86 protein-coding genes, 3 tRNA genes and 2 pseudogenes (1 of these 91 running past the window's edge) are annotated in these 114752 nt (G+C 67.2%); 56 read left to right on the plus strand and 35 right to left on the minus strand.

Going from position 1 to position 114752, the window contains the following annotated elements:
- The first annotated feature begins 240 nt into the window (after nucleotides 1–240).
- The 4 genes from ACI7BZ_RS14235 (at nucleotide 241) to ACI7BZ_RS14250 (ending at nucleotide 3857) form a co-directional block, all read left to right on the plus strand.
- Nucleotides 241–1377: an MlaE family lipid ABC transporter permease subunit gene (locus ACI7BZ_RS14235; RefSeq protein WP_414119171.1), complete on the plus strand. Its 1137-nt coding sequence runs from the start codon at nucleotides 241–243 to the stop codon at nucleotides 1375–1377.
- Nucleotides 1378–1383: 6 nt separating this feature from the next.
- The gene (locus ACI7BZ_RS14240) at nucleotides 1384–2205 is read left to right on the plus strand and encodes an ABC transporter ATP-binding protein (protein ID WP_414117838.1); all 822 of its coding nucleotides are present in this window, start codon (nucleotides 1384–1386) and stop codon (nucleotides 2203–2205) included.
- 88 nt (nucleotides 2206–2293) lie between these two features.
- Nucleotides 2294–3217 carry an MlaD family protein gene (locus tag ACI7BZ_RS14245; protein ID WP_414117839.1) on the plus strand — a complete coding sequence of 308 codons (924 nt, stop codon included), beginning with the start codon at nucleotides 2294–2296 and terminating at the stop codon, nucleotides 3215–3217.
- Nucleotides 3218–3224: 7 nt separating this feature from the next.
- On the plus strand, nucleotides 3225–3857 hold the full coding sequence (locus ACI7BZ_RS14250; protein ID WP_414117840.1) for an ABC-type transport auxiliary lipoprotein family protein: 633 nt from the start codon (nucleotides 3225–3227) through the stop codon (nucleotides 3855–3857).
- Between the two features lie 249 nt (nucleotides 3858–4106).
- Here ACI7BZ_RS14250 and ACI7BZ_RS14255 read toward each other — a convergent pair whose 3' ends face one another.
- Together ACI7BZ_RS14255 and ACI7BZ_RS14260 are read right to left on the minus strand one after the other, a co-directional pair.
- Nucleotides 4107–4880, minus strand: coding sequence for a hypothetical protein (locus ACI7BZ_RS14255; protein WP_414117841.1), 774 nt, complete (start codon nucleotides 4878–4880; stop codon nucleotides 4107–4109).
- A gap of 125 nt (nucleotides 4881–5005) precedes the next feature.
- Nucleotides 5006–9181, minus strand: a complete 4176-nt coding sequence (locus ACI7BZ_RS14260; protein ID WP_414117842.1) for an apolipoprotein A-IV repeat region-like domain-containing protein — start codon at nucleotides 9179–9181, stop codon at nucleotides 5006–5008.
- A gap of 324 nt (nucleotides 9182–9505) precedes the next feature.
- Here ACI7BZ_RS14260 and ACI7BZ_RS14265 point away from each other — a divergent pair, with 324 nt between their 5' ends.
- From ACI7BZ_RS14265 to ACI7BZ_RS14275, 3 genes are all read left to right on the plus strand, one after another.
- Nucleotides 9506–9826: a 2Fe-2S iron-sulfur cluster-binding protein gene (locus ACI7BZ_RS14265; RefSeq protein WP_414117843.1), complete on the plus strand. Its 321-nt coding sequence runs from the start codon at nucleotides 9506–9508 to the stop codon at nucleotides 9824–9826.
- A gap of 88 nt (nucleotides 9827–9914) precedes the next feature.
- Nucleotides 9915–10799 (plus strand): glutamate racemase, encoded by an 885-nt coding sequence (gene murI, locus ACI7BZ_RS14270; protein ID WP_414117844.1) that lies wholly within the window; start codon nucleotides 9915–9917, stop codon nucleotides 10797–10799.
- Between the two features lie 18 nt (nucleotides 10800–10817).
- Nucleotides 10818–12056 carry a lytic murein transglycosylase gene (locus ACI7BZ_RS14275; RefSeq protein ID WP_414117845.1) on the plus strand — a complete coding sequence of 413 codons (1239 nt, stop codon included), beginning with the start codon at nucleotides 10818–10820 and terminating at the stop codon, nucleotides 12054–12056.
- A 48-nt stretch (nucleotides 12057–12104) separates the two neighbouring features.
- Here the strand turns inward: ACI7BZ_RS14275 and ACI7BZ_RS14280 are convergent, their stop codons facing one another.
- Nucleotides 12105–12815 (minus strand): type 1 glutamine amidotransferase, encoded by a 711-nt coding sequence (locus ACI7BZ_RS14280; RefSeq protein WP_414117846.1) that lies wholly within the window; start codon nucleotides 12813–12815, stop codon nucleotides 12105–12107.
- A gap of 248 nt (nucleotides 12816–13063) precedes the next feature.
- Here ACI7BZ_RS14280 and ACI7BZ_RS14285 point away from each other — a divergent pair, with 248 nt between their 5' ends.
- The 10 genes and pseudogenes from ACI7BZ_RS14285 (at nucleotide 13064) to ACI7BZ_RS14325 (ending at nucleotide 25429) form a co-directional block, all read left to right on the plus strand.
- Entirely contained in the window at nucleotides 13064–14593 is a 1530-nt protein-coding gene (locus ACI7BZ_RS14285) for an ArnT family glycosyltransferase (RefSeq protein WP_414117847.1), read from the plus strand.
- A 209-nt stretch (nucleotides 14594–14802) separates the two neighbouring features.
- Nucleotides 14803–15516 (plus strand): glutathione S-transferase N-terminal domain-containing protein, encoded by a 714-nt coding sequence (locus tag ACI7BZ_RS14290; RefSeq protein WP_414117848.1) that lies wholly within the window; start codon nucleotides 14803–14805, stop codon nucleotides 15514–15516.
- Nucleotides 15517–15714: 198 nt separating this feature from the next.
- A complete protein-coding gene (locus ACI7BZ_RS14295) occupies nucleotides 15715–17691 on the plus strand; it encodes a tetratricopeptide repeat protein (protein ID WP_414117849.1) in 1977 nt (658 codons plus the stop codon).
- Nucleotides 17691–18095 (plus strand): DUF6165 family protein, encoded by a 405-nt coding sequence (locus tag ACI7BZ_RS14300; protein ID WP_414117850.1) that lies wholly within the window; start codon nucleotides 17691–17693, stop codon nucleotides 18093–18095. The genes ACI7BZ_RS14295 and ACI7BZ_RS14300 overlap by 1 nt, the downstream gene beginning before the upstream one ends.
- A gap of 48 nt (nucleotides 18096–18143) precedes the next feature.
- Nucleotides 18144–18235, plus strand: a tRNA-Ser gene (locus ACI7BZ_RS14305).
- 359 nt (nucleotides 18236–18594) lie between these two features.
- Nucleotides 18595–20061 carry a porin gene (locus ACI7BZ_RS14310; RefSeq protein ID WP_414117851.1) on the plus strand — a complete coding sequence of 489 codons (1467 nt, stop codon included), beginning with the start codon at nucleotides 18595–18597 and terminating at the stop codon, nucleotides 20059–20061.
- Between the two features lie 522 nt (nucleotides 20062–20583).
- Nucleotides 20584–21774, plus strand: coding sequence for a porin (locus ACI7BZ_RS14315; RefSeq protein WP_414117852.1), 1191 nt, complete (start codon nucleotides 20584–20586; stop codon nucleotides 21772–21774).
- Nucleotides 21775–23369: 1595 nt separating this feature from the next.
- Nucleotides 23370–23525 (plus strand): annotated as a pseudogene (locus tag ACI7BZ_RS22105) (hypothetical protein); the annotation flags it as partial.
- 286 nt (nucleotides 23526–23811) lie between these two features.
- A complete protein-coding gene (locus tag ACI7BZ_RS14320) occupies nucleotides 23812–24555 on the plus strand; it encodes an OmpA family protein (protein WP_414117853.1) in 744 nt (247 codons plus the stop codon).
- 100 nt (nucleotides 24556–24655) lie between these two features.
- Nucleotides 24656–25429 (plus strand): helix-hairpin-helix domain-containing protein, encoded by a 774-nt coding sequence (locus ACI7BZ_RS14325; RefSeq protein WP_414117854.1) that lies wholly within the window; start codon nucleotides 24656–24658, stop codon nucleotides 25427–25429.
- A 246-nt stretch (nucleotides 25430–25675) separates the two neighbouring features.
- Here the strand turns inward: ACI7BZ_RS14325 and ACI7BZ_RS14330 are convergent, their stop codons facing one another.
- The gene (locus ACI7BZ_RS14330; RefSeq protein WP_414117855.1) at nucleotides 25676–27937 is read right to left on the minus strand and encodes a lytic transglycosylase domain-containing protein; all 2262 of its coding nucleotides are present in this window, start codon (nucleotides 27935–27937) and stop codon (nucleotides 25676–25678) included.
- Between the two features lie 273 nt (nucleotides 27938–28210).
- On the opposite strand from ACI7BZ_RS14330, the gene dapA reads away from it, so the two are divergent.
- The 4 genes from dapA to ACI7BZ_RS14350 all read left to right on the plus strand — a co-directional run bounded on the left by dapA (nucleotide 28211) and on the right by ACI7BZ_RS14350 (nucleotide 30693).
- Nucleotides 28211–29110 (plus strand): 4-hydroxy-tetrahydrodipicolinate synthase, encoded by a 900-nt coding sequence (dapA, locus tag ACI7BZ_RS14335; RefSeq protein WP_414117856.1) that lies wholly within the window; start codon nucleotides 28211–28213, stop codon nucleotides 29108–29110.
- A 127-nt stretch (nucleotides 29111–29237) separates the two neighbouring features.
- Nucleotides 29238–29714: an SsrA-binding protein SmpB gene (smpB, locus tag ACI7BZ_RS14340; RefSeq protein WP_414117857.1), complete on the plus strand. Its 477-nt coding sequence runs from the start codon at nucleotides 29238–29240 to the stop codon at nucleotides 29712–29714.
- A gap of 32 nt (nucleotides 29715–29746) precedes the next feature.
- Nucleotides 29747–30130 (plus strand): VOC family protein, encoded by a 384-nt coding sequence (locus ACI7BZ_RS14345; RefSeq protein WP_414117858.1) that lies wholly within the window; start codon nucleotides 29747–29749, stop codon nucleotides 30128–30130.
- Nucleotides 30127–30693, plus strand: a complete 567-nt coding sequence (locus tag ACI7BZ_RS14350; RefSeq protein WP_414117859.1) for a peroxiredoxin — start codon at nucleotides 30127–30129, stop codon at nucleotides 30691–30693. The genes ACI7BZ_RS14345 and ACI7BZ_RS14350 overlap by 4 nt, the downstream gene beginning before the upstream one ends.
- On the opposite strand, the gene ACI7BZ_RS14355 is transcribed toward ACI7BZ_RS14350, so the two are convergent.
- Nucleotides 30672–31349 carry a uracil-DNA glycosylase gene (locus ACI7BZ_RS14355; RefSeq protein WP_414117860.1) on the minus strand — a complete coding sequence of 226 codons (678 nt, stop codon included), beginning with the start codon at nucleotides 31347–31349 and terminating at the stop codon, nucleotides 30672–30674. The genes ACI7BZ_RS14350 and ACI7BZ_RS14355 overlap by 22 nt on opposite strands.
- 3 nt (nucleotides 31350–31352) lie before the next feature.
- A complete protein-coding gene (locus ACI7BZ_RS14360) occupies nucleotides 31353–31958 on the minus strand; it encodes a LabA-like NYN domain-containing protein (RefSeq protein WP_414117861.1) in 606 nt (201 codons plus the stop codon).
- Nucleotides 31959–32302: 344 nt separating this feature from the next.
- On the opposite strand from ACI7BZ_RS14360, the gene rpoZ reads away from it, so the two are divergent.
- On the plus strand, nucleotides 32303–32692 hold the full coding sequence (rpoZ, locus tag ACI7BZ_RS14365; RefSeq protein WP_414117862.1) for a DNA-directed RNA polymerase subunit omega: 390 nt from the start codon (nucleotides 32303–32305) through the stop codon (nucleotides 32690–32692).
- Nucleotides 32693–33093: 401 nt separating this feature from the next.
- Here rpoZ and ACI7BZ_RS14370 read toward each other — a convergent pair whose 3' ends face one another.
- Nucleotides 33094–36741 (minus strand): sensor domain-containing protein, encoded by a 3648-nt coding sequence (locus ACI7BZ_RS14370; protein ID WP_414117863.1) that lies wholly within the window; start codon nucleotides 36739–36741, stop codon nucleotides 33094–33096.
- 287 nt (nucleotides 36742–37028) lie between these two features.
- Between ACI7BZ_RS14370 and ACI7BZ_RS14375 the strand changes: the two genes are divergently transcribed.
- From ACI7BZ_RS14375 to ACI7BZ_RS14390, 4 genes are all read left to right on the plus strand, one after another.
- Nucleotides 37029–37430: a HesB/IscA family protein gene (locus ACI7BZ_RS14375; protein WP_414117864.1), complete on the plus strand. Its 402-nt coding sequence runs from the start codon at nucleotides 37029–37031 to the stop codon at nucleotides 37428–37430.
- 261 nt (nucleotides 37431–37691) lie between these two features.
- Nucleotides 37692–38105 (plus strand): DoxX family protein, encoded by a 414-nt coding sequence (locus ACI7BZ_RS14380; protein ID WP_414117865.1) that lies wholly within the window; start codon nucleotides 37692–37694, stop codon nucleotides 38103–38105.
- A gap of 90 nt (nucleotides 38106–38195) precedes the next feature.
- A tRNA-Leu gene (locus ACI7BZ_RS14385) sits at nucleotides 38196–38280 on the plus strand.
- A 171-nt stretch (nucleotides 38281–38451) separates the two neighbouring features.
- Complete coding sequence (locus ACI7BZ_RS14390) at nucleotides 38452–40167, plus strand: thiamine pyrophosphate-binding protein (protein WP_414117866.1); 1716 nt, start codon at nucleotides 38452–38454, stop codon at nucleotides 40165–40167.
- A gap of 141 nt (nucleotides 40168–40308) precedes the next feature.
- Here ACI7BZ_RS14390 and ACI7BZ_RS14395 read toward each other — a convergent pair whose 3' ends face one another.
- Nucleotides 40309–40668, minus strand: coding sequence for a hypothetical protein (locus ACI7BZ_RS14395; RefSeq protein ID WP_414117867.1), 360 nt, complete (start codon nucleotides 40666–40668; stop codon nucleotides 40309–40311).
- Between the two features lie 316 nt (nucleotides 40669–40984).
- On the opposite strand from ACI7BZ_RS14395, the gene ACI7BZ_RS14400 reads away from it, so the two are divergent.
- Nucleotides 40985–41365, plus strand: coding sequence for a hypothetical protein (locus ACI7BZ_RS14400; RefSeq protein WP_414117868.1), 381 nt, complete (start codon nucleotides 40985–40987; stop codon nucleotides 41363–41365).
- A gap of 33 nt (nucleotides 41366–41398) precedes the next feature.
- Here ACI7BZ_RS14400 and eutC read toward each other — a convergent pair whose 3' ends face one another.
- From eutC to ACI7BZ_RS14415, 3 genes are all read right to left on the minus strand, one after another.
- Nucleotides 41399–42175 (minus strand): ethanolamine ammonia-lyase subunit EutC, encoded by a 777-nt coding sequence (eutC, locus tag ACI7BZ_RS14405; protein ID WP_414117869.1) that lies wholly within the window; start codon nucleotides 42173–42175, stop codon nucleotides 41399–41401.
- Complete coding sequence (locus ACI7BZ_RS14410) at nucleotides 42172–43560, minus strand: ethanolamine ammonia-lyase subunit EutB (RefSeq protein ID WP_414117870.1); 1389 nt, start codon at nucleotides 43558–43560, stop codon at nucleotides 42172–42174. The genes eutC and ACI7BZ_RS14410 overlap by 4 nt, the downstream gene beginning before the upstream one ends.
- 76 nt (nucleotides 43561–43636) lie before the next feature.
- Nucleotides 43637–44533, minus strand: coding sequence for an amino acid ABC transporter substrate-binding protein (locus ACI7BZ_RS14415; protein WP_414117871.1), 897 nt, complete (start codon nucleotides 44531–44533; stop codon nucleotides 43637–43639).
- A 230-nt stretch (nucleotides 44534–44763) separates the two neighbouring features.
- Here ACI7BZ_RS14415 and ACI7BZ_RS14420 point away from each other — a divergent pair, with 230 nt between their 5' ends.
- The 4 genes from ACI7BZ_RS14420 (at nucleotide 44764) to ACI7BZ_RS14435 (ending at nucleotide 47918) form a co-directional block, all read left to right on the plus strand.
- Complete coding sequence (locus tag ACI7BZ_RS14420; RefSeq protein ID WP_414117872.1) at nucleotides 44764–45762, plus strand: ABC transporter substrate-binding protein; 999 nt, start codon at nucleotides 44764–44766, stop codon at nucleotides 45760–45762.
- Between the two features lie 7 nt (nucleotides 45763–45769).
- The gene (locus tag ACI7BZ_RS14425) at nucleotides 45770–46561 is read left to right on the plus strand and encodes an ABC transporter permease (protein ID WP_414117873.1); all 792 of its coding nucleotides are present in this window, start codon (nucleotides 45770–45772) and stop codon (nucleotides 46559–46561) included.
- 2 nt (nucleotides 46562–46563) lie between these two features.
- Entirely contained in the window at nucleotides 46564–47343 is a 780-nt protein-coding gene (locus ACI7BZ_RS14430; protein WP_414117874.1) for an ABC transporter ATP-binding protein, read from the plus strand.
- A 149-nt stretch (nucleotides 47344–47492) separates the two neighbouring features.
- Nucleotides 47493–47918, plus strand: a complete 426-nt coding sequence (locus ACI7BZ_RS14435) for an EamA family transporter (protein ID WP_414117875.1) — start codon at nucleotides 47493–47495, stop codon at nucleotides 47916–47918.
- Here ACI7BZ_RS14435 and ACI7BZ_RS14440 read toward each other — a convergent pair.
- From ACI7BZ_RS14440 to ACI7BZ_RS14460, 5 genes are all read right to left on the minus strand, one after another.
- On the minus strand, nucleotides 47911–48855 hold the full coding sequence (locus tag ACI7BZ_RS14440) for an NAD(P)/FAD-dependent oxidoreductase (protein WP_414117876.1): 945 nt from the start codon (nucleotides 48853–48855) through the stop codon (nucleotides 47911–47913). The genes ACI7BZ_RS14435 and ACI7BZ_RS14440 overlap by 8 nt on opposite strands.
- A 323-nt stretch (nucleotides 48856–49178) precedes the next feature.
- A tRNA-His gene (locus ACI7BZ_RS14445) sits at nucleotides 49179–49255 on the minus strand.
- Between the two features lie 213 nt (nucleotides 49256–49468).
- A complete protein-coding gene (locus ACI7BZ_RS14450) occupies nucleotides 49469–49669 on the minus strand; it encodes a hypothetical protein (protein WP_414117877.1) in 201 nt (66 codons plus the stop codon).
- 115 nt (nucleotides 49670–49784) lie between these two features.
- Nucleotides 49785–50744 (minus strand): PDR/VanB family oxidoreductase, encoded by a 960-nt coding sequence (locus ACI7BZ_RS14455; RefSeq protein WP_414117878.1) that lies wholly within the window; start codon nucleotides 50742–50744, stop codon nucleotides 49785–49787.
- Nucleotides 50745–51058: 314 nt separating this feature from the next.
- Nucleotides 51059–52471, minus strand: a complete 1413-nt coding sequence (locus ACI7BZ_RS14460) for a mannose-1-phosphate guanylyltransferase/mannose-6-phosphate isomerase (protein WP_414117879.1) — start codon at nucleotides 52469–52471, stop codon at nucleotides 51059–51061.
- A gap of 704 nt (nucleotides 52472–53175) precedes the next feature.
- On the opposite strand from ACI7BZ_RS14460, the gene gmd reads away from it, so the two are divergent.
- From gmd to ACI7BZ_RS14515, 11 genes and pseudogenes are all read left to right on the plus strand, one after another.
- The gene (gmd, locus tag ACI7BZ_RS14465) at nucleotides 53176–54258 is read left to right on the plus strand and encodes a GDP-mannose 4,6-dehydratase (RefSeq protein ID WP_414117880.1); all 1083 of its coding nucleotides are present in this window, start codon (nucleotides 53176–53178) and stop codon (nucleotides 54256–54258) included.
- A 1-nt stretch (nucleotide 54259) separates the two neighbouring features.
- Nucleotides 54260–55198, plus strand: a complete 939-nt coding sequence (gene fcl / locus ACI7BZ_RS14470) for a GDP-L-fucose synthase (RefSeq protein WP_414117881.1) — start codon at nucleotides 54260–54262, stop codon at nucleotides 55196–55198.
- Between the two features lie 10 nt (nucleotides 55199–55208).
- Nucleotides 55209–56447, plus strand: coding sequence for a WcaI family glycosyltransferase (locus tag ACI7BZ_RS14475; RefSeq protein ID WP_414117882.1), 1239 nt, complete (start codon nucleotides 55209–55211; stop codon nucleotides 56445–56447).
- Nucleotides 56444–57676: a hypothetical protein gene (locus ACI7BZ_RS14480; protein WP_414117883.1), complete on the plus strand. Its 1233-nt coding sequence runs from the start codon at nucleotides 56444–56446 to the stop codon at nucleotides 57674–57676. The genes ACI7BZ_RS14475 and ACI7BZ_RS14480 overlap by 4 nt, the downstream gene beginning before the upstream one ends.
- Nucleotides 57677–58110: 434 nt before the next feature.
- Nucleotides 58111–61704, plus strand: coding sequence for a glycosyl hydrolase family 28-related protein (locus tag ACI7BZ_RS14485; protein WP_414117884.1), 3594 nt, complete (start codon nucleotides 58111–58113; stop codon nucleotides 61702–61704).
- 1153 nt (nucleotides 61705–62857) lie between these two features.
- Complete coding sequence (locus ACI7BZ_RS14490; protein WP_414117885.1) at nucleotides 62858–64021, plus strand: polysaccharide pyruvyl transferase family protein; 1164 nt, start codon at nucleotides 62858–62860, stop codon at nucleotides 64019–64021.
- A 59-nt stretch (nucleotides 64022–64080) separates the two neighbouring features.
- Nucleotides 64081–65118: an FAD-binding protein gene (locus ACI7BZ_RS14495; protein WP_414117886.1), complete on the plus strand. Its 1038-nt coding sequence runs from the start codon at nucleotides 64081–64083 to the stop codon at nucleotides 65116–65118.
- Nucleotides 65119–65551: 433 nt separating this feature from the next.
- Nucleotides 65552–65671, plus strand: a pseudogene (locus ACI7BZ_RS14500) (chloramphenicol acetyltransferase); the annotation flags it as partial.
- Nucleotides 65672–65719: 48 nt separating this feature from the next.
- Nucleotides 65720–66640: a glycosyltransferase family 2 protein gene (locus ACI7BZ_RS14505; RefSeq protein ID WP_414117887.1), complete on the plus strand. Its 921-nt coding sequence runs from the start codon at nucleotides 65720–65722 to the stop codon at nucleotides 66638–66640.
- Nucleotides 66641–66720: 80 nt separating this feature from the next.
- Entirely contained in the window at nucleotides 66721–67731 is a 1011-nt protein-coding gene (gene galE, locus ACI7BZ_RS14510; RefSeq protein ID WP_414117888.1) for a UDP-glucose 4-epimerase GalE, read from the plus strand.
- 241 nt (nucleotides 67732–67972) lie between these two features.
- The gene (locus tag ACI7BZ_RS14515; protein WP_414117889.1) at nucleotides 67973–68950 is read left to right on the plus strand and encodes an endonuclease/exonuclease/phosphatase family protein; all 978 of its coding nucleotides are present in this window, start codon (nucleotides 67973–67975) and stop codon (nucleotides 68948–68950) included.
- Here the strand turns inward: ACI7BZ_RS14515 and ACI7BZ_RS14520 are convergent.
- The 3 genes from ACI7BZ_RS14520 to ACI7BZ_RS14530 form a co-directional block, all read right to left on the minus strand.
- A complete protein-coding gene (locus ACI7BZ_RS14520) occupies nucleotides 68879–70426 on the minus strand; it encodes an O-antigen ligase family protein (RefSeq protein ID WP_414117890.1) in 1548 nt (515 codons plus the stop codon). The genes ACI7BZ_RS14515 and ACI7BZ_RS14520 overlap by 72 nt on opposite strands.
- A gap of 320 nt (nucleotides 70427–70746) precedes the next feature.
- The gene (locus tag ACI7BZ_RS14525) at nucleotides 70747–71550 is read right to left on the minus strand and encodes a hypothetical protein (RefSeq protein ID WP_414117891.1); all 804 of its coding nucleotides are present in this window, start codon (nucleotides 71548–71550) and stop codon (nucleotides 70747–70749) included.
- 25 nt (nucleotides 71551–71575) lie between these two features.
- A complete protein-coding gene (locus ACI7BZ_RS14530) occupies nucleotides 71576–73819 on the minus strand; it encodes a Wzz/FepE/Etk N-terminal domain-containing protein (protein WP_414117892.1) in 2244 nt (747 codons plus the stop codon).
- An 875-nt stretch (nucleotides 73820–74694) separates the two neighbouring features.
- On the opposite strand from ACI7BZ_RS14530, the gene ACI7BZ_RS14535 reads away from it, so the two are divergent.
- From ACI7BZ_RS14535 to tnpC, 4 genes are all read left to right on the plus strand, one after another.
- The gene (locus ACI7BZ_RS14535; RefSeq protein ID WP_414117893.1) at nucleotides 74695–75903 is read left to right on the plus strand and encodes a glycosyltransferase; all 1209 of its coding nucleotides are present in this window, start codon (nucleotides 74695–74697) and stop codon (nucleotides 75901–75903) included.
- 89 nt (nucleotides 75904–75992) lie between these two features.
- A complete protein-coding gene (gene tnpA, locus ACI7BZ_RS14540) occupies nucleotides 75993–76421 on the plus strand; it encodes an IS66-like element accessory protein TnpA (RefSeq protein ID WP_414117894.1) in 429 nt (142 codons plus the stop codon).
- A complete protein-coding gene (tnpB, locus tag ACI7BZ_RS14545) occupies nucleotides 76418–76765 on the plus strand; it encodes an IS66 family insertion sequence element accessory protein TnpB (RefSeq protein WP_076443138.1) in 348 nt (115 codons plus the stop codon). The genes tnpA and tnpB overlap by 4 nt, the downstream gene beginning before the upstream one ends.
- 111 nt (nucleotides 76766–76876) lie before the next feature.
- Nucleotides 76877–78484: an IS66 family transposase gene (gene tnpC, locus ACI7BZ_RS14550; protein ID WP_414117895.1), complete on the plus strand. Its 1608-nt coding sequence runs from the start codon at nucleotides 76877–76879 to the stop codon at nucleotides 78482–78484.
- Nucleotides 78485–78950: 466 nt separating this feature from the next.
- Here the strand turns inward: tnpC and sseA are convergent, their stop codons facing one another.
- From sseA to ACI7BZ_RS14565, 3 genes are all read right to left on the minus strand, one after another.
- On the minus strand, nucleotides 78951–79805 hold the full coding sequence (sseA, locus tag ACI7BZ_RS14555; RefSeq protein ID WP_414117896.1) for a 3-mercaptopyruvate sulfurtransferase: 855 nt from the start codon (nucleotides 79803–79805) through the stop codon (nucleotides 78951–78953).
- Between the two features lie 59 nt (nucleotides 79806–79864).
- Nucleotides 79865–80893, minus strand: coding sequence for a cysteine synthase A (locus tag ACI7BZ_RS14560; RefSeq protein WP_414117897.1), 1029 nt, complete (start codon nucleotides 80891–80893; stop codon nucleotides 79865–79867).
- 116 nt (nucleotides 80894–81009) lie between these two features.
- Entirely contained in the window at nucleotides 81010–82134 is a 1125-nt protein-coding gene (locus ACI7BZ_RS14565) for an AGE family epimerase/isomerase (RefSeq protein WP_414117898.1), read from the minus strand.
- A 185-nt stretch (nucleotides 82135–82319) separates the two neighbouring features.
- Between ACI7BZ_RS14565 and ACI7BZ_RS14570 the strand changes: the two genes are divergently transcribed.
- Together ACI7BZ_RS14570 and ACI7BZ_RS14575 are read left to right on the plus strand one after the other, a co-directional pair.
- On the plus strand, nucleotides 82320–83642 hold the full coding sequence (locus tag ACI7BZ_RS14570) for a UDP-glucose dehydrogenase family protein (RefSeq protein ID WP_414117899.1): 1323 nt from the start codon (nucleotides 82320–82322) through the stop codon (nucleotides 83640–83642).
- A 5-nt stretch (nucleotides 83643–83647) separates the two neighbouring features.
- Nucleotides 83648–84673, plus strand: coding sequence for an NAD-dependent epimerase/dehydratase family protein (locus tag ACI7BZ_RS14575; protein ID WP_414117900.1), 1026 nt, complete (start codon nucleotides 83648–83650; stop codon nucleotides 84671–84673).
- A 68-nt stretch (nucleotides 84674–84741) separates the two neighbouring features.
- On the opposite strand, the gene ACI7BZ_RS14580 is transcribed toward ACI7BZ_RS14575, so the two are convergent.
- A complete protein-coding gene (locus ACI7BZ_RS14580; protein WP_414117901.1) occupies nucleotides 84742–86181 on the minus strand; it encodes a cryptochrome/photolyase family protein in 1440 nt (479 codons plus the stop codon).
- Nucleotides 86182–86630: 449 nt separating this feature from the next.
- Between ACI7BZ_RS14580 and ACI7BZ_RS14585 the strand changes: the two genes are divergently transcribed.
- Both ACI7BZ_RS14585 and ACI7BZ_RS14590 read left to right on the plus strand, forming a co-directional pair.
- On the plus strand, nucleotides 86631–90371 hold the full coding sequence (locus ACI7BZ_RS14585) for a vitamin B12-dependent ribonucleotide reductase (protein ID WP_414117902.1): 3741 nt from the start codon (nucleotides 86631–86633) through the stop codon (nucleotides 90369–90371).
- A 133-nt stretch (nucleotides 90372–90504) separates the two neighbouring features.
- Nucleotides 90505–91212: a glutathione S-transferase C-terminal domain-containing protein gene (locus ACI7BZ_RS14590; protein ID WP_414117903.1), complete on the plus strand. Its 708-nt coding sequence runs from the start codon at nucleotides 90505–90507 to the stop codon at nucleotides 91210–91212.
- A 78-nt stretch (nucleotides 91213–91290) separates the two neighbouring features.
- On the opposite strand, the gene ACI7BZ_RS14595 is transcribed toward ACI7BZ_RS14590, so the two are convergent.
- The 4 genes from ACI7BZ_RS14595 to prfB form a co-directional block, all read right to left on the minus strand.
- The gene (locus ACI7BZ_RS14595; protein ID WP_414117904.1) at nucleotides 91291–91827 is read right to left on the minus strand and encodes a hypothetical protein; all 537 of its coding nucleotides are present in this window, start codon (nucleotides 91825–91827) and stop codon (nucleotides 91291–91293) included.
- Nucleotides 91828–92004: 177 nt separating this feature from the next.
- Nucleotides 92005–92433: a Rieske (2Fe-2S) protein gene (locus ACI7BZ_RS14600; protein ID WP_414117905.1), complete on the minus strand. Its 429-nt coding sequence runs from the start codon at nucleotides 92431–92433 to the stop codon at nucleotides 92005–92007.
- Between the two features lie 274 nt (nucleotides 92434–92707).
- Nucleotides 92708–93055, minus strand: coding sequence for a hypothetical protein (locus ACI7BZ_RS14605; RefSeq protein WP_414117906.1), 348 nt, complete (start codon nucleotides 93053–93055; stop codon nucleotides 92708–92710).
- A gap of 140 nt (nucleotides 93056–93195) precedes the next feature.
- Entirely contained in the window at nucleotides 93196–94326 is a 1131-nt protein-coding gene (gene prfB, locus ACI7BZ_RS14610; RefSeq protein WP_414117907.1) for a peptide chain release factor 2, read from the minus strand.
- Nucleotides 94327–94662: 336 nt separating this feature from the next.
- On the opposite strand from prfB, the gene rfaE1 reads away from it, so the two are divergent.
- Nucleotides 94663–96126, plus strand: coding sequence for a D-glycero-beta-D-manno-heptose-7-phosphate kinase (gene rfaE1, locus ACI7BZ_RS14615; protein WP_414117908.1), 1464 nt, complete (start codon nucleotides 94663–94665; stop codon nucleotides 96124–96126).
- 120 nt (nucleotides 96127–96246) lie between these two features.
- On the opposite strand, the gene ACI7BZ_RS14620 is transcribed toward rfaE1, so the two are convergent.
- From ACI7BZ_RS14620 to ACI7BZ_RS14645, 6 genes are all read right to left on the minus strand, one after another.
- Nucleotides 96247–98862, minus strand: coding sequence for a plasma-membrane proton-efflux P-type ATPase (locus ACI7BZ_RS14620; protein ID WP_414117909.1), 2616 nt, complete (start codon nucleotides 98860–98862; stop codon nucleotides 96247–96249).
- A gap of 121 nt (nucleotides 98863–98983) precedes the next feature.
- Nucleotides 98984–100162 carry an acetate/propionate family kinase gene (locus tag ACI7BZ_RS14625; RefSeq protein ID WP_414117910.1) on the minus strand — a complete coding sequence of 393 codons (1179 nt, stop codon included), beginning with the start codon at nucleotides 100160–100162 and terminating at the stop codon, nucleotides 98984–98986.
- A gap of 23 nt (nucleotides 100163–100185) precedes the next feature.
- Nucleotides 100186–101547 (minus strand): bifunctional enoyl-CoA hydratase/phosphate acetyltransferase, encoded by a 1362-nt coding sequence (locus tag ACI7BZ_RS14630; RefSeq protein WP_414117911.1) that lies wholly within the window; start codon nucleotides 101545–101547, stop codon nucleotides 100186–100188.
- A 155-nt stretch (nucleotides 101548–101702) separates the two neighbouring features.
- Nucleotides 101703–104051 carry a DUF3141 domain-containing protein gene (locus ACI7BZ_RS14635; protein WP_414117912.1) on the minus strand — a complete coding sequence of 783 codons (2349 nt, stop codon included), beginning with the start codon at nucleotides 104049–104051 and terminating at the stop codon, nucleotides 101703–101705.
- Nucleotides 104052–104418: 367 nt separating this feature from the next.
- Nucleotides 104419–105594: a hypothetical protein gene (locus tag ACI7BZ_RS14640; protein WP_414117913.1), complete on the minus strand. Its 1176-nt coding sequence runs from the start codon at nucleotides 105592–105594 to the stop codon at nucleotides 104419–104421.
- Between the two features lie 94 nt (nucleotides 105595–105688).
- Complete coding sequence (locus tag ACI7BZ_RS14645) at nucleotides 105689–107098, minus strand: sigma-54 interaction domain-containing protein (RefSeq protein WP_414117914.1); 1410 nt, start codon at nucleotides 107096–107098, stop codon at nucleotides 105689–105691.
- A 320-nt stretch (nucleotides 107099–107418) separates the two neighbouring features.
- Here ACI7BZ_RS14645 and ACI7BZ_RS14650 point away from each other — a divergent pair, with 320 nt between their 5' ends.
- The 4 genes from ACI7BZ_RS14650 to ACI7BZ_RS14665 all read left to right on the plus strand — a co-directional run bounded on the left by ACI7BZ_RS14650 (nucleotide 107419) and on the right by ACI7BZ_RS14665 (nucleotide 111531).
- Complete coding sequence (locus ACI7BZ_RS14650; RefSeq protein ID WP_414117915.1) at nucleotides 107419–108351, plus strand: 3-hydroxyacyl-CoA dehydrogenase family protein; 933 nt, start codon at nucleotides 107419–107421, stop codon at nucleotides 108349–108351.
- Between the two features lie 130 nt (nucleotides 108352–108481).
- Nucleotides 108482–109420, plus strand: coding sequence for a 3,5-dioxohexanoate:acetyl-CoA acetone transferase (kce, locus tag ACI7BZ_RS14655; RefSeq protein ID WP_414117916.1), 939 nt, complete (start codon nucleotides 108482–108484; stop codon nucleotides 109418–109420).
- A 25-nt stretch (nucleotides 109421–109445) separates the two neighbouring features.
- A complete protein-coding gene (locus ACI7BZ_RS14660; protein WP_414117917.1) occupies nucleotides 109446–110225 on the plus strand; it encodes a 3-hydroxybutyrate dehydrogenase in 780 nt (259 codons plus the stop codon).
- A 97-nt stretch (nucleotides 110226–110322) separates the two neighbouring features.
- Nucleotides 110323–111531 (plus strand): ABC transporter substrate-binding protein, encoded by a 1209-nt coding sequence (locus tag ACI7BZ_RS14665; RefSeq protein WP_414117918.1) that lies wholly within the window; start codon nucleotides 110323–110325, stop codon nucleotides 111529–111531.
- Nucleotides 111532–111576: 45 nt separating this feature from the next.
- Here ACI7BZ_RS14665 and ACI7BZ_RS14670 read toward each other — a convergent pair whose 3' ends face one another.
- Nucleotides 111577–113829, minus strand: a complete 2253-nt coding sequence (locus ACI7BZ_RS14670) for a TonB-dependent receptor (RefSeq protein ID WP_414117919.1) — start codon at nucleotides 113827–113829, stop codon at nucleotides 111577–111579.
- 166 nt (nucleotides 113830–113995) lie between these two features.
- Nucleotides 113996–114361 (minus strand): DUF2946 family protein, encoded by a 366-nt coding sequence (locus tag ACI7BZ_RS14675; RefSeq protein WP_414117920.1) that lies wholly within the window; start codon nucleotides 114359–114361, stop codon nucleotides 113996–113998.
- 266 nt (nucleotides 114362–114627) lie between these two features.
- Between ACI7BZ_RS14675 and greA the strand changes: the two genes are divergently transcribed.
- Nucleotides 114628–114752: the beginning of a transcription elongation factor GreA gene (gene greA, locus ACI7BZ_RS14680; RefSeq protein ID WP_414117921.1), read on the plus strand. The gene runs 352 nt beyond the window's last position; only the first 125 of its 477 coding nucleotides appear in the window; its start codon is at nucleotides 114628–114630; the stop codon falls past the right edge of the window.

Here is a 114752-nt window from a genome sequence, read left to right on the forward strand (position 1 = left end):
GCCGGGCGGATGCGGAAGGTCGCCAGGTGTGTCCTGTGCGACCTCGACGTGGGGAAACTCTCTCTGTATGGCTAAGGACTGTTCTCTGGCGCTGCGGGATGCCCCGGCGGCCAGGAAGGCGGGGGCGTTCGCCGCCGGACCAGCGATGCTAAGGTCGGCGACGAAGAGGCGGCGGCAGATGTCGCGGCCGGTAGACACATGACGGGCGGGGTCCGGCTGCACCGGTTCCTGCCGAGGGAGATGCAAGCGTTGCCCCACGCGTCGCTGATTTCCGTGCATAGCCAGGACGACCGGCTGATCGTGGCCGGGCGCGGCGCATGGACCGCGGAATATGCCGACGACCTCGAATATGCCGTGGACGACACGGTGAGCAAATACCGCACCCCGAAGGGGGTGGAGATCGACCTTGCCGGGGTCGAGCGCATGGACACCTTCGGTGCCGTGCTGTTCGAGCGCCTGCGCCGCGCCTGGCTCGGCGCCGGGGTGGAGCCGCAGGTCCGCGGGCTGGCGCCGCGCTATGCGGTGCTGCTGGAGGAAATGTCGCGCACCGGCCACGAGCCGCCGCCCCCCAGCCGCCGGCACGAGGCCATCCTTGAGCGGTTCGGCCATGAAGTGGTCAATGTGGGCAAGGACGCCCTCGCATTGCTCAACTTCATCGGCGCCACCATGGCCGCCGTGGGGCGGGTGGCGCTGCGCCCGCGCACCTTCCGCTTCACCGCCATGGTGAACCAGCTGGACCGGGTGGGCTTCCGCGCCGTGCCCATCATCCTGCTCATCACCTTCCTCATCGGCTGCATCCTGGCCCAGCAGGGCATCTTCAATTTCCGCAGGTTCGGCGCCGACATCTATGTGGTGGACATGGTGGGCGTGCTGGTGCTGCGCGAACTGGGCGTGCTCATCGTCGCCATCATGATCGCCGGGCGGTCCGGCAGCGCCTACACCGCCGAGCTGGGGTCCATGCGCATGCGCGAGGAGATGGACGCGCTGCGGGTGATGGGGTTCGACCCGGTGGAGATCCTCGTGGTGCCGCGGGTCTTCGCGCTCATCATCGCCTTGCCGCTGCTCACCTTTATCGGCTCCATGTCGGCGCTGCTCGGGGCCGGGCTGGTGTCGTGGGGGTATGGCGGCATCACCCCCGACGTGTTCCTGCGCCGGCTGAAGGACGCCATCGACCTCGACCAGTTCAACGTGGGCATGCTGAAGGCGCCCTTCATGGCCGCCACCATCGGCATCGTCGCCTGCCTGGAAGGCATGCGGGTGGGCGGCAGCGCGGAATCCCTGGGCGCCCACACCACCGCCTCGGTGGTGAAGGCCATCTTCCTCGTCATCGTGATGGACGGGCTGTTCGCCATGTTCTTCGCCGCCATCGACATGTGAGGCGGCATGGACGCGCGCACCGCCCCGCTCACCGATACCCACGCGCGGGAAGCCATCATCCGCGTGCGCGACATCGTGGTCGGCTTCGGCGACCGCGTGGTGCTCAACCACCTGGACCTCGATGTCTACCGCGGCGAGATCCTCGGCTTCGTCGGCACCTCGGGCGGCGGCAAGTCGGTGCTCACCCGCACCATTCTCGGCCTGGTGCCCAAGCGGTCCGGCACCGTCGAGGTGTTCGGCCAGAATCTCGACGACCTGTCCGAGCGCGAGCGCTCCGCCCTGGAGCGGCGCTGGGGTGTGCTGTTCCAGCAGGGGGCCCTGTTCTCCTCGCTCACGGTGAAGCAGAACATCCAGTTCCCGCTGCGCGAGAACCTGCGCCTGTCCCAGCGCCTGCTGGACGAGATCGCCTTCACCAAGATCGAGATGGTGGGCCTCAAGTGCGATGTGGCGGAGAAGCTGCCCTCGGAGCTTTCCGGCGGCATGATCAAGCGCGCCGCACTGGCCCGCTCGCTCGCCCTCGACCCCGAGATCCTGTTCCTGGACGAGCCCACATCGGGCCTCGACCCCATCGGCGCGGGGGATTTCGACGAGCTCATCCGCACGTTGCAACAGACTTTGGGGCTTACGGTTTTCATGGTAACCCACGATCTCGACAGTCTGCACACGGTCTGCGACCGCATCGCCGCCCTGGCCGACGGGAAGGTGATCGCGCAGGGCACGATCGAAACCATGATGGAGGCTCAGCACCCGTGGTTGCGGGCCTATTTCCATGGCGCGCGGGCGCGGGCGGTTCAGTCTGCACACCCGCCGGGCGTGCCGGGACGGTAGAGAGGAGCGAGGCGGCCAAGAAGGACGTGGCCGCCGGGCAAATGGGCCGGAGCGCGGGGCAGGATCGGAACGGAGCCGGGACCAGGGCATGGAGACACGGGCCAACTACACCATCATCGGAGCCTTCACGCTCGCGGTCCTCGCCGCGGCGTTCGGCTTCGTGTACTGGTTCGCCGGGCCGCAGGATTCCACCGGCCGCAAGACCTACGAGATCATCTTCGACGGTTCGGTGGCCGGCCTGCGCCAGGGCAACAGCGTGCTGTTCAACGGCATTCCCGTGGGCCAGGTGACCAAGCTCGACCTCGTGCCGGACCAGCCGGGACAGGTGCTGGTGCGCATCGGCGTGGACAACAAGGTGCCGGTGCTTTCCGATGCGAAGGCCGGGCTGGAATCGCAGGGCCTCACCGGCATCGTGGCGGTGTCCCTCCGCGGCGGCAGCCCGGGCGCCGGGCCGATCCCTCCCGGCCCCAACGGCTTTCCCCGCATCGTCGCCGACGGCGGTGCCGGCATGGCGGGCCTCATCAACACCGCCCAGGGCGCCCTGCAGCGCATCGACAAGGTGATCCAGGCCATCAATCCCGACCACATCCGGGACATCATCAGCAATATCGAGGTCTTCTCCAAGGCGGTGGCGGAGAAGTCCGGCGACGTGCAGTCCCTGATCGAGCAGGCGAACGTCCTGGTGAAGCAGCTCAACGGGGTGGCGGAGCGGGTGGACAAGGTGGTGGTGAACCTGCAGCACGCCTCCGAGGACAAGGACGGGCTTTTGATGCAGGCCACCGACGCGGCCTCCTCGGTGCGGCGCCTCGCCGACAATCTCGACCAGCGCACGGCGCTGCTGACCGCAGAGATCAGCCGCTTCACCGGGCCGGGCCTGCGCCAGTATGAGGCGCTGGCCACCGACGGCCGCAGGACGCTGTCGGAGATCGACCGGGTGCTGAAGAACCTTGAGCGCAACCCGCAGCAATTCATCCTTGGCGGCGGCACTTCCATTCCCAAATATGGGCGATGAGCGGATCATGATCGACGTTCGCAGGAGCTTTTCAGCCATCCTGGCCGGCGCCGTCTCTCGACGCGCCCGGATGATGCTTGCGGCCGTGTTCGCTGCTGCCCTGGCCGGGTGCGGCTCCACCCCCGTGCCCACCTACAGCCTGTCCGCGCCGGGCGCCTTCTCCGCCGGCGGTGGCGGCGGCTCGGGGCAGTTGATCGTGGTGGCGCCCTCGGCGCTCGCGGTGTTGAACACGGACAAGGTGGTGGTGGAGCCCGGCCCCGGGCAGGTGGCTTATCTGGCCGACGCGCAATGGAGCGACAACCTGCCGGCCCTGCTGCAGGCCCGCACCATCCAGGCGTTCGAGAACGGCAGCAAGCTGCGCCGCGTCGCCCGGCCGGGCGACGGCGTGACGGCGGACTACCAGCTCGTCATCGACATCCGCACCTTCGCCCTGCGCATCACCGATGAGGGGCCGGTGGCCGTGGTGGAACTGTCCGCCAAGCTCATCGGCAGCCAGAGCGGGCGCATTCTCGCCGCCCATGTGTTCAAGGCTGGCGTGCCGGCCGCCTCCACCGCCGGGCAGGCCGCCACCGCAGCGCTGGACACGGCGGCCGACCAGGTGCTGGTGGCCATGGTGCGGTGGGCCTCAAGCCGGTTCTGAGGGCGATCGTCATCGAACGCGCCGGGTCCGCGCCAGCCTTGGCAGCCGCCGGAAGCCGGGCGCGACTGAGAGCTATCGGCGGTCGTCCAAACACCCGCCATCCGTTTCCTGGGGCGGCCTGCGCCGGCCAGGCCCAAAGGCCCGGCGATGGCGGGGCGTGTCGGACGCCATGAAATGCCGGGGACACCGCGCCGCGCCAGGCACCCGCGGCATGCGGGGTGTCCGGCGCGGCGGCGTGGCCTTCAGGCCTCAGATGCCCACCTTGTGCAACTGCGCATAAACCTCGTCGGCCCAGGTGCGAAGGTCCATCAGCCCGGCATAGGCGGCCCAGATCTCGATCCCGAACTTTTCCGCCAGCTCGGTCTCGGTGGCGGAGAGGGCATCTTCCACCGGGGTGAAGGTGCGCTCCAGGTGCGGCCAAAGCTCGGAATAGCAGCGCGGAATCTTGATGAAATGGAGGTTGCGCCCGGCACCGGCCCGCTCGATGCGCGACAGGTCGTGGCCCTCGAACGAGCCGCCCACCTCATTTTCGACGATGATCACGTTGGCCACCGGCAGGGCGTTGCCCACCACCACGTCCTCGATGAGGGTGGCGACATTCTCGATGGAATGGGTCTCGGGCTTGGTGATGACCAGCAGGTCGATTTCCGGCGAATTGCGCTGCTGCATGATGTGGGTCACGCGGCGATGGTGGGCCCATTGCACCAGCTGGGGCACCACATTGGCGCCGAGATCGAGCACTGCGCCGCCGGTGAGCAGAAGGCCGCCGAAACGGTCCCAGTAGCGCAGCGGCGCGTTGGCGTCGTTCTCGGTCTTGCCGGAGCCGAGGGCGGAGCCGATGCCCAGCTCCAGCACCTTGGTGGGGAAGAACTTGCCGATCTTGGAATGGCCGGTGCCGTCGGTGAAATCGGCCGCGACGAGCTTGTAGGCGAGCTCGCGCTTTCTCAGGGCCGCATAAACCATCTGGGCAAGGGTGGTCTTGCCCTGTCCACCGGCATAGGCAGCGCAGATAATAGTCTTCATGGAAAGAATGCTCCGCAGGCGTGAGGCGTCAGTTGCGGCCCGCCGGTCCGCTCAGGATCGCCGGCCCCTTTATGATACCGTCTGGGGGCGGGGACGGAAGATCCTGGCGTGCCGCACCGGCCGCTTCACTCGAAGCGGCCGGAGGCGTGGGCGAGCATCGTGTAGACCTTGCCTGTGTCGGACGTGAGATAGGTCCGGGTCAGGGCGCCGTCGCGGTCGTCCGCGGCAACCTGCTCCAGCAGGCGGTCGAATTCCGCAATGTAGCGGTCCACCGTGTCGCGGAAGCCGGCGTCGGCGCGGTAGCGCCGGCGCAGGGTGTCGAAGGTCTGCTGCCCCTGCTGGGTGTAGAGGCGGCGGGAGAAGACATTGCTCTCGCCGGCATTGTAGCGGTCCCACATCTCCACCGCCGCCTGATGGTCCATCATGCGGGCGATGTCGGTGGAGAGGGCGTCGAGGGATTCCACACCGCCGGGAGCGCGGGGGCTGCGCCGGCCGGCGTCGCCGAGGTCGTCGGAGGCGCGGGCGAGCAGCTCGGAGAGCCAGCCGTCGCGTTCCTCGCCGGCCTCGCGGGCGGCGGGGCGGGGCGCCGGGCGCTCGGCCTCGGCGCGGCGGGTGGGCGCCGGCGGGGCGGCGGGCCGGCGTGCCTCGGCGGGGGCATCCGCACGGCTGCGCCCGAGCGGGGCCGCCTCGCGGGTGGTGGAGGTCTCGCGGGCCACCGAGCTGCGGGCGATGTCCTGCACCGCCGTGCGGGCCGAAGCCTCGGCCACGTCCAGGGCCTGGCCCTGGCGGGCGACTATCTCGTTCAGCTCGGCAAGGGCCTTGATCTGCTCGGCGACGGCGCGGCGCATGGTGGCGGCGCTGGCCTCGGTCTCGGCCGGCAGTTCCAGGATGCCGCGCTTCATCTCCTCGCGGGCGAGGGCGATGGCGTGCTGCACGTCCTCGGCGACGCGCTTCAGGTCCCCGGCCACCTGGGTGAAGCGGTTGCCGGTTTCGCCGAACAGGCGCTGCACGTCGTCCAGGGCGGCGGCGTAGGTCTCGCGCAGGGCGGCCGCCGTGCGCTCGCGTTCCGCATCGGCGGCGACGCGCACCAGTTCCATCTGGGTCTCGATGGTCTTGGTGGAGCCCGACGTGGCCTCGGAGACGACGCCGGCGATCTGGCGGGCGCGGTTCTGGGCGGTCTTGAAGGTCTCGTCCAGCATGGAGTGGAAGCTGGCGAGGCGGGTGTCCATGTCGGCCACGCGCTGGCCGATGGTGGCGGTGAGATCCTCGATGGCCGCGCGCCGGGCGGTGAGGGTCTCGTCCACCCGGTTGTGGGCGCTGCCCAGGGCGCGGGTGGCCTCGTCCATCAGGCGGCTGTTCTGCTCCAGGCGGTTGGACAGCTCGGACATCTGCGCCAGGGCGCCGTTGGAAACCTCCCGCAGGCCCTTGATCTGGCTTTCGAACCGCTGGGCGGTGAGATCGGCGCTGTGGCTGATGCCGTCCACGGTGGTGCTGAAGCCCTCCACCCGCTGGGCGAAGCTGCCGGAGAAGTCCTCCAGATTGCCCACCGCCTTGGTCATGGCGCCCTGGAAGGTGGAGTTGGCTTCGGCGAGACGCTCGATGATGGCGCCCACGTCGCTCTTGAGCGAGGTGTTGGTGGCGGTGATCTCGGCCACGGCGCGCTGGCTGGTGCGCTCCAGGGCGGCGAGGAAGGTGCCGTTCTTGTCGTCGATGAGGTGGGCGATCTCGGTGAGGCGGGTGCCGAGGGCGTCCGCCACCTTCTCCGAATGCTCGGTGAGGGTGCGGCCCACATTCTGCGAGAGCAGGGAGAGCGAGCGCTCCACCTCCACCGCTTCCGAGCGCAGGGCGCCGGAGACGTTCTCGATGCGGCCCACGAGGGCGTCGGCGATGGCCGAGCCGCGCACTTCCAGGGAGGTGGCGACACCATCGAGGCGGCCGAGCACCAGTTCTTCGATGCGATGGACGCGGCCGTCCAGCACGGAGGCGATCTCCTGCGCCCGGCTGCCGATGTTGCGGTGGACCGCCTCGGCCCGCTCGGTGAGCACGTCGCCGAGCGCCTTGCTGCGGGTGGCGAAGAAGGATTCCAGGGTCTCCATCGACTTGTCGAGGGAGTCGGTGGCGTTCCGGGTGCCGTCGGAGATGGTGCGGGCGAGGGTCACCGTGCGGGTGGCCAGCGTTTCGGTCAGGCTCTGGGCGCGCTGGTCCAGCGTCTGCTCGATGCGGGCGATGCGCTGGTCCATGACGCTGGTCACGGTGTTGGTGGTGGAGGTGAGGCGCTCGTCCAGGGTGGCGGTGGCCGCCCGCAGGTTCTCGTTCACCGAGGCGACGCGGTGGCTGATCTGGTCCACCAGCTCGGGGGCATGGACCTTCACGGTGGTGTCGAAGGCCTTCACGCCGTCCTGCATGACGCGGGCGAGGGCGGTGCCGTCGTGCTGCATGCGGTCGGCCAGCTCGGTGCCGCGCACGGTGATGGTTTCCTCCATCGCCTTCAGGCGGGCGGTGAGCATCTCCTTGATGGCGTCGCCCTTGGTGCCGATGGTGGCCACCAGCATGTCGGCCGTTTCGCGGAAGGCATCGGTGACCTTCGAGCCGCGCGCGCCGATGGCCTTGGTGACCTCGTTGGCCACCATGGACAGGCGCTCGGTCATGTCGGAGCCGGCATTGTTGAGGGAGGAGGCGATCTCGTCGCCCTTGTCCACCAGCGCCGCCACCACGTGGTTGGAGGAGCGGTCGAGGGACTGGGCGATGCGGTCGCCGGTGTCGGCGAGACGGTGCTGCAGATCGTCGCCGCGCACGGCCACCGCCTCGTAGATGCGGTTGCCGGTGGCTTCGATGCGGTCGGCAAGGTCGGTGCCGCGCACCGCCAGCGTCTCGGCCACGCGCTCGCCGGTTTCCTCCAGCTTCTTCACGAGCTCGCCGCCGCGGGACGAGAAGTCGAGCACGGCCGCTTCGCTGGTGGCGCGGAAGGCGGCGTTCACCTCGGCCACCCGCACGTCGATGCTGTCGGCGAGGCGCCCGCTGTTGTCGGCCAGCGTGTCGCCGATGCCGGACTTCAGGCGGTCGATGTTGGCGGTGATGTCGTCGCCCCAGCGGTCGATGAGCTGGGCCACGTCGGAGGTGGTGGAGAGCAGGTTGGAGGCGAGGTCGTCGGTGCGCGACTTCAGGGTGTGCACCAGCACGTCACCGGACTCCGCGAGATCCTGGCGGATGTCCGAACCGGTGAGCTGCAGCCGGTCGATCAACTCGCCGCCCTTGGTGGTGAGGCTGTCGATCATGCTGTCGCCCACCCGGGCGAGGGCGGCGGTGATGTGCTCGCCCTTCTGGCCGAGGATCTCGGTGACCTGCTCGCTGGCCTCCATCATGGTGCCCTGGAGCCGGTCGGCGACGTCCTTGACCTCGTTGGAAAGCATGGCCTCGGCGCCCAGCAGGCCCTCGCGCAGGCGCTCGGTCTCGATCTGGATGTTGTGGCGCTCGGTCTGCAGCTCCTCGATGAGGGTGCGGATGCGCACCTCGTTTTCCTCATAGGCGCGTTCCAGAACCGAGACCTCGGCGCGCACCATGGCTTCCAGCTCGCCGGCGCGGGAGATGGCGCGGTCGATGCCGTCGCCCATGGCCGCCACCTCGCGGCGCACCGCCTGGCCCACGGTGACCACGGTCTCGGTGGCGATGGATTCCGGCTGGGCGAGGCGCAGCGCCACCTCGGTCATGGACCGGGCGATGCCCTGGAGTTCCTGGGAGCGGCGCATCACGCTCGCCATGCCGAAGAAGGCCAAAGGCGGCAGCAGGATGCCGGCGAAGATGCCCAGCAGGGCCGGCGATTCAACCAGCGATTCCAGGCCGTTGGAGCTGGCCAGCAGGCCCCGGTGGACGGTGTAGGCGAAGATGATCCCGACGATGATCCACAGCAGCGAACCGCCCGCGGCCCAGTAATAGGCGGTGGGGGCGGGGCGGCGCTGCAACTGGCCGAGGAGCTGGCCGATGGTCTGGCGATCGTCGTTGGCGGCGCGGCGCTCGGGGTCGAGGCCACGGCGGGGCGGGCCCTCGCGCCGGCCCTCGGGGCGCCCTTCCGGCCGGGCGTCGGCCTCGGGGGGGCGCGGCCGGCGGTTGATGGGGCGTTGCTCCCGCGGCGGAACGGCGGGCAGGGGGCGATCAATGGGGGAGGCGCGATCCGGCGGGATGGCCGGTTCCGCCCCCTTCGCCGCCGCGCCTGGCGCCACGGTGTCGAGTTCCAGCGTCAGAGCCTCCTGGATGGCCGACAGAGCCGCCTCGGTCGGGTCCTGGATCTTCTTCGGAGTCTTCATCTCGCTGTCGCCTCTGCCTTCGACGGCGGCCCGGGCGGTTTGTTCCGCCCACGCGACGCCGAGTCCAGTACCCACACCCTCCCGCAGCCCCGATGGCCCCACGGAATTGGTTTACGCTTCCTTATCCTAGACTTGCCGCGCTGCGGATTGAACCGCCCGTGCCACGAATATGAAGATATCGTTAACGGCCGTGGCGCCCCGGCATCGGTGCTGGCGCGAGGCGGCGCTTGCGGTTATAGCCCTTGCCGGGCCTCGGTGCCGAAGCCATTTCCCCCCCACCCTCCGTCGCCACGGCACGTGAACGGTCAGTCAGCGGCATTCTACATGGTTGCTATCACCTTCATCGAATTCGACGGCACGTCCCACGCGGTGGAAGGCCCGGAAGGCGCCACCGCCATGGAGACGGCGATCCGCAACGGCGTGCCCGGCATCGTCGCCGAATGCGGCGGGGCGTGCGCCTGCGCCACCTGCCATGTCTATGTGGACGAGGCCTGGACCGAAAAGGTCGGCGCGCCCTCCGAGATGGAGGAGGGCATGCTGGACTTCGCCACGGACGTGCGGCCCAATTCCCGCCTCTCCTGCCAGATCAAGCTCACCGCCGAACTCGACGGGCTGGTGCTGCGCACGCCGGAAACCCAGGGCTGAGGCCTCGGCGGCCGTCGGGGCGGCCGGCGATCATCCTTCCTTTACGGTGCGGGCGTCACAATCTCGCCTGCGCTGTCGAGGATAAGCCATGGCGTCCGTCGCTGCTGCCATCGAGAGATCTGTCGTGTCGCCCCGTCCAGCCCTGCCCGGCGCCGCGGCGCCCATCATTCTCGTGTTCGATTCTGGCGTAGGTGGCCTCTCCGTGTTCCGCGAGGTGGCCCGCGCCCGGCCGGACGCACGCTTCGTCTATGCCGCCGACGATGCCGCCTTCCCTTATGGCGCCTTGTCCGACGAGATGCTGGTGGCGCGGGTTTCCCAGGTGATGGACCGGCTGATCGGCGAGGTTGCGCCGGATCTGGTGGTCATCGCCTGCAACACCGCCTCCACCCTCGCGCTGCCGTCGCTGCGGGCGCGCCACACCGTTCCGTTCGTGGGCACGGTGCCGGCGGTGAAGCCGGCGTGCGCCGCCTCGGCGACCCGGCGCGTGAGCGTGCTGGCGACCCCGGGCACCGTGCGCCGCGACTATACCGCCGCCCTGATCCGCGAATTCGCCGTGGGCTGCGACGTGGCGCTGGTGCCCAGCGACGCCCTCGCCGGCCTCGCCGAAGCCGCCATGGCGGGGGACGAGGTGGACGATGCGGACATCACCGCGGAGATTGCCCCCTGCTTCGTCTCTGCCGGCGGCCGGCGGACCGATACCGTGGTGCTGGCCTGCACCCATTATCCCCTCATCCTCGACCGGCTGGAGCGGCTGGCCCCGTGGCCGGTGCGGTGGATCGACCCGGCCCCGGCCATCGCCCGGCGGGTCACGCAGCTCATCGGTGCGCCGGGCGCGGTGATGGATGCCGGCCCGGTGCGCATCGTCTCCACCCTGCGGCCTCTGGAGGCCGAGCGGATCTCCGCCATCATCGGCCGCGCCGTCGCCGCGCCGCAGGTCCTTGCAACCGCCGGCCTCTTCGCCGCTGCCTGCTGATCGCGCCCCGGAGGCCCCATGACGCCACGCATCGACCGTCGCGCCTTCACCCTGGGCCTTGTGGGCGCAGGCCTTGCCGGCATCGCGCCGGCCTTCGCCCAAAAGGCGGCCCAGCCGTTTCCCCGCTGGGTGGAGACGTTCCGCGCCCGCGCCCGTGCCCGCGGCGTCTCGGATGCCACCTATAACAGTGTGTTCGCCGGGCTGAAGCCGGATACCGGCGTCTATGCGCAGGACCGCGCCCAGCCGGAATTCACCGAGCTGACCTGGCAGTATCTCAACCGCCGCGTCTCCGACTGGCGCATCGCCACCGGCAAGGAACGCGCGCGCCAATATGCCGGCCTCCTCGACCGCATCGAAAAGGCGTTCGGCGTCGATCGCCGGGTGATGCTGGGCTATTGGGGCATGGAGAGCGCCTTCGGCGATGTCCTCTCCAACCCCAAGCACATGAAGCCCATCTTCCCCTCCCTCGCGGCGCTGGCCTGGGGCGATGCGCGGCGGCGCAAATACTGGGAAGCGGAATTGCTCAACGCTTTGGTCATCGTCGAGCGCGGCTGGGGCACGCCGCAGGAGATGACCGGCTCGTGGGCCGGGGCCATGGGGCACACCCAGTGGATGCCCGAGGTGTGGCTCAACATGGGCGTGGACTTCGACGGCGACGGGCGCATCTCGCCCTTCGGCAAGCCGGACGATGCCCTGGCCGGAACCGCCAACTACCTGGTGAAGCGTGGCAAATATCGCCGAGGCGAGCCGTGGGGCTTCGAGGTGAAGCTGCCCGCCGGCTTCAACGCCGCCTTGGCGGACAACAAGACGCGCCGGCCCCTCGGCCAGTGGGGCGAGCTTGGCCTCGTCACCGTCGAGGGCCAGTCCCTCGCCGGCTATGACGAGCCCGCGCGGCTGTGGCTGCCGGGTGGGGAGGGCGGGCCGGCCCTGCTCCTGCTGCACAATTTCTACGCGGTGCGGTCCTACAATCCGTCGTCCAACTATGCGCTCGCCGTGGTGCATCTGGGCGACCGCATCATGGGGGAGGGGGCGTTCGTGACGCCCTGGCCCGGCGGCGAGCGGGCGCTGACCCTCGCCGAGGTGCAGGAGGTGCAGCAGCGGCTGACCGCCGCCGGATTCAACACCGGGGGCACCGACGGCCGGGTGGGCACCGACACCATGCGCGCGGTGCGGGCGTTCCAGCAGAAGGCGGGCATCACCCCGGCCGACGGCTACGCCTCCCTCGTGGTGCTCACCGCCCTGCGCCAGGGGCGGTGAGGGAGGGGCTTCCCGCGGCTGCCGGGTTCGGCCCCGAAATGCTCCGGCTCAGCCCCAGGTGCCGCGGAAGTTGCGGTACAATTGCGCTGCGGCGGCGCGGAACACGGGCATCTTCTCCCGGGTGGCGGCTTCCAGCACCACCTGGCCGCCGGAGCCGGTGATGGCCTCCAGCGCGCAGCGATATTCGATGATCGCGCCCCATTCGGGCACGGTCTCGTCGGTCAGCTCCACATGATACTGGATGCCGAACGCCCGCGGGCCCACCTGCAGGGCCTGGATGGGGCAATGGTCGTTCTCGGCCAGGATCTGCCCGCCCTCGGGCAGGGCCAGCACCGCCGCTCCGTGCCATTGAAGAGTGGGAAAGCTCGGCGCCAGGCCCTGGAACAGGGGCGAGGCAAGCCCTGCTTGCGTGAGGCGCACGTCGGTGACGCCCACTTCCGGCCCCGGCATCAGGCCCACCTTGCCGCCGAGGGCATCGGCGAGCAACTGGTGGCCGAGGCAGACGCCCAGATAGGGGCGTCCCGACGCAACCCATGCGCGGATGGCGGCCTTCTCGGCGACGAGCCAGGGGTATTCCTCCTCCTGCCACACATCCATGGGGCCGCCGAACACCATGAGGGCGTCGTAGCCCTCCAGGGCGGGGATCTTCTCCCCCTCGTCCAGCTCGACGGCATCCCAGGCCACGCCGTCCGCCTGCATGAGGTCACGGAAGCTGCCGGGATGCTCGGCGGCGACGTGCTGGAAGACAAGGACTCTCACGGGCGGACCTCCGGTGGCGTGATGGCGGCAGGCTAGAGGTTCGCGGAGCGCGGACAAGGAGAAATGAGCGCCTGCGGCGATGCTGCACCGGGCCCGCAGCAGGCCCCCAGCCCCAGCCGGCAGGCATGCCCCCAGCCGGCACCAGCCCCCAGCCGGCACCAGCCCCCAGGCGGCACCAGCCCCCAGGTGGCGCGGCGCCGCCGGCGCGTCTATAGAGGCCCCGCCGACATACGGAGCGCCCCATCGCCGTGACTGCCCCCCATCTCCATCAGGACGCGCGCAGCGACGAGACTTCCGCCTTCGCCCCGGTGCCGTTCTGGGCCCGGCCTGCGGGCGTGACGCTCATCGTCGGCGGCTGGATGCTGATCCATGCTCTGATCGCGATCTTCTTCGAGATCGCCATCAATGCGGACGACGCCATCGAGAGCTACATGGTCCAGTCGCTGGAGCTCTCCTACGTCCCGCGCAACCCGCCGTTCTTCGACTGGCTCCTGTGGGGACTGCAGCGGGTGGTGGGCACCGGGGCGCTGTCCTTCGCCGTGCTGCGCTACGCTCTGCTGTTCGCCTGCGCCATGCTGGTGTGGCGGGTGGCGCGCCGGGTCATCGGCGATCCGCGGCTGCAGGCGCTGGCCACCTTCTCGCTCTCGGCCATCTGGGTGATCGGCTATCACAGCCATCGCATCCTCACCCATTCCAACGTGATGATCGTGGCCATCGCCGGCGCCTTCCTCACCCTCACGGCGCTGACCCAGCGCAGGAGCGCGGGGCTTTATGCCAGCCTCGGCGCCTGGATCGCAGTGGGGCTCCTGGGCAAGTTCGGCTTCGCCGCCTTCCTGGGCGTGCTTCTGGTCGCCTGCCTGATCGAGCCGGCCTATCGCCGCGTGCTGTTCGACCGGCGCATCGGCCTCACCCTCGCCGCCGCTGCGGTTCCGCTCGTCATCTACGGCTGGGCGCTCTACCGGCTCGACCAGGACGTGGCGGCGGCCACCGCCCAGACCATCGGCGCCACGGGCGCCGGCTGGGACGATGTGCTCGCCTCCGTGGTGAGCGCGCTCGGCGGCTATGTGCTCCCGCTGGTCTTTCTCATCGCGGTGGTGTTCCTGCCCTCCAACCGCGGCGAGGGGCCCGCGCCGGACGATGGCGCGCGGGGTCCCGCGCGGCGGGTGCTGCGCACCATCATCGTCGCGGGCATCGTCGTCACCCTGGCCGGGACCATCGCCGTGGGCACCACCAGCCTGCGGGACCGCTACTTCCACGTGTTCCTGCTGCTGCTGCCGGTCTATCTGTTCGCGGAGCTGGAGCGGCTCGGCGGCTGGCGCAAGCGGGTGGGCCTCTATCTGGGCCTGCTGGCGGCGGCGAGCCTGGGGGTCATGGTGGCGCGCATGGCCGTGCCGCTGTGGCCGGACCCGCGCCTGTGCGGGCGCTGCATGGCGGCCGAGCCGCTCTACAAGCTGCGCGCCGCCATCGCCGGCCGGCTCGGGCCGGCACCGACGCTGGTGGCCGACGACCGCACCTCCGCCGGGCGGCTGCGCGCCGCCATTCCCGGGGCCCGGGTGGTGATCGTGCGCGAGCTGCAATATCGCCCGCCGGCGCGGGAGGCCACCGGCTGCGCCCGGGTCACCGGCATCGTCAACGGCCTGCCCCGGCTGCTGCTGCCGCCGGCCGGGCAGAACACCCTCGAAATGTCGGTGAAATGGTGGTCGCCCATGATGAATCCCCATCGCTGGAGCGACTGGCAGATGACCATTCTGCCGCCGGACGATCCCTTGTGCCGCTGATGCGGCGGGCCGATGCGGCCGGAGGCGGCGGGCGCGGCGCCACACACAGGTGAGGGGGCGGCGGCTCGCCCCCTTTGGACAGCTCCGGCCCTCGCGGTTACCGCATCACGGCTCCATCTTCATGGCGCCATCCTTATGGCTCTTGCCCTGGCATGGGCCTGTGTCTACCTCTACCGCTCGGCCGCGGGATCGGCCGCAGGGAGCGCACCATGGCTGTCGTCCAGGCTTCGCCGATCGAGCTGTACTATTGGCCGACCCCCAACGGATGGAAAGTTGCCATCATGCTGGAGGAATGCGGCCTGCCCTACGAGGTCAAGCTCGTGAACATCGGCAAGGGCGACCAGTTCAAGCCGGAATTCCTGGCCCATTCCCCCAACAACAAGATCCCCGCCATCATCGACCCCGAGGGGCCGGGCGGGGCGCCCATCTCGGTGTTCGAATCGGGCGCCATCCTGCAGTATCTCGGCCGCAAGACCGGCCAGTTCTACCCCGCCGACGAGCGTGGCCGGGTGGAGGTGGACCAGTGGCTGTTCTGGCAGATGGGCGGGCTCGGCCCCATGGCCGGGCAGGCGCACCACTTCCGCATCTATGCGCCGGAGAAGATCCCCTACGCCATCGAGCGCTACACCAACGAGGTGCACCGCCTCTACGGGGTGATGAACAGCCGCCTGAAGGACCGCGACTATCTCGCCGGGGACTATTCCATCGCCGACATGGCGTGCATCGGCTGGGCCAAGCTCTGGGAGCGGCAGGGGCAGAATATCACGGAGTTTCCGCATCTTAAGGGTTGGATCGAACGGGTTCTGGCGCGTCCGGCGGTGCAGCGCGGCCTGGCGGTGAACGCCGAGGAGCGGGCCAGGGCCGACCTGTCCAGGGACAAGGACGCGCAGGCCGTGCTGTTCGGGCAGCGGGCCCGCAGCTGAGGCTGCACGGGCTGCAGCCGCCCGGCACGAATGGCGCGGCGGGGCAGGGCGCGGGTCCATGACTGCGCCGTCTCGGGGATGCCGTCGGTGCTGCGCCGGCGAAATTGAGGGACGGACACGACTGCCGTCCAGATTGCACTGCAATGTGACGTAAACGTGCTCTATGAAGGGCTGCCCCGTTTGAGGCGAGGAGCGCCGATGTCCAAAGATGTGCGCGCCGAATTCGGCCGCGCCACCGCGCTGCACCGAGAAGGCCGGTTCGAGGAAGCCATCGGCATCTACCGGCGCCTGTTGCGGGCGCAGCCGGCGGTCTTCGATGTGCAGCGGCTGCTGGTGATGGCGCTGTTGCAGGCCGGCAAGCCCCGGGAGGCGTTCATCGCCGCCCGCAAGGCGCGGGAGGACCACCCCTCCAATGCCCATGCCCACCTCCTGCTCGGCGCCGCGCTGGAGGGCGACGGCAAGTGGGAGCGCGCGCTGTCGGCCTTCGAGGCCGCGGCGGTGCTGGACCCGGCCCTGAAGGAGGCGCACTACCTCGCCGGCAACATGCTGGTGCGGCTCGGCCGTCTCGCCGAATCCGTGGCCCGCTTCGACCGGGTTCTCGCGCTTGATCCGCGGGGGGTGGAAGCCCTTGCCAACCGCTCGGTTGCCCTGTCCCGCCTGGGAAGGGCGCAGGATGCGCTGCGCGATTGCGAGCGGCTGGTGGAGTTGCAGCCGTGGGAGCCGCGCCACCTTCTTTCCAAGGGCGGCGCCCTGCTGGAGCTGGGCCGCTTCAAGGATGCCGCCGCCACGGCCGTAGCCGCGCTGCGCCTCGCGCCGAATCTGGGCGATGCCCATTTCCTGAAGGGCCAGGCCCTTGCCGGCCAGGCGGATGTGGCCGGGGCGCGGGACGCATTCGCGGCGGCGGTCACCCATGCGCCGGGCCATGCCGCATTCCAGGCGGCGCTGGCCCGCACCGAGCGGCAGATGGGCAACCATGCGGCCGCCCGCGCTTTGTGCGAGGTGGTGCTGGCCGGCAATCCCGGCGCGATCCCGGTGTGGCAGGAACTGGCCGAGGTGCGGCGCGAGCAGCGCGACTGGGACGGCGCCCTTGCCGCCGTGGACAGGGCGCTGGAGGCGGAGGGCGCGTCGCCGCCGGCCCTCACCACCAAGGCACGCCTGCTTGCCGATGCGGGCCAGGCGGCGGAAGCCCGCGCGCTGGTGGATGCGGCGCTGCAGGCGGATTCTGCCTTCCCCATGGCGCTTTATCTGCGCGCCTGCGACGACCTCGCCGAAGGGCGCTGGGCGGAGGGCTGGGCCGGCTATGAGAGCCGATCCTCCTTCCTGCCGCCGCCCTATCGCCCACTGCCGTTCACCCGCTGGGACGGACGTGAGGTGCCGGACGAACTGATCGTGCTTGGCGAGCAGGGGATCGGCGACCTCATCCAGTTCGGCCGGCTGCTGCGGCTCCTCGCCGACCGGGGCATTGCGGCGCGATTCGTGACCAAGGAACGCCATGTGCCGCTGCTGGCGCGGATTGATGCCCGCATTTCGGTGACGACCGACCTCTCCGGCGTCGATGTCTCCCGGCCGGGGCTGCGCTGGGTTCCCCTGGCGAGCCTGCCGGGCCTGATCGCGCCCGATCCCGCCGATTGGCCCCGCGCGCCCTACCTCACGGCCGATCCCGCGCGAATCGGCCGCTGGCAGCAGCTGGCAGGCGAAGGCTTCGCCATCGGCATCTGCTGGCAGGGCGACCCTTCGCCCACGGTGGACATCGGCCGCTCGGCGCCGCTGGAGGCTTTCGCCCCGCTTGCCGCGCTGCCCGGCGTGCGGCTGGTGAGCCTGCAGCGCGGGGTGGGGACGGAGCAGCTCGACACCTGCACCTTCGCCGAGCGAATCGTCCGTCTCGGGCCGGACTGGGATGCGGATGGAACGTTTCTGGATACCGCCGCGCTGCTGCATCACCTCGACCTGGTGGTGACCACCGACACCTCCCTGGCCCATCTGGCGGGCGCGCGCGGCGTGCGCACCCTGGTGGGGCTGCGCGCCGTCCCGGACTGGCGCTGGCGGCGGGCGGGCGAGACGACGCCGCTCTACGGCACGGTGCAACTGGTGCGGCAATCGCGGGCGGGGGACTGGTCGGACGTGTTCGCCCGCATGGCCCGCATGGTGTGCGACATGAAGGGCGAGGCGGCGTGATGGGGGCGGGGGACCGTCTCATCCTGGCCCCGGTTTCCGCCGGCGAGCTGATCGACAAGATCACCATTCTGGAGATCAAGGCCGCGCACATTGCCGATGCGCAGGCGCGGGCCAACGTGCTGCGCGAGCTTTCCCTGCTGGTGAGCCTGCGCGACGAGCATGGAATCGGCCCGCAGGTGGCGCAGCTCACCGCGGCCCTGGCCGAGGTGAACCGGCGCCTGTGGCAGGTGGAGGACGATCTGCGGGCCTGCGAGGCGGAAGGCAGATTCGATTCTGCCTTCGTGGAGCTGGCGCGGTCCGTCTACCTGCAGAATGACCGGCGCGCGGCGCTGAAACGGCAGGTGAACCTGCTGGTGGGCTCGGCGATCGTCGAGGAGAAGTCACATTTCCCGGCAAAGGACTGAGCGCGCGCCTTGCAAAGGCCGCCGGTGTTCGGCATAGGAAGGGCAGCGGGAGACGTGGCCGAGAGGCTGAAGGCACTCGTTTGCTAAATGAGCAGACCCCCAAAAGGGTCTCGAGGGTTCGAATCCCTCCGTCTCCGCCACCCCATTCACGAAAAATCAAATGAAGGCAGCCCCTTGCCTGGCCCTGCCAGGGCCTGCCTGCGGCGGGCAGTCCGGTATTTTGGTAGGTCAAAACCGGGAGTGCCATTCCTGCAACACTCACCGGAAAACCACCCTTTTGGAGGCGTGATCTGTACCGTTTCGATTGATCACAGGTCGGCCTTTTGTATGTTGGCTTTGCGACGAAGGGGGGCAGTCCCCGGTCGCCCATCACACGTTCGGTGGTGTTCGAAGAAGCGATTTGGACGTGTGAATGGGAATCGGGGCAAGAACCCTCTCGGGGTGCAGCCGCACCGGCGAAGCGGAACTCGCTCCCTCGGAACCAAACTTGGAGGTCACGATGAAGATGGTGAAGAGCCTTCTCCTCGGCAGCGCGGCGGGTCTCGTCGCGGTCGTGGGGGCCCAGGCGGCCGACCTGCCCGTGAAGGCGAAGCCGGTCGAGTACGTGAAGATCTGCTCCGCCTACGGCGCGGGCTACTTCTACATTCCGGGCACCGACACCTGCCTGAAGATCGGCGGCTATGCCCGCTTCGATACCTATGTGAACGCGGTCGGCACCTTCAACCCGGCGATTGCTTCCACCACCGGCGCCGCCTTCAATGGCCCGGGCGTGGGTGTGTGGGCTTATCCGTTCAACGATGCGGATGATTCGGACTACCTGACCCGCGTTCGCGGCGTGTTCGACATGGACGCCCGCACCCAGACCGATTACGGCACCCTGCGTTCCTACGTCCGCTTCGGCATGGAGTGGAATTCGCAGTCCGGCGCCGGTTCGGGCTCGGGCAGCGGCTTCTATTTCGAGCGTGCCTTCATCCAGTTCTCCGGCTTCACGTTCGGCTACACCCAGTCGTTCTTTGACACCGGCCTGAACTATATGATGACGACCCCGTATGCGGGTTCGAACACCTGGACCACCCTGGCCGCCTACACCGCCCAGTTCGGCAACGGCTTCTCCGCGACCCTGTCGCTGGAAGACGCCGCCAACCGCACCACCGGCGTGCAGATGACCGGTTCGACCGCCCAGCCGGTGTTCAACATCGCGACCGGCGCCACCGGCCTCACCTACACCAACTATCAGGGCGGCCAGCAGGCTCCCGATATCGTCGCCAACCTGCGCATTGACCAGGCCTGGGGCTCTGCCCAGCTCTCTGGCGCCCTGCACCAGGTTGTCGCCACCGAGCCGCTCTATGCCGGCTTCTTCCCCGGCGCTGCCTCCACGGACAGCTGGGGCTGGGCCATCGGCGGCACCGTGGAGTTCAAGCTCCCGATGCTCGCCAAGGGCGACAGCCTGTTCATCCAGGCTGGCTATGAAGAGGGCGCGGCCAACTACCTCGGCCTCTCCGGCACTGCCCAGGGCAAGGCCACCGGCGTCGGCGCCATCGACATCACCCAGGTTGGCGGCTCGCTGTTCGGCAACGGCGCCTTCTACACGGTGGCCGATGCTGTCGCGATCAACACCTTCGGTGACTACAGCCTGACCTCCGGCTGGTCTCTGCAGGGTCAGTTCCGTCACTACTGGACCCCGGGCCTGCGCTCGGCCCTGTATGCCGGCTACCTCGCCTACGAGACCCCCGACAACATCGTCGCCGCCTTCAACTTCAACATGTGGCAGGTTGGTGTGAACACCATCTGGTCGCCTGTGAAGAACCTCGATATCGGCGCCGAAGTTCTCTACACCAAGGTCGATGGCTCCGTGCCGCTCGGCAACTACAACTCCATCAGCTCCACCGGCGGCAACAACCTTGCCCTCGTCGGCGGCTCCACCGACATCTGGTCGGGCGGCGTGCGCGTGCAGCGCAACTTCTGATCGCGGCATCAGCCTCGGTTCGGGAAGCTCCGGCGGGAAACCGCCGGAGCTTTTCTTTGTCTGCGTAGTATTCATATGCCGCATTTTTTCATGTGAATTTAGAATGATCCTATAATAGCGGTACCCCATTCCATTTCTTGTTGATTCTTGGCACTATGCCGCTGCTTCGGAGCGGAATGCTCCGTTGTGTTTAGCCCGGAAGATGTCATTCGGCTGTCCGATGTCCCGAATACAAATGAGATGGCAGGCGGATACCAACTTGCCGGCTATTTTATCTTCCGTTGCGTAATGCGGGCGTTGCCTGGACTGTCTGTCGCACCCGCGCGGTAAAAATGCTGTCGCCAGGGTCTTGTGCCGACGGCGTTCGAATGAGACAAACGATACAATGTATCGCTTGGGGTTCTTATGATGCTTTCGACCGCTTTCCTGCAGCGCCGGCGCTTGGCCGGACCCGTTGCGGCAGCTGCGGCGTTCGCGCTGACCGGTCTTGTGTCGGGCGCCGATGGTGCGCGCGCGGCAGACATGCTGCCCACCAAGGCCCAGGCCACCTATATGCGCGCCTGCCCGGCCCAGGGCGAGGGCTTCTATTATATCCCCGGCACGGACACCTGCCTGCGTGTGGGCGGGTATTTGTGGGCGGAAGGTTATTACAACAGCTATACCGACTACCCGCCCGAGAATGACGACACCTATTCCATCGCCACCGCCGGCGTCATCCTGGATGCGCGGACGGAGACGGAATACGGCACCCTGCGGTCCTATATCGAGAGCCGGTTCAAGTGGCGCACTTCCGACCCCTGGTCGGACCGCCCGAACGGTACCGAAATCGAATTGTGGAACGCCTACGTCCAGTTTGCCGGCTTCACCTTCGGTCACGCCCAGTCGTTCTTCGACTTCTACGCCAATGCCAATGTACTCGGTACTGATCCCGGCACCATTGGCGATGACGTGCGCCTCAACCTGTTCGCCTACACCTATGAATTCGGGAAGGGCTTCAGCGCCAGCTTCTCGTTCGAAGACGCGGCCGATCGCGCCTCCGGCATCCAGCCCGGCGACCCGTCCATTCCGGACGTCTATGAAGACTACCAGACCGGCAACCGCTTCCCGGACATGGTGGCGAACCTGAAGTATGAGGGCGAGTGGGGTTCCGCGCAGATTTCCGGCGCGCTCCATCTGGTGAATGCCTCTTCGCTGCTGGCGCCGACCACGGTGACGCAGGATACCTGGGGCTATGCGCTTCAGGCCGGCATCATGTTCAACCTGCCGGCCCTGGGTGAGGACGATACGCTCTACCTGCAGACGGCTTATGCGGACGGCGCCACCTCTTATCTCGGCCTGCAGGACCCCTCGGGCTCCTATGCCGCCCCGGACGCCTTTCTCGGCGTCTTTGGCCTGAGCAAGGTTTCGGGCTGGAACTTCACCGCATCGCTCCTTCACAATTGGAACGAGAAGTGGAGCACCGCTCTGTTCGGCGGCTATGCGGCCTACGACTTCAACAATATCGCCGCGCAGGCCTTCTACGGCGCCTCGGGCGGGGTGAACTACAATGTGGGCGGCTATCTCGCCTTCGCCCCCGTGAAGCAATTCACCGTTGCCCTCCAGTACGACTACACCTTCAACGAGGCGTCGGACTGGGTGCCCACCGCCTTCTCCCCGGCGCTTGCCTCGGTCAGCGCGAACCGCGTGCTGCTGTTCGTCTCGCGCGACTTCTGAGCGGGAACTGCGCCCGTGCGGTGCAGCCTCGCCTGCCGGAGAGGATAGGGAGCGGGCCTTGCCCGCTCCTTTTGTTTGTGCGGGGCTGCTGGAAACGACCCCGGCAAAGGACATGAAGGACCGGCACCGGTCCTGCTTCGCCCGCCCGCCAGCCGCACGGCGCTTGCGTCCCTTCCGGTTTCGGCCGGTGCCGCCGGATGCCCACCCGCCGTCCGAATCCCATCCGCATTATTCAGGGTCCCCCGCGGCCCCATATTTGGCGGCGGACGCTCCGCGCAAGCGGTTGGCCCATGTGCCGGCGTGCGGCTGCGGGTGCCGGAACCCGGCCCCTTTCCCGCCGGGACGTGTTGCCGGGCCATGGGCCGGCCCCTGCGAAACGCTTTGCCGCTCCTGGCGCGTGCTGAGACTTTCGGATCGTCGCATAAATGTGCTGAAGTCGCCGATGCGTGGCGCCGCGTCGGCGGATGAAGCGGTGCCGGCCGCCGTGCATGCGCGCAGGCGCAGGCAGGCGCCGCGCCGGCAGGCGGAGCGCGGGCGGGAACGGGAGAGTTTTGCGCATGGTGGTCGGGGACCCGGGAGTTGATCGCCGAGATCCCGGCGATGCGGCGCCGCGCGGCGATTCTGCGGGAGGAGAAGGACGCCGGCTCCGGCGCTGGTGGCCGCTCGCCGTCGGGTTCGTCGCCTGGTGCGCGCTGGCGGCGGCAACCCTCGCCACGGCGCGCGGCCCCATTGAGCAGGCACTGTCCGCCGCCGCGGCGGAAACCCTCGCGCGCACGGGAGAATCCTGGGCCGCCGCCCGTTTCTCGGGCCGCGATGCCACCCTTGAGGGCGAGGCGCTGGCGGAAGAGGCGCGGATCAAGGTACGTGCTTCGCTGGAGGGCTTGTTCGGGGTTCGCGTGGTGCACGACGGCACCACCCTCCTGCCGGAGCGGCGGCCGTTCACCTTCAGCGCGGTGAAGGATGGTCGGGTCATCGCCCTTGCCGGCTATGTGCCCTCCGCCGACTCGCTGGCCCGGATCGTCGCGGCCGCCCGCGCCGGGGGAGACCAGGTCACCGGGCAGGATCGGCTGGTGCGGGCGCGTGGCGCGCCGCCGGGGGATTTTGCAGCGCTTGCCGCCTTCGCGCTCGGGCAATTGAAGAAGCTGCCGTCCGGCCGCATCACCATTTCCGATGGCGCCTTGGCCATGGAAGGCCGCGCCCGCGACCTTGAGAGCTATGATGCGCTGGCGCAGACCATGCTTGGGCCGCTGCCCGACGGCATGACGCTGGCGCGCTTCGCGGTGCGTCCGCCGGTGGCGGCGCCCTTCGCCTGGTCCGCGGTGCGCAATGGCAATCTGCTGCGCCTCTCCGGCTTCGTGCCTTCGGCGGCGGCGCGCGAGGAGGTGGCTGCAGCCCTCTCCTCCGCCATGCGGGGAATCGGCATCACCGACGACACCCGGCTGGCGGACGGAGCACCCGCCACCGACCCGTGGCTCAAGGCGGTGCGTTATGCCGCGCTGGTCCTCGCCCAGCTGCCCGAAGGGCGGGTGGTCCTCTCCGACAGCACGGTGGCGGTGGAAGGGGTGGCCCCCAGCTTCACCGCCTTCGATCGCCTCATGGCCGCCCGGCGCGCGTCGCCGGAGGGCTTCCAGGTCACGCGCTTTGCCGTGGAGCCGCCCCGCGCGGTGCCCTTCACCTGGCGGTTGGAGCGCACGGCGGATGCGGTGCGCCTTGGCGGATTCGCCCCCTCCGAGGATGCGCGCCGCCTTTTGTCCGACGCCGCGCGCTCCACCTTCCCCGGGGTGCAGGTGGTGGATGAGATGCAGCTGGCATCCGGCGGGCCGGCACCGGAACTGTGGGTCAGCGCGGCGGGCTTTGCGGTGGCCCAGCTTGCCAAGCTGCGCACGGGGGGCGCGGACGTTTCCGGCACACAGGTGACCCTCTCGGGCGAGGCGCTGGATTCGGCCGCCTATCGCCTGCTCATGCAAGCGGCGAAAGCGCCGCCGCAAGGGGTATCGGCCATTGCCGACAATGTGCGCCCGCCCACCATCTCGCCTTATGTCTTCTCGGTGCGCCGGGAGGGGGGCGAAGCTCAGCGTCTCCGGCTTCTATCCCGACGCAGCGGCCCACGAGGCCCTCACCGCTGCCCTGGAACGCGACTTCCTGAAGGAGAAGGTGAACGACCTTTCCGCGGTGGGGGGCGGCGCGCCGGCCGGTTTCCTGCCGGCGGTACTGGCGGGGCTGGAGCAATTGTCCCGCATGGCTGGCGGCGAGCTCAGCCTCGCCGACACCCAGCTGCGCCTCTCCGGCACCGTGCTGGTGCCAGGCGCCGCGGCGGAGATGGCGGCCGAGCTGAAGGCCGGCGTGAAGCCGCCCCTCGCCGTGGAAATGGCGCTGGAGCTGGCGCCGCCCCAGCCGCCGGTGCCAACGCCGGCCTGTGCGAAGCTGGTGGGGGATTTCCTCGCCCGCGGCACCATCCGCTTTGCGAGCGGGAGCGCGGACATCGACAGGCGCAGCCGGGGCCTGCTGGATCGCCTCGCGGTCACGCTGATGCGGTGCCCGGATGGTGTGGTGCATATTTCCGGCCACACCGACGGCACCGGCGATGCGGAGGCCAACCGGCGGCTTTCCGAGGCGCGGGCGAATGCCGTTCTGGCCTATCTCGCCGCCGCAGGCATCGCCACCGACCGGCTGTCGGCGGTGGGCTACGGGTCGGGGCAGCCGCTGGCCCCCAATGATACGGAAGCCGGCAAGGCGCTGAACCGGCGCATCGAGTTCGAGGTGAAGGAGCGCGCGCCGTGATCTATCTCGCCCTTGCCTTGTGGCCTTACCTTCTTGGCGCGTTCGGCATCGGGCTGGCCACCGGCTTCGTGCTCGGCCGCCGTGAAACGGGGAGGCAGGGATGACCGCGTTCAATGTGGAAACGCTGCTGCTGCTGGCGCTGGCCTTCCTTCTCGGCCTGGGCCTCGGTCTGTTGCTGGCCCGCCGGCCGCGCCGGGGCGCGGCGGGGGTGGTTTCGGCCGCCCAGGACGGGGCCGGCAGGGGCGGGGAGAGCCAGCCGCCTGCAGTCGCTGCGGCGCCGGCCGCCCCGTCCGGGTCGGCGGCGGCTTCCGGCGAAGCGGCAGCGGTGCCGCCGTCCGCCGTGCGTCCTTGCGCGCCCACCGAGCCTGCCGAGCCGGCACCTGCGCCGCCGGCACCGCCGCTGCCCGCGGCGCCAGCGGCCGAGCCGGCCGAGCCCCATGGTTCGCCGGCCGCACCCCCTCCGGCTGCGGTGCCGGCGGAGCCGGACCTGTTCTCGCGCTTCATGGGCACTGCCGGCACCATGGGCGATGCGCCGCGCGCCGGCAGGGCGCAACCGCCCGCCGCGCCGAGCGCTGCCACGCAGAGCGAGCGTCATCCGGGCCAGCGGCCGCCCACCCTGGCGGAACCGGACGGCGGAACGGCGGACGACCTGAAGCTGCTCAAGGGCATCGGCCCGCAGAACGAGCGGCGGCTTCATGCCCTCGGCATCTTCCACTTCCGCCAGATTGCCGGCTGGACGGCGGACGAAGCCTTGTGGGTGGGCAGCTATCTGGCCTTTCCCGGCCGCATCGAGCGGGAGGACTGGATCGGCCAGGCGAAAGCCCTCGCCGAGGGCCGCCCGGAGCAGGAGCCCGAAGGGCGGAAGCGGAGATAGGGGGCCGAGGGGCAGAAGGAAAACGGCCGTCCGAGGGGCGCGACGGCGCCGGTGGCGGGCCAGCGAAACATGTCCCGGCCATGGCGATCCATCGGCTGGTCATGGCTGCGCGACGCCCCGGGGGGGCTGGCCACGGCGCTGTTCAGCAGAGGGAGGGCGCTTCACGACGCACGGGCAGGCGCAGCACTCATCCCTGTCCGTTGATGGCGCTCCACCAGCGGGGAAGGCGGGAAAAGGCGGGCGCCGTCACCGCCCGCCGCGCAGGTCCGCTTCCATCTGGAGCTTGGTTGGGATGTTGAAGCGCACCTTGTAGACTTGGTAATTCTCCATCACCCGCTGCACATAGTTGCGGGTTTCCGAGAAGGGAATGGATTCCACCCAGTCCACGACGTCCACATCCGGGTCGCGCGGGTCGCCATAGCGCTGGATCCATTTGGCCACGCTGCCCCGCCCAGCATTGTAGGCGGCGAAGACCAGAACATAATTTCCGCTGTAGTTCTGCACCAGCTCGCCCAGCTCGGCGGCGCCGAACTGCACATTGTAGGACTGGTCGCTCATCAGGCGGGATTCATTGTAGGGCGCGCCGGTTTCCTTCGCCACCTGCCGCCCCGCCGCCGGGGTCACCTGCATCAGGCCCATGGCCTTGGCGCTGGAGAGGGTGCGGGGGTTGAACTGGCTCTCCTGCCGGGCCACGGCATAGATGGCGGCCTTGTCCACGGGGAAGCCGATGGGGGTGTAGGCCGGAAGGCCGAAGGTGGGAAAGGCTTCCGCCTCCAGCGGGTGCCCCTCGGCGAGGCCTTCCTTGCCCACCACCAGCGCGCCGCGCGCGTCGCCGTTCGATTCGGCGACATTGGCGAGCATGGCGAGCTGGGCGGAATCCTCCATGCGCCAAGCCAGATCGTAATAGATGGTGAGGGGAATGTCGCGCTCGCCGATGGCGTAGAGCATGCGGATCGCCTTCACCGGCTCCAGCCGCGCGAAGGTGTTGCGGCTCTCGAACGACGGGGAGGGCGTGCCGCGCAGCGTCACCGGCGCCATGCCCAGCTTGGTGCGGGCGAGCTGGCCGTAATAGGTGGCGGAAAACTGCGCCGCCGCCTCGTAGCCCGCATGGGCCCGGCCGCGGTCGCCCATGGCCTCGGCCGCGCGGGCCTGCCAATAATAGGCACGCGAGAGGGTGATGGGGTGTTTCTGCTCGTCGTCGATCTTGGCGAAATGCTGGGCGGCGGTGCGCGGGTCCTTGAGGTGGCGCAGGGCGATCCAGCCGGCGGTGAACTGCTGCTCGGCGCGGTAATTGTCGGCCTTGGGGGTGACGCCGGTGGCCGCCACCCGATAGGCGGTCTGCGCATCGCCGGCATCCAGCAACTCGCGGGAGACGAGGCGGCGCTCGATCCACCATTCATCCGGGTCGGCCCGGGCGGCGTCGGCGCCGGCCCCGGCGAGGAGGGCGCGGGCGGCCTCCTGCGGCTTGTCGGCCCGGCGCGCCAGCTGGGATTTCGCGAACAGGTAGGCCGGATCATTGGCCAGCGTGAACGGCACCTGGGCCAACAGCTTCTCGCCGTTCGCCTCCTTGCGGGCGATGGCCATGCGCGCCTTGGTGAGGGCCACCACATCCGAGCCGGCGCGGGCGGCGGCGCGCAGCGCGCGGTCGGGATCGGGCTTGTAGCTGAATCGGTCGGCGCGCAGCTTGTGATCGGTGCGGCTGAGGAAGCCGGAGAATTCATCGAGAATCTTGTTCTCGAACAGCTCGTTCAGCTCGTCCTCGCGCCACGCCTCGCGCACCCAGTCGGCGGCATCGGAACGGTTGCCAGTGGAAACGAGATAGCGGGCCAGCGCCACCTTGCCCTCGCCGGAAAGGGGCGGCTGCTCGGCAAAGAAGGCACGGGCCTTGGCCGGGTCGCGATTCTCCTGGAACAGCACCCGCTCGGCGCGGCGGCGCAAGGTGGACTGGGTGGGCCAGCCGGGCTTTTCGCGCAGGAATTCCGCAATGGTGTCGAAGCCGAGGTCATTGGGGGCGTGGCGGATGACCAGCCAGGTGACGAGACTGCGCGCCACCGGATCGTCAAGCTGCTGGGCGGCACCCATGGCCTCGCTCGCACGGCCGTTGCGGGCCGCGGCGACGGCCACCTTGAGGGTGGCGAGAGATCCCCCGGCAATATGCCCCGAAGCGCCCACGGTGGGCGCAGCCTGGGGCGGCGGGGGAGGGGTGATGCGGGCCGTCGTGGCCTTGCCCGCCGCGGGCTTCGCGGCGGTGGCGGGCTTTGCCGGCGTTGCCCCGGGCTTGCCGGAGGCGGCCTTGCTCTTGTCTGTGCTGCTCTTGTCTGTGCTGCTCTTGGCCGGGGCCTTGGCGTCCTTGGCTGCGGGCTTGGCGTCCTTGCTGGCCTTCGCATCCTTGGCCGCGGGCTTGGCCGGGGGCATGGGGGGCGAATCCGGTGCCGCAGCGGCAGCCCCGCTCCAGGCGAGGGCAACCGCGAGCGCTCCCACGGAAATCAGGCTCGAAACACGCGTCATGAAGCTCCCTCGCGGCGCGGCCGTTTTCGACAGGGTCGTTCGTGCGCCGCATGTTCCGCCAGCCATGTTGACGAAAGCCTAACCAGAATTGCGCGCAAAGGGGGCAAAAGCGGGGCTGGGCCCGCCATGCGAGCCCCCTTTCAAGCGGGCCGGCAAAAGGCTAAGGGTTCAGACCCACGCCCGTCGCTCGCCCGAGCGGCCCGGGCGCCTTGACGGTGGCAATCACGCAATCGTCATCGGCTCATCGATCAGCCAGGAACCAAGGCGTTCGCCATGTCGCCCATCCCGTCCCCGTCCCGCTTCCGCGGCTCGTTCACCGCCCTCGTCACCCCGTTCCGCGACGGCGCGCTCGACGAAAAGGCGTTCCGCGCCTTCGTGGACTGGCAGATCGCCGAGGGTACCCACGGCCTCGTTCCCGTCGGCACCACCGGCGAGAGCCCCACCCTCACCCACGAGGAGCACAACCGCGTGGTGGAATGGACCGTGGACCAGGCGGCGGGCCGGGTGCCTGTCATCGCCGGGGCCGGCTCCAACAACACGGCGGAGGCGGTGGCGCTGGCCGAGCACGCCCAGAAGGCGGGCGCAAGCGCGCTGCTGGTGGTGACGCCCTATTACAACAAGCCCACGCAGGAAGGCCTCTACCGCCACTTCAAGGCCGTCTCCGACGCCGTGGACCTGCCCATCTTCATCTACAACATCCCGAGCCGCTCGGTGATCGACATGTCGGTGGAGACCATGGCGCGGCTGTTCGAGCTGAAGAACATCGCCGGCGTGAAGGATGCCACCGCAAACCTTGCCCGCGTCTCGCTTCAGCGGCAGGTGCTGGGCACCGATTTCATCCAGCTTTCCGGCGAGGATGCCACCGCTTTGGGCTTCATGGCCCATGGCGGGCACGGCTGCATCTCGGTGGCCTCCAACGTCGCCCCGCGCCTGTGCGCCGACTTCCAGAACGCCTGCCTGGCCGGGGATTTCAAGGCGGCGCTGGCGATCCAGGACAAGCTGATGCCGCTGCACACGGCGCTGTTCGTTGAGACCAATCCGGCCCCCACCAAGTATGCCCTCTCGCTTCTGGGCAAGATGAGCGAGGAGGCGCGCCTGCCCATGGTGCCGGTGTCCGAGACCACCCGGGCCGTGGTGCGCAGCGCCATGGTGCATGCCGGCCTGATCAACTGAGGCACGTTGCCGGACCTCAATTTGCGGGATGCGCGGGGCTCTCGATCCGGCCCCGCCGGTCTGCCCAGCCTTGCGCTCCAGCCCCATCCCGCTTGCCTGAGCGGTGCGCCGAGACCACATTCTCCCCATGAGCAGCAAGAAGAACGAAGCCCCGCGCAAGATCGCCGCCGACAACCGGCGGGCGCGGTTCGACTATGAGATCGGCGAGGTTTTCGAAGCCGGAATTGCGCTTACCGGCACCGAGGTGAAGAGCCTGCGCACCGGCAAGGCCACCATCGGCGAAAGCTATGCCGCCCAGAAGTCCGGGGAGATGTGGCTCTACAACGCCTATATTCCCGAATACCTGGAGGCCAACCGCTTCAACCACGAGACCCGGCGCCCGCGCAAGCTGTTGCTGCACAAGCGGCAGATCGACAAGCTCGGCCATGCGGTGGAGCGGGAGGGGATGACCGTGGTGCCGCTGAAGATCTATTTCAATGATCGCGGCCGTGCCAAGGTGGAGATCGCCATCGCCCGGGGCCGCAAGACCCATGACAAGCGCGAAGCGCTGAAGGAGAAATCCTGGGAGCGTGACAAGGCGCGGCTGCTGCGCGACCGCGGCTGAGGCCCGGCACCGCAGGGCAGGGGAGGACGGACATGATCGGCTTCGACCACTGCGTCGTCCATGTCAGCGACTTCGCGAAGTCCAACGCCTTCTACGCCTGCGTGCTCAAGGCCGAGGTGGTGCCCGTGGGCGCCGGCTTCGCCTATCGCTTCGGCGACCACCAGCTCAACCTGCACGGCCCCGGCCTCGATCCGCGGCCGGTGGCCCGCCTGCCGGTTAAGCCGGGCAACAGCGACCTGTGCTTCCGCTGGGACGGGCCGATCGCGCAGGCGGTGGCCCACCTCGCCGCTCATGGCATCGTGCCCGAGCTTGGGCCGGTGCCGCGCTTCGGCGCACGGGGGCAGGGGACCAGCGTCTATTTCCGCGACCCGGACGGGTCGCTGCTGGAGTTCATTTCCTACGAGGACGCGCCATGACCACCTATGAGTCCCTGCCGGAGGAACTGCCGGTACCCGAGGACGACGGTGCGGCCGTGCACCTGCCGGGCCTTGAGCTTCCCATCATCCACCTGCCGGCCACGGACGGGCGGATCGTGGACCTTTCCGCTTTGTCCGGGCGGGCGGTGGTCTATGCCTATCCGCGCACCGGCGTTCCCGGGGAGCCCCTGCCGACGGGCTGGGACGACATTCCCGGCGCCCGGGGCTGCACGCCGCAGGCCTGCGCCTTCCGCGACCATTTCGAAGAGCTGAAGGCGGTGGGGGTGGAGCATGTGTTCGGCCTGTCGCTGCAGGACAGCGCCTTCCAGGCCGAGGTGGCCGAGCGGCTGCACCTGCCCTTCGCCCTCCTGTCCGACCACCAGCACGAGCTGACCCGCGCCATCCGCCTGCCCACCTTCACGGTGGACGGCCAGCTGCTGCTGAAGCGCATCACCCTCATCATCGACGAGGGCGCCATCTCCCATGTGTTCTACCCGGTGTTCCCGCCGCACGAGAGCGCGGCGCAGGTGGTGGCGCACCTTCAGGCGGCCGGGCCCACATAGGCCCGCACCGCGGCGAACACCGCCTGGAACATATCCGGCGTCAGCACCCGGGTATTGGTGTTGTAGCGCGAGCAATGGTAGCTCGCGAACAGGCGCACGCCGCCCACCTGGTCCTGCGCCCCATGGCCGAAGCGCAGGCGGGAGGCCTTTTCGCCCAAGGCGGCCAAAGTGGAATCGTGGGCGATCTTGCCCAGGGTGACGATGGCCGAAAGGCGCGGCATCTCGGCAATGGCGGCAGAAAGATACCGCCTGCAGGTGCGGATCTCCTCCGGCGTCGGCTTGTTCTGGGGTGGCACGCAGCGCACGGCATTGACGATGCGCGCGCCGGTCAGCGCCAGCCCGTCATCGGGCCGGGCGGCATAGGTGCCGCGGGCGAAGCCGAACGACAGCAGGGTGGCATAAAGCAGGTCCCCGGCATAATCGCCGGTGAAGGGCCGTCCGGTGCGGTTGGCGCCGCGCAGGCCCGGGGCGAGGCCGACGATGAGCAGGGGCGCGTCCACCGGGCCGAAGGCCGGCACCGGGGCATTGTGCCAGGAGGGCTCCGCCGCGCGCCACGCGTCGCGGAAGGCGGCGAGGCGCGGGCATAGCACACAGTCCCGTCCCGGCTCTGCCGCCGCGGCGGCGGGGCTTGCCGGCCCCGGCTTCTTCGTCGCCATGGCTCAGGCGTCGCCGTCACCCGAGGCGGCCACGTTGCGCCGTTCCAGGAAGCGCGGCGTCTCCTGCATCCGCCCCTGCCGTTCGGCCGGGTCGCGGCCGATCTTGGGTTGCAGCTCCACGAGGTCGATGAAGACGTCCGCCTGGCGGCGCAGGTCGTCGGCGATCAGGGGCGGCTGGGTGGAGATGGTGGAGACCACGGACACCCGGATGCCGCGGCGCTGCAACGCTTCCACCAGGGAGCGGAAGTCGCCGTCGCCGGAGAACAGGACGATATGGTCCACATGGCCGCACAGCTCCATGGCGTCCACGGCAATCTCGATGTCCATGTTGCCGCGCACGCGGCGGCGGCCCTGGGCATCGGTGAATTCGCGGGCCAGCTTGGTGACCACGGCATAGCCGTTATAGTCCAGCCAATCGAGCAGCGGCCGGATCGAGGAGTATTCCTGGTCCTCGATGAGAGTCGTGTAATAGAAGGCGCGCAGGAGATACCCGCGGCTCTGGAATTCCTTCAGCAACCGCTTGTAGTCGATATCGAAGCCGAGCGCTTTGGTCGCGGAATACAGATTGGCGCCATCTATGAGAAGAGCGATCTTTTCCTGGCCCTGCATACAAAAGGTCCGCCGATGGAAAGGGTTGGGCGTAACGGAGGAACGGCTGTAATTTACGTCGTCCTGCCGCCTTTCTCCGACGAAGGCCAGCCCAAAGCAAGCGAAAAAGGCAGGCGAGGCTTGCCCATCCTGGGGAATTGCTGTATCGACGCGTCCTTCCCGGGTCAGGAGCATGCGCCGTTCCGCCTGCCAGACAGGCGGGCGGGCAGATGGGCCTGTCCCGAGAGGCGAGCCGGAAATGCCCGCGGCGACGAAACCGCATCTGTTTTGTCGCAGGCCTCCGGCTTGATGGTCCAGCGCCGCATGCGCAGGCGCTTGCATGCGCACGAGGGAGTGACGAGCCCATGGCCCGTGTCACGGTTGAAGATTGCATCGACAAGGTGGACAACCGGTTCGAGCTGGTGCTGCTCGCCGCCCATCGCGCGCGGATGATCTCGTCCGGCCAGCAGATCACGGTGGATCGCGACAACGACAAGAACCCCGTCGTCGCCCTGCGCGAGATTGCCGACGAGACGGTGAGCCCCGAGGATCTCAAGGAAGACCTCATCCACTCGCTCCAGAAATATACCGAGGTTGACGAGCCGGAGCCGGAAGCGGTGCCGATGATCGCTTCGGGCGACAGCTCGGGCGGCGAGGATTCCGATGTCATGCTCGACCGCATGACCGAGGAAGAGCTGCTCGCCGGCCTCCAGGGCCTCGTGCCGCCGGAGCATACGGACGACGACGAGGGCTGACGCCCCCGCGGCGGCCTGGCGCCTGTCCCGATTCGCGGGGCCGGCCTGATCGGCCGCTCACATCCGGTGGTGCTGACGTGATGGGCCTGATCCGGTCGAGCCGACCGGGTCGGGCCTTTTTGCGTTTGCCGGGTCCCATCGGGATCGGCGGCGGATGGGCGCCTCGGCAGCAGCGGCCCGCACGCCCATGATGGCGCGTGTCCCGGCTTGAGCCCGGGCGGAGCGACCTGCGGAGCGACCTGGCGCGGTGGGGAACCCTCTGCCGCTTGCGGGGGAGGGCAGGGCGGGGGAAGCGGTGCTTCCTCCCTGCCGTCCCATTTGATCGGTGAATCGCCCTCTCACTTAAGGATAGAGAACGCGTTGTCCGATCAGCTTGCGATGCAAGCTGATCGGCGCGTGCTCTAATGCAGCACGGCCCCGGAATGGGCGGCCGGGGCGGTGGCGATGGGCCCCTGCAGGGCGAGCTTCAGGAAGCGCTCGCCCGTCACCGGCCGGCTGAACAGGTGCCCCTGGCCATAGTCGCAGCCGCGCGCGCTCAGGAAGTCGCATTGCTCGGGCGTCTCGATGCCTTCCGCCACCACCTCCAGCCCCAGCGCCCGGGCGATGGAGATGATGGCGATGGCGATCTCCGCGTCGGCGGCGCGGGGCAGGTCGCGCACGAAGCTGCGGTCGATCTTCAGCTTGCTGATGGGGAAGCGCTTCAGATAGGCGAGGGAGGAATAGCCGGTGCCGAAATCGTCGAGGGCGATGCGCACGCCCTCATCCTTCATCTCCCGCAGCTTGCGCTCGGCCGAGGCGCGCACCTCGAACAGCACATTCTCGGTGATCTCCATCTCCAGCCGCTCGGCCGGCAGGCCGGTGCGCTTCAGCACGGCCCGCACCGTGTCGCACAGGGTTTCGCGCTGGAACTGGCGCGGCGAGAGGTTCACGGCGATGAAATCCAGGTTGGCGCCGCGGGCGAGCCAGTCGGCCATCTGCCGGCAGGCCTCTTCCAGCACCCATTCGCCCAGGGGGTCGATGAGCCCGGTCTCCTCCGCCAGCGGGATGAAGCGGTTGGGGGTGACGAGCCCGTGCACCGGGCTGTGCCAGCGCACCAGGGCTTCGGCGCCGCGGATGCGTCCGGTGGCCAGATCCACCACCGGCTGGAAATTGAGCTTGAACTCGTCGCGCACCAGGCCGCGGCGCAGCTCGGCCTCCATCTCCATGCGCACGCGGGCGCTGCGCGTCAAAGCGTGGGTGTAGAAGGCATAGCCGCCACGCCCGTGGGACTTGGCCTCCGCCAAAGCGGAATCGGCGTGCTGCAGCAGCTTGTGGGCGCTGTCGGCATCCTCCGGGTAAAGGCTGATGCCGGCGCTGGCGCCCAGATAGACCTCGCGGCCGTCGGCGAGGACGAAGGGAGTGGAGAATTCATGGATGATGCGCGTGGCCGTGCTGGCGGCATCGTCCGGCCCCCGCACCTCCTCCAGGATGACCACGAACTCGTCGGCGCCGTAGCGCCCCAGGGTGGAATCGGCGTCGAGGGCGGCCTTGATGCGGGCGGCGGCCATCTGCAGCACCTGGTCGCCGGCGAGGTGGCCGAGGCTGTCGTTGACCGTCTTGAAGCGGTCCAGATCCACGAACATCACCGCGCACGCCTTGTCCGGCCGGCTCACCGCAAGGTCGAGCAGGGAGGCCAAAAGGGTGCGGTTCGGCAGGTCGGTCAGGGGATCGTAATGGGCGATGCGGTCGAGCTGGAATTCGGAATGCTTGATCTGGGTGATGTCCTGGAAGGCGCCCACATAGCTCTGCGGCGCTCCCGAGGCGTCCATCACGGTGCTGATGGTGAGCTGCTGGAGGAAGACCTCCCCGTTCTTGCGCCGGTTCCAGATCTCGCCCTGCCATTGCCCGGCGTCCACCAGCGCGCGCCACATGCTGCGGTAGAACTCGCGGTCGTGCCGGCCGGAATGCATGATGCGCATGGTCTGGCCGAGAATCTCCCGCGGCTCGTAGCCGGTGATGCGGGTGAAGGCGGGGTTGACCGCCGAAACCACCCCGGCAAGGTCGGTCACCACCAGGCCTTCGTGGGAGGAGGAGAACACCGCCGCCGCCAGCCGCAGGTGCCGTTCGGTCTGCTTGCGGGCGGTGATGTCGGCGATCATGCCCACCACCCGCGTCACCGCCCCGTGGGGATCGCGGGCGGCAAGGCCGTGGGACTGGAAATCGTGGTAGCTGCCGTCGGGCAGGCGCAGCCGCACCTCGCAGGAGAAGCCCTGCGCGCCGCCATGGGCAAGGCTGCACCAGCTGCGGGCCACCTTGCGGCGGTCCTGGCGGTGCAGCAGCCCGTTCCAGATGTGGCGGATGTCGGCGGGCGCGTCGGCGGAAAGGCCCAGCAGCGCGCGGGTGCGCGGCGACAGGTAAAGGCTGCCGGTGCGCACGTCGAGGTCCCACACCCCCTGGTCGGAGCCCTTCACCGCAAGGTCGAAGCGCTCCTCGCTTTCCCGCAGCGCGCCTTCCGTGGCGTGCCGGGTGGAGACATTCTGCGCCACCACCAGGATCTGCTCCGGCGCGCCGTCGGCGTCGCGCACGAGGGAAAAGGTGCAGGCGAGCCATAGGGCCGGGGCATCCTTGGGCGCGAAGTGCTCCTCGGTCTGGATGTCCGTCGCCGCGCCCGCCAGCAGGGCCGCGGCGAGGTCGGCGCTGCTCAGGGTGGCGGCGGGGTCCCGCAGCTCCCAGAAGCTGCGGCCCACGATGGTATCGGGGGCAAGGCCCAGGAAGTGGCAGAAGGTGGCGTTGGCCCGGGTGATGGTGCCGTCGGGGGCAAGGTGCATCATGCCGGTGGCGGCCTGGTCGAAGGCGGCACGGAAGCGCGCCTCGGCGGCATTGACCGCCCGCGTCGCCTCCAGCTCCCGCGCCGCATCGCGCAGGCGGGACTTCTGCCAGAGGCCGCGGCCCACGGCGAGGGCCAGAAGCAGCAGCGCCAGCGCCAGCGCCGAGGAGAGGAAGGCCGAGGTGCGCGCGCCGGCGAGAATTTCGTCCCGGTGGATCTTCACCACCAGCGCCGCCTGGCTGCCGGGAATGGGGCTGCGCACCGCCAGCACCGCGTGGCCCATATGGTCGGTGCCGATGCCCGAGGCGGCGGGCCGGTGGGGGCCGGCGGCGAAGTCGTAGGGGTCGGTGGTGAAGTTGCGCACCCCCGTTTCCGACGGGGTGCCGTTCAGCGCGGCGATGACATTGGTGCCGCCCCGCTCGTCCGGCCGCACCACGAGGGCTTGCGCGGTGGGGGTGGAATTGAACACGGCGGCCAGCAGGGGATGGGTCTGCGGCTGGGTGGCCGATTGCACGAACAGCACACAGCAGGCCTCGGTGCCGCGCACCGGGATGTTCACCAGAAAGCCGAAGGTGGAGGAGTGAGCGCCGCTGGCCAGCGGCGGCACGGCGGTGGTCTGGCCGGTTGCGGCCACCCGCGCGACCATGCCGGCAAGGTCGGGCCGCCGCGGCTCGCCGCCGGTTCCCAGCAGGAAGCGCCCGCCCGCGGTCCACAGGTCGAGTCCCTCGAAGCCGAAGGCCCGCACGCTCTCGGCCAGGAGGATGCGCAGCCGGTCCCGCCCGGCATCTCCGCCGGTGGCGTGCCAGCCGGCGATATCGTCGGCGATGAGCCGGCTCGATCCCAAGGCGAGCGCCGCCGCTTCGAGCCGGGCGCGCTCCTGGGCCAGGCTCTTCACCTGCACCTCGGCAAAGCCGGTAAGAAGGGTGCGGGTGCTGGAAACCAGGCTTTCGACGCTGGCCTGGTACACCAGAACCGTCACCACGAGCAGGGTCGCGGCGAGGGTGAGCAGCGCGCCCACCGCGGCGCGCACCGGCGCCCGGCCGCCCCGCCGTGGCAGGGCGGAACGCGCCGCCGGGCGCGCGCCGGCCCGGCGCGCCATGATCCGCATGGCCAGATAAACGATGGCGCCGATGGCGGAGGCGGCCACCAGGGCCAGCACCGTGGCGGTGAGCGTCGGCGCGCCGCTGAACGGCGGCGGTGTCGCCGGCGCGGCCGCCGCATCCCAGGCGACGGATGCTCCCACCCCGACCGCTCCGCTCTGCGCCAGGAGGCGGCGGAGCCGGCTATGGGACGCTGTGTTCATCGGCCCCCATCCTCCGCCCGGAACGGCATTGCCCTTGCGTCGCCCATGGCCATGCCACATTCATTATCTGCGCCACGGTCGAAAAACGGAAGCAGGGAAAAACACTTAGACGCAATTCGCGTATCCGGTCACACCTGCAGCCTAAGGTCTTGCCCGCCGGCCCGTCTTCACCCAAATATGGGAGATGGCCCCGCCGTCCTTGAAACGGCGGGGCCGGGAGAATTGCCATGACCGTTGTTTCCGAGCCGAAGCCCGCCAAGCGGGCCCTGCCCCCTGTCATCCGCATCACCGATGCCGCGGCCGCCCGCCTGCGCGAGATTCTGGCCGATGGGACCGAGCCGGGAGCCGCCGTGCGCGTGGGCGTCGAGACCGGCGGTTGCGCGGGCATGTCCTACAAGCTGGACACCACCACCAATGTAGGCCCGCTCGATGCCGTGGTGGAGGACAAGGGCGTGAAGGTGGTGGTGGATTCCAAGGCGGTGCTGTTCCTTCTGGGCACGGAGATGGATTTCGTCACCGACAAGGTTTCCGCCCAGTTCGTGTTCAACAACCCGAACCAGACCTCGGCCTGCGGCTGCGGCGAATCGGTGGCCATCACACCGGCTTCCGAGGCCGGCGCCAAGATCTGAGGGCGGGCCCCGTCCCGGCCTCGCCTGCATGGCGGGGACAGTCGCGGTCCTGACGGGAAATCGCCTTCACCGGATCGACCGGATGGCGTCACCGACTGGAGGAGGGCGGCTGCGCGCAGCCAACCGGGCCGGTTTTCAAACAGATTTCGGCCGGCGGGCCGGTTCAGGCGGTGTTCATCGAGGCTGCGGCAAGAGGGTGACGGCGCAAGCGCGGAAATCTCCTGGCGCGCCACAGATGTCACACAGCCAAAAGGTGGAATCTTGACCCCATCACTTCTCGCCACACTGCTGGCGAGCCGCATTTTCGGTGTCTTCGCCCGCATCGTTCTCACCTTCGTCTTCTGGTCGGCCGGCCTGGGTATGGCCGCGGACTACGCGGCCGCCCTCGCCGAAATGTCCCATTTCGGCCTGGAGCCGGCGGCCCTGTTCGCCCCGGCGGTCATCGCGCTGCTGCTGGCGGGCTCCGCCTTCGTCATCCTCAACCGCTGGGCGTGGCTCGGCTTCGGAATTCTGGCGGCGTTCACGGCGCTGACCATTCCCATCGCCCATCCGTTCTGGGCCATGGAAGGCGCCATGCGGATCGCCGAATTCCATGTGGTGATGGAACACATCAGCCTCATCGGCGGCCTCATGGTGGGCGCCGTCCTGTGCCACAGGCTTGAGCAGGAGCGCTGAGGACAAGGCAGGCCGCCGCGTTGCCGGCGGCCTCCGACTTGCCTAATGTCGCGCTCCCCGGAGCCGGCCACCCGCCGCCGGGCCAAACCCGCGGACGTGGCGAAACCGGTAGACGCACGAGACTTAAAATCTTGCGCCGCAAGGCGTGCGGGTTCGAGTCCCGCCGTCCGCACCAATTCTGAAATGTCCTGTTTTTCAATAGGCTGAACGGGCAGGATAGGGGCACGGGAACGGATTCGCCGCGTGGTGCTCGCCTTGGCGCCGTGCCTGCGCCTCCGGCCGCACCATTTCCCAAGGGGCGCCGGCAGTTGTGCGGTGGTGCTCCGGTTCGCATTCGGGCACACAGATGATGCATGCTTCGCAAACCCGGTCCGGTGGCCAGATCCTGGTGGACGCCCTGAAGGTCCATGGCGTCGAGATGGTGTTCTGCCTGCCGGGGGAGAGCTTCCTTCCCGTCATCGACGCGCTGGCGGGCGCCACGGCCATCCGTACCATCGTCACCCGCCACGAGGCGGCGGCGGCCAACATGGCGGAGGCCTATGGCAAGCTCACCGGGCGCCCCAGCGTGTGTTTCGTCACCCGCGGTCCCGGTGCCAGCCATGCGGCCATCGGCGTGCATACGGCGGCGCAGGATTCCACCCCGCTCATCCTGTTCATCGGCCAGGTGAATTCGGCCATGCGCGGCCGCGAAGCGTGGCAGGAGGTGGATTACGAGCGCATGTTCGGCGGCATGGCCAAGTGGGTGGTGGAGGTGGACCGGCCCGAGCGCCTGCCCGAGCTGGTGTCCCGCGCCTTCCATGTGGCCATTTCCGGTCGGCCCGGCCCGGTGGTGGTGGCGCTGCCGGAGGACGTGCTGGAAGCCGTGGCGCAGGTGGACGACGGGCAGGCCTACCGCCGCATCGCCGCCTGTCCCGGCGGTGACGACCTCGCCCGGCTCGCAGCCATGCTGGAGGCCAGCGAACGGCCCGTGGTGCTTGTCGGCGGCGGGGGATGGGATGCGCGCGCCTGCCGGGATTTCCAGCATTTCGTCGAGGCGTTCGACCTGCCGGTGGCGGCGGCGTTCCGGCGCCAGGACATCCTGGACAATCACCACCCCAATTATATCGGCCATGCGGGCCTCGGCCCCAGCCCGAAGCTGACGCAACGCATCCGCGCCGCCGATCTCATCCTGGCCGTCGGTCCCCGCCTCGGGGAAACCACCACCTCCGGCTACACGCTGTTCGAGGTGCCGCGGCCGTCCCAGCGCTTCGTGCATGTGCATGCGGATGCGCTGGAGCTGGGCCGGATCTATCAGGCCGACCTCATGATCAATGCCGGCATGGGCGAATTCTGCGCCGCCGCGGCCGCCCTGCGGCCCCGCGGACCGGCCGGCTGGCGCGCGCCGGCGCCCTGGAGCGGGCAGGTGCGGGCGGCGCGGGCGGATTATCTCGCCGATCAGGTGCCCGGCCCCATGCCCGGCCGCCTCGATCTCGGCGCGGTGATGACGCACCTGCGCGAGAGCCTGCCGAAGGACGCCATCCTCACCAACGGTGCCGGCAATTATGCCATCTGGGTGCACAAGTTTCACCGCTACGGCGGCTTTCGCACCCAGCTGGCGCCCACCTCCGGCGCCATGGGCTATGGCCTGCCGGCCGCCATCGCCGCCAAGCTGCTGCACCCGGGGCGGGAGGTGATCTGCTTTGCCGGCGACGGCTGCTTTCTCATGAGCGGGCAGGAACTGGCCACCGCCGCCCAGCATGGGGCCGGCGTGGTGGTGGTGCTGGTGAACAACGGCATGTATGGCTCGATCCGCATGCACCAGGAGCGGGAATATCCCGGCCGGGTGTTCGCCACCACGCTGCAGAACCCGGATTTCCCCGCGCTGGCCCGCGCCTATGGCGGCCTTGGCGAGCGGGTGGAGGAGACGGCCGGCTTCCCTGATGCCTTCGCCCGGGCGAGGGCCTTCGCCGCCGAAACCGGCAAGCCGGCGCTGCTGGAACTGGTGATCGACCCCGAGGCCATCACTCCCACCGCCACGCTGGCGGGCCTGCGGGAAGCGGCGCTCCAGGCCGGGCGCGGCTGACCCTTTTAAATGGATCACGCGCCGGCGTGCTGGGGAGGCATGACGGCGCGCGATCGGAAGGCGTGGAATATAAATCTATCGTCGGCCCGCGGGGAGCCGCTTCAGCGAACCACGAGGAGCAGCATCGGCGTCGTGGCCGGATCAGGCCGCGCGGGCGAAGGGCGCCGGCTCGCTCGGCTGTTCCATCTGCGTGGCGCTGAGCAGGCGGCTCTGCACCATCTCGGCGATTTCGAGCATCTCATTGTTCCAGGCCAGCGCCGCCTGCTGCAGGAAGGCCGCCTCGCGGGTCATCAGCGCCGAGGGGTTCTGCTCGTGCGACAGCTCGGTGAAAAGCTGCACCTGCTCCTGCATCTGGCGACCGACGAACTGCTGGAGATGGGAGGTCACCGCCACCGGGCAATCCACGAAACAGTTCTTCCACATGGCGAAAGGCCAAGCGACCGGCGGGGTGCCGGCGGTGAGGGCACGCGCAAGGCCCTGGAACATGACGGAATCGTTCATGAGCATCACTCCCTGGATCGGTGGCCCCCATCCGTTGCCGGAGGATCGTATCATGGACCGGATTGCAGCATCACCCGCCTGCGGCGTGCCCGCCTTGCGAAAGGTCAAATGCCTTGCAATTGCGTTGGGCCAAGATCACATGGCGTCCCGGCGCCTATGGCGGCGGGACGCGCTTTGCCCGCGCGGTTTCCATGTCTCGCAGGCCGGCAGGTTCCGGCAGCTGGGCAGGAGGCGCGGGATGTTCCAGGGTCAACGAATCGTGAGATGGATTGTGCCATCACGAGGATGAAGCCCGCCTGCCCGGGGAGAGAGACGAATGTCCCAGTTGCCGCACGGCTTTCGCAAGGTCCGCATGGAGCTCGCCCGCGAGAAGGGCCACCCCGAGGGGGCGCGCAATTTCGGCTACAGTTTCGTGGCGCCGCTGGACGAGGCCGGCCGCATCGACCCCACCTTGTGGGCCAAGCACCGCGACGTGTGCCGGGTGGTGAAGTTCCGCCCCGACGAGGCCGACGAGGTGGGCCATCTGGTGCGCCGCCCCGGCGGCAGCTGGGCGTTCCGCTATGACATCGCCGGCACCGACGACGACGAGGCGGGCTACCGCTTCGGCGACGAGCGCTTCGAGGTGGGCGAATATGTCTCCGTGCATGAGGACGACGAGATGCACACCTTCCGCGTGGTCTCGGTGGAGGCCGCCTGAGGCCGCTTCCCGTGTCCCGGGCGCCGGGCGCGCTCAGCCGGCCGGCAGGCGTGGCGGCGGACGGCCGGCCTCCAGCAGGAGGTCGCTCTCGTCCTTCAGTTCCACGCCCGTCACCTGCCGCTGCAGCGCCGCGCGTACGTGCCAGGCGAGCTTGAACGCCGCCAGGTCATGGGCCAGCCCCTCCGGCCGCACGTTGGAGATGCAGTTGCGCTCCGCATCGCTGCGGCCGGGCCTCGGATCATAGGTGAGATAGAGGCCGAGGCTGTCCGGGGAGGACAGCCCCGGCCGCTCGCCCACCAGCAGTACGCAGGCCCGCGCCCGCAGCAGCCCTGCCGCCTCGTCCCCCAGCGCCACCCGCGCCTGCGATGCGATCACCACCGGTGAGAGGCTCCAGCCCTCGCTTGCGATCCACGGCTTGAAGGCGGCAAGGAACGGCCGCGTCTGAGCATGGATGGCGGCGGAGGAAAGCCCGTCCGCCACCACCAGCGCAATGTCCACCGGATCACCGGCCGCGGCGGCGAGGCGGGCGTGGCTCTCGGCGTCGAGGCGGCGGCCGAGGTCGGGCCGGCGCAGATAGGCGTCGCGTGCCGGCGCGGCGCTGGCCACGCGCAGGGTGGAAAAGCCCAGCTCCCGCACATCCGCTTCCACCCGGTCGGCGTCGAAGGGGGTGTGCACGGCGTCGCGCGCCTGCGCATGGGCGAGGGCGAAGCGCAGCACCTCCTGCGTGGGCAGGCTGGCGCCGGTGCGGCCCAGGGCGATGCGGGCGGGGGTGTGGCGGGAGAAGCCGAACCAGGGGTCGCGGGCGATCATGCCGCGCGCTCCGCGACGAAGCCCAGGAGGGGATGGCCGGCATCGGCCGGCAGCAGCCGCCCGTCGGCGCCGGTCACCGCCATGCGCTCCAGCCACGCCTCGAATTCCGGCGCGCGCCGCAGGCCCAGCACCTCGCGGATGTAGAGGGCATCGTGGAAGGAGGTGGACTGATAGTTCAGCATCACGTCGTCGGCGCCGGGAATGCCCATCACATAGGTGACCCCCGCTGCGCCAAGAAGAGTGAGCAGCGTGTCCATGTCGTCCTGGTCGGCTTCCGCGTGGTTGGTGTAGCAGACATCCACCCCCAGCGGCACGCCCAGCAGCTTGCCGCAGAAATGATCCTCCAGCCCGGCGCGGATGATCTGCTTTCCGTCATAGAGATATTCGGGGCCGATGAAGCCCACCACGGTGTTCACCAGCAGCGGATCGAACGCCCGCGCCACCCCATAGGCCCGCGCCTCCAGCGTCTGCTGGTCCACTCCGTGATGCGCCCCGGCGGAGAGGGCAGAGCCCTGTCCGGTCTCGAAATACATGGCGTTCTGGCCGATGGTGCCGCGCTTCAGCGTGCGGGCGGCATCGGCGCCTTCCGCCAGCACCTTGAGGTCGATGCCGAAGGAGCGGTTGGCGCCTTCGGAGCCGGCGATGGACTGGAACACCAGGTCCACCGGCGCGCCGCGCTCCATCAGGGCGATGGAGGTGGTCACATGGGTCAGCACGCAGCTTTGGGTGGGAATGTCGTAGCGGGTGATGATGTCGTCCATCAGCCGCAGCAGCCGGTCGATCACCGGCAGGCTGTCGGAGGCGGGATTGATGCCGATCACCGCATCGCCGCAGCCATAGAGCAGCCCGTCGAGGATGACCGCGCACACGCCCGCGGCGTCGTCGGTGGGGTGGTTGGGCTGCAGCCGCACCGCCATGGTGCCGGGCAGGCCGATGGTGTTGCGGAAGCGGGTGACCACCCGGCATTTCTTCGCCGCCAGGATGAGGTCCTGGTTGCGCATGAGCTTGGAGACGGCGGCCGCCATCTCCGGCGTGAGGCCCGGCGCCAGGCGCGCCAGCACGTCGGACGTTGCCTGATCGCAGAGCAGGAAGTCGCGCAGATCGCCCACCGTCATGGCAGAGACCGGGGCGAAGGCGGCGGCGTCGTGGCTGTCGAGGATGAGCCGGGTCACCTCGTCCGTCTCATAGGGAATGAGCGCCTCGGAGAGGAACGCCTTCAGCGGCACCTCGGCCAGGCACATCTTCGCCGCCACATTCTCTTCCGCCGTGGCCGCGGCGATGCCGGCGAGCATGTCGCCCGAGCGCGGCGGCGTCGCCTTCGCCATCAGCTCCTTCAGATCGGCGAAGACGAAGGATTTCGTGCCGATTCGATGGACATGGGCCATGGGCGCTCCGCAGGCTCGGGACAGGAACGAGGTGTCCCTCTCATGCAACAAATATGCCCTACAGGAAAGGTGTCCCCTATTTGGGAACGCCGTTGATGATGAAGAGGGCGTTCAGGAACTGGTCCGGCGGGAACTTGCCGAAACTGCGGGCGTAGATGTCGCGGATGCGCTCGGTGCGGTAGAGGTCGGCCAGCGTGGTATCCACCAGCAGGCGGAAGCTCTGGTCGCCGCGGGGCAGGGCGAGGGCGTAGGTTTCGAAGGTGAAATACTGGTCCGAGAGGCTCAGCTTGGTGCCGTAGGGGCTGTTGATGATGAGATAGTTGAGGATGCCGCGGTCGCCGAAATAGGCGTCCAGCTTGCCGTCCGCCAGCTGGCGCAGGCCGTCCGGGTGGTCCGCCACGGCCACGATGTCGGCTGTGATGCGCATCTGGCCCAGGGTGGAGCGCAGCGTCTCCTCGGTGGTGGTGCCCTTCAGCACGCCCACCTTCTTGCCCTTCAGGTCTTCCAGCCCCTTCACCGGCGTGCCGCGGGTGACCACGCCGGCGCCGTCGAGGAAGGTGGGCAGGGAGAAGTCCACCAGGCCGCGGCGCGACATGGTCATGGAGGTGGGCTCGCACAGGATGTCGATGCGCCCGTCCCGCACCGCCTCGAAGCGGTCGGAGGCGGTCACCTTCACATATTCGATGGGCAGCGTCTGGAGCTTCAGGGCGCGCTTCACCCCGTCCGCCACCTCGCGGCACAGGTCCACGATATAGCCGGAAGGCTGCCCGTTGGCGGCGGCGTAGGAATAAGGCGGGGCGAAGTGGCGGTAGCCGATGCGGAAGGGCTCGCCGCGCGTCACGCGGTCGAGGGTCTGCGCCTCAGCGGGGCTGGCGCCTGCGGGAAGGAGGGTGAGCAGGGCCAGCGCGGCCGCGATTGCCCGGATGATGTGCCTGTGAACCCAGGACGCGGCTTCGGACGTCTCTTCGGACATGGTTTCCCCCTGCCGCCTTTGTGCCGGCGCGCGCCGGTGATCTTGCCACCAGGGCGGGAGAATGGCCAAGGCCTGACGCCTGCGGCCGAACCGCAGCGGGGTGCGCCCCCGCGCCGCCGCCGCGCGACTTTGCCGCGCCGCTTCCGTGCCGGGGCCGTTTATTATATTCATGTGGATATAGGATAGGCCGCCAGCCCATTGCGCCGGCGCGCGCTTTCGGGGGATTGCAGATGAACGGATTGCTTGACCGGCGCCAGCTGCTCGGTGTGCTGGCCTGCGGCGCGGCCGGGGCGCTCGCCGCGCCTGCGGGGCCGCTGTTTGCGGCGCCCGCCCGGGGCCTGGAGATTCTGGGCGCGCCCAATGCCTCCACCATCGTGCTGGTGCGCCTGCTACAGTCCGGCGGGCTGGATGCGGCGGCGCCGGGCGCGACCTTCCGCCTCTGGCGCGACACGGACGAATTGCGCGCCGCCATCGTCTCCGGCCGCTCCGGCCTGTTCTCCACCCCCACCCATGTGCCGGCCAATCTTGCAAACCGCGGCCTGCCGCTGAAGCTTTTGGCCATCCTCTCCATGGGCCACTTGTTCGTCGTCTCGTCCGACGAGAGCATCCGCAGCTTCACCGATCTTGCCGGCAAGAGCCTTGTGGGCTTCTTCCGCAACGACATGCCCGATCTCGTCTTCCGCTCCATCGCCCGCGGCCATGGCATGGACCCGGACAAGGACATGACCATCACCTATGTGCGCACCCCCATGGAGGCGGCGCAGATGCTGGCCGCCGGGCGCGCCACCACCGCCGTCCTCTCCGAGCCGCCGGCCACCGCCGCCATCATGATGGCCCGGAAGGAGGGGCGCATTCTCAACCGCGCCATCAGCCTGCAGGAGGAATGGAAAAAGCAGCACAACGGCCTTGGCCTGCCCATGGCCGGCATCGCCATTCACGAGCGGCTCATCGAGGAGTGCCCGGAGCTGCTTGCCGCCTTGCGCAGTGGCCTTAAGCCGGCGAAGGACTGGGTGATGTCGGACCGGGAGGCCGCCGCCCAGCTCGCCGAGCAGCGCATGGACATCAAGGCACCCATGTTCGCCGCCTCCCTCGCTCATTTCAATGTGGTAGCGGAGGGCGCGGCGCAGCTGAAGCCGGGCCTCGTGGCCTTCTACGAGGCGCTGCTGGCCCTCAGCCCGGACACCCTGGCCGGCCGCCTTCCGCCCGACAGCTTCTATCTCGATCTGTGAGGCGCCGGTGAGGGCTGAACGCAGGGGGAGTGCGCGCCTGCTGCCGTGGACGGCGGCCGGGCTCGCGCTCCTCGCCGCCGCCTGGCAATGGGGCGCCGTGGCCTTCGGCCCGTTCGTGCTGCCGACCCTCGCCGAGACCGCACGGGCGGTGGTCCGGCTGGTGGCGAGCGGGGTGGCGGCGCCGGCACTTCTGGAGACGGCGGCGCACGCTTTGGGCGGCTGCCTGGCCGGGGCCGGGGTGGGCCTTCTGGTGGGCATGGCCGGCGGGCTGCTGCTGCCGGTGGGGGCCATGTCGCGGCCGGTGTTCACCGCCTTGCTGGGCACCCCGCCCATCGCCTGGGTGGTGCTGGCGCTGCTGTGGTTCGGCCCCGGCGGCATGGCGGCGGCCTTCACCGTGGCCGTGACCGCAGCGCCCATCGTCTTCCTCGCCGCCTTGCAGGGCGTACGCAGCCGCGACCCGGCGCTCACCGAGATGGCGCGGCTCTACCGGGTGCCGCCGCTGATGCGGCTCACCGACCTGCTGCTGCCGTCGCTGGCGGATTTCCTGGTGCCCGCCTTCGCCACGGCGCTGGCCTTTTCCTTCAAGGTGGCGGTGATGGCCGAGGTGCTCAGCGGGGCGGACGGGGTGGGCGGCGGCATCGCCACCGCGCGCGCCCATTTCGACCTGCCGCAGACCATGGCCTGGATCGTTATGGCGGTGGCCGTGCTGCTCCTGGCGGATGCCCTGCTGCTGGTCCCGCTGCGCAACTGGCGCGCCGTGCGCGGCGCCGGCGCGGGCGTGCCGGCCGGGGAGGGGTGAGGATGCTGGCGCTGGAGGGACTTCACCTCGGCTTTGCCGGGGCACCGGTGCTGGCGGACATCCACCTTCAAGTGCGTGCCGGCGAGATCGTGGTCCTGCTCGGCCCCTCGGGCTGCGGCAAGACCAGCCTGCTGCGGGTGGCGGCGGGGCTGGAGACGCCGCAGGCCGGGCGGGTGGCCAACGGCTTTTCCCGCACCGCCATGGTGTTCCAGGAACCGCGCCTCCTGCCCTGGGCGGATGCCTGCGAGAATGCCGCCTTCGGCCTGAAGGCGCGGGGCCTGGAGCGGGCGCCGCGGCGGACGGCGGCGGGGGCGATCCTCGCCCGTTTCGGCTTTTCCCCCGCCGACCTTGCCCGGATGCCGGCGGAACTCTCCGGCGGCATGCAGCAGCGCGTCGCCATCGCTCGCGCCTTCGCGCTGGAACCCGAGCTGGTGCTGATGGACGAGCCCTTCTCCGCGCTCGACGTGGGCCTGCGGGCGGACCTCCAGGGCCTGCTGCGTGCCGAGGTGGAGGGCATGGGGGCGGCGGTGCTGTTCGTGACCCACGACATCATCGAGGCGGTGCGCCTCGCCGATCGCATCGTGGTGTTCTCGCCCCGGCCCGCCCAGGTGGTGGCGAACCTGCCGCACGTGCCCCTGCGGCGGGAGGCGGCGCCGGGCGCCGTGTTCGAAGCCGCCGCCGCCCTGTTGCGCCGGCCGGAGGTGGCCGGCGCCCTCGCTCCGGCGGGGGCGGGCCAGCCCTTGCGCGCGCCGCTGCCCGAGCCCCTGCCGGTGGGCCCCTGAGCGCGGCAGGCGCCCTGGTGGACGGCGCTGGGCTCCACTTCGCCGGCTATGTTGTTGAAGAGAGACGGACCCCGACCAAAGATGCTAGCAGGTCCTATCCGCCGGGGGGCGGACTGGAGCGGTGGCCGTCGGGGGAAGCGATGCGGGGGATGTGGGACACCTGGCAGTTCTGGGCGCTGGCCGCGGCGCTGTTTGCCGGCCTCACCGCCGTGCTCGGCAAGGCGGGGATCGAGGACATCAACGCCGACCTCGGCAACCTCATCCGCAACTTCATCATATTCCTGGTGGTGCTGGTGATGGTGGCGGCGCAGGATTCCTGGGAGCCGGTGAACGACGTGCCCATGAAGTCGTGGGTGCTCATGACCCTCTCCGCCCTGGCGACGGCCGCGTCCTCCATCTGCCTGTTCCGCGCGCTCAAGCTCGGCGATGCCGGGCAGGTGGTGCCGGTGGACAAGCTGAGCGTGGTGATCGCGGCCTTCCTGGGCGTGGCCTTCCTGGGCGAGAAGCTGAACGTCTACGACTGGACCGGCATCGCCCTGATCACGGCGGGCACGATCTTCGTCTCCCTCACCTGATGCGCGGCCGGGGGGCGTTGCGCACCGGGGCATCGGCGGGGGTGGCGCGCTGCACCCGCTCGGCGAAGCGGGCGATGGCATCCTCCTCCAGCGTGCGCTGGATGGCCTTGGCCGCCACCACCCCATCGGCCATGGAGGTGACGCAGCACGGGTGCATGCGCTGGGCGATTTCGCCGATGGCATAGAGGTTGGGCACCGAGGTTTCGCAATCGGCGCTGGTTTCCACGAAGCCGCGGGCGCTGCGGGCCAGGGCGAGGTGGCGGGCATAGGGCAGGTAGGGCTCCCAGCCGTACAGCACCACCACGCGGTCGAAGCTGCGGCCGGCCACCTCGGGAATTTCCGGCGCGGTGGGGTAGGGGCCGATGCGCACGTCGGCCGGCGGCACCTTCTCCAGGAACTCGCGGCGGGCGCGGATGGTGCGGGCGAAGATGGTGATGCGCGCCGCCCCGCGCTTGCGCACGAAGATGTAGTTTTCGAAGGCATTGTCGCCGCCGCCGAGGATGGCCACCGACTGGCCCTCGAAATCGGCATTGAACATGGTCCGTCCGGGGCCGATGAGCACCTGCTCGGAAGCGGCGAAGCCGCCCTTCACCGGCCGCACGCCCGAGGCGAGCACGGCGGTGCGCGCGGTGATGGTTTCCCCGCCCGCGGTGGTGGCGCGGAAGCCGCCCTCCACCACCTCCAGTTCGGTGACCGCCTCGCCGAGGCGGCAGACGATGTCATGCTCCAGCACGTGGCGATGGATGTCGGCCGCCACCTCGAAGCCGGTGCGCTCCAGCACCGAGGCGATCCATTTGTTGGGGTAGGGATTGTCGTTCTGCAGGCCGCCCAGAGCGAGCCGCCGCTCCACGATGCAGGGCCGGAAGCCAAGCATCTTCAGCCACAGGGCGCACGAGGCTCCGGCCGGTCCGCCGCCGATGATCACCGCGTCGAACATGTGCCGCCGATTTGCTGGTTCATCGCCTCTCAGCCGTCCGCCAAGCCTTCACAGTGCCGCCTCGGGGCCGGCTTGTCCAGAATCGGCCGGCCCACCGGCGGCTCCCGGTCGGCGACGAGGGAGGACCGGGCAGGCGACGGGGTGAAGGTGGCCGCGCAGCAAGGCGCCGCACCTGTTCGATGTCGCGGCGGGACGTTCAGCAGACGTAGCGGCGGTCATGGATGCCGCCGAGGCTCCCGCGCGGGCGTGGACGGAGCCGACGATGCTGCGGTCTGGCGGGCTGCGGGCTTTTTGGGGGGCAGCTTCATGGCCGCAGTTTGCGGTGGTACAGGTGGGTGGGCTCGAACCACCGACCTCCGGTTCCACAGACCGGCGCTCTAACCAACTGAGCTACACCTGCACGCGCCCGGCACACGTCCCTGGAAGGGGGCGCCAAGAAGAGCGCGGAACCTACGCGCGACGATCGGCAATTTCAAGAGGCGGAAAGCGCGCCTTCCCAAGCAATCTTCATCCATCCTCCCGCCGCCCGCCGATGCGGCAGCCCATCGCCCGTGCAGCCGGCGCCGGGGCCCCATCGCGGAGGCCGCCCCGGCAGGCTCATGGATGGCGGCGCTCAGTTGAGCCCAGCGGCAGTGTCCTGCCCGGTGGTCAGGGTCTCCACCTTCGACATGATGGAAACCCAGGCCCTGTGCTCTTCGACCTTTCCGCCGATCTCGAAGCTCTCCGCCATCCTGGCGGCGAATGCCACCCCTTCCTCGCCATACTGCTCGGCGATGATGAAGGCGGTCCGCCAGACATCTGCTTCCGATACCATGGTCGGCTCCGTTCGCTTTTGGCCGCTTCGGCGCGCGCCGATCCCCCTGCATCGCAAGGAGACCAGGGCGCGCATGGTCGTCGTCAGGGTGAAGCGTTCCACGCTTCTGGAATTGTCACAAATCCAACACCAGCAGGTCACCTTTGGCACGCGAGACGCACGCCAGGAAATAACCCTGCGCCTTCTCCTCGGCCTTCAGGCGCTTGTCGCGATGGTCCACCTCGCCTTCCAGCACCTTCACCTTGCAGGTGCCGCAGGCGCCCTGCTCGCAGGAGGTGGGCACCTTCACGCCCGCTTCCTCCAGTGCCGCGGTGACGGAGCGGTCGCCGGGGATCTTCACCACCTTGCCCGAAGACGCGATCTTCACGTCGAACACCTTGTCGAGCAGCGGCGGCGCGGCCTTTGCGGTGAAGCGCTCCACATGGATGCGGTTGACCCCGAAGCCCCGCTGCTGGGCATTGGCGATGATGGGGTCGAGCCACCAGTCCACGCCGCACAGGAACAGGTGCGTGTCGTCCGGTCGGTCCGCCAGCAGGGGCAGGGGGTTGAGGCGAGGTTCCGTGGCCTCGAAATAGAAGGTGGTGTTCTCGGCATAGGCCGAGGCCTCGATGGTGGCCTGGAACGAACCGGGAGAGCCGCCAGCAAAAAGATAGTGGAATTCGAAGGGGATGCCCTTTGCCTTGAGGTGGTCGGCGATGCTCAGCACGGGCGTCGCGCCGATGCCGCGGGCAAACAGCAGGGCACGCTTCACGTCGCGGGGGACGGCAAAGCGGTTGCGGGGCGTTCCCACCTGCAGGCGGTCGCCCTCGTTCACCGACTGGAACAGCGCCTTGGAGCCGCCGCGGCTGTTGGCATCCTTCCAGACGCCGATGACATAGCGGTGGCGTTCGCTGGCGCTGTTGCACAGGGAATATTGCCGCACCAATCCACCGGGAATGGCGACGTCCACGTGCGACCCGGGGGTGAAGGCCGGCAGTTCCTCCCCCTCGGCGGGCACGAGTTCGAAGGAAACCATGTTCTCGGCCTCGACCGTCTTGCGGGCCACGACCACCGGGTGCAGGGCATCGTCCGACATCGCATCCTCTCCATCGGTACGTAACGCTTCCGAAAGAGGGTCAAGCAAGCGCGGGGCCAACTCGGTCGGTGTCGGCGGGTCGGGGTGAGCCGCATCGGGGCAGGTAACGCCCCCGGGCGCCGGCAGGCGACCCGGTACCACGGCCTGTGCACAGGGGCAGAGCCGGGCTGCGGAGGGCTCAGGCTGGCTTCGGACCGGTGGGGATGCCCGCTCTGTGCCGGTGCCCGGCCCGGGCTTCAGGCATGGCCAAGCGGGGCGGAGCGCTTCGGCTCCACCCCGCCGGATGTCCGGTGCGCGTCAGTGCGTGAAACGGATCATGCGCGCTTATAGACATCCTCCAGGCGCACGATGTCGTCCTCGCCCAGGTAGGAGCCCGTCTGCACCTCGATGAGCTCCAGCGGAATGCGGCCGGGATTGGCGAGGCGGTGCACGTTGCCGATGGGGATGTAGGTGGATTCGTTCTCGTGCACCGTGAACTTGTGGTCGGCCAGGGTGACCTCGGCTGTGCCGCGCACCACGATCCAGTGCTCGGCGCGGTGGTGGTGCTTCTGCAGCGAGAGCACGCCGCCCGGAGCCACCACGATCTTCTTCACCTGGAAGCGGTCGCCCAGGCACACTGTCTGGTAGGTGCCCCAGGGGCGGTGCACGGCGCGGTGCACGTCCGCTTCGTTGCGGTTGGACTGCTTGAGGGCGGTGACGAGCTGCTTCACGTCCTGGCTGCGGTCGGAAGGCATCACCAGCACGGCGTCGTCGGTGGCCACCACGGAGATGTTGTCGAGGCCGATGGCGGCCACCAGCGGCCCGTCCGAGCGCACATAGCTGCCGGTGCTGTCGAGCAGCATCACCGAGCCCTGCACCACATTGCCGTCGGCGTCGGTGGTGCCCACCTCGTGCACAGCATCCCACGAGCCCACGTCGGACCAGGTGAAGGTGCCGCGCACCACGGCGGCGGACGACGTGCGCTCCAGCACCGCGAAGTCGATGGACTTGGCCGGCGCCGCCTCGAACGTCTTGGGATCGAGGCGGATGAAGCCGAGGTCCTCCACCGCCAGTTCCAGCGAGGCCACCGCATGGGCGGCGAGGTCGGGCTCGTAGGCGCTGGCCTCGGAGATCAAAAGGCCGGCGGGGAAGACGAAATTGCCCGAATTCCACAGATAGCCGGCGTCCACATAGGTCTGCGCGGTGGCGGCGTCGGGCTTTTCCACGAAGGAGGCCACCTTGTAGGCGCCCGCCACCGTCAGCGCGTCGCCGAGCTTGATGTAGCCATAGCTGGTGCGTGGAGAATCGGGGGTGATGCCGAAGGTGACGATGTGGCCCAGCGCGGCCGCCTCGGCGGCGGTGGCGACGCAGGCGCGGAACTTGTCGGTCTCCAGCATCACATGGTCGGAAGCCAAAGCGAGGACCAGCGTCTCCGGGCCGTAGCGGCGGGCCACGTAGGCCGCTGCCGCGACGAGGGCGGGCGCGCTGTCACGCCGCGCAGGCTCCAGGATGATGGTGGGGGTGACGCCGATCTCCGCCGCCTGCCGCTGCACGTAGAAGCGATAGTCGCCGTTGGTGACCACCACGGGATCGTGGAATTCGGCACCGGGCGGGGTGCGCAGCAGGGTTTCCTGGAACAGCGTCTTGTCGGAGGTGAGCGCGATGAACTGCTTCGGCAGGGCGCTGCGCGAGAGCGGCCACAGGCGGGTTCCCGTTCCGCCGGCGAGCACCACAGGGACGATCTTCATCTCGATCCTCGCAGAACCGTTTTGGCCGCCATCGGCCCGTTGCGGCGCTAGCATTGACACACTGCACACAAGGCGTCCAGCAGCTCGATCTAAAGGTGTTATGCAGCAATCTTCCAACCCTCGCAGCGCGGCGAGTTTCATCATTCTTTCAATCGTTGCAGGCCTGTTGCCTATCTTTCTGCATTGCAGCAGAACCGATCATGTCCTATAGAACGAATGGGTAATCTTCGCGTCGTTCAATCGGGTTGCGGAGTTTCATATGTCGTGGCTGGGACTGGCAGGGGGCGGACGACATCCGCGCACGCAGGACGCGTTTGGTCTTGTCGTCGTGCCAGGCGGCATTCCTCACCGCGATGCTGCTGCGTTCGCTCGCGGCGCTTTTTTGGATCTTGATTTCTCCGCCGCTGGCTTCGGGGCCTGCGTCACGGGCTCCGCGCCTCGCCAACCCGTGCGTTTCGCGTGAGCGCGTGCCACCAGCAGGCGGCGGCTGGCTGCACGGCGGGCTTGCGCGCTGATGCGGGCATGGCCCGTGATGTCCGCGGCGGGACGGGTGTCCGGTGTGCCGGCTCACCCGTTTTCTTTCGGGCGCCTTGCGCACGGCGTCGTTCCATGTTCATCGGCGGCAACGCATCATCCCGGCATGCCCGGAGGGGTGGTTCGTGCCCCATTCTCCTTCATTCTGCATGACAAGCGGCGAGGTACACATGACGTCCCAGGTCCCGTCCAACGGCAAGGTCGCTCTAATCACCGGCGTCACGGGCCAGGATGGCGCCTATCTCTCGGACCTGCTGCTCGAGAAGGGCTATACCGTCCACGGCATCAAGCGCCGTTCGTCGTCCTTCAATACGGCGCGCATCGAGCACATCTACCAGGACCCGCACGATCCCGATCCGCGCTTTATTCTTCACTATGGTGACATGACGGATTCGACGAACCTGATCCGTGTCGTGCAGCAGTGTCAGCCGGACGAGATCTACAATCTTGCGGCGCAGAGCCATGTGCAGGTGTCGTTCGAGACGCCGGAATACACGGCCAATGCGGACGCCATCGGTGCGCTGCGCCTTCTGGAGGCCATCCGCATCCTTGGCCTCGAGAAGAAGACCCGCTTCTACCAAGCCTCCACCTCCGAGCTTTACGGCCTGGTGCAGGAGGTGCCCCAGTCGGAGACGACGCCCTTCTATCCGCGTTCGCCGTATGCTGCGGCCAAGCTCTATGCCTACTGGATCGTGGTGAACTACCGCGAGGCTTATGGCATGCACGCCTCCAACGGCATTCTCTTCAACCACGAGAGCCCGCTGCGCGGCGAGACCTTCGTGACCCGCAAGATCACGCGGGCGGCGGCCGCCATCAAGCTCGGCCGCCAGGCCAAGCTCTATCTCGGCAACCTCGATGCCAAGCGGGACTGGGGCCATGCGCGCGAATATGTTCGTGGCATGTGGCTAATGCTGCAGCAGGACGTGTCGGACGACTATGTGCTCGCCACTGGCGAGACCACCCCCGTGCGCACCTTCGTGGAATGGGCGTTCGAGGACGTGGGGATCGCGCTCGAATGGCATGGCGAGGGCATTTCGGAGAAGGGTGTCTGCAATGCCACCGGCAAGACGCTGGTGGAGGTGGACCCCCGCTATTTCCGTCCGACCGAGGTGGACCTGCTCATCGGCAATCCGGCAAAGGCTCATTCCAAGCTGGGCTGGACCCACGAGACGCCGGTGCGTGAGCTGGCACGCGAGATGGTGCAGGAGGACCTGCGTGTGATGGAGACGGCGACCATCATGAAGGAGGCCTGAGATGGGCGCCTATTCCCTCTCGGGCAAGCGAGTGTGGGTAGCGGGCCATCGCGGGATGGTCGGCTCCGCCATCGCGCGCCGTCTGGAACGGGAAGGGAGCGAGGTCGTCGTCGCTTCCCGCGCCGAGCTGGACCTGAAGAATCAGGCCCAGGTCGCCGCCTGGGTGGAAAAGACGAAGCCGCAGGCGGTATTCCTTGCCGCGGCAAAGGTGGGCGGTATCCTCGCCAATGACAGCTATCCGGCGGACTTCCTCTACGACAATCTAATGATTGAGGCCAACGTCATCGAGGCCTCCTTCCGGACGGGCGTGGAGAAGCTGCTGTTTCTCGGCTCCTCCTGCATCTACCCCAAGTTTGCCGAGCAGCCGATCGTGGAGGACTCGCTTCTAACCGGTGCGTTGGAACCCACCAATGAATGGTATGCGGTGGCCAAGATTGCGGGAATCAAGCTTGCGCAGGCCTATCGCAAGCAGCATGGCTGCGACTTCATCGCTGCCATGCCGACCAATCTTTATGGGCCGGGCGACAATTTCAACCTCAGTTCAAGCCATGTGATGCCGGCGCTGATCCGCAAGGCCCATGAGGCGAAGCTGCGGGGCGACAAGGAAATCGTCATGTGGGGCACCGGGACCCCGCGGCGCGAATTCTTGCATGTGGACGATTGCGCCGACGCGTGCGTCCACCTGATGAAGGCCTATTCCAACTTCGGGCATGTGAACGTGGGCTCGGGTGAGGACATTACCATCATGGAGCTGACGCAGCTCGTGTGCGAGGTGGTGGGTTTCGAAGGCGCATTGGTGCACGACCTCACCAAGCCGGATGGAACGCCGCGCAAGCTCATGAGCGCCGACAAGATCCGCGGGCTTGGCTGGAAGCCGTCGATCGGGCTTCGCGACGGACTGGCGGCGACCTATGAGTGGTTCAAAGCGCATGCAGCCTGATCGCCACAGAATGAAGATTCTGCTTCTCGGGCTGAATTATACCCCGGAAGTGGTGGGTATTGCTGTCTATAGCTCAGAATTGGCGGAAGCTCTGGTTCGCCGCGGCCATGACGTGCAGGTGGTGGCGGGCAAGCCCTATTACCCGTCCTGGAGCGTTGCCGAGGGGTTTCGCGGCGGCTGGATGCGGCGGGGACTGGAGAATGGCGTCGATTTGACGCGCGTTGCCCATTATGTGCCGGCCACCCCTTCGGGCGCACGTCGAATCCTCCATCATGCCTCATTTGCGCTGTCGAGCCTGATCCCCACGCTTTCGCGCGCCCTTCGCCATCGTCCCGATGTGGTGCTCACCGTTGCTCCTTCGCTCATCGCCGCTCCGGTGGCGCGGCTCGCCGCGCTGCTGTGCGGGGCGAAGACGTGGCTGCACATCCAGGATTTCGAGGTGGAGGCGGCCATGGCCACCGGCCTGGTCGGAGGAGAAGGCTTCGCCGCGCGGGCGGCGCGTGGGTTCGAGCATGGCACCATCGGCCTGTTCGACCGCGTCAGCTCCATTTCCCCCGCCATGTGCAGGAAACTGGCGGAGAAGGGCGTGCCGCTGGAGCGCATCGTAGAATTCCGGAACTGGGCGGACATCGGCAGCATCCGTCCGCTGACCGGTCCCTCCTCCTACCGGGCGGAGTGGAACGTCACCACCCCCCACGTGGCGCTTTATTCCGGCAACATCGCCAACAAGCAGGGCATCGACATCGTTGTCGCCGCGGCGCGCCGGCTGCGGCACCGGAGCGACCTGACCTTTATCGTCTGCGGCGAGGGCCCGAACCGGGCTAACCTTATGAGCCAGGCGTCGGACCTCACCAACATCCAGTTTCATGATCTGCAGCCCAAGGAGCGGCTCGGTGATCTGCTGGGGCTGGCGAGCGTGCATCTGCTGCCGCAGCTCGGCTCCGCGGCCGATCTGGTACTCCCATCCAAGCTCACCAACATGCTGGCTTCGGGGCGCGCGGTGGTGGCGACGGCGCATCCCGGCACGGGGCTGGCCGACGAGGTGGAAGGATGCGGCCGCGTGGTCGCGCCCGAGGATGAGACCGCCTTTGCCGACGCCATCGAGGGCCTGCTCGACGATGATGGGGCGCGCACAGCCTACGCCCAAGTCGCTCGGCTTCGCGCGGAACAGCGCTGGGAGCGCGAGGCGATCATCGGAGGATTGGAAAACCAGCTCGCGCTTCTGGTGTCAGCGGGGATCAAAACGTGATCCTGCAGTCAAAACTGGTCAATCTTGCTCTGCTCATCCTTGGATTCGGCCTCGGGCAGGGCAGCCTTTTTGCTGCAAATACTTTCCTATTCTGGAATGGAAACTATGACCTCGTGGCAAATTTCGGAGCTGCGAATGCTCTTGTCACGTTCGCATACTTCATCGGCGACTGGGGTGGTCTCGTTTACCTTGCCAAGGAAACGGTCGTGCGCGTGCAAGGCCGCCGTCCCGTCGAGGCCAGCTATCTTGCGTTGAGCCTCATACGGCTGCTGGTGGCGACGCTGTTCTTCGCCGGTTTCATCATTTATCAGGTGAGCCAGCCACCGAGCTTCTTTGCCGAGTACAGCCGGTTCGCCAGCCTCGGATTGTTCGCCTATGCCTTCAATGTGAATGGCCTCCTTGACGGTACGTCGCGTGCGGGCATATCGGGCCTAACCCAGGCATTGCCTGTGGTTCTGGCGGCAATCGTGCTGCCGTTCTGTGTCGCGGTCGATCCCATTGTCGCGGGCCGGATTCTCGGGTCTGTCTATGCGGTCGGCATGTTCATGGCCATTGCGATCCAGCTTGCGGCCGTGGCGCCCAATAGGGAGCGCGCCCTTCAGGGCTTTTCCCTGTCGACCATCTGGGCGGTTGGTCGCGAATCCCTTTCCTATATGTTGGCTCCCCTGCCGGGACATGCGCTGTTTCGTGTCCAGGTGATGTTGGCAACGACATTCTTGTCCCCTCTGCTTACCGCCTTGTTCCTTTATGTCCGGCAGTTTGTGGGGATTGGGTATCAATGGCTTGGGTTTTTCCTGCGCGTCGATTTGAAGGATTTCTCGGCTTATCTCGTGCAGAAAAAGCCGACCTTCATCGCAGTTCTCCGTGAGTCCATGGTAATTCGTCACGGGGCGGCTGGAACATTGGGCCTTTGCGGGCTTGCGTTGGTTCTGCTTCCCTGGCGGCCGGATCTCGCTTGGGGGTTGTTGATCTACTCTCCGTGCATTCTGGCGAGCTCAATAGCGACGACGTTGCAGAGGGTGTTTCTCCTCCAAAGCCGCGGCACCGAGAATGTGATCATCCTCACCTCTGTCGCGGTCATGTCGTGTCTGGTGATGTTTCCGTTCGTGGACACGCTGGCGATCTGGCCGCTTGTGGGCATCGAATTGCTGAGCCAGGTCCTCCAGAGCGGCATCTTCGCGGGGCGGTGGCGGCTCGGCATTCCTGAGAGCGGGGGGGGCGACAAATGACCGGCGCCGGCCATAGGTCAGCCACGTCAAAGCTGCGCGACATGTTGAAGTCCCATTCCTGGGGCATGGTAGGGACGGCAGGGTTTGTATCAGCGCGCATCGGGCCGGATCCGAGGTGCGCTGGGGACGTACCTGCCATTTGCTGCGGTGTCGGTGAAGGCAGCGGCTAAAGTGACACTATACCATGAACTGAACTTGTAGACTTGCTGCAGATTAATTCGCAATACTGGCTGGATGGAGGGGTTGATTGGGGGGGCGCAGTCGGCATGTCGGGCGGGTGCCGTTGATGCGCAGGGGGCTGAACTGGTAAGTGTTGGTCTGAGGGCATGCGCTGAGTTTCAGCTATGCATCCTTGCGAAGAGTGGAGCCTGCTTCCTGCGCACATCCGGGCGGTGCTTTTAAGCTCGGTATTTGCTGTAGTACGAGGATTGAATATGGCTAAAGTGCTGTTGATGATTGCATATTTTATTCTGAATGTCGCGTTTGCGCGCGACGTCGCAATCGTCTTATTCACCCTCCCCATATTTGCAATGATTTTGTTCTTTTCAACGAGAGAAACGGCGCGGTACCTTCAGCCGAGCGACGTGATCTGGCTATGCTTCTACCTGTTTTTCGTCATCGTACCTATTCAGTCGTTTGATTCGGGATATTTTGACTTTGGGCGTCCGACGACAGGAATTTACTTTTCTTATTGGGAGGTCGCGTCAGCGTTCGCGATCGTAGGCATTTTCATTCTTGTTTTCGGGACGTTGTATTCCGAGCGTGTCTCGCCGGACGCCGGCGGTTCGAAACCCCATGTCGAGGTGAGTTCAATCGCCTTCATTGTATTCATTCTGTTGGCTATGGTCTCTTTTGTTGGATTTATCGGCGCCTCGGGGGGGCTCGGGAGTGTGCTGGCACCCCGGAACGAGAAGACAGGAGAGGTGGTTGTCGGCGTGACGACCGTGACGCTGGCATGCCAGGTGGTGTTCACGCAGATTGCGTTCGCGGCGTGGCTTCAGACCCGGCGCTTCGGCCTGGTCGGCCTGTCTTTGGTTATTCTGCTGTTCTTGATAATGGCAGTGAGTCAGAATCCTTTCAATACGGCGCGTTTTTTCCTTATCTCCACCTGGGTTCCGATCGTTCTTATCGCCCTCCGTGGTCGCGTTGTGGCGACAACCTATTATATCGTTTCTTTTTTCGCCATCATCATTATCATGCCAATTCTCAGCTTGACGACAAGAGTTGGTAATGTTGATCTTAGCGAAACAAGTATTTTTGATCTTGTGTCGAATGCAATACAATTACAATTCATGGACGTATTTGATACCCTTTGTGCGTTGGTTTCGATTTTGGAGGATGTGGATTACAATTATGGCCATAAGACCCTATCGTTGATTTTCTTTTTTATTCCGCGCGCGGTATGGGCTGCAAAAGCAACGCTGACCGGATTGGATGTTGGAGAATATCTGTATTTCGCAAAAGTCGCCGGGACAGCAAACCTTTCTATGTTCGTCGCCGGTGATTTTTATGCAGATTTAGGCTTTATCGGCGTTGCAATAGGTGCAGCCAGCGTGGCGCTGTTTGTTCGCTGGTTCTTTATCAAAAGGGCGTACCTCATTGCCGGGCAGTCGATCAAAGCATATATATTTATTGCTTTCTTGCCGATCCTAATTCGAGGCCCCCTAGGGGCGACGGTGGGCCTCATTTTTGTGGAATTGTTGGTTCTTAGTTGTGTCACCTGGGTGCTTGATCGTGCGGGGCGTGCCACCAAGGGCTTCGGAGGAGGTGGGATGATGCGTCAGAGATTGGTCGGCCATCCGGTGCGGCGCACTGCGATGATGCTTCCGCTTGTCGTTGCATTTCTCGGGGCTTCTGTGAAAGGCGCGTTCGCCGATGCGCCGGTGGTCTTCTGGGCGAGCGACCCCGTGACGGCGGGAGAAATCGCCTTTGTTGCCGGGGCCGATTTCGGCGAGGCTAAGGCGATCGAAGTTCGCCGCCTCAGTGACGCGCCCAACGAAGAAAGCCAGGGGCCGAGCATTTCCATCGCGCCGCTCGAGGTGTCCGATGCCTCGCTCAAGGTCCGCATCCCGCCGGAGCTTGGGGCCGGTGTGTATGAGGTGCGACTGGCGTCGGCGGACGGCTCCGTGAAGTTCCTCCTCAACGCACCGACCATCTACTGGGTGCATGGGGATCAGGGGCAGACGGCAAGCCCCGGCGGCTGGCTGCGCATTATGGGGCGCAACATCGTTCGATCGGGACAGGCGTATCTTTCCCTGGTTGACCCCACGCGCCACACGGAGGTCGCGCGGCTGAAGCCGGTGGATGGCGGCCTGTGGGATGCGCAATTCACGCTTCCGGCAGATCTCGCGGACAGGGAATATGAGGTGCAGCTTTGGAACGGGCAGGGCGACGCCGCTGCCGTTCGTTCGGCGCGAATTGTGGTGCGGCAACCGGACGCGATGCCTGCGACAACGATAAGCCTCAGGGATTTCGGGGCTGTTGGAGACGGACTCGCGGACGATATGCCGGCGGTTGAGCGCGCCCTGGCGCAACTGCGCGCGCAGGGAGGGGGCACGCTTTTCGTGCCAAGGGGCGTCTTTCACCTTTCCGGCGAGATCAAGATGCCGCGCAAGTCGCGGCTGCGTGGCGAAGACCGTGAGCTTTCTGTTCTGATGCTGAAGAACCAACCTTCTCCGCCGGAGGCGTTCATCTCTGGCGAAAGTGACTTTTCCATCGAGAACCTCACGATTCTCGCGGCTAATCACTGGCACATCATCTCTGGAGGCCTTTCAGGCGATATTTCCAGCGCGAAGAACATAAAAGTTGATAGCGTTACAATTCGCGCATCTTTTTATCGGGAGCATCTGAAGCCGGATCGCATTCTGGAAAGGTATCTTAAGTCCATTTCAGTGCCAGGAAATGGACCAGATGCAATCCGGATGCGTGGAGATGGCATATCTATCGAAAATTCGGATATTTATAGTTCAGTTAGGTCTATATTTATACCTGATTCAAAGTTTATTATTATAAGGAATAATAAAATAAATAATGGACGTCGCGGCTGGTATTCGATTTCTCGGTCGTCTGAAATAATATTTGAAGGCAATGCGATCAATGGCGCTGATTTGCAGGCGTCCGGCGGCGGCATAAATACGCTTTACGGCGAAAAGCGGCAGATTTCGAGGAATGTAATTTTCAAAGGCAATGACGTCTCTAATTTTAACGGCATGGACGGCGAGGCTATGACGGCGGATGGACCGGGCGGCTGTTATTGGGGCGCCGTGAGGTTCAGGAAGGGCCAGAATGTGGCCGATCTGCTTCCCGCAGAGGGCACGGGTGCCAAGGAAAATTGCGATGCTGGCGCTCTGATGGTTGTAGACGGGCGAGGTAAGGGGGCATTTGCCCTGGTCCAATCGGTTGAGGCGCGGTCTGTTCATCTTGACCGCGTCATGACTGTCGATTCAGGTGAGGATACCATTGCGGTCATCGTTCCGGTGCATATGCGCTATCTTGGCATCGGCAATAGGGGCATCGATACGGGAACTTTTCTTCAGTCGTTTGGTGGCGCCCTGGAACAAGTTTTTGCCGATAACAAATCTGTCCGTTCTGGAGGTTACAGCATTTGGGCTGGAGAGTATGGCGGGTATCCGCAGGCCAGTTTTTATTCGCAGATGATTCGTAATCAGACAAGGGCAGGATATTATTCGGGGCTATATATTTACAAGGGGGCGACCTCGCTGGTTCGCGTTTACAACGATGCTCCACTAAAATACCTGTTCCCGTTGGTTCGGGGGATCGTGATCAGGGGAAATCAGCTCGAAGGAAATGCGAACATATATGTGGGATCGCGTATAGGGCGCGCTGTTCCTTCGTCGATAGTAGATGTGATCGTTGAGGGTAATCGGATTGCGAAGAATGACGTGGGGATCGAAATCGGGCGCGGGGCATCGGGGGTGCTTATCGATGGTAACCATTTCGATGACGTGCGCCAGCCGATTCTCGACCTGTCGCTCAGGCGTGTGCCCGGTCGATCCGGCGCGCAATAGGGGTGGCACCCAACTATGACGGAGGGCGAACGGTTCGATGGTGCGCACATCATCGTCATCAAAAGGTGTCAGGTCGCTGTTATCGGGAGCGAGGTGGAAGGTCAATGAGGAAACTAGGGATGCCCGATAGCCGCCGAGCGAAGGTCGGGCAGCTCGTACCTATGGTGGCATGGTTTGGTCGCGAACCGGTGGCAGCGCGGCAGGGCGTCTGCAGTCTGGCCGCAAATGGGCGCTGGATGATCGATGGGCCGGCACGTGCTGCCGCGGAGGTCGGGCTGAAGTGCCGGACCGGCCGCGCTTGGCCGGGGGATGGGGCGCAGTGGGGAGCTTCTTCCCGCCATAGCCCTTCGCCAAGGGTTGGGCACGACGGCCTCGCCGGCGATCTTGCCCTGCCTCTCCACATGCCGGGCCTGCTGCACCTTCAGGCTCTCACGGTTCACCCGAGGCGCGCGAACGCGCAGCGCCCCGATGGTGTGCATGAGCGCCTGGCCCCGCCCTCCTGGCGCGGCTTTGGGTCTGCTCCGGCATCGGTCGACCTGCGTCGTTTCCTGCGCTCGACAGGGGTGATTAAGGGGCGTCGGGTCGATACAGGCCGCGGACGGCAGGCGTTGGCGTCCAGCACCGCTGCCACCACCATCCACAATTCTGTCCGGTCGCTGACCATTTTCCAAATCCCAGGTCGGTCCATGGGGGCGCGTAGCGATCGGACCGGAAAAGGCATCTCCCTGTCGGTCGGTCAGGTCGGCGCGACGGCGGGTAGTCTGGAGAATTGCCGCGCCAGGCTGTACCGCGGCGGCGCCGATCAAGCGCGCGGCGCGACCGGTGCTTTTGTCTTTCGGGGCGGGATCAAGGAGCCGGCACAATCGCTGCGGGAAGCCGGGGCTGGCGGGGCACGGCCGAGGCTGACTGAGGAAATCACCGGTTCGGATGAATTGGAGACGGGTGCCGCCGGGCACATGTGTCCCGCGGGCCCGATCCTTGAGCGCCGAGGGTTGGCGGGGTTCGCCCTGAGGTGGATGCGCGCACGCCGCTTGGCGGGACACGCCACCTTGCTCGCGGCCGCCCGTGACCTTGCGAACAACAGACATCTACGTGGCGTCGCTGGCCGGAAAGCCCGCAGGGTCGCTGCATTCCCAGATTTTCGGAGCCTGCGATGAAGTCCCTGCGCATCGGCCTTCTGACGTACCATTTCAGCGATAATTTCGGCGCCGTGCTGCAGGCGTACGGCTTGCGGGCTTGGCTTATGGAGCAGGGACACCGGGTTGAGTTCATTCCCTACCACCCCAAGTACGTGGAGGAGGGAGGCGACTTCATCCGGCCTTGGGATCCGCGGATGGGGAAAGTGAATGCCAAGATCGCCTACCTGAAGCTATCCACCCTGCAGCGCCGGATCTTTGGCAACCGCCAGCAAGCCGCTGCTTTCGACGCATTCCGCCGCGACGCGCTCGGCATCACCGGCACGACGCTGGTGACGAAGGCCGAGGTGGAGGCCTATCTGCAGCGGCAGTCAGAGCCCTTCGACCTCATCAGTGTCGGCAGCGACCAGATCTGGAACCCCTCCGATCAGTATGGCCTCGATCCTGTTTACTTTGGGGCTATGGAGGTGGGCCACAAGACGAGGCGCATCTCCTACGCGCCTAGCTTCGGGCGTGATTCGCTCGATGAGCGCTTCATTCCGATGGCGCAGCAGTTCCTCCGGCATCTCGATGATATTTCGGTGCGCGAGGCCAGCGGGGCTGAATTGGTGGAGAAGCTGACGGGGCGCGCGGTGACCTGTGTGCCTGATCCGACTTTTCTGCTGCGCCATTTCTCCAAGATCGTGGCCGAAGCGGAGCTGGTGGAACCCGACCAGGTTTTCTGCTACGCGCTGCGTAATAGCGTCGGGATCCGTGAGGTCACCGAGATGATCGGGAAGGAACTGGCAACCGGCATCATCTCTCCCTACAATGCGCACCGTCGGTGGAAGGAAATCGGAAGAACCATTCATCCATCGCCCAAGGGGTGGCTCTCCACTATTCAGAAATCGCGGTTTGTCGTCACCAATTCGTTCCACGGAACGGCCTTTGCAATTCTGCTTCAGCGGCCATTCATCGTGGTTGGACTTCCGGGAACGAAAAGCAGTCTCAATGCGCGCGCGCGTCACTTGCTCGCAAGTGTTGGGCTTAGCAATAGATTTGTGGCTGATGGCAACCTGAATGCGGCTCGAGACATGCTTGGGCAGGAGATCGACTGGCTGGCGGTCGACCAGCGTGTTGCGGAGATCCAGTCTGTCGGAGTTGGGTTTCTCACGCGGCAGATCGAGCTCGCGGGAGGCTGACCTCTGCGACACAGGTTTTTTTGTTGTGCCTCGCACCATAATATCGACCGGAGACTACGATGACGAGTATGGCCATTGATGCGACGGAACAGCCGGCGGCTCCTTCTGTCATGATAGATCTCCTGCGTCGAGAGGGCATTCCCTTCGAAGAGGGGGTGGACCTGACCGTCTTCACCTATATGAAGACTGGCGGCGTCGCACATCTGGTTATATATCCGAACACCACAGAGCATCTGCGGCTTGCCATCAACGCGCTGCGCGCACAGAAACTGCGGTTCAAGGTTGTCGGAAATACATCGAATTTACTGTTCCTTGATAATACAGACTATTCGATTTTGGTTTGCACCGTTCGGCTTACGAATCTGCTCTATTCGAAGGAAAAGGGGCTGTTGATTGCCGATTGCGGCGTGACAATCCCGGATCTGGCGCGCAGAGCGCTGCTGGAATGCGTTGACGGCTTCGAGGGTTTCGAAGGCATCCCCGGGACGCTTGGCGGCGGGATTTTCATGAACGCCGGGGCGTACGGATATGAACTGAAGGATCTCCTTGTTAAGGCCGATATCATCGACCGCGATGGTCAGATGCGGACGGTGGATGCCAAGGAACTCGGTCTGGCGCATCGCACCTCGATCATGCGGTCCGCTCCGAATGACTGGATCGTCGCGACCCTTTATTTTCGCGCGACGAAGGGGGACCCTGCCGTCATCTATAGCAAGATGGAACTATTCCACGCAAAGAGACATAAGTATACAGAATATATGTATCCTAATCTCGGAAGCATTTTTTCTGGGTCGCCCTACCGTGCCATGAGCCGGAAGGATGTTGTCTTCCGCATCTACGCTGCATTGTACTATTTCTTCGGGTACAAGCTGAAGATCTTTCGGCGCGAATCTCCAATCAACCGCAAGTGGCTCAACGATATTGCGGTGGCGCGCTTCAATATACGATATGACTTGCAGCCCTTTTCCGATAAGACAATCAATTGTCTGGTGAATAGAGGTCAGGGAACGGATGAGATGGTTCGGTTCATCCGGGAGCTGGATCAACTTTCCGACGGCCGCATTCCCCTCGAAAATGAGATTGTCGATGGCTTTTGAACCGTCCCTGTCGCCGCCTCCCGTGGCAAAGGAGCGGCTTTATGTCGACACGATTCCGCGGGGAGAGCGCCTGCGCCGGCTGCTATGGGAATTCGTCTATCTCCTGTTCTTTCGGCCGACGCCGCGTTTCGCCCTGGAGGCCTGGCGCATCTTTCTGCTCCGCGCATTCGGCGCGCAGATCGGAAAGGGGTGTCGCGTCGCGCCATCGTGCAAGATCTGGGCACCTTGGCATTTGACGCTCGGGGACTATGTCTGTCTCGCTGCCGATGTCGATTGCTACACCATGGCGCGCATCGCAGTGGGGGACTACTGCACGATCAGTCAGCGGTCATTTCTCTGCACGGGGTCGCACGACATATCCGAACTTGCGCGGCCGCTGATCACCGCCCCGATTTCAATTGGTCCCCACAGCTGGGTTTGCGCCGAGGCGTTTGTCGCCCCGGGGATTGCCGTCGGTGAGGGGGCCGTCGTCGCCGCTCGGGCGGTCGTCACCAGAGACGTTCCGCCTTGGACGGTTGTGGCCGGAAACCCGGCACGTTCCATTAAGGCTCGATCGCTTCGCTCTGCGGCCCGATCATGACTAACTTTTTGGAAGGCCCGCATGTCGACACCAACGGCTCTCACGATCGTTATTCTTACCCGCAATGAAGAGATGCATATCGCGCGCTGTATGGCCGCGGTTGCGTCGCTTGGGGCACGCATTGTCATTGTTGATTCCGGTTCCACAGACCGAACCGTCGCTATAGCTCAAGAGCTCGGCGCCGACGTCTTGCATAATCGCTTTGTCAATTATGCGACCCAGTTTCAATGGGCGCTCGACAATGCTGCGATCACGTCGGACTGGATCATGCGCCTCGACGCAGATGAGGTCATCGAGCCTGATCTGGTCGCGCAGATACAAACCGAACTGCCAAAGCTTGCGAGTGATGTCGCCGGGGTGAACCTTAACCGTAAGCACATCTTCCTGGGTCGCTGGGTTCGGCACGGCGGTCGCTTCCCGCTCGTGCTGCTGCGCATTTGGCGGCGGGGACAAGGTCGCATCGAAAACCGTTGGATGGATGAGCATATGATCGTCTGGGGTGGCCGGACGGTGTCGTTCGATGGCGGCTTCGCCGATTTCAACTTGAACGATCTCACATTCTTCACGGACAAGCACAACAAGTACGCAACCCGTGAGGCTATTGACGTCCTCAATCAGAAGTACGGCTTTTTCGCGCGAGACGAATCCTTGTCCACGGAATCGGCCTCCTTCCAAGCCTCGGCGAAGCGTTTCGTCAAAGAGCGTGTCTATAACAAGGCGCCGTTCTGGGTCGGACCGTTCGGGTATTTCCTGTTCAGATACTTCATTCAACTCGGCTTCCTTGATGGAAGTGAAGGGCTCATCTACCACTTCCTGCAGGGATTTTGGTACCGCTTTTTGGTCGGCGCCAAGGTGCTGGAGTTGGAGCGGGAAATCGCCGGCCTTGCGAGCATGGACGCAAAACTCGCGCGATTGCGCCAAGTGACAGGGCTCGCTCTTTGATCGGTAACGGACGTGGCTGATCCCCTGCCACGGCGATCGCCGCGGCGGGGCTGGATTGGTCCATTGGGGATAGCAGTCGCATGTCAGTCTTGGTCGCTGGCGGTGCCGGATACATTGGAAGCCATACGGTCCTCGCCCTCACAGACCGTGGCGAGGACGTTGTTGTTCTCGATGATTTGTCCACCGGCTTTACTTGGGCGGTCCCGGAGCGCGCGCGCCTGGTGGTGGGCGATGTGGGCGACCAGGAACTGGTCAACGGGCTCGTCACCGAGGCGGGCATTACCGAGATCATCCATTTCGCTGCCCGGATCGTCGTGCCGGAATCGGTCGCCGATCCGCTTGGCTATTATCTCGGCAATACGGTGAAGACCCGTGCGTTGCTTGAGGCAGCGCTGAAAGCAGGTGTTAAGCGGGTGATCTTCTCGTCCACCGCGGCGGTCTATGGTGAGCCGCGGGTGGACGTGATCGCGGAGAGCCAGCCGACTGCCCCGATCAATCCTTACGGCCGCTCAAAGCTGATGAGTGAGTGGATGCTGGCGGACGCCGCGCGTGCCCACGGGCTCGCTTTTACGGTATTGCGCTATTTCAACGTGGCCGGCGCCGATCCCGAGGGGCGCTCCGGCCAATCGTCCCGCCAGGCGACCCATCTCATCAAGGTTGCCTGCCAAGCGGCAGCGGGCGAGCGGCCGGGGATCGAAGTGTTCGGTACGGATTACCCCACGCCCGACGGCACGTGTGTCCGCGACTATATCCACGTTTCAGACCTAGCGAGCGCCCATGTGGCAGCGCTGCAGCGCCTGCGCACCGGTGGTGAAAACCTGACGCTGAACTGCGGCTACGGACGCGGATATTCGGTGAAGGACGTGCTGGACGTGGTGAAGCAGGTTTCCGGCGTTGATTTTCCGGTGACGCTTTCGCCGCGTCGCGCGGGCGATCCGGCATGCCTTGTAGCCAGGGCGAGCGAAATCCGCGCTCAGCTCGGCTGGGAGCCGCAGCTGGACGACCTCGCCACCATTGTCCGCCACGCGCTTGCATGGGAGAAGGCCCTGGCGCACCGGCGGGCTGCTGAGCGGTCGGGGGCCATGCCATAAGTGAGTATCGTGAAGTCTTGTGTTCCGCACCCGGCAGGTGCGATGATGATGAAGGGAGACCATCTGTCGCACGAGGTCGAGCTGGAGCGTATTGATGCGCTCTTGCGCGCCGCAGTATCGTCGGTTGCAGCTTGCGCGAACTGGTGGCGCTTCGGTGTGGTGCGCCCCTTTGGTGGCGCCGTGGGGGATGATGGGCGGGCCAAGCGTGCCGATTGCGCCGTTGAGGAAGTAAAGCTAGCCTATGAAGCTAAGATTTATCCTTGGTGCGGTGCTGGCAATCCTTGGCCTCGCGTCGGCTTTGACGCTTCTGGATTCGATCCTTTGGGTTGCAGATGAACTAAACTTCTTTCGGCCCGCGTTTTTTTCCGCCAGCGTTGCCGTGTTTTTGGGGGCGCTGGCGACGCGCAGCCGGCGCCTTATCTCCTTCACTTTGGTTCTGGTCGCCTTCAATGCGCTGCCGCTCGTCCTGCGCACTATCCCCGTGTCATCACCTGCCGCGGAAGGGACGCAGAGCGTCAGGGTGATGTCGGCCAATGTTCTGGTCACGAACACCGACTACGCCGCGTTTCGCCGCCTTGTCTCCCTGATCCGGCCGGATGTGCTCCTGACTCAGGAGGCCACGGGCGACTGGCCCCATGCCCTGAAAGAGATCGCTTTTCTCCCCTACTGGGCCACGGAGCCGGGCTCCAGGGCCGGGCTTCTTATCGGCGGAATTCAAATTGTAAGCCGCTTCCCGCTGGAAGTGACGCGCTTCTACCCGCTCGCCGGTGGAAATTCCAACCCGGTTTCGCGGGAGGTGGCCGCGCGGGTGACGGTTCGGCGACCTGGGAGCAAGCCTTTCGTCATCTTCGCCATCCACCCGCCAAGCCCGCGCAGTTTCCTCGAATGGCAGCGCCGGGAACTCTATCTCGATGAGATTGTAAGGCGTGTCGGACTCGAGGCGGTGGGAACGAGCGTCCTGGTGGTCGGCGACTGGAATACGCCACCCTGGTCGCCGCTATTGCGCAGATTTGCGCGCGAAACCGGCCTCGTCGCGACGGAGGCGCTGCCGTGGCCGTCCGCCACCCGCATTCTTGCTTCTGTTGCGGGCGTGAGCCTGCTCGGCAGTCCGATAGACCGGATCATGGCTTCGAAGGAGGTGGGCCTCTCAGCCCTCCATCTGGGAGCCGCCTTTGGCTCCGACCACCGCCCCGTCTATGCCGACCTTACGATCCCCTGAACGGCCGTCACGCTGTCCGTCTTCAGCGGCGCTCTCGTGGCCGCCTTGAATGCTGCGCCGCCTTCGTTGCACTCGGTGTTCAGGCGACAGGGCGCGGCCCAGTCCCACGCCGACGATGGCAAGGCAGACGATCAGATAGCCGGGGATCTGCAATGAGAAATCGATGCTGGAGTGAAGCACGCCGAGAAGGCCAACCAGCAGACCCGCAAGGATGAACGGGTCGCTCGGCCGGCGGATCGCGCCCCTGAGCAGGATCGTCGCCACGACCACAGAGAAGGCGATGACGGTGAGTGCCAGAGGAATTCCCCCCTCGAAAGCCAGTTCGAGGGGGGTGCTATGGCCGATATTGAAGTGCCCCGCACCCGGGATACTCTCATCGCGCAGAGGCGAAAAGCTCAGGGAGAAACTGCCCAGGCCGTATCCGAGCCAGGGCCGCTCGAGGGTGGCAGCGGCCATGATGGCATAGGCCTCAGTGCGCCCGGACTTGAACCCGGTCACCGTTTGGCGTTCAAGCCAAGCGTCGCCGGAGAGGCTGAAGATGATTGAAACGAACACCAAGATTGCAATTCCCGAACCGATCATCTGATTGCGCCGTCGGGGCATTCTGAGAAGGATCGTTCCAGCCGCGAGGGCAAATGTCAGCGCAACACCCGCGCGGGACAGGGTGAGCGGCAGAAGCATGAGCAACAGTAGAGCCGCTACTGCAATCGCGTACCGCCCCTTGGACTCCCCAAGCTGCTCCCCGATCGACCGAAAGCCTGCGGTCCGGCGGTCTAATTTGACCGAGGTGACGAGAAGTGCGAAGGCTGCGAGAAACGCCGAACCCAGATAAGTGGCGCTCGTATTCTTGCTGATAAAGAACACAGTGAGCGCGCCACCTTGGGGGTTTGATCTGAAGTCTTCGATGCCGAGCAGGTAGGCGATAAAGGCGATGATCACCAAGAGCGTTGCGGAATATATGAATGATCGAACCAAGCGTTCGGAGGCCCGGGCATTTTTTCCGACCGCCATCCCCGCCACCACTAACAGGCTAGCGAGCAGGGGGCGGCCGAGAAAGCGCAAGGGGGAGCCATCCACCGAGCCGCTGCGGGCGGGGATCTCGATCTGCAGCAATTCCGCGGCCTGCGACCAGGTGGCGAGTGGAGCGGGCCCGGGTGAAATGGACTGCAGCACCGCAACCGCGCCATATGCCGCCAGCATGATGGCGAGGCCCAGAAACAGCAGGACATCAGCCCGCCGCATGGCGCTGTAAGAGGCAAGAACAACGCAGATGATGCCTGCGGCAGTCCACACCTGCACCCAGATCTGGCCGGCAGAGCCATCGGGTACGGGCGCGAGAATGACCATGGCGATAAATAGGAAAAGACTCAGTCGCGAAGTGAGCCCCTGCTTCGCCTCTCCGCGCATCGGCGACCCCGAAGGGGTGCCGCGCGGAGCAACGGCCCGTTCGCCCTCATTTTCAATGGTATCTTGCATCGACACAGCCTGCCCGCAAAAAGTGCCTTCCGAAAGTGCTGCCGCCACTCCGCCCGCGGGCGCGTGGTGACGGGCCCCAGGGTGAGATCCGTCTTAACTCGATCATATCATGTGTCCCGGAATGGATTACGGCCCCGCCCGACACATTGAAGAGATGCGCTTCCTCTTCCTCCTGATCCGCGGGGAGGTCTGTCGCTCCAGCCGCCCATCATCCCAAAGTAATTCGACAAAAGTGGAAAAACGCTGCGTCCAGAGTTATGAAAAGTCCTTGGCCTGGAGCGGGTTTGTTGGTCGACGAAATAAATATCCACTTTCTGTATTTAGTCCCAAGGCCTGCGGCCCCGCGGAGGCACACGTGGAAGATTTATGTCGCCGCCTTCGTTGCGGATGTGCTCCGCAATGGATTTTTGATCTCGGTCCGGCTTTGTTGCGATGATATCGCGCAGGAAGGCGCGTTGTTCGTCATTCCCGGCAATGTAATAATTTGCCACAGTTGACGGAAAGCCGGCGTCAATGAGCCAGTTCAGCTGGCGCAACAGCTGCATCCGCGCCGGCTGATCAATGTTGGGATAAAGCGACAGGAGCAGATCCACGCGCTGCTGGAATGCCCAAGATGCCAGCGGGCCCGTCTGAAACGACATATTCATTAGGGCGTTAAATCTTGTTGTATTGTCGTTTCGTAGGAATTCTACAACCGCAAGGACGGCCCAGCTCACGCTGGAGTTTGGGTTGCATGTCACGCCCTTCCGGGCAAACATCTCGGCGCTCGAGAGCAGGCGATCCGCCTCGTCCGCATTGTTCGCATCGAAGGCGAAGCGTAGCCGACCCAACTCGATGATTGCGAGGTCCTGAAAGGCCCTGGGGTTGCACGTCGCGCCCTCAAGCTGGCGAGACGCCTGTTGGCCGACGTTTTCCAAGGTGGAAGCGTCGAATGTTTCGCCATCCATGAGGCTCGTGGCAACCTGTTCCAGGTCGATAAGGGCAATTGCCGTCGAAATGGGCTCCGTGGTGGTGAGCCAAATGCCGGCAGCTACGGCCACGAGCGAAGCCAGAAGTCGTGCGATAATTGGCGAACGACGCCCTTCCTTCCTCTTCAGGGAGGTGTGGGGAGGCTCTTTATGCATCGGGGCTCCCTGTGGCCAACCCTGCTCAGTCTTGGCCATAAGTAGCATAATACCGATGGTAGTAATATTGCTTTCCGTACCCTTCAAGATGTCGCATGGATCGGACGTCGACCTTGTTAAGAACGCAGCCCAGGAGCTTAGTGTAGACGTTCGGGGCGCCCTGCAGAGTATTTACAATGATATCCCTGTTTGTCGCATTCCAGCCGATGATATAAACGTATCCGTCGATAAGGTGGGTTGAGGCGAAAACGTCAACCACGGGTGCCAGGGGTGGAAGGTCGACAATCAGGTAGTCTGTGGACGCTTTAAGCTTTGCGAACAGCTCCGACATCTTTTCGGAGGCGAGGATCTCGCTGGTGTGGGCAATCTCGCTCGGCACCACCGCGGGAATCACGGTGAGCTTGGTCAGTGGATCGATAATCGCCACCTCCTCGAAGGTGGCGTGGCCCAGAACAAGTTCGATGATTCCGACCTTGGCTTCAGGGGCCAGTCGCCGCGATAGCGACGGGTTGCGCAAGTCGCAATCGATCAACACGCAGCGCTGGCCGGAGTGGGCGATCAACTGGGCGAGGTTGGCCGAAACGGTCGATTTTCCCTCCTTGGGGAGGGTCGAAATGACGCCGATCACCTTGGCGCCATTTCGGAGAATGGAGACGTCGGCGGTGACCTTCACCGAGCGCAGGGTCTCGGCAAATCGTGAGAATGGGTCGGATACGGCCTGGCGCATGATGCCGGAGTTGCTGACGAGCGCGCTTTGCCCCGGCGTTGCAATGTTGGCTCCACCCACCGGTATCATTGGAAGCACGCCTAGGCAATCCGAACCGAGATAGCGCTCGATATCATCGGGCACCCGGAACGTGCGGTTCATGTTTTCACGCAGGTAGGCGAGGCACATGCCGAGAAACAGGCCGATGAACAGGCTGCCGCCGATTAACAAGGACTTCTTCGGGTGGGAGGCCCGCAGCGGCTGGGTTGCATCTGTAATGACACGCGCTTCGGTGATGGGAAAGGACTGCTGCTGCGTTGCCTGCATGAACCGCTGCAGGAAATTGTCGTAAAGGGCACGGTAGGATTGCGAGGTGCTTTCAAGTTCACGCAAATCCACCTGCGCGCGGCTGGTCGTCTTGGCCTGGGTGATGAGGTTGTCAAAGCTGCTGGACATGCTTTCCATACGCGCCTTGGCGATCTCAAGGTCGGACTTGTAGGTTTCCGCGATTCGCGACAATTCGTTGAACAGGGCGCGTTGCAGCCCCTTGATCTCGGAACGCAGGTTAACAACCGCAATATGATCGGCACCGTACCGCTTGGACCATTCAGCTTCGCGCTTAACGGCATCGAGATACTGCGTGCGCAAACGGCTGATCACTTCGTTGTTGAGCACGTCGGACACCACCTCATCGCTGGTGCCGGCCAGAATTCCTTCCTTGATGATGCTCGCGACGCGGTCGTAGCGTGCTTGCGCCTCTGCAACCGTCGCGCGGGAATTGGCCAACTGCGTGTTGAGCTCCACCAGTTGCTGTTCAGAGACCAGGCCCCGCGCTGTGTCGATGATGTCATTCTTGGCCTTGAACTCCTGGACCGCACGGTCAGCCGCAAGCGCCTGGTCGCGCAACTCGTTGATGCGGTCCTGAAGCCAAACGCTGGCGCGTCGGGTCGCCTGATACTTGGCCTCCAGCTGATCGACGATATAGGATTCCGCAACCTGATTTGCGGTCTCCGCCGCAAGCTTCGCGTTTGGCGAACGATAGTCGATGCGGATCACAAAGGAGCGGCCGACTCGTTTCACGCTCAGGGCGTCTTCGAATGCGCCCACCAGGCTCCGCTCCAGCTCGAAGTCGCTGGGCTCAGCCGGGCGAAACAGGAACGGGAATATGAAGCCCAGCACCCGCGACACGATCCCGGACTCCTCCTTCTCCGTCTTTGCTTGTTCTACGAGCTTTAACTCCTTGATCACGTTCAAGGCGATGCGCTCGGACTGCAAGATTTGAACCTGGCTGTCCACCATGCCGTCGCTGAGCATCCCGCTCGGGTCCGCCCCCAGCTCGATACCGCGGTTCTGCTGGGTGTCGATCAGAAGTTCCGCCATGGCGGTATATTGCGGGGTGGTAAGAAAACTGTAGAGTGCGGCTAGGCCGACGCAAAGGCCTACCACTCCTGCGATGATCCACTTTTGCCGGCGCACTGTCTGAAGCAATGCCTGCAAGCTCAGGTCAGCGTCTACCGGCAACTTGAAGGCGTTGTCGACGATCGGCTTATCAACTTGCAGCATGCGGAATTTCCCGTTTCCCTTGTCGTCCGTAAAACGCCCGGAGGCCTTGCGCTCCCGAGTTCTCACCCTTCAATACAAAGCATGGTTTCATCGCCAATCCCACAACCGCAGCCAGGATGCCTTTGAATACGAGCTGCCTACTTCACTGCGTGACCGCATCCATGCAAGCGATCGATTTCGAGCTTGAAACCGTGGGCAATCAGACGAAAATTGGCGCTACCGCACGTATTCCCTGGAACCGGATAGTGCCATCGATGTGCAGTCAAAAAGTCATTGTCGACGCTTTCGGGAGTTTAGCAGGGACCCTTTCGCGCTGCAACAAGAATGGGTGGAGCGGGCTCCCGCGATGACGGAGGCGCGCAAGGCAACCAACACCGGTCCGTCCGGGCGGTTGTTGCGGGCGGACGCTGGATCCTCGATGGCGGGTTCGGTCCCGTCGGGCGCTGGGCGTGGCCGGGCAGCATCGGGGGCGCCGCTGCCGACGAGCGTGCCGGGTCGCAGGCGGGCTCGTGGGGGGCGCCCCTAGGGTCACGGCATGCGGCGTTCTGCTGCATTTGATCATTTGTCGTCGAATGTCATTCAACGGTATTGACTCCCGGTGCACACAGGCTGCGTCTTTTGCATGGCTAGGCCTCTCGCGCGCGAACGGCTCATATGGTCCCGCGTCCAAATGAGCGGTAAAGCGTCCTTTAACTTATCAAATAGAGGTGGATTTACTGCCCATGCCGATCCGTCTCGGCGGTTCGGCATTGCCAGATGCCGCTTCAGACCCTTGCATCCTGTGGCGTCCGTTTTGCGCCATTCCATGCGCATGTCCTGCGCTTGCCGTATGTCGCGCGCGATTTCGCCGAACAATGAAGGAATGTTTTTAGTCTATGCTGAAGCGCCTCAGGATTATAGCCTCGGTGGATCCGCGCCATGGCGGCCCCATTGAAGGCATACGCCAGCATGTTCCCTTTCATGCGCAGACCGGGATCGAGGAGCACGTCGTTTCCCTCGATCCGTCCGATGCGCCATGGGTCAAGGAGTTTCCTCTGAAGGTGTTCGCGTGCGGCGAGCCCATGGGAACCCTGCGGGCCTGGGAGGCGCGGATGCTCTGGCGGCGTTACGGCTACCGTCCGGCCTTCCTGCCGTGGCTGAGGGCACATGTGAAGGACTACGATGTGGTCGTCGTGGATGGCTTGTGGCGCTACACCAACCTGGGTGCGCGGAAGGTGCTCGCGCAGTCGGGGGTCCCTTATCTGGTGCTCCCCCACGGAATGCTCGATCCCTGGTTCAAGCAAACCTATCCGATAAAGGGTGCCCTGAAGCAGGTATCTTGGTGGTTCAGCGAAGGGCCTTTGCTGAATAACGCCAACAACGTCCTCTTCACCTGCGAGGAGGAGAAGATACGCGCTCGCGAGTCCTTCGGGCCTTACAGGGTGAAGGAGCGGGTCGTCGCCTTCGGCACTTCGGACCCGGTGATGGACCTTGAGGCCCAGACGCAGGCCTTCCGCGAGAGCATACCCGAGCTCACCAAGCCCTATCTGCTGTTTCTGAGCCGTCTCCACCCCAAGAAGGGCTGCGACCTGCTGCTGGAGGCGTTCGCTGAGGTGTTCGGCGCGCGTGACGACATGGATCTGGTGATGGCTGGCCCGGCTGTGCCCGGATTCGGCAAAGGCCTGAAGGCACAGGCGCTGGCGCTGGGACTCGAAAAGCGCGTCCATTGGCCGGGCATGCTGCAGGGCGCCGCAAAATGGGGAGCGTTCCGCAATGCGGAGGCCTTCGTACTGCCGTCGCACCAGGAGAATTTTGGCATCGTCGTGGCCGAAGCGATGGCATGCAGCCGACCGGTCCTGATCAGCGATAAGGTCAATATCTGGCGCGAAGTCACGGCCGGCGGCGGTGGATTTGCCGATACCGATGATGTTGCTGGCACGGTGCGTTCATTGCGCCGCTTCCTCGCCCTGTCGTCATCGGAGCGGGAGGAAATGGGGCGGCGCGCCCGGCAGAGCTTCTTCGATTTTTTCGAGGTGACACGATCGGTCGAGGCCATCAATGATGCGTGCCGAGAGGCAATCGCTGCCGGCCGGCAGCGGACCTGACGTTGCCTGGCCGCCCCGGCGTCCGGTGAGTACCCGTCCGGCGTAGGCCGCCTTGCGCGGGGCGATGCAAATCGTTGATCACTGTGAGTATGGACAGCGATACTGACAGTGTCTTACATCGCCTCGACGTAGTGGATACGGGGCGTCGTCGCCGCTGGAGCGAGGGTGAGAAGGAGCGGATCGTGCTGGAGAGCATGGCTGGTCCGCGGCAGATTTCAGCGACGGCGCGGCGGCATGGGATCGCGCGCTCGCAATTGCTGGGCTGGCGGCGGGCTCTGCTTGTGGAGCCAAGCGCTGCGCCTCCAGGCTTCATTCCGATGCTCGTGACGCCCGCGGCTGACCGGCGCGAAGACCCGCGGATGATGGGCGCTGGCACGCCACCGGCCTTGGCGGTCGCCGCGCCGACGCCTGGGCGGATCGAGATCGTCCTGCGGTCGGGTCGGAGGATGATCGTCGAGGGCGCCGCCGATATGGACGCCGTCCTGCAGCTTGCGCGGGGCCTTGAGGCTCTCCGATGATCCCGGTTCCAGTCGGCGTGAAGGTCTGGCTGGCGACCGGTCACACCGATATGAGGAAGGGCTTCGCCTCGCTAGCGCTGGTGGCGCAGGAGGTCTTGAAGCGCGATCCGCTCGGTGGCCACATCTTCTGCTTCCGCGGGCGTCGCGGTGATCTTTTGAAGGTAATCTGGCACGATGGGCAGGCGGCGAGCCTCTATGTGCGCCGACTGGAGAAGGGGCGCTTTTTGTGGCCGTCGCCGGCGGATGGCGTCGTCGCGATCACGCCAGCGCAGATGGGCTATCTCCTGTCCGGCATCGACTGGCGCAACCCTGTCGAGACATGGCGTCCGACCTCGGTTGGGTAGCGCTTTCTGCTTGCGTTCGCAGGAGGATGTGGTTCCATCCTGGGTGTGAGCGCCGCCCTTTCATCCCCGTTCTCGCCTCCGCTGCCAGCCGATCTGGCGGCGGCGCATGCGATGATCCTGGCGGAGCGCCAGGCCCGCATCGAGGCGGAAGCGGCGGCGGCGCTTGCCAGGGATGCGGCCGCCCGCCTTGACGCCGAGGCGCTGCAACTCAAGGCCGCCGCATCGTCCACCGAGGCGATGATCGCCCACCTCAAGCTGCAGATCGAGAGGCTGCGCCGCGAGCTTTACGGCCAACGCTCGGAGCGCACGGCGCGGCTCATCGATCAGATGGAGCTTCAGCTCGAAGAGCTGGAGGCAAAGGCCACGGAGGACGAGATCGCCGCGGAGGCGGCATCACGCCAGGCGGCGGCGCCCATACCGGCGCAGCGTCGCTATCCCGTGCGCAAGCCCTTCCCCGAGCACCTGCCGCGCGAGCGGGTGGTCGTGCCCGCGCCAACGTCCTGCCCATGCTGCGGCTCGATGAAGCTGTCGAAGCTCGGCGAGGACGTGACCGAGACGCTGGAGGTGATCCCACGCTCGTGGAAGGTGATCCAGACGGTGCGGGAGAAGTTCACCTGTCGGGCATGCGAGGCCATCACGCAGCCGCCCGCACCCTTCCACGTCACGCCGCGCGGTTTCGTCGGCCCGAACCTGCTCGCCACCATCCTGTTCGAGAAGTTCGGGCAGCACCAGCCGTTGAACCGACAGAGCGAGCGCTACGCCCGGGAAGGCATCGACCTCGCCGTCTCGACTCTGGCCGACCAAGTCGGCGCGGCCACGGTGGCGCTGAAGCCGCTGCATGAGCTGATCGCCCGGCACGTCATGGCGGCGCAGCGCCTGCACGCCGACGACACCACGGTGCCGATCCTGGCCAAGGGCAAGACCGACACGGGCCGGATCTGGACCTATGTGCGCGACGATAGGCCCTTCGGCGGCGCCGATCCGCCAGCAGCGCTTTACTACGCTTCGCGTGACCGCAAACACGGGCATCCCGACGATCACCTCAAGGGCTGGCGGGGCATCCTCCAGGCCGATGCTTATGGTGGCTACAACGGTCTCTATGATCCGGCGCGCAAGGCGGGAACGGTCATCTCGGCGCTGTGTTGGGCCCACGCACGCCGCGGCTTCTTTGAGCTCGCCGACATCGCGGCCTCGGCACGGCGCGGGCCATCCGTCGCGCCTGTCTCGCCGATTGCCCTGGAAGCGGTGACACGTATCGACGCGCTGTTCGCAATCGAGCGTGCAATAAACGGCTTGAGCGCCGAGGACCGCCGGCGCGTTCGGCAGGAGCAGTCCAGGCCGCTCGTCGACGACCTGCACGCGTGGCTGCAGGAGAAGCGCGCTGTGCTGTCGCGTTCATCGTCGGTCTCCAAGCCGATCGACTATATGCTCAAGCGCTGGAGCCGCTTCGCCGGCTTCCTTGATGACGGTCGCATCTGCCTGACGAACAATGCTGCGGAGCGCAGCCTGCGCGGCTTTGCACTCGGCCGGAAAGCCTGGCTCTTCGCCGGCTCCGACCAAGGCGCCGATCGTGCCGCCATCATGGCGACCCTGATCACCACGGCGAAGCTCAACACCGTCGATCCGCAGGCCTGGCTTGCCGATGTGCTGGCCCGCATCGCCGGGACGCCGCAGAGCCGGCTCGCCAAACTCCTGCCATGGAACTGGCAAGACCGCTGAGCCGCCAACACCGAAGCTGCCTGACGGCATAGCCGCGGCCCTGCGGCGCTTGCCGGATGCTTACTCCGGTGACGACGGTGGCGCCCTTGCCGTGCGCTCGGGCCGAACGGTGTTATTGCGCCCTCGGCCCGACCGTGTTCGCCGCCCACTCGCGTTCAACCCGGGTGAAAAGGCGCATAGTCCGCTCCAAAGTGCGCCCGGCTTCACCCAGTCGAAGACACGGTTTCGGATGGCGCCGGCGCAATTTTCGTTGGAGCGGCTTGCGCCTCGCTCGACAAGGTCCTCTCACGCCAGATGTGAGGATGCGATATTCGATCAGTTTGGAACGTAGGCCGATCGCCGCGTGCTCCAAGGCCGCCAGAGGCGACGAATCAACTCCGGGCTCGCTCATGAAGCAGACGGGAAGGGCCGGTTCAGGTGCCGCCCGAAAACAGCGGGCGGCACTCCGCGCCTTTGACCGGTGCCATCAGCCGGTGACAATCTCCTTGCCGCTCGCGCCCCATTCGGTCCACGAGCCGTCATAGAGCGCCAGCGGCGTCTTGCCGATCATCTCCAGCGCCACCCACAGGATGGCGGCGGACACGCCCGAGCCGCAGGACGTGATGACGGGGCGGGACAAATCGAGGCCGCTTGCGGCCACCACCTTGCGGATCTCCTCCACCGGCAGCAGGCGTCCGTCGGCCACGAGGTGGCCGTGGGGCAGGTTGAAGGCGCCGGGCATGTGGCCGGAGGGAAGCCCCGGCCGCGGTTCCGGCATCTCGCCGCGGAAGCGCGCTTCCTGCCGGGCGTCCAGCACCTGCGCGCTGCCGCTTGCCAGGGCACGGTCCACCCGCTCCAGGTCCGCCACCAAAGAATGGTCGAAGCGGGGGTTGAACACGGCGGGGCGCCGCTGCACCGGCCCGTCTTCCACCGGGCGCTCCTCGGCGAGCCATTTGGGCAGGCCGCCGTCCAGCAGCTTCACGTCGGTGGCGCCAAATGCCCGGAAGGTCCACCACACCCGTGGCGCCGAGAACAGGCCGACCGAATCATAGACCACGATGCGCAGCCCGTCGCCGATGCCCATGGCGCCCATGGCCACCGCGAAGCTGTGGGCATCGGGCAGCATGTGGGGCAGGGGGGAGGCGCGGTCGGCGATGGCGTCGATGTCGAAATGCACCGCGCCGGGAACGTGCTGCTCCAGATATTCCGTTGCCCCGCTGCGCCCGGTGCCGGGCATGTGCCAGGAGGCGTCCACCACCACCAGGTCCGGCGCGCCGAGGTTGGCGGCGAGCCATTCGGTGGAGACGAAGGGGCTGTCCGGGGTGGCGGTCGTCTCGGGCATGGGGCCTCTCGTGGCGGGGAATGTATTTGTGGTCCGTGCGGCTGGCGCAGAACCCGGTGTCAGACCAGCACGTTCGGCACGTCCGCGCTGCGCTCCAGCCATTGCGGCACGGGCAGGTTCTTGGAGCGCAGGAAGTCGGGATTGAACAGCTTGGACTGATAGCGGGTGCCGTAGTCGCACAGGATGGTGACGATGGTGTGCCCCGGCCCCATTTCCCTGGCAAGCCGCACCGCGCCGGCCACGTTGACGCCCGACGATCCGCCCAGGCACAGGCCCTCGTGCTGCAGCAGGTCGAACACCACGGGGACCGATTCCTCATCCGGGATCTGGAAGGCGAGGTCGATGGGCGCATCCTCCAGATTGGCGGTGATGCGGCCCTGGCCGATGCCCTCGGTGATGGAGGAGCCTTCCGCCTTCAGCACGCCGGAGGTGTAATAGGAATAGAGCGCCGCCCCGGGCGGGTCGGCGAGGCCGATCTTGATGGCCTTGTTGCGCGCCTTCAGCGCCATGGCGATGCCGGCCAGCGTGCCGCCGGTGCCCACGGCGCAGATGAAGCCATCCACCTTGCCGCCGGTCTGTTCCCAGATCTCCGGGCCGGTGGTGTCCATGTGGGCCTGGCGGTTCGCCACATTGTCGAACTGGTTGGCCCAGACCGCCCCGTTGGGCTCGGTCTTCGCCAGCGCCTCGGCCAGTCGGCCGGAAACCTTCACGTAATTGTTGGGGTTGGAATAGGCCACCGCCGGCACCTCCACCAGCGTGGCGCCGGCGAGCTTCAGCATGTCCTTCTTTTCCTGGGATTGGGTCTCGGGAATGACGATGACCGTGCGGAAGCCGAGGGGGGCGGCCACCAGGGCGAGGCCGATGCCGGTGTTGCCCGCCGTTCCTTCCACGATGACGCCGCCGGGCTTCAGCGCCCCGCGGGCCACTGCATCCTTGATGATTCCGAGGGCTGCGCGGTCCTTCACCGACTGGCCGGGATTGAGGAACTCGGCCTTGCCGAGAATCTCGCAGCCGGTTTCCTCGGAGGCGCGCTTGAGACGGATAAGGGGGGTGTTGCCGATGGATTCGACAAGGCCGTTGCGGATCATGGCGGAAGCAAGCCTTCAATGAATGTCACAAACCGATATGCCTTTATTGCCCCAGCGGGCGCCACTTCTCAACGGGAGGGCACCTGCGCGGCGGCGCGCGGAAGGCCGTCTCCCCTTCAGGACGTGCGCAGAAGCGCGCTGAAGGCGGAGACGATATGGTAGAGGGAGGAGGCGGGCGCGGGCTCCTCCACGAAGGTGTCGTCGGCGAGCAGCCGGTCGCGCCACAGGCCGGGCACCGGCGTGTCCAGGTAGCGCGCGGTCGCCGCCAGGCTCTCGGCCAGATCGCGCGCCCATGGCCCCCCTTCGGCGCCGCCGAAGACGAGCGCGGTGCGCAGGCGCTCGGTCTGCGCCCACAGGCGCGCGGTGGGGTCGGTGACGGCGCCCTGCGGGTCCAGCGCGAACACCGCCACCTGCCGGGCATGGTCGATGCCGCAGGTGCTGCCGAACACCATCAGCCGTTCGGCCGCCTGCCGTGTGTCGCGCCCGAGCAGAAGCTCGGCCTGGCGCATGAGGTAGGCCCATTCGAACTGGTGGCCGGGCTCGCGCGTGCCGCCGTCCGGGCCGGGCGCGAAGGCCCAGTCGCCGTCATAATATTCACCCACGGCGCCGGTGCGCGGGTCGATCAGGCGCTGCAGCGCGAGGCTCACGATGTCGTTCGCCACCGCCGCGAACGGGTCGCCGGCGCCCAGGCTCACCCAAGCAAGGGTGGCTTCCAGAAGGTGCATGTGGGGGTTGGAGCGCAGCGGCAGTACCCGCGGCGATGCCTCCTCGAAGCCGCCCAGGGGGTGGGCGAGGGTTGCCCGCATCTGCGTGAGGAGGTCCGTCGCGATGGAACGCAGCGGGTCCGGCCTGCCCTGAATGTCGAATGCGTGGGCGAGGGCCAGCAGCACGAACGCCTGTTCGTAGATGTCCACCGTGTCGTCCAGGGGGGTCCCGTCGGCGGCCGCCAGCCGGCGGAACAGGCCGTCGGGCCGGCGGTAGGCGCGCAGCAGGAAGTCCAGCCCATGGGCGACGGCCGCCTGCCAGGGCCCCTGCCAGCCCAGCCGCCCCGCCTCGGCGAAGGCATAGATCTGGCGGGTCTGCACCCGCACCCGGCGCGCCGCCGCGACGGGCCGGCCATCCATGCCGATCTTCTCGTGGAAGCCGCCGTTGGGGTCGGCGCCGGTCGCCCACCACAAGGGAAAAGCGCTGTCGAAGAGCCAGGACCGCGCCCATTGCGGCGTCACATCACGCGGCAGCATTCCCCCGAGCCCTCCTGATCCCCCGGCATAATCGCAGATAAGCAGGCACGATTCCGCTCTTTTTTCCATTGGGCGCGAACCGGGCCGGCGGATCGGGACGGTGCCATCATGCGGACCTGACACGCCGCCCCGGTTCGGCTAAACCCCCTCCAGCGCGTCCGCATTCGCATCCAAGGGACACACACGTGAACATCGTGATGATCGGTTCAGGGTACGTGGGCCTCGTTTCCGGCGTCTGCTTCGCCGATTTCGGGCACCAGGTGACCTGCGTCGACAAGGACGAATCGAAGATCGTCGCCCTCAAGGCCGGGCGCATCCCCATCTATGAGCCGGGCCTGCAGGAGCTCGTCGCCAAGAATGTGCGCGACGGCCGCCTGTCCTTCACCACCGACCTTGCCGGGCCGGTGGGCGAGGCGGACGCGGTGTTCATCGCCGTCGGCACGCCCTCGCGCCGCGGGGACGGACACGCGGATCTGTCCTACGTCTACGCCGCCGCGCGGGAGATCGCCCGCGCCGTGAAGGGCTTCACCGTGGTGGTGGACAAGTCCACCGTGCCGGTGGGCACCGGCGACGAGGTGGAGCGCATCATCCGCGAGGAAAGCCCCAAGGCCGATGTGTGCGTGTGCTCGAACCCCGAGTTCCTGCGCGAGGGTGCCGCCATCTCCGATTTCAAGCGGCCGGACCGCATCGTGGTGGGCACCACCGACGAGCGCGCCCGCGCGGTGATGAACGAGATCTACCGCCCGCTCTTCCTCAACACCTCGCCCATGATCTTCACCGACCGGCGCACGGCGGAGCTGATCAAATATGCCGCCAACGCCTTCCTCGCCATGAAGATCACCTTCATCAACGAGGTCGCCGACCTGTGCGAGAAGCTGGGGGCGGACGTGCAGCAGGTGGCCCGCGGCATCGGCGCCGACAACCGCATCGGCGCCAAGTTCCTGCATGCGGGGCCGGGCTATGGCGGCTCCTGCTTCCCCAAGGATACGCTGGCGCTGGTGAAGACCGCCCAGGACCATGACAGCCCCATGCGCCTCATCGAGACGACGGTGGCCGTCAACGACCAGCGCAAGCGCGCCATGGCCCGCAAGATCGTGCGGGCGGCGGGGGGCGACATCCACGGCAAGACCGTCGCGGTGCTGGGCCTCACCTTCAAGCCCAACACCGACGACATGCGCGAGGCGCCCTCCCTGTCCATCATCCAGGGCCTGGTGGATGCCGGCGCCCGGGTGCGCGCCTACGATCCCGAGGGCACCGAGCAGGCCCGCCCGCTGCTGGAAGGCGTCACCTTCTGTCGCAATCCCTATGAGGCGGCGGAGGGGGCCTGCGCGGTGGCCATCGTCACCGAATGGGACCAGTTCCGCGCCCTCGACCTCGCCCGGCTCAGGGAGGCCATGGCGGAAGCGGTGCTGGTGGACCTGCGCAACATCTACGAGCCGGAGGAGGTGACCCGCCACGGCTTTACCTACACCAGCATCGGCCGCGGCTCCGGCATGGCCGGGGTGTGACGGCCATGCGCTTCCTCGTCACCGGGTCGGCCGGCTTCATCGGCTTCCACATCTGCCGGCGCCTGCTGGCGGAAGGTCATGTGGTGGTCGGCTACGATGCCCTGACGGAATATTACGACCCGCGGCTGAAGCAGGCGCGCCACGCTCTTCTGGCCCGTGGCAGCAATGCGTTCACGCCGGTGATCGCGCGCCTGGAGGACATGGCGGCGCTGGATGCGGCGGCCGACCTCGCCCGGCCGGATGTCATCATCCATCTCGCCGCCCAGGCGGGGGTGCGCTATTCCATCGAAAATCCGCGCGCCTATCTCGACGCCAATCTGGTGGGCGCCTTCAACCTGCTGGAAGCGGCCAAACGGGTGAGCCCGCAGCACCTGCTGCTGGCTTCCACCAGTTCGGTCTATGGCGGCAACGAGGTGATGCCCTTCGCCGAGACCGACCGGGCGGACTTCCCCATCACCCTCTATGCCGCCACCAAGAAGGCCATGGAGGCCATGGCGCATTCCTATGCGCATCTGTGGGACCTGCCCACCACCTGCTTCCGCTTCTTCACCGTCTACGGGCCGTGGGGCCGGCCGGACATGGCGCTGTTCAAGTTCGTTCGCGCCATGCGGCAGGGCCAGCCCATCGAGATCTATGGCGAAGGCGCCATGAAGCGCGATTTCACTTACATCGACGATCTGGTGGAAGGGGTGATGCGCCTCATCCCCTGCGTGCCGGTGAAGGGGCAGCGGGTGGTGGCGGACGGGGTGAGCGATTCCCTCTCCCCGGTCGCCCCGCACCGGGTGGTGAACATTGCCGGCGGCACCTGCGTGGGCCTCATGGAATTCGTGGAGGCCATCGAGGCCGCCATGGGCCGGCCGGCGCAAAAGGTGCTGCTTCCCATGCAGCCTGGCGATGTGCGCGAAACCCTTGCCGACTACCACCTGCTGGAAGCCCTCACCGGCTTTCGGCCGGCGACGCCGGTGGGCGAGGGGGTGGCGGCCTTCGTGGAGTGGGCGACGGCCTATTTCGATGAATATGGCGAGGCTTAGGCCCGCCTGATCCCCGGCGCCGTGCCCCCTTGCGCCTTGCGTCGCGCCGGCCCCTCCTCGGGCGCCATCTACTGGCGCAGATGGGAGAAGGCGCGCAGGGCCCGCTCCCGCGCCGCCCCATGGTCCACCACCGGGCGCGGATAGCTGGTGCCGAGCTTCACCCCGGCGGCGGCGAGGGTGGTGGCGTCGGCCGTCCACGGCTTGTGGATGAGGCCCGCCGGCAGCCGCGCCAGCTCGGGCACGAAAGCGCGCACATAGGCGCCGTCGGGATCGAACTTCTCGCCCTGGATCACCGGGTTGAAGATGCGGAAATAGGGCGCCGCATCCAGCCCCGAGCCGGCCACCCACTGCCAGGAGGCGGGATTGCTGGCGGCGTCGGCATCCACCAGCGTGTCCCAGAACCAGGCCTCGCCCTCGCGCCAGTCGATGAGCAGGTGCTTGGCCAGGAAGGAGGCCACCGCCATGCGCACGCGGTTGTGCATCCACCCCGTCTGCCACAGCTGGCGCATGCCGGCGTCGATGAGGGGATAGCCGGTGTGTCCCTGCCGCCAGGCCTTCAACTCGCCCGGGCATTCGCGCCAGGGGAAGGCATCGAACCCCGGCTGGATGTTGCGGCGGGCTATGTCGGGCTCCTCGGCGAGGAGGTGGTGGGAGAATTCGCGCCAATAGAGTTCGGCCTCGAATTTCTGCGCGTCCGCGGCCGGCACGGCCTCGGCCTCCCGGGCATGGCGGATGGCCGCCAGAACCTGCCGTGGCGAGACCTCGCCGAAGCGCAGGTGGGGCGAGAGGCGCGAGACATGGGGCTGCGCCGGCCGGTCGCGCCCTTCGGCATAGCCCGTGAGCCCCTCGCCGATGAAGGCCGCGAGGCGCGCCGCCGCCGCGGCCTCCCCCGCCCGCCATGCGGTGCGCAGGCCGCCGGCCCAGTCGGGCTGCACCGGCTCCAGGCCGAGCTCCTCCAGCGGCTCGCCATCCGGGGCGCGGCCGACGCCCCGCAGCCGGGCGGGTGCGGGCAGGGGCGGCTCCAGCGGCAGCTTCAGCGCCGCCCGATGGAAGGATGAAAAGGTGCGCGGCATCCGGCCCGCACCGCCCAGAACCGAGCCGGGCGGGTGGAGGAGATGGGCGCAGAAGCGCAGCACCTGCCTGTCCTCGGCGGCCAGCCGGGCGGCCACGGCGCGGTCCAGCTTCGCCTCGGGCCCGCCCGGGCGGTCGTTGAAGGCCACGCACGCCGCCCCCAGCTGCGCCGCCATGTCGGGCACCACCCGGGTGGCCGGACCGCGCCGGACCACCAGGGGGATGGCGTGGCGGGCCAGCGCCCCGTGAAGCGCGCGGAGCGACTGGGCGAGCCACCATTTCGCCGCCCCGCCGAGGAGGCGCAGGCCGGGGCTCTCCTCGTCCAGCACATAGAGCGCGCAGATGGGATGCCCGCCGCGCGTGCAGGCGTCGAGGGCCGGATTGTCGGCCAGGCGCAGGTCGTCGCGGAACCACAGGAGGGCAGGGGAAGGTGTCATGCCCAGCTCCTACGCTGGCGAAGACAGCGAGGTTCACTCCCTTTCTCCCGGCATGGCAAGCCGGCCCTGTGGATGACGGGGGAAGCCGCACACCGCCGGCACGGCTGCCGTCGGCCTGTCACACCAGCGCGAAACGGGCGTGGGGCAAGGCGCGTTAAAGCTTTTATAAGCTCTGTGTGGGCACCATATGTAGTGGGTAGCCGGATCGCTATACCCTAGATCGAGACGAAACAGGGTTTGACCCAGGGGCCAGACTCGCTCTAGCGTCAGGACATCAGCGGCGGGCACCCCCAGGCGTAGGGTCGGCGGGTGTGCGTCCGGTTCCCAGACGTTGCGTTTCCGATCTCAAGGGGCGGCGCCCTGCGCTGCGCCCGCTGTGTCGTCGCGACTGCCACATTCATTTGTTAGACTGATCGGCCCATCGGGGCCGAGCCGAAGGAGCACCGGTCATGCGCGTTGAACGCCGCTACACGCAAGAGGGCCGTTCCCCTTACGCGGACATTCCGTTCCGTGAGACCGTGAGCGAGATCCGCAACCCCGATGGCTCGGTGGTGTTCCGCCAGGAAGGCATCGAGGTTCCCGCGCAATTCTCGCAGGTGGCCAGCGACATCCTCGCGCAGAAGTATTTCCGCAAGGCCGGCGTGCCGGCGCGCCTGAAGAAGGTGGAGGAGAATTCCGTCCCCTCCTTCCTCTGGCGTTGCGTGCCCGACGAGGCGGCTCTTGCGGCCCTGCCCGAGAAGGAGCGCGTCGTCGGCGAAACCTCGGCCCGCCAAGTGTTCGACCGGCTCGCCGGCACCTGGACCTATTGGGGCTGGAAGGGCGGCTATTTCGACAGCGAGGCCGACGCCCAGGCCTTCTTCGACGAGCACCGCTACATGCTCGCCATGCAGATGGCCGCGCCCAATTCCCCCCAGTGGTTCAACACCGGCCTTCACTGGGCCTATGGCATCGACGGTCCGGGGCAGGGCCACTTCTATGTGGACCACCAGACCGGCGCGCTGATGGCCTCCACCTCGGCCTATGAGCATCCCCAGCCCCACGCCTGCTTCATCCAGTCGGTCAGCGACGACCTGGTGAGCGACGGCGGCATCATGGACCTGTGGGTGCGCGAGGCGCGGCTGTTCAAGTACGGCTCCGGCACCGGCTCCAACTTCTCCTCCCTGCGTGGCGAGGGCGAGAAGCTCTCCGGCGGCGGGCGCTCCAGCGGCCTCATGAGCTTCCTGAAGATCGGCGACCGGGCTGCGGGCGCCATCAAGTCCGGCGGCACCACGCGCCGCGCCGCCAAGATGGTGGTGGTGGATGCCGACCACCCGGATATCGAGGCCTATGTGGACTGGAAGGTGATCGAGGAGCAGAAGGTTGCCGCCCTCGTCACCGGCTCGCGCCTCAACGCCCGCCACCTCAAGGCCGTGCTCAAGGCCTGCGTGAACTGCGAGGGCGAGGGGGACAGCTGCTTCGAGCCGGAGAAGAACCCGGCGCTGAAGCGCGAGATCAAGGCCGCCCGCAAGGCCGGCGTGGCCGATGCCGCCATCCGCCGGGTCATCCAATATGCCCGCCAGGGCTACAAGGACATCGACGTCGCCATCTACGACACCGACTGGGACGGCGAGGCCTACATCACGGTGGCCGGGCAGAATTCCAACAATTCCGTTCGCGTCACCGACGACTTCCTGCGGGCGGTGGAGGCGGATGCCGACTGGCAGCTCATCCGCCGCACCGACGGCAAGGTGGCCAAGACCATCAAGGCCCGGGAATTGTGGGAGAAGATCGGTGCCGCCGCGTGGCATTGCGCCGACCCCGGCATCCAGTTCCACACCACGGTGAACGACTGGCACACCTGCCCGGCCGCCGGCGAGATCCGCGCCTCCAACCCGTGCTCGGAATACATGTTCCTCGACGACACGGCCTGCAACCTCGCCTCGCTGAACCTCCTGCAGTTCCGCGACGCCGAGAAAAGGTTCGACGTGGAGAGCTATGAGCATGCGGTAAGGTTGTGGACCGTGGTGCTGGAAATCTCCGTGCTCATGGCCCAGTTCCCGTCCCGCCGCATTGCCGAATTGTCCTATGAATACAGGACATTGGGCCTCGGCTATGCGAACATCGGCGGCCTGCTCATGTCGGCCGGCATCCCCTATGACTCGCCCCAGGGCCGGGCCATCTGCGGCGCGCTTTCGGCCATCATGACCGGCGTGTGCTACGCCACCTCGGCGGAGATGGCCAAGGAGCTGGGGCCGTTCCCGGCCTATGGCGCCAACGCCCAGTCCATGCTGCGGGTGATCCGCAACCACCGCCGCGCCGCCCACGGCTTTGCCGACGGCTTCGAGGGCCTGTCCGTGGCCCCGGTGCCCCTCGACCACGTGTCCTGCCCCGACACCCGCCTGGTGGCCCGCGCCACCGCGGCCTGGGACCGGGCCCTGGCCCTTGGCGAGGTGCATGGGTACCGCAACGCGCAGGTTTCGGTCATCGCCCCCACCGGCACCATCGGCCTGGTGATGGATTGCGACACCACGGGAATCGAGCCCGACTTCGCCCTCGTGAAGTTCAAGAAGCTGGCCGGCGGCGGCTATTTCAAGATCATCAACCGGGCGGTGCCGGAGGCGCTGCGGGCTTTGGGCTACAAGGAGGCGGAGATCGCCGAGATGGAGGCCTATGCGGTGGGCCACGGCTCGCTGGCCCAGGCCCCGGCCATCAACCATTCCACCTTGCGCGCCAAGGGCTTCGACGATGCGGCCATCGCCAAGGCCGAGGCCGCGGTGAAGACCGCCTTCGACATCAAGTTCGCCTTCAACCGCTGGACCTTCGGCGAGGAATTCCTGGCCCAGGCCCTCGGGGTGCCCGCGGCCCAGCTGGCCGACCCGAAGTTCGACCTCCTGACCTTCCTCGGCTTCAACAGGTCCGACATCGAGGCGGCCAATGTGCACGTGTGCGGCGCCATGACCCTGGAGGGCGCCCCCCACCTGAAGGCGCAGCACCTGCCCGTGTTCGACTGCGCCTCCCCGTGCGGCCGGCTGGGCAAGCGCTACCTTTCGGTGGAGAGCCACATCCACATGATGGCGGCGGCGCAGCCCTTCATCTCGGGCGCCATCTCCAAGACCATCAACATGCCCAATGACGCGAGCGTGGAGGATTGCAAGGCGGCCTACCTGCTCTCCTGGCGCCTCGCGCTGAAGGCCAACGCTCTCTATCGCGACGGCTCCAAGCTCTCCCAGCCCCTCAACGCCCAGCTGGTGGCGGACGAGGAGGAGGAGGACGATGCGGTGGAGGCCCTCATCGCCCAGCCCAATGCGGCGCGCACCGCCACCGTCACCGAGAAGATCGTGGAGCGGGTGGTGGAGCGCATCGTCGAGCATCGGGTCCGCGAGCGCGAGAAGATGCCCGACCGCCGCAAGGGCTACACCCAGAAGGCGGTGGTGGGCGGCCACAAGGTGTATCTGCGCACCGGCGAATATGATGACGGCCGCCTCGGCGAGATCTTCATCGACATGCACAAGGAGGGCGCGGCGCTCCGCTCGCTGCTGAACAATTTCGCCATCGCCATCTCGCTCGGCCTGCAATATGGCGTGCCGCTGGAAGAATATGTGGACGCCTTCACCTTCACCCGCTTCGAGCCGGCGGGCCCGGTGCAGGGCAACGACACCATCAAATATGCCACCTCCATGCTGGACTATGTGTTCCGCGAGCTGGCGGTGTCCTATCTGGGCCGTAGCGACCTCGGCCATGTGGACCCCCACGAGACCGGCTTCGACGCCCTCGGCAAGGGGGTGGACGAGGGCAAGGCGCCCAACCCGGCCAACCGCATCGTCTCCAAGGGGCTGGTGCGCGGCAAGACGGTGAACCTGCTGGTGCCGCAGCCAGCCACCACCGATCCCCGGGCGGGCAGCGACCGGGCCGGGGGCGACAATGTGACCGTGTTGCGCGCCGCCACCTTCGGCGCCACCGCCCTCAAGCCGGAGGTGGCCCTCCTCGCCGAGCCCACCCCGGAGGTGGAGGAGCTGGAGGCGGCGGTGGAAAGCCTGATGGAGAAGACCCTTCCCTGGTCCGCCTCCGCCCGCAAGGCCGACGCCCGCGCCGAGGCCCGCGCCCGCGGCTATGAGGGCGAGGCCTGCCCCGAGTGCATGAACTTCACCATGGTGCGCAACGGCACCTGCCTGAAGTGCGAGACGTGCGGCGGGACCACGGGCTGCAGCTGAGGGATTTCAGCATGTGTTCGGAGCGCCCTGTGGCGCTCCGAACCGGTTACTTGAACATATGGTGAATTAAACCGCGCGCAAATTCCGCAGCGATCCGGCAAGGCGTCACCGCTCCTCCGTATTCGGAGCCCCCATGCTCACCCTCTATTCCTACCCCGAGCTGTTCGGCGTGGCCGACAACAATGGCTATGGCCTGAAGGTCTTCGCCTGGCTGCGGCTGGCGGGGGTGCCGTTCGTGCATGAGCATCTGTTCGATGCCTCGCAGGCGCCGCGGGCCCAATTGCCCTATGTCACCGACGATGGCGTGGCCATCGGCGACAGCGAGGCCATCCTGGCCCATGTGCGGCGGGCCTATGGGGTGACCCTCGACGACGGGCTCACCGAGGCCCAGCGCGACACCGCGCTCATGGTGCTGCGGCTGCTGGACGATCTTTATTGGGTCATGTCCTATTCGCGCTGGAAGGACGAGGCGTTCTGGCCGCAGTTCGCCGCGGCGCTGAAGAGCCAGCATCCCCGGCTCACCGATGCGGACCTGCAGGCGGCCCAGGCCTTCAATGCCCAGCGCTACCATTACCAGGGCATCGGCCGGTTCGCGCCGGCCCAGGCCTATGAGCGGGGCCTTGCGGATCTTGCCGTGCTGGCGCGCCTGGTGCCGCAGGAGGGCTTTGTCTTCGGCCCCACGCCCACCGCCACCGATGCGGCCATCTACGGCTTCCTAGCCAATATCCACTTCTATCCCATCGAGACGCCGCTGAAGGCGTTCGTGAGCGGGCAGGGCAACCTTGTGCGCCATTTGTGCGACATCCACGCCCGCATCCAAAGCGGGCCGGCGGCCGGGTAGAAGGCGGGGCAGACACGCAGGGCAGACACGCAGGGCAGACGGAGGCGGGGCAGCCCTCCGTCGCTGGTCCTGCGCCGGTCAGGCGTTCTTGATGGCGAGGCCGTCCTCGTAGGACAGCTCCTTGTAGTTGGACAGCTCGGCATATTTCAGGCCCACGTCGGCCAGGGCATCGAGCTTGGCGGCGGTGTCGTATTTCTTCAGCTTCACCTTGTCCACGTAGAAGGTGTCGAGCAGCTCGTTGTAGACCGACGTGTCGTCGATGAAGATGGCGAAGATCTTCACGTCGCCGAAGCGGATGAGGAAGCGGTTGCCCTGCGGCAAATCGGCAATATAGATGAAGTAATTGCCGTCGGCATCCAGCGCCGGGCCGAAGGTCTCCACCAGCTTGGGCAGGCTCTCGTAGCTGGCGATGGAGCCGGCCAGGAAGCCGATGGCGGGCTTGCCGCTCTCGGAAACGGAAAACACCTCCTTCAGCACCGTCTCCGGGTCGTCATAGGAGATTTCGCCGCGGAAGCCGTAGCGGCCGGCCACATGGGTGTCGGCGTTCAGGGAAGGCTTCAGCAGCCGGCCCTCGGCATTGAGCTGGGCGAAAGGCGTGTCGGCAACAGCGGTCATGAAATGTGTTCCTTGGGTGGAGGTCGTGGTGGGCAGTCACCGCGGCGCGCCCGGCACGCGGTGCCGGGTCCTCGCGACGGCTTGGTATGCCGTGCCCTGCGGGGCACGACCTCTGGTCCGCGGGGGCCGCGGAGCGCTGCCGCTCCGGGGGGTGGAAGGGGGAACCCTCCGCCCGCGTCAATCGCCCGTGATCATGACCTCGGGGACCTCGTTGGGGTCCTCAATGTCCAGACCGTCTTCTTCCGCAAGCTGAACGTCGATGAGGCACACGTCGCCGTCATCCACCACCAGCGGGATCGGCGTCAGCGCCTGGCCCTGGCAGGGGCCGATGAAGCAGTGCCCGGTGTCCAGGTCGAAGCGGGACTGGTGATGCCCGCAATTGAGGAAATTGCCCTCCCGGTCCATGAACTCGCCGGGCACCATGTCCAGCCGCCGGCCCTGGTGCGGGCAGGCGTTCTCGAAGCCGAAATAGCTGTTGCCCTTGCGGGTGATGAGAATGGGCCAGCGGGTGCGCGCGCCGGCCTCGTCCAGGCGGGCCAGCACGAAGCCCCGCGCATCGCCGTCGTCGATCTCATAGGTGGCGCATATGGCGAAAAGCTCACTCATGGATTCCGCCTTCCCGGGCACTCCTGCCGTGCAGGCACGCAAACAGCCTCCGCTTGCGCGGGAAGCGCACATGTGCCTGAGAGAAGCAAGAAGCGCGCCAATGGAAATTGTCGGCTTTCGCGGCCGGCGTGCGCCGGTTGCCGCAGCCCGGCGCACGCCGGCCCCGGGCCTTGGCGGCCATGGGACGGCGCCGGGCCTGCACGCGCCTGCGCCCCCGGCTGCTGCCGGCGGGCGGTGTTGTGATCCCGACAGCGGGGCGCCGGTCGTGTTCCGTTCAAAAGGCCGGGGTGGGCGCGAAGAGGCACAAGGTGCGTGCCTCCCGCCGGCCGCCTACGGAACAGCGGTGGAACTTGCCGTCCGGGCTCTCCGGCACGGCGGTGCGCGGGTAATATTCCCCCGTCGCCTTTATGAAATAGCCCTCGCCGGCAAATTCCACGTCCTCGCCGGTGATTTCGTAGCAATCCTGGCCCGAGCAGCAATAGGCCGGGTACCATTCATGGGCGAAGGCGGGCCGCAGCAGGGGCCGGGATGCGAAAAGCCCGGCGGCAAGGCCGGCGGAAAGGGCGAGGCGCAGCGCGCCGGCGGACAGGCGGAGGGAGGGCCCGTGGATGGGATGCGTCATGCGCAACGGCTCCGGTATGCCCGAGGCCGGGGTCGGCCGGCCCGGGACAGTGCGGGCCGTTCAGGATGACGCAAGCCGGTGCCGGCTCAAAGAAAATTTCGCCGGCACGGCAACAGGGCAATCCGGGCGCGGCGTTGCCGTCAGTCCACGTCCTCCACGCTGTCCGGCCCGCCGCCATAGGCCCGCTGGGCCAAAGCCGCCTGCATGAAGGGGTCGAGGTCGCCGTCCAGCACCTCCTGCGGCGTGCCGGAGGTGACGCCGGTGCGCAAATCCTTCACCAGCTGGTAGGGCTGCAGCACATAGGAGCGGATCTGGTGGCCCCAGCCGATGTCGGTCTTGGCCGCCTGCTCCGCCATGGCCTCGGCCTCGCGCTTCTTCAGCTCCAGGTCGTAGAGCTTGGCGCGCAGCATGTTCCAGGCGGTGGCGCGGTTCTTGTGCTGGGAGCGGTCGCCCTCGCTCACCACGGCGATACCGGTGGGAATGTGGGTGAGGCGCACCGCAGATTCTGTCTTGTTCACGTGCTGGCCGCCGGCGCCGCCCGAGCGCATGGTGTCCACCCGCACGTCGGCTTCCTTGATGTCCACCACGATGCGGTCGTCCACCACCGGATAGACATCCACCGAGGCGAACGAGGTCTGGCGCCGCGCGTTGGAATCGAACGGCGAGATGCGCACCAGGCGGTGCACGCCGGCTTCGGTCTTCAGCCAGCCATAGGCATTGTGCCCCTTCACCTGGATGGTGGCGGACTTCAGGCCGGCCTGCTCGCCCTGGCTCTCGTCCATCAGCTCCACCTTGAAGCCGTGGCGCTCGCACCAGCGGCGGTACATGCGCAGCAGCATTTCCGCCCAGTCCTGGCTGTCGGTGCCGCCGGCCCCGGCATGGACTTCCAGATAGGTGTCGTTGGAATCCGCCTCGCCGGAGAGCAGCGCCTCCAGCTCGCGCCGGGCCAGCTCCGCCTTCAGGCCGTCGAGGGCGCCCGCGGCCTCGGTGATGACGCCTTCGTCGTCCTCCGCCTCGCCCAGCTCGATCAGCTCCACATTGTCGGCAAGGTCGCGCTCCACCCGGTCGATGGCGCCCAGGCCGTCCTCAAGGCTGGTGCGCTCCTGCATCAGCTTCTGGGCGCGCTCGGGGTCGTCCCACAGCTTGGGGTCTTCCACGATGGCGTTGAGCTCGGCCAGGCGTCGGCGAGAACGCTCCACGTCCAGGTGGGACCTTAGAAGGTCCAGGGAGGCCTTGATCTCGTCAACCTTTGCGGCGAGTTCCGCGCGCATGCTCATCAATCTCCGGCAGAGGGCCGCGGAAAATAGCGGCGGTGCGCCCGGGTGTAAACGGAAAGCCGGCGGCGCGCAGCGGGGGCAGCGCGCATTCCCGCGCTTTGTGGCTCCGCACTCCGGTCGTCACGTGCAAGATATTGCCGGAATGTGGATCTAGGGCACGCGCCGATTAGCTTGCATCGCAAGCGGATCGGATAACGCGTTCTCTATCCTTAAGTTGGACGGCGATCGTTGACAAACCGGCCGGCCGGCGCGGAAACAGGCGAGCGGGGGTTCGGGGCACGGCGCCCCGCCGCCCGGGTTCACAGCGGCCTTCGGGCCTGAGGGCGTTTGATGTCCATCACCGATCTGTTTGCGCGCGTACGTGTCCTGTGCCTCGGCGACGTGATGCTCGACCGGTTCGTCAGCGGCGCGGCCCGGCGCATCTCGCCGGAAAGCCCGGTGCCGGTGCTCTCGGTGACGGGAATCACCAGCGTGGCGGGCGGATCGGCCAATGTGGCGCGCAACATCGCCTCCCTGGGCGGACGCTGCACCCTCATCGGCGTCACCGGGGCGGACGCCACCGGGGCGGAGCTGGCGCGCATTCTCGCCGAGACCCCCGGCATCGTGCCCGCCTTCCTCGTCGCCCCCCACCGCCCCACCACCGAGAAGGTGCGCTTCGTGGCCCAGGGCCAGCACATGCTGCGCTCCGACAGCGAGGATTCCTCGCCGGTGTCGCCGCAGATGGAGGAGGAGATCCTCGCCCGCCTCGCCGCCGCCCTGCCGGAGCACGACGTGGTGGTGCTCTCCGATTATGCCAAGGGCGTGCTGACGCCCCATGTGGTGCGCCGCGCCATCGCCCTGGCCGGCCAGAAGGGCGCGCCGGTGATCGTGGACCCCAAGAGCGCCGACCTCGCCCGCTATGACGGCGCCACCCTGGTCACCCCCAATTTGCAGGAAGTGTGGTCCGCCACCGGCATCCGCGGCGATGACGACGCCTCCGCCGAGGCCGCCGGGCGCAAGGTGCTGGAGGACACCACCATCGGCGCGGTGCTGGTGACGCGCTCCGAGAAGGGGATGACGCTGGTTCAGCGCACCGGCGCGCCCCTGCACATCGCCACCGTCGCCCGCGAGGTGGCCGACGTGGTGGGCGCCGGCGACACCGTGATCGCCACTCTGGCGCTGGTGGTGGGGGCGGGCGGCGCCCTGGATGAGGCGGCCTATGTGGCCAACGCCGCTGCCGGCGTGGTGGTGGGCAAGCGCGGCACCGCCACCGTCTCCCGCGCCGAGCTGCTGCAGGAGCTGGACCGGCAGAGCCGGGCCGACACCACCTCCTCCGGCGTCAAGGTGGTCTCGCGCGCCGCCGCGCAGGCGCAGGTGGAGGCATGGCAGCGCCACGGGCTGGAGGTGGGCTTCACCAACGGCTGCTTCGACGTGCTCCATGTGGGCCATGTGGGCATCCTGGAATTTGCCCGCGCCCATTGCGACCGGCTGGTGGTGGCGGTGAATTCGGACGCCTCGGTGAAGCGGCTGAAGGGCCCCTCCCGCCCGGTCAATGGCGAGGCGGACCGGGCGCGGGTGCTGGCGGCGCTGGCCGCCGCCGACCTGGTGGTGGTGTTCGACGAGGACACCCCCGGCGCGCTGATCGAGGAGCTGCGCCCCGACGTGCTGGTGAAGGGCGCGGACTACGAGATCGCGCAGATCGTCGGTGCCGCGAGCGTGCTGGCCCGCGGCGGGCGGGTGCTGCGGTTCGATCTGGTGCCCGGGCGCAGCACCACCGCCACCATCCGGCGCATGGCGGGCGAAGGCGGCGCCTGAAGCGGTCGCGCCTGACACGTCAGCACCTGACATAGCAGCATCTGGCACCGCCCGGCCTGAAACGCCGCGGGGCGGCGCCCGCAGGCACCGCCCCGTCCGATCCGCCTCCAGGGGCCCGCGTCAGCCCGGCATGGCCGTGCCGATGGGCTGGTCGATGAGGCTGGCGGTGCGCTCGCGCCGGTTCACCACCCGGAAGTAGAGCAGCTTCACCACGTCCATGATGAGCGTCCACACCAGGCAGTAGGCCCACACCACGCCGATGAGCAGCCACGGCAGCGCCGGCATGAACCAGCCGAAGGCGCACATGAAGATGGCGAACACCTGGGTGCCCAGCACCGCCGCCAGCACCGGCAGGCTCGGATAGGGCGGCTTGAACAAGGTGCCCTCCACCCGCGAGACGAAGAACAGCAGGTGCCCGCCCGCCGCCAGCTGCAGGAACAGCATGGTCTGCACATGGGGCAGGTCCATGGGCAGGATGGCGGTCAGTTCCGGGCTCTTCATCCAGAACATGCCCAGCATGACGATGCCGAAGCTCTGCAGCAGCGCCACGATGCCCATGATGGTGGAGAAGGAGATGATGCGGTGCATGTTCCACCGCACCGGCCGGTCCTGCACCTTCACGTTGTCGTAGGCGATGGTCATGATGGGGATGTCGTCCAGCAACGCCTGGAACACGATCATGATCGCGGTGAGCGGCATGAAGTCGTAGACGAGATAGACCAGCACCACCACCAGCATGATGTTGAGCGTCATGGCGATGCGGTAATAGATGTAGCTGGTGATGCGCTCGAAGATCGCCCGCGCCTCCATGATGGCATGGATGATGGTGGACAGGCCCGGCGCGGTGAGGATGAGGGCCGCCGCGCTGCGCGCCGCATCGGTGGCGCCGCTCACCGCCACGCCGCAGTCCGCCTGCTTGAGGGCGGGGGCGTCGTTCACCCCGTCGCCGGTCATGGCCACGATGTGGCCGCGCTCCTGCAGCGCCTTGACGATCTGGAACTTGTGCTCGGGGAACACCCGGCCGAAGCCGTCGGCCACCTCCACCGCCCGGGCGGCGTCGATGGCGATGTGCTCGGGGCTCGAATCCTTGCCGAACACGTCGCCGGCCACCAGCAGCTTGTCGCCGAGGCCCAGCTGGCGCGAGATTTCCGCGCCGATGGCCACGTCGTCGCCGGTCACCATCTTCACCGACACGCCCAGTTCCTTGGCGCGGGCGATGGTTGCCGCCGCATCGGGGCGGGGCGGGTCGAGCATGGGCAGGAGGCCCAAAAGGGTCCAGGTCTGCCCGTCCTGGGAGCGGGCGACGCCCAGCGCCCGGGTGCCGCTGCGCGCCAGGCGCTCCACCGTGTCGAAATAGCCTTTCGCGGCCTCGCCCTCCGCCATCCCGCACAAGGCAGCGATGGCCTGGGGCGCGCCCTTGGCATAATGCACCGTCTTGCCGTCGGGGCCGGTGAGGGCGGCGATGGTGCGCTTGCTCACGGGATCGAACGGAGTGAAGTCCACGGGCTTGTAGGCGTCGAGCCGGGCGGTGTCGCCCACCGCGGCCAGCACCGCCTTGTCGATGGCGTCGTCGCTCTGGCGCTGCGAGGCGAGGGCGGCGGCGAGGATCAGATCGTCGGGCGCGGCGTCGCCGAAGGGCAGGGGCGGCTGCAGGGTCAGCTTGTTGAGGGTGAGGGTGCCGGTCTTGTCCGAGCACAGCACGTCCACCCCCGCCAGTTCCTCGATGGCCGAGAGGCGCGAGACGATGGCCTGGTGCTTGGAGAGGGCGAGCGCGCCCAGCGCCATGGTCACCGACATCACCGCCGGCGTGGCCACCGGCACCGAGGCCACCAGCAGCACCAGCACCAGCTGGATGATGGAGCCGGCATGCTGCCATTCCCAATGGCCGTCGGCGAGGATGTCCCGGTGCACCTGCGCCACCACCAGCACCAGCGCCAGCGCGGCGGACAGGATGATGAGGAAGTCGCCCATCTGCAGCACCGCCTTTTCGGCGTGCGACTTGGCGCCGGCGGAGGCGACGAGCTTGGCGGTGCGGCCGAAGAAGGTTGAATTGCCGGTGGCGGTCACCAGCCCGGTCATGGAGCCCTGGCGCACGATGGAGCCGGAAAAGGCGCTGTCGCCCACCGCCTTCGACACCGGCAGGGATTCGCCGGTGAGGGCGGCCTGATCCACCGAGAGATATTTGCCGTCCACCAGCAGCAGGTCCGCCGGCACGGTCTCGCCGCCGGCCAGGCTCACCACGTCGCCGGGCACCAGCGCCACCGTGTCCACGGTGATCCAGGCGCCGTCGCGCAGCACCCGGGCCTTCAGCGCCAAGCCCTTCTTGAGGGCGGCGAGGGCGCTGGCGGCCTTGCTGTCCTGCCAGAAGCCCACCAAGGCGTTGTAGAGCAGAAGGCCCATCACCACGCTGAAATCGGCCCAGTCGAGGCGGACCAGGGAGAGGAGGGCGGCGGCCTCGATCATCCAGGGAATCGGCCCCCAGAAATAGCCGAGGAGCTTTTCCCAGCGGCTTTCTTCCCGCGCGGCGATGGCGTTGGGACCGAACTTCTCCTGCCGGGCCGTGACCTCGCCCGCCGCGAGCCCGGCCGGCGTGCTGCCCAGCTCGGCGAACCGGGCGGCGATGGCGGCGGCATCGAGCCGCTCGGCGCCGGACGAGGACGCGCCGCCGGCGGGCTTCGCCGCAGGTGCGGCCCCGCTTCCGCCGGCCGGTGACATGGTGGCGACAGCCTCGGTCATATCCGCACCCCTTGTTGCACGCCGCGCGCCCTGACGCATCGCAGCATTCATGCTGAACCCGTTGGACACCCGTGACATTGACCTCCGGCAAGGGCGCGCCGCGCCCCGCCGGATCGCGGCTTCAGGCCGGCCGCACGAGGCCCAGGGTGTGCTGGGCGATCATCAGTTCCTCATTGGTGGGGATGACGAAGACCCCCACCTTGCTGTCCGGCGTGGAGATGCGCGGGCCGTTGGCGCTGTTGGCCGCGGTGTCCAGCGCCAGGCCCAGGAAGCCGAGCGCGGCACAGGTGGCGGCGCGCACCGGCGCCGAATTTTCGCCGATGCCGGCGGTGAACACCAGCGCGTCGAGCCCGCCCAGCACGGCCACATAGGCGCCGATAAATTTGGTGAGGGCATAGACGAAATAGCGCACCGCCAGCACCGCGTCGGCATCGGCGCTGTCCTGGAGCCGGCGCATGTCTCCCGAGGCGCCGGACAGGCCCAGCAGGCCGGCATTGCCGTAGAGCTGCTTTTCCAGCGCGTCCGGGGAAAAGCCGCTGCGCTGCAGATAGAAGATCACGTCCGCCGGCACGTCGCCGGAGCGGGTGGCCATGGGCAGGCCGGTGAGGCCGGCAAACGCCATGGAGGTCTCCACGCTGCGCCCGTCCAGCATGGCGCACACCGAGGCGCCGCCGCCCAGATGGGCGGCGATGACGCGCCGGGCGCCGGGGGCATATTGGGGCACCTGCCGGCTGATGTAATCGTAGGAAATGCCGTGATAGCCCCAGTGGCGCACGCCGGTGTCGCGCAGCGCCTTGGGCAAAGCGTAGATCTGCGCCACCTCGGGCATGGTGCGGTGGAACGAGGTGTCGAAGCTCGCCACCTGCGGCAGGCCCGGGAAGGCCTGCGCCAGCGCCCGCGCGCCGCGCACATTGAACGCCTGGTGCGAGGGCTCCATGGCGCAGAGCCCTTCCAGATAGTCGAGCACCTCGGGGGTGATCAGCACCGGGGCATCGAAGCGGGTGCCGCCCAGCACCACCCGGTGCCCGGCGGCCACCACCTTGATGTTGGCCTCGTGTTGCTCCAGCCAGCCGACGATGAATTCCAGCGCGGTGCGGTGGTCGATGGTGTGGCCCTCGCCCCATTCGTGGGCGTCGACGGGCTTGCCGTCGGGGGTCTTGGCGACGAAGTGGGGATCGCCCGCCATGCTGTCCACCATGCCGCGGCAGAGCAGGGGCGGCTCGGTGCCGCCGGTGGTGGCATAGGCGCCGAACTTGAGGCTGGTGGACCCGGCGTTCACCACCAGAACGGCATCGGTCATGGGGGCTCTCCTGTGGCGCCGGATCAGTCGGCGGTGGCGGGAAGGATGGCGCCGGGCTCGCGCTTCAGCGCATCGGCATAGAGCGCGGCGGCGGCGGCGGAAAAGCGCCGGGCGGCGGCGGTGTCGGCCCGGCTCGTCAGCATCACCGGCACCCTGGCGCCCACCACCAGGCCGGCGCTCTGGGCGTCCGACATGAAGGACAGGTTCTTGTAGACCATGTTGCCGGCCTCGATGTTGGGCACCAGCAGCACGTCGGCGGCGCCCGCCACCGGCGAGACGATGTGCTTCACCTGCGCCGCCTGCGCGTCCACCGCGGCGTCGAGGTCGAGGGGGCCGTCCACGATGCCGCCGACGATCTGCCCGCGGTCGGCCATCTTGGCGAGGATGGCGCCGTCGAGGGTGGCGGGCATCTTGGTGCGCACCATCTCCACCGCCGCCAGCACCGCCACCTTGGGGGTCTCCACCCCCATCGCCCGGGCAAAGCCGATGGCGTTCTGGCAGATGTCGCGCTTCTGGTCGGTGTCGGGGGCGATGTTGAGGGCCACGTCGGTCACCACCACCCGCCGGGCGTAGGTGGGCACGGCCATGAGGGCGCAGTGGCTCAGCAGGCGGCCGGTGCGCAGCCCCGCCTCCTTCTGCACCACCGCATGCAGCAGCACGTCCGTGTGCAGGCTGCCCTTCATGAGGGCCGCCACCTCGCCCTTGCCGGCGGCCAAAGCGGCGGCGGCGGCGGACTCCTCCTCGCCGCCGGTGGAGACGATGCGGCAGGCGGAGAGATCGAGCCCGCCCGCCTCGGCGATGCGGCGGATGTCCGCCTCCGGCCCGAACAGCACCGGCAGGATGAGCCCCGCCGCCGCCGCGTCGAGGGCGCCTTCCAGGGCGTCGCGGCTCAGCGGATGCACCACGCCGGTGGGCATGGGCGCGAGCCCCTGGCAGCGGGCGACGAGGTCTTCGAGGCGATGCTCGGGCACGTCGAGGCTCAGCGGCCGGGCGGGCGCTATCACCTCCAGCACCGCGGTGGCGCGGGCGGTGCCGTCGGGGCCGGAAAGATGGCCGTCCAGGGTCACGCTCTGGTCGGCGGCGTTGGTGGCGCGCACCGTCAGGGTGACGGCCAGCGGCATGTCCGCCACCAGCGGCGCGGCGACGCTGACGGCGACGCTGCGCACGCTTGAGCCCGGCCCCGGCAGCGCGCTGCCGGCCAGGGCCGCGAACAGGGCAGAGGCGATGGCCGCCGTCGCCCCGCCGTCACCGGCGCCCGCGCCCATGCCGGCATCGCCGAAGGCGACGCCCCAGGCGCGCAGGTCGCCGGCGCTCAGGGTGCGTTGGGTGGTGGCGGTGTCGGCGGGATGGATCTGCGCGAAGGTGCGGTTTGCGATGGTGGGCATGGCGGCGTCCTTCGGGTTCGGCCGGCGTCCCGCCGCGGGCGCGCGGCAGGGCGTGCAGCGTGGGGCGGCGTCGGGCAGGGGGCGGATGACTGCGCGGGTGTGGGCGCCCGGGCCGGCAGCGGCCGGCCGGGGCGGACCTGCGGCGGCGCCAGGGTTCAGGCGGAGGCGGGGCTGGCCTGCCACCCGGCTTCCGGCGCCGCCGTATTGTCGGCGGCGAGGGTCAGCACCGGCGGCTTGGGCGCCGCCACCTCCAGCGCCGCGGCAAGGGCCTCCATGCGCTGGCGCTCCGCCGGGGGCAGGGAGCCGGCGGCACCGGCCACGGCGGCCACCGCATCCAGCAATTCCCGGCGGGTGCCGTCCTCCGGCACCATGCGGGGCAGGGCGGCGATCGCCCCCTCGCGCTCCAGCAGCAGCACGTAGAACTGCTCGCGCACCAGGGCCTTGAAGGCGTCGATGGGAAGCTGCATCAGCCGCTGGCGCACCTCGTTCAGGGCGTGCGCGCTGCGCTCATCCAGCGCCCGCTCGGCGGCCACCACGAACAGCACGGAGCGCACCAGCGCCGCATTGAAGCCGCCCTCGGCCACGCGGCCGTGGAATTCGGCGATCTTCTTTTCCCGGAAGGCGCGCTTCTGCGGGCTCACCGCCGGCAGCTCGCGCACCGGCTGGTCGAGGTTGAGGCCCAGCGCGCCCTGCAGCACGGGCGAGCCGTAGATGGCGAAGAAGCTCTGCTCCACCATGCGGTCGCGCAGGTCGCGGAAGGCGTCGAGCCCGGCGATGATCTGGTCGGAGACGGCCTTCTGCGCGGCGAGGAAGGGGTTGTCGGCGGCAGCCGGCCGGCGTGCCTTCGCCACCTCCGCGGCCGCCTTGGCCACGCCTTTCATGAACGGGTTGGTGTCGGCGAACAGGGTGTAGCTCAGCCGCAAGGGATTGGCGGTGAACATCAGCTCCGCCAGCTGCGGCGTCGCCACCGCCCGCACCCAGGGCTGCAGGAAGGTGCGGTAGAGGGAATGGTTGATCTCCGACATCCGGCGCACGGCGGCGAAGGCGCGGTCGTCCTCCACGCTGTTGCGGCCGAGGGCGCGCAGATCGTCCAGGGAGCGCATCTCGAACCGGCTGTGCCAGGCCGGGCCGCCGGCCTTCACCTGCGCCTCGGGCGCCGGGCTGATGACCAGCTCGTAGAGGCCCGGCGGCAGGCAGTCGATGAGGTCCATGAGGCGAACCATCTCCTCGTCCTCCTTCGCCCCCACCTTGGCGGAGACGAAGATGGCGAGGTGGCCCACCTTCTGGTTCATGCAATAGACGATGGTGCGCCCCTCGGCGCGGATGTCGTCCACGTCCTTGTAGAGGTCGAGCACCCAGCCCAGCGTCTGCGGCGGCGGCGAGATGTTGTCGCCCTTGGAGGTGAAGACGATGAGCGGGGAGGTGATGTCGCGCAGGTCGAACACCGTGCCGTTGGAGGCGCGGATCTGGTTGCGGGTGAGCTTGTCGCCGATGAACATCTCGTCCACCAGGAACTGGATCTCGTCGCCGTTTAGGGTGATGAAGTCGCCCCACCACTTTTCGAAGCCGAGATAGCGCTCGCCCTCGGTGTCGATGCCGGCATAGACGTCATATTGCTTGCCCCACAGCCAGTTGGCGGGGTTCAGGCTGTCGAAGTTCAAGATCAGCCAGGTGCCGTCGAACTTGCCCTTGCCCAGGTCGCTGACCAGGGCGGTGAGCCACGAGCCGCCCAGCAGGCCGCCGGAATAGCGCATGGGGTTCTTGCCGTGCTCGCCCTGCCAGTAGGACATGGGCGAGCCCGCCACCATGCAGGGGCCGAACAGGTCCGGCCGCAGCATGGCCACCATCAGCGTCTGGTAGCCGGCCTGGCAATTGCCGATGGCGAACGGGCGCGGCGCGTCCGGGTGCATGGCGACGATGCGCTCGAAGAAGGAAACCTGCCCTTCCACCACGTCGAGGAAGGTCTGGCCGGGCTCCGGCTGGGCGGAGAAGCCGATGAAATAGACCGGATGGCCGTGGGTCAGCGCCTCGCCGATCTCGCTCTGGGTCTTGAAGCCGCCGATGCCGGGGCCCTGCCCGGCGCGCGGGTCCACCACCACCACCGGCCGCTTGCGCGGGTCCACCTCCACCCCTGCCGGCGGAATGATGCGCGAGAGGGCGTAATTGATGGGCCGGGGCAGGGAACGCCCGCTCACCAGCACCTCGTGATCGAAGCTGAGCACCGTGGCCATGGGGCGCGCGGTGATCTCCGCCTGCTCGTTGCCGCGCTGGCGCAGGAGGTCCAGGAACAGGACCGAGCGCTGCCAGGCGTCCAGCATGTATTCGCCGAGCGGGCCGCCCATGGTGGCGAAGGGGCTGGGTGCGGCGGTCTGGTCGGCCGGTGCCGGGCTCGCGGCCGGGCTCAGGCCGGCGCCGAACGGCGTCTTGAAGGGCAGGCTCCACAGCGCACGCCAGCTTTCGGGATCAGCGAGGGAGGGCAGGAGAGGAGGGGTAAGGCCAGCCATGGAATGCATTCCTTCGCTTTGTGCCATTTCGCCGAAAGCCACTTTGCCTGCGCCGCTTCGCCGGGAACCGATCACCTGCGGTGCCGCCCGCCGGCGCGTGGGACAGCGAGGGCGCCGTCACAACCGGCCCTTCCCGGCGGACACGCGCGTGCCGCCGCGACCGTCCCAGCCCGGACGCGAGCTAAGGGTCAACATTCACCCCCGTCAACTCCGGTGCATTACTGGTAATTTGATCCGCATCAAGGATGTGGCGCGCCGCCGCCGGCCACATCCAAAATACAGGAGCGGTCCTGTTATCTTCCATTGCGTCGGCATCTTCTGGATAGCCGGCGCATTTTCACCTTGGACCGGCAGGTCTTCTTCCACCCTATCCCAGCCTGACCTTGCGCAGGCCGCCGACAATCGCCTCGGAGGCGATGCCGGCCAGGAACAGGCTGGCGTAATCGGCGAGCCCGCCGGCGCCGAACGTATCGGCGCCCGCCCCGCCATATTGCTGCAGCACGAACACGCAGGTGACCGCCACCAGGGTCAGCAGCACGAGGATGGGCATCAGGACATCATAGGTGAACTGGAGCGGCACCGGGGAGACGCCGGAAAGCCACAGCAGGAAGCGCTGGGCACCGCCCGGTCCGGGGGCGGCGCTCTGCGGGAGCGGAGCGCTCTTGGTTGCCATGCTCTCGTCCTGCGAACCTCCGGGCAGGGGCACCGGGAAGCGGGCCGTCATGATCTCCTGCGCGAGGGCCGCGATCTCGGGCTTGAGGGCGACGGGGTCCGCCGCGCGGTCGCTGATGCGCCGGCGCAGCCGCTCCAGCTGGGCCTTCAGGCGCGTGCGCTGGGCCTCGTCGGCGATGCCGGCAAGGTCGAGTTCGAGCGCGTTGATCTGGTCCAGCAACTCCAGCCGCGCGATGGTCTTGGGATCATAGGTCAGCTGGGCGAGGCGCCCCAGCACGATGCCGAACACGGCCGCGAGCAGCGCCCCCACGGCGGAACTGCGGACCCGCACCTCCACCGGCACGGCGAGCAGCTTTCCATCATTGGTCTTCAGGCTCAGGGCGCCGGTATAGAGCCCGGCGCTCAGGGTGTTTCCCGGCAGGGAAAGTGTCAGGACCCCGGTCTCTCCGGCCGGGATTTCCAGCCGGCTTTGCGCCCGCAGCAGCGCATTTCCGTCGAGTGCCACCCCAAGCCCGTTGGTGGGGGCAAAGCGCGGGGTGAGGATGGCCGGCGCGGTCCCGCTGTTCGCAACGGTGACGACGGCGGTGTTCTCGCGCCGGACGATGGGGGCGAACAGGCCGGAAAGCCAGCAGCCCGGGGTCCAGCAATTTGCACCGTAGAGCCGCACCAGCGTCGGCCCCTCGATACGCACCGTGGCCGTGGCTTCGGCAGCCACCGCCGATGCCGACGGGCCGAAGGCGGCCAGCACCAGCCCCGCGAGCAGCGCGGCCGCGGCCGGCCAGGGCTTTGCCCGTCGCCACCAGGCTTTCCGCCGGACGGCAAGAAATTGGACCCGCCCGTCAATTCCGAGGCCCCCGAGATCGTGGCGCATGGCGCTGCCTCCCCGGACGCCAAGGGAAGCGTGGAATGCGGAAGAATGCAACCAAAGATATAGATATGTGCCGGCTGCACGAGCATGTGCGCCGTCAGTCCGGCGCTGCCGCCAGCCCATGGCGCCGCATCTTCGCATAGAGGTTGCTGCGGGACAGGCCGAGCCGGCGCGCCGCCTCGCGCTTGTTGCCGCCGGCCTGCGCCAGGGCATCGGCGATCATGGCGCGCTCCAGGCCGGCCACGGCGGCTGCGAGATCGGTGGCGCCGGGGGCCGGCGCCGCGCTTCGGGGCAGGGGGCCGGCGGGCGCGAGGGCGTCCGCAATGTCGGCGGCCTCGATGCGTGGGCCTTCGGTGCGGGCATAGGCCTGCTCGATCACATTGGCCAGCTCGCGCACATTGCCGGGCCAGTCGTGGTCTTCCAGCCGCGCCAGGGCGGCGGGGGTCAGCGGGCGCACGGGCACCCCGAAGCTGGCGGCGGTCTGCTCGCAGAAGCGCGCGGCCAGAAGCCCGATGTCGCCGGTGCGCTCGCGCAGCGGCGGCAGGCGGATGGAAAGCACGTTGAGGCGGTAATAGAGATCCTGGCGGAAGGTGCCGGCCCGCACCATCTCGGCCAGCGGCCGGCTGGTGGCGGCGATGATGCGCACATCCACCCGGGCGAGCTGATTGGAGCCCACCGGCTCCACCTCGCCATCCTGCAGGGTGCGCAGCAGCTTGCTCTGCAGGGCGATGGGCATGTCGCCGATCTCGTCCAGGAACAGCGTGCCCTCGTGGGCCAGCTGGAACTTGCCCGGGCGGGGCTGGCGGGCGGCGCCGGTGAAGGCGCCGGGCGCCACGCCGAAGAATTCCGCCTCCATCAGGTTTTCCGGCACCGCCGCCACATTGATGGCGACGAACGGCCGGTTCACCCGGCTCGACGCGGCGTGGATGGCGTGGGCCACCATCTCCTTGCCGGTGCCGGTCTCGCCCAGCAGCAGCACGGGGGATTTCACCTCCCCCGCCCGCCGCAGCAGCCGCGACACCTGCCGCATGGCCGGGCTCGCGCCGAGAATATGCTCGGCGTTGTAGCGGTGGGTGCGGGTGGTGGAGAGCGCCTGCTCCATGCGGGCAAGGCGCGCCTGCAGGTGCTGCACCCGCTCGGCGATGGGCCGCAGGTAGGGAATGGAATTCTTGAGGGCGAAGGCGATGGCGCCGATCACCTCGCCCGCCTCGTCCCGCAGGGGCAGGCGGGTGACCAGCAGCCAGCGCTCGCCATACTGGATGATGTCCAGGGGGTGGGGACGGCCGGTCTCCACCACCTCGCGCATGCGGCTGTGGGGGATGACGCGCTCGATCTCCTGGCCCACCACGTCGGCGAGCCGCGGCCCGCCCAGCAGCGCCAATTGGCCCTCGCTGAACCACACCACGCGGGAGGCGCGATCCACCAGGGTCGCCCCCTCGATCATGCCTTCCACCATCAGCAGCAGCGCGCGGGCGGCGGCGAACCGGTCATCGGCGAAGCTCTGCATGGGACGGCGCGCCTCGTGGGGGTGTCCTGATTGCGGACAGGGGTGTCAATATACAGGACACCCTCCCATCCCGCGAGAAGCGGCATAAGGCAAGGCCAGCTGGGGCGTGAAACGGTCGATCCACCGTCGCAGTGTTCCCAAATCTGGACGCCCGGCGCCGGCCTTCCGGCCGCCCGGGCCGCGCCGCCCGTTGATTTCACTGGATTTCGCCGCGCGATCCGGCGCTGGCATGGGGCTTGCTGTTGCGTCTCCCAACGAAGCCTGTCCAGCCCGGCCGCGACGGCGCCGGCGAAGGGGCGGGCGCAGAAACCGGGGACGAAATGCAGCTCACACGGATCGCAATCATCGGCGCCGGCCTGATGGGCCATGGCATCGCTCAGGCCTTTGCCACCGCGGGGCGCGAGGTTGCCATCTATGAGGCGGATGCGGAGCGCCGCGCCGGCATCCGCGCGCGGGTGCGGGCCAATCTGCGCCTGGTGGGCCAGGACGAGGCCGCCGCCGACCTCATCTCCCCCTGTGGCGACCTTTCCGGCGCGGTGGCCGCTGCCGATGTGGTCATCGAGGCGGTGCCGGAGGATCTGGCGCTGAAGCAGCAGGTGTTCGCACAGGTGGAGGCGGCCGCCCCGGCTAATGCGCTGCTGGCCAGCAACACCTCGGTCATTCCCATCACCCACATCATGGCGGGCCTGCGCCATCGCCACCGCGCCATGGGCACCCATTGGTGGAACCCGCCCTACCAGATTCCCCTGGTGGAGGTGGTGCAGGCCCGCGACACCGGCGCGGCCGAGATTGCGGCGATGATGGGCCTTCTGAGCGCCATCGGCAAAATGCCGGTGCATGTGCGCAAGGATGTGCCGGGCTTCATCGGCAACCGCCTGCAGCATGCCCTGTGGCGGGAAGCCATCGCTTTGGTGGAGAACGGCGTGTGCGACGCCGCCACCGTGGATGCGGTGGTGAAGGCGAGCTTCGGCCGGCGCCTGGCGGTGCTGGGGCCGCTGGAGAATGCCGACCTCGTGGGCACCGACCTCGCCCTCATGGTGCACCGCTACATCCTGCCCGATCTCGACCGCACCCCCGGCCCCCAGGCGCTGCTGCAGGAACTGGTGGCCTCCGGACGGCTGGGCATGAAGAGCGGCGCGGGCTTTCGCGAATGGAGCCCGGACGAGGCGCAGGCCCTGCGCGCCACCTTGGCCCGCCACCTCGACACCTTCTCCGGCGCCAATGGCCCCGGCCCGGCCCCGGAAAGCGACTGACGCTCAACGACCCGAAGCGCCTTTCGGCGGGCGGGAACGCGCCGCGCGCCGGCCCACGGCCCCGGCCGCCGCAAGGACGACCACAGCAACCCGCGCGGCAGCCCTGCCGGCGAACAGAGGAGTTTTCCCCGTGGTGCGTGCGCCGAAGAAAGTCATCATCAGTTGCGCCCTCACCGGCTCCATCCACACCCCGACCATGTCGGACGCCTTGCCGGTGACGCCGGACGAGATGGTGGAACAGGGCCTTGCCGCCGCCGCCGCGGGCGCCGCCATCCTGCACCTGCATGCCCGCGATCCGCAGACCGGCCGCCCCACCCCCGACGCCGCCGTCTACCGCCAGTTCCTGCCGCGCCTGAAACAGAATACCGACGCGGTGCTCAACATCACCACCGGCGGGTCCCTCAACATGAGCGTGGAGGAGCGCCTTTCCGCGCCCCTCGCCTTCCAGCCGGAAATGTGCTCGCTCAACATGGGCTCGATGAATTTCGGCATCTTCCCCCTGGCCGACCGCTACAAGCACTGGAAACACGACTGGGAGGAGCCCTACCTGCGCTCCACCGACGATTTCATCTTCCGCAACACCTTCCGCGACATCGCCTATATCCTGCAGAACCTGGGCGAGGGCTGCGGCACCCGGTTCGAATTCGAATGCTATGACGTGGGCCACCTCTACAATCTGGCCCATTTCCTCGATCGCGGGCTGGTGAAGCCGCCCCTGTTCATCCAGACCATCTTCGGCATTCTCGGTGGCATCGGCGCGGATGCGCGCAACCTCGTGTTCATGCGCGACACCGCCGACCACCTGTTCGGCGATGCCTACCAATGGTCGGTGCTCGCCGGCGGGCGCCACCAGATGCCGTTCGTCACCATGGCCGGCATGATGGGCGGCAACGTGCGGGTGGGGCTGGAGGACAGCCTCTATATCGGCAAGGGCAAGCTCGCCTCCAGCAATGCCGAGCAGGTGTCCAAGATCCGCCGCGTGCTCGAAGACTTGTCGCTCGACATCGCCACCCCCGCCGAGGCGCGGGCCATGCTCGACCTCAAGGGCGCCGACCGGGTCGCCTTCTGATCCATTCAAGACGGGACGAGAGCTTATGAAGGGACGCAACGCCATCGTCACGGGCTCCACCTCGGGAATCGGCCTCGCCATTGCGCGGGCGCTGGCGGCCGAGGGGTGCAACGTGATGCTCAACGGCTTCGGCGATGCCGCCGCCATCGAGGCCACGCGGGCGCAGATCGCCGCGGAGGCCGCCACCACGGTGGCCTATATGGACGCCGACCTGAGCCACCCGGCGCAGGTGCGCGCGCTGGTGGAGGAGGCCGCCCGCCGCCTCGGCCCCATCGACATCCTGGTCAACAATGCCGGCGTCCAGCATGTGGCGCCCCTGGCCGAGTTCCCGGACGAGAAATGGGACCTGCTGCTGGCGGTCAACCTCTCCGCCGCCTTCCATGCCAGCAAGGCGGTGATCGCCGGCATGAGCGGGCGCGGCTTCGGCCGCATCGTCAACATCGCCTCGGCCCTCGGCCTGGTGGGCGCGCCGCACAAGCCCGCTTATGTGGCCACCAAGCACGGCATCATCGGCCTCACCAAGTCCATCGCCCTGGAAGTGGCGGAAACCGGCGTGACCTGCAACGCCGTCTGCCCCGGCATGGTGATGACCCCCATCATCGAGATGCAGGTGGCCGACCAGGCCCGGGTCACCGGCCTGCCGCCGGAAGAGGTGGTGCGCCAGGTGTTCCTGGAGAACCAGCCCATCCGCCGCCCCGTCACCGCCCAGGAGATCGCCGGGGCCGTGGTGTTCCTGTGCTCGCCGGCGGGCTCGGGGGTTACCGGCACGGCGCTGGCCGTCGATGGGGGTTATGTGGCGCGCTGATGCGCCTTGCGGCCGGCGGACCCGGCCGCGCTCTCGACCGGCGGACCGCTGCCGGCCCGCCTGAAACTGCTTGCGCCACAAGAAAAGGGAGAAGCACATGAAGGGTATCGTTCTGGCCGCCGCCGTCGGCCTTGCCGCCGCGGGGCTTGCCAATCCGGCCGCGGCGCAGGTGTCCGACGGCAGGATCAAGATCGGCGTCCTGTCCGACCTTGCCGGGGTCTATTCCGACATCAACGGCGAGGGCTCGGCCATGGCCGCGCGCCTCGCCGCCGAGGAATTCGGCAATGCCGTCAACGGCGTTCCGGTGGAGATCATCGTCGGCGATCACCAGAACAAGGCGGATGTGGCCGCCAGCCTCGCCCGCAAGTGGCTCGACACCGAGCAGGTGGACGTCATCGCCGACGTGCCCAATTCCGCCGCGGCGCTGGCGGTGCAGGGCATCACCCGCGACCGCAAGCGCATCTTCCTCATGTCCGGTCCCGGCTCGGTGGACCTCACCGGCAAGGCCTGCAGCCCCTATGGCTTCATGTGGACCTGGGACACCCATTCCGTGTCCGCCGCCACGGCGCGCGCGCTGGTGACCAAGGGCGACAAGAGCTGGTTCTTCATCACCGCGGACTATGCCTTCGGCCATTCGCTGGAGGACGAGGCCTCCAAGACGGTGAAGGCGCTGGGCGGCAGCGTGAAGGGCGGCGTGCGCGTGCCTCTCGGCACCTCCGATTTCTCCTCCTTCCTGCTCCAGGCCCAGGCCTCGGGCGCAAAGGTGGTGGCCCTCGCCAATGCCGGTGGCGACACCATCAATTCGGTGAAGCAGGCGACCGAATTCGGCCTGCCGCAGGGCGGCCAGACGCTGGCCGGGCTGCTGCTCAACATCAATGACATCCACGCCCTGACTCTGCCCATCGCCCAGGGCCTCATCCTCTCCAATTCCTTCTATTGGGACATGAACGACGAGACCCGCGCCTGGTCGAAGACGTTCGAGGCGAAGACCGGCCGCAAGCCGTCCATGAACCAGGCCGGCGTCTATTCGGCGGTGCGCCATTATCTGCAGGCGGTGAAGGCGCTCGGCACCGACGATGCGGACAAGGTGGCGGAAAAGATGCGCGCCACCCCCGTCACCGACATGATGATGAAGGATGCAAGGATCGGCGTGAACGGCCGCGTCTTCAACAACATGTATCTGTTCGAGGTGAAGAAGCCGGCCCAGTCGAAGGGGGCGTGGGACTATCTCACCCTGCTTGAGACCGTGCCGGGCGCGCAGGCCTACATCCCGGAGAAGGACAGCGGCTGCCCGCTGGTGAAGTAAGGGTGCGGCGCGGGAGAACATCCCGCGCCACCCCGGCGCCCGGCATCAGAACTGCCAAGTCACCCGCGTGTTGAACGAGCGGCCCATGCCGGCCACGGGGAAGCCCCAGGCGGCGGAGGAGCCCATCATCGAGGGCACCTGGTAGTTCACAAGGTTTGCGCCGCCCAAGGGTAGATTGTATCCGGTATCGAAGATGTTCTCGATGCCGAAGTCGAACCGGATGGCCTCCCACTGGTAACTGGTGCGGAAGTTGAGCAAGGCATAGGCGTTGGTCTCAACCTCGTTGCGCACCTGGCTGACGAGGACCTTCGCCGCCACCATCTGCAGTTCCAGGCTGTTGGTCCAGTTGCCGAGCCTGTGGTCCACGGCCATCACGCCGTTGAGCGGCATCATGTGGTAGAGGTTGACGCCATCGGTGCGCTGCCCCTGCACAAAGTTCAGGTTGCCGCGGAACGTGCCCTGCCCGTAGGTGTCGTTCTCCCACAGGGCCAGCTTGCCGTCGATGTTCACGCCATAGAGCCAGGCATCGTGGTTGGCGAACTGCAGATAAACGAAGTTGTTCTGGGTGTAGAGGTTGCTCGGCAGGTTCGCCAGGCACCCCTTCAGCGCGCAGCGGTCGGCGTCGATATAGTCGGTCACATAGCTGTAGTAGGGGGAGACCCGCAGCTCCCACACCTTCTGCGCGGCATCGTGCCAGGTGGCGGTGAAGCTGGCCGTGTGGGCGGCTTCCGGCACCAGGTCGAGATTGCCCACATAGCCGTTGCCGTCGCCGAACCAGCCGATCATCTTCATGGCCATGGCGTTGGTGGACCAGGCGTAGCGCTCGTAGAAGTTCGGCGAGCGGGTCTTGCGGGCAAGCCCCAGCTCATAGACGCTGCCGGTGTCCGGCGCGTAGCGCAGGATGGCCGAGGCGTCGATGTTGAAGTCGGTGCGCGCGTGGCTCTGGGCGTTGAACAGGGCGGCGTCGGCCCCGTACATCATCTGGTTGTAGCCCTCCACGTCGCCGGTGTTCATCCATACGATGTCGTTGCGCAGGCCGAGCACGGCGGTCCAGCGCTCGTCGATCTGCCGCTCCCACTCGCCATAGGTGCCGAGGCGGGTGCGCTGGCCGTTGTTGATGCTCTGGAAGGTGTCGGGACCCATCATCATGGAGCCGGCCACCGGCGGCCACCAGTCGTCGAGATTGTTGTAATAGAGTTCGTTGCCGATGCGGAAGATGTCGCGGGCGGAGGCGGCAATCGTGCCTTTCACCGCGTAGCCCATGTCGGTGGCGCGGGTGTCCATGGGCATGGTGCCGTCCTTGTCCGGCTGGATGAAGCCCATGGTGTGCCGGATGCGGTTGGCGAAGACGCTGGCCTCCAGCTCGCCCCAGTCGAACTGGCCCTGGTAGCGGCCGTTGGCATAGAGGCTCTTGTTGTCCACCATGTCCATATATTGGTTCGGATACCCCTGGTAGGGGATGAATTGTCCGCCGACCTGGACGGTGAAGAGCTGGTCCTGGATCTTCTTCGAGATGCTGATGGAGTGGTTCTGCGTCTCGTACATGGTGGACTTGATGGTGGTGCCGTCGCCGGACACATAGTCGCTGGCGCGGTTCCAGCCGCCCGTATAGGTCACGCTGGTGTCGGAGTTGGACACGGTGGCGCTGGCATCGACGCCGTAGCCGTCCCCGTTGCTGCGGTAGAAGCCGGAGACGAAGCCCGAGATGGTGGGCGCGTCGCCCTTGGTGAATTGCGGCGGGGCGACGCTCACGTCCACCCGCGCGCCGGTATAGTCGCCGCCCGCGCTCACCGGCGCCGTGGCCGTATAGACCCGGGCGCTGGCGATCATCGCCGGATTGACGAAGGAGAAGGGCGGGTTCATCTCGTTCGGGCAGGCCACGCCGAACAGCATGCCGTTGACCGCCACCTGCACGCGATCGGCGCCCATGCCGTTCACCGCGGGCAGGCTGGAGACGCCGCCCGCGCCCCAGGCCGCGCCGCCGGGAATGCGGCTGATGAGCGAGCCGGAATCACTGGTCCAGAGGGTGGCGTTCTGCGCCTGCGCGCCGGAAATGTCGCTGGTGTCGGCCGGGGTGAAGCTGCCGCCTTCGTCCGCGCCGGCGCCGGTGCCGGCCGCGGCCGGCATGTCGCTGCGCACGGTCACTGTCGGCAAGGACACCGTGCCGGGGCCGCTGCTTTGCGCGGCGGCGCAGACGGGGAGGAGGGGCGCCAGGCACAAAGCGGCAAAGGCCGGGCTGAAGAGCACCGTCGTGCGCCGCAGGGTGCGACGCGAAATGTGAACAGGAATGGATTGCACGGGGTTTCCTTCCGCATACGGGGGGCCAGCGGCAAGGCGCGGCCGGGTATGAAGGCGTGGCGAGCCGCGGCGGGCTCGACATCCAGCGGCCCGGCGCGGCGCGCGCGGGCATCGGGGACGGCGCGAGGGTCCAGGCCAGCCCGCAGGTTGGCGATGGTCGCGTCGGTCAGGCCGGAAGGAAGGCGGGGGGTGCGCGGGGCTGGAAGGAGCGCGGCGGATCGAGCCGGCGCAGCGCCACCCGCACGATGCGGTCGAACCGCAGCTCGATGGCGATGCGGTCGATGGCGGGCACCGGCACCGGCGGCGTCAGGTCCGACACATCGGCGCGGGCGAGGCAGGCCTGGCAGTGCACTTGGGCGGGGGTGCCGGCGGGCTCATCCGCCCCGGGCGCATCGGCCGGGGCCGCCGCAGATGCGGTGCTGAGGCACAAAGCGCGTCCGCCATCCATCGGCATGGCGGCGATGGCAAAGCTGGTGAGGAACGCCTGGAGCACGAGAACATAGGCCACTGCCCAGGCAGCAACCGTCCTCATGCGCCCATTCGCGGTCCGGTGCCCCGACATCGTTTCCTTACCCCTGTAACGGGGTTAACATTTGCTGAAACAGAATGAAATGTGACGTAGGCGAGAACGTGGGCCTCCAGGCGGGTTTGCGGCACGAAAGACACCCGCTGTCGCAAAGGAGCAACATTCGCCCGGCGGCGGGATGCACTCACCCGGTTGCCGGCACCCGCCGCGCCCCGCTTTCGTCACATCCCGGCGGGACACGTTCTCCGCCGCCACCAGAGACCCAGCCCCCCATGTCCGTTGCCTTCACCCGTGAGAACGACCTTGAAGCCACCGCCGCCGATCTGCCGGACCGGCCCATCTCGCCACATCCGAATCTGGTGACGGCCAGCGGGCTGGCGGCGCTGGATGCGGCTCT

The sequence above is a fragment of the Xanthobacter sp. AM11 genome (genome assembly GCF_047444035.1).
Taxonomy (GTDB): domain Bacteria; phylum Pseudomonadota; class Alphaproteobacteria; order Rhizobiales; family Xanthobacteraceae; genus Xanthobacter.

Excerpts from the sequence above, each read along its gene's own strand:
- ACI7BZ_RS14235 (WP_414119171.1), top strand. The coding sequence starts at position 241 with ATGCAAGCGTTGCCCCACGCGTCGCTGATTTCCGTGCATAGCCAGGAC.
- ACI7BZ_RS14240 (WP_414117838.1), top strand. The coding sequence starts at position 1,384 with ATGGACGCGCGCACCGCCCCGCTCACCGATACCCACGCGCGGGAAGCC.
- ACI7BZ_RS14245 (WP_414117839.1), top strand. The coding sequence starts at position 2,294 with ATGGAGACACGGGCCAACTACACCATCATCGGAGCCTTCACGCTCGCG.
- ACI7BZ_RS14250 (WP_414117840.1), top strand. The coding sequence starts at position 3,225 with ATGATCGACGTTCGCAGGAGCTTTTCAGCCATCCTGGCCGGCGCCGTC.
- ACI7BZ_RS14255 (WP_414117841.1), bottom strand. The coding sequence starts at position 4,880 with ATGAAGACTATTATCTGCGCTGCCTATGCCGGTGGACAGGGCAAGACC.
- ACI7BZ_RS14260 (WP_414117842.1), bottom strand. The coding sequence starts at position 9,181 with ATGAAGACTCCGAAGAAGATCCAGGACCCGACCGAGGCGGCTCTGTCG.
- ACI7BZ_RS14265 (WP_414117843.1), top strand. The coding sequence starts at position 9,506 with ATGGTTGCTATCACCTTCATCGAATTCGACGGCACGTCCCACGCGGTG.
- murI (WP_414117844.1), top strand. The coding sequence starts at position 9,915 with ATGGCGTCCGTCGCTGCTGCCATCGAGAGATCTGTCGTGTCGCCCCGT.
- ACI7BZ_RS14275 (WP_414117845.1), top strand. The coding sequence starts at position 10,818 with ATGACGCCACGCATCGACCGTCGCGCCTTCACCCTGGGCCTTGTGGGC.
- ACI7BZ_RS14290 (WP_414117848.1), top strand. The coding sequence starts at position 14,803 with ATGGCTGTCGTCCAGGCTTCGCCGATCGAGCTGTACTATTGGCCGACC.
- ACI7BZ_RS14295 (WP_414117849.1), top strand. The coding sequence starts at position 15,715 with ATGTCCAAAGATGTGCGCGCCGAATTCGGCCGCGCCACCGCGCTGCAC.
- ACI7BZ_RS14300 (WP_414117850.1), top strand. The coding sequence starts at position 17,691 with ATGGGGGCGGGGGACCGTCTCATCCTGGCCCCGGTTTCCGCCGGCGAG.
- ACI7BZ_RS14310 (WP_414117851.1), top strand. The coding sequence starts at position 18,595 with ATGAAGATGGTGAAGAGCCTTCTCCTCGGCAGCGCGGCGGGTCTCGTC.
- ACI7BZ_RS14315 (WP_414117852.1), top strand. The coding sequence starts at position 20,584 with ATGCTGCCCACCAAGGCCCAGGCCACCTATATGCGCGCCTGCCCGGCC.
- ACI7BZ_RS14320 (WP_414117853.1), top strand. The coding sequence starts at position 23,812 with ATGTCTTCTCGGTGCGCCGGGAGGGGGGCGAAGCTCAGCGTCTCCGGC.
- ACI7BZ_RS14325 (WP_414117854.1), top strand. The coding sequence starts at position 24,656 with ATGACCGCGTTCAATGTGGAAACGCTGCTGCTGCTGGCGCTGGCCTTC.
- ACI7BZ_RS14330 (WP_414117855.1), bottom strand. The coding sequence starts at position 27,937 with ATGACGCGTGTTTCGAGCCTGATTTCCGTGGGAGCGCTCGCGGTTGCC.
- dapA (WP_414117856.1), top strand. The coding sequence starts at position 28,211 with ATGTCGCCCATCCCGTCCCCGTCCCGCTTCCGCGGCTCGTTCACCGCC.
- smpB (WP_414117857.1), top strand. The coding sequence starts at position 29,238 with ATGAGCAGCAAGAAGAACGAAGCCCCGCGCAAGATCGCCGCCGACAAC.
- ACI7BZ_RS14345 (WP_414117858.1), top strand. The coding sequence starts at position 29,747 with ATGATCGGCTTCGACCACTGCGTCGTCCATGTCAGCGACTTCGCGAAG.
- ACI7BZ_RS14350 (WP_414117859.1), top strand. The coding sequence starts at position 30,127 with ATGACCACCTATGAGTCCCTGCCGGAGGAACTGCCGGTACCCGAGGAC.
- ACI7BZ_RS14355 (WP_414117860.1), bottom strand. The coding sequence starts at position 31,349 with ATGGCGACGAAGAAGCCGGGGCCGGCAAGCCCCGCCGCCGCGGCGGCA.
- ACI7BZ_RS14360 (WP_414117861.1), bottom strand. The coding sequence starts at position 31,958 with ATGCAGGGCCAGGAAAAGATCGCTCTTCTCATAGATGGCGCCAATCTG.
- rpoZ (WP_414117862.1), top strand. The coding sequence starts at position 32,303 with ATGGCCCGTGTCACGGTTGAAGATTGCATCGACAAGGTGGACAACCGG.
- ACI7BZ_RS14375 (WP_414117864.1), top strand. The coding sequence starts at position 37,029 with ATGACCGTTGTTTCCGAGCCGAAGCCCGCCAAGCGGGCCCTGCCCCCT.
- ACI7BZ_RS14390 (WP_414117866.1), top strand. The coding sequence starts at position 38,452 with ATGATGCATGCTTCGCAAACCCGGTCCGGTGGCCAGATCCTGGTGGAC.
- ACI7BZ_RS14395 (WP_414117867.1), bottom strand. The coding sequence starts at position 40,668 with ATGAACGATTCCGTCATGTTCCAGGGCCTTGCGCGTGCCCTCACCGCC.
- ACI7BZ_RS14400 (WP_414117868.1), top strand. The coding sequence starts at position 40,985 with ATGTCCCAGTTGCCGCACGGCTTTCGCAAGGTCCGCATGGAGCTCGCC.
- eutC (WP_414117869.1), bottom strand. The coding sequence starts at position 42,175 with ATGATCGCCCGCGACCCCTGGTTCGGCTTCTCCCGCCACACCCCCGCC.
- ACI7BZ_RS14410 (WP_414117870.1), bottom strand. The coding sequence starts at position 43,560 with ATGGCCCATGTCCATCGAATCGGCACGAAATCCTTCGTCTTCGCCGAT.
- ACI7BZ_RS14415 (WP_414117871.1), bottom strand. The coding sequence starts at position 44,533 with ATGTCCGAAGAGACGTCCGAAGCCGCGTCCTGGGTTCACAGGCACATC.
- ACI7BZ_RS14420 (WP_414117872.1), top strand. The coding sequence starts at position 44,764 with ATGAACGGATTGCTTGACCGGCGCCAGCTGCTCGGTGTGCTGGCCTGC.
- ACI7BZ_RS14430 (WP_414117874.1), top strand. The coding sequence starts at position 46,564 with ATGCTGGCGCTGGAGGGACTTCACCTCGGCTTTGCCGGGGCACCGGTG.
- ACI7BZ_RS14435 (WP_414117875.1), top strand. The coding sequence starts at position 47,493 with ATGTGGGACACCTGGCAGTTCTGGGCGCTGGCCGCGGCGCTGTTTGCC.
- ACI7BZ_RS14440 (WP_414117876.1), bottom strand. The coding sequence starts at position 48,855 with ATGTTCGACGCGGTGATCATCGGCGGCGGACCGGCCGGAGCCTCGTGC.
- ACI7BZ_RS14450 (WP_414117877.1), bottom strand. The coding sequence starts at position 49,669 with ATGGTATCGGAAGCAGATGTCTGGCGGACCGCCTTCATCATCGCCGAG.
- ACI7BZ_RS14455 (WP_414117878.1), bottom strand. The coding sequence starts at position 50,744 with ATGTCGGACGATGCCCTGCACCCGGTGGTCGTGGCCCGCAAGACGGTC.
- ACI7BZ_RS14460 (WP_414117879.1), bottom strand. The coding sequence starts at position 52,471 with ATGAAGATCGTCCCTGTGGTGCTCGCCGGCGGAACGGGAACCCGCCTG.
- gmd (WP_414117880.1), top strand. The coding sequence starts at position 53,176 with ATGACGTCCCAGGTCCCGTCCAACGGCAAGGTCGCTCTAATCACCGGC.
- fcl (WP_414117881.1), top strand. The coding sequence starts at position 54,260 with ATGGGCGCCTATTCCCTCTCGGGCAAGCGAGTGTGGGTAGCGGGCCAT.
- ACI7BZ_RS14475 (WP_414117882.1), top strand. The coding sequence starts at position 55,209 with ATGAAGATTCTGCTTCTCGGGCTGAATTATACCCCGGAAGTGGTGGGT.
- ACI7BZ_RS14485 (WP_414117884.1), top strand. The coding sequence starts at position 58,111 with ATGGCTAAAGTGCTGTTGATGATTGCATATTTTATTCTGAATGTCGCG.
- ACI7BZ_RS14490 (WP_414117885.1), top strand. The coding sequence starts at position 62,858 with ATGAAGTCCCTGCGCATCGGCCTTCTGACGTACCATTTCAGCGATAAT.
- ACI7BZ_RS14495 (WP_414117886.1), top strand. The coding sequence starts at position 64,081 with ATGACGAGTATGGCCATTGATGCGACGGAACAGCCGGCGGCTCCTTCT.
- ACI7BZ_RS14505 (WP_414117887.1), top strand. The coding sequence starts at position 65,720 with ATGTCGACACCAACGGCTCTCACGATCGTTATTCTTACCCGCAATGAA.
- galE (WP_414117888.1), top strand. The coding sequence starts at position 66,721 with ATGTCAGTCTTGGTCGCTGGCGGTGCCGGATACATTGGAAGCCATACG.
- ACI7BZ_RS14515 (WP_414117889.1), top strand. The coding sequence starts at position 67,973 with ATGAAGCTAAGATTTATCCTTGGTGCGGTGCTGGCAATCCTTGGCCTC.
- ACI7BZ_RS14520 (WP_414117890.1), bottom strand. The coding sequence starts at position 70,426 with ATGCAAGATACCATTGAAAATGAGGGCGAACGGGCCGTTGCTCCGCGC.
- ACI7BZ_RS14525 (WP_414117891.1), bottom strand. The coding sequence starts at position 71,550 with ATGCATAAAGAGCCTCCCCACACCTCCCTGAAGAGGAAGGAAGGGCGT.
- ACI7BZ_RS14530 (WP_414117892.1), bottom strand. The coding sequence starts at position 73,819 with ATGCTGCAAGTTGATAAGCCGATCGTCGACAACGCCTTCAAGTTGCCG.
- ACI7BZ_RS14535 (WP_414117893.1), top strand. The coding sequence starts at position 74,695 with ATGCTGAAGCGCCTCAGGATTATAGCCTCGGTGGATCCGCGCCATGGC.
- tnpA (WP_414117894.1), top strand. The coding sequence starts at position 75,993 with ATGGACAGCGATACTGACAGTGTCTTACATCGCCTCGACGTAGTGGAT.
- tnpB (WP_076443138.1), top strand. The coding sequence starts at position 76,418 with ATGATCCCGGTTCCAGTCGGCGTGAAGGTCTGGCTGGCGACCGGTCAC.
- tnpC (WP_414117895.1), top strand. The coding sequence starts at position 76,877 with ATGATCCTGGCGGAGCGCCAGGCCCGCATCGAGGCGGAAGCGGCGGCG.
- sseA (WP_414117896.1), bottom strand. The coding sequence starts at position 79,805 with ATGCCCGAGACGACCGCCACCCCGGACAGCCCCTTCGTCTCCACCGAA.
- ACI7BZ_RS14560 (WP_414117897.1), bottom strand. The coding sequence starts at position 80,893 with ATGATCCGCAACGGCCTTGTCGAATCCATCGGCAACACCCCCCTTATC.
- ACI7BZ_RS14565 (WP_414117898.1), bottom strand. The coding sequence starts at position 82,134 with ATGCTGCCGCGTGATGTGACGCCGCAATGGGCGCGGTCCTGGCTCTTC.
- ACI7BZ_RS14575 (WP_414117900.1), top strand. The coding sequence starts at position 83,648 with ATGCGCTTCCTCGTCACCGGGTCGGCCGGCTTCATCGGCTTCCACATC.
- ACI7BZ_RS14580 (WP_414117901.1), bottom strand. The coding sequence starts at position 86,181 with ATGACACCTTCCCCTGCCCTCCTGTGGTTCCGCGACGACCTGCGCCTG.
- ACI7BZ_RS14585 (WP_414117902.1), top strand. The coding sequence starts at position 86,631 with ATGCGCGTTGAACGCCGCTACACGCAAGAGGGCCGTTCCCCTTACGCG.
- ACI7BZ_RS14590 (WP_414117903.1), top strand. The coding sequence starts at position 90,505 with ATGCTCACCCTCTATTCCTACCCCGAGCTGTTCGGCGTGGCCGACAAC.
- ACI7BZ_RS14595 (WP_414117904.1), bottom strand. The coding sequence starts at position 91,827 with ATGACCGCTGTTGCCGACACGCCTTTCGCCCAGCTCAATGCCGAGGGC.
- ACI7BZ_RS14600 (WP_414117905.1), bottom strand. The coding sequence starts at position 92,433 with ATGAGTGAGCTTTTCGCCATATGCGCCACCTATGAGATCGACGACGGC.
- ACI7BZ_RS14605 (WP_414117906.1), bottom strand. The coding sequence starts at position 93,055 with ATGACGCATCCCATCCACGGGCCCTCCCTCCGCCTGTCCGCCGGCGCG.
- prfB (WP_414117907.1), bottom strand. The coding sequence starts at position 94,326 with ATGCGCGCGGAACTCGCCGCAAAGGTTGACGAGATCAAGGCCTCCCTG.
- rfaE1 (WP_414117908.1), top strand. The coding sequence starts at position 94,663 with ATGTCCATCACCGATCTGTTTGCGCGCGTACGTGTCCTGTGCCTCGGC.
- ACI7BZ_RS14620 (WP_414117909.1), bottom strand. The coding sequence starts at position 98,862 with ATGACCGAGGCTGTCGCCACCATGTCACCGGCCGGCGGAAGCGGGGCC.
- ACI7BZ_RS14625 (WP_414117910.1), bottom strand. The coding sequence starts at position 100,162 with ATGACCGATGCCGTTCTGGTGGTGAACGCCGGGTCCACCAGCCTCAAG.
- ACI7BZ_RS14630 (WP_414117911.1), bottom strand. The coding sequence starts at position 101,547 with ATGCCCACCATCGCAAACCGCACCTTCGCGCAGATCCATCCCGCCGAC.
- ACI7BZ_RS14635 (WP_414117912.1), bottom strand. The coding sequence starts at position 104,051 with ATGGCTGGCCTTACCCCTCCTCTCCTGCCCTCCCTCGCTGATCCCGAA.
- ACI7BZ_RS14640 (WP_414117913.1), bottom strand. The coding sequence starts at position 105,594 with ATGCGCCACGATCTCGGGGGCCTCGGAATTGACGGGCGGGTCCAATTT.
- ACI7BZ_RS14645 (WP_414117914.1), bottom strand. The coding sequence starts at position 107,098 with ATGCAGAGCTTCGCCGATGACCGGTTCGCCGCCGCCCGCGCGCTGCTG.
- ACI7BZ_RS14650 (WP_414117915.1), top strand. The coding sequence starts at position 107,419 with ATGCAGCTCACACGGATCGCAATCATCGGCGCCGGCCTGATGGGCCAT.
- ACI7BZ_RS14660 (WP_414117917.1), top strand. The coding sequence starts at position 109,446 with ATGAAGGGACGCAACGCCATCGTCACGGGCTCCACCTCGGGAATCGGC.
- ACI7BZ_RS14665 (WP_414117918.1), top strand. The coding sequence starts at position 110,323 with ATGAAGGGTATCGTTCTGGCCGCCGCCGTCGGCCTTGCCGCCGCGGGG.
- ACI7BZ_RS14675 (WP_414117920.1), bottom strand. The coding sequence starts at position 114,361 with ATGAGGACGGTTGCTGCCTGGGCAGTGGCCTATGTTCTCGTGCTCCAG.